This window comes from Nocardia heshunensis (assembly GCF_054782115.1).
In genome coordinates this window covers 1-115,343 of record NZ_BAAGTC010000029.1, presented here as the reverse complement: position 1 = coordinate 115,343, position 115,343 = coordinate 1, and the positions used below count along the sequence as shown (strand labels likewise).

Sequence of the window (115,343 nt, the reverse complement as noted above, 5' to 3'; positions counted from 1 at the left end):
CCTTGTGTGGGAGGCGGGTCGCGCCCGGGGTGGGACAGACTCGAGGGGCTATGGGTATTCAGGATGTCGCGACTCGGGGGATATTCGGGTGGGTGCGGGATGCGCCCGGGTGGGTTGTGGACCTTGTCGTCACGGTGTTGGTGACGGTGGTGACGGTCGCGCCGCAGCTGGCCGAGCGGCGGCCGTGGTGGGTGGTCGCGACGGCGCTGGTGGCGGCGGTGCCGCTGCTGTGGCGGCGGCGCGCGCCGCTGGTGACCGGAGCGGTGGTCGGGACCGCTATCACCGTGCTGGCCTGTGCGCATGCGCTGCCCGCGTTGCCATACGGAACCGTGGTGTGCGCGTACACGATTGCCGCGTACAGCGGTTCGGCGGCGCGGTGGACCGCCGCGGTGGTGGGTGGACTCGGGATTGTGGCCTCACTGGCATTGCCCAACGAGCCGGTCGAGTCCTACGGGTATGCGGCGCTGTCGTTTTCCACGGCGTGGGCACTCGGAACCGGTGTTCGCGCGCGGCATGCGCAGATCGAGTTGCTCCGGGAGCGGGCGTGGCGGCTGGATGAGGAGCGGGGTGCGGCGGTGGCGCGGGAGCGGGTTCGGATCGCGCGGGATGTGCACGACATCGTCACGCACGCACTGGGTTCGATGATCGTGCAGGCGGAGACCGGGCCGATCTTGACCCGCATCGATCCCGCCCGCGTCGACAGCGTCTTCGCCGGAATCGCGGATACCGGCCGGAGCGCGGTGCACGATCTGCGGCACAGCCTCGCTGTCCTGCGCGACCACCCGGAGCAAGGCGACCCGGAGCAGGCTCGCCATCAGCCGGGCATCGCGACCATTCCCGACCTGGTGGACGGCGCGCGGCGCGGTGGCCTGACCGCCGAACTCGTCGAGAACGGCACGCGCCGAACGCTGTCCAGCGAAATAGACGTGACCGCCTACCGGGTCGTGCAGCAGGCCCTGGCGAACACCCTCGAGCACGCCCGGGCCGACCGGGTGGAGGTGACACTCGAATGGTCGGAAGGCCATCTGTCCGTACAGATCCGCGATGACGGCATCGGCCTGGCTGCGGGTGCGCGCCGTGGCGGTTCGGGACTCACCGGGATGCGGACTCGGGTCGAGTCCTGTGGCGGAAGGCTGTTCAGCGGCGGACCCGGGCCCGGGTTCACCGTCCGCGCCGAACTGCCTCTCACCCAGGAGATCTGAGCCGTGCGTGTGCTCGTAGTCGACGATCAAGAGTTGTTCCGCAGCGGTTTCGCGCTGATTCTGTCCGCCGAACCCGACATCACCGTGGTGGGTGAGGCCGCCGACGGGCTGGAAGCCGTCGCGCTGGCGGAGGCGCTCACACCCGATGTGGTGGTGATGGATATTCGCATGCCGCGACTGGACGGCGTCGAGGCGACGACTCGAATCTGCGCGCGCACCGACGCGAAGGTGTTGGTGCTGACCATGTTCGATGTGGACGAGTACGTCTATGCCGCGCTGCGGGCCGGTGCGAGCGGGTTCCTGCTCAAGGATGCGCGGCGGGAGGAACTGGTCGCGGCCGTGCGGGTGGTGGCGGCGGGTGAGGCGTTGCTGGCTCCCACGGTGACCCGGCGGGTCATCGCACAGCTGGCCGGGCAGGGCAGCCCGCGACCGGAATTGGCGAACCGGCTCGGTGAATTGACCGAACGGGAGCGCGATACCTTGCGGGAGTTGGCGCGTGGGCAATCCAATGCGGAGATCGCGCGGGCGTTGACCGTCTCCGAGCACACCGTGAAAACCCATGTGAGCTCGGTTCTTTCGAAGCTGACATTGCGCGATCGGGCGCAGGCGGTGGTCTTCGCCTACGAGGCCGGACTGATCGTCCCGGGCCGCAACGACTGAGCCCCACGACGCGAGGGAATGGGCCGCGAGAGCGAGGCGCGACTCGCTCTCGTCGGCGATGTGCGCGGGCACCGATCCGACCAGCATCGATGGGGTGACAAGCACAAGAATTGCCGAGGGTCCCACGCGGACCTTCGTACCCCCGAAGGGGTTGCTGGTGGTCGCCGCGGCGGTCGTGTCGGCGGTGCTGTGGAAGTTCGGCACCGGCATGCATCCGTGGCCCGGGTTGGTCGCTCTCGCACCACTTCCCGTCCTGTTGATTGCGCCCCGGGTGTCGGCCCGGGTGGCTTTCGCGGCCGGGTTCGGGTCGTGGTTCGCCGGGGCGATCCCCTACCTGTACTACTTCCTGCACACCGTCGAGCAGCCGCCGGTGTCGGCGTTCGGCCTGACGGTGGGGACGGCCGCGGTGTACGGCGGACTGATCGTGCTGACCCGCTCGCTGCTGCGGCGCGGCCGCCTCGTGGCGGCAGTGCTCACCCTCCCGTCCGGGTGGGTGGTGATGGAGTATCTGGTCTCGGCGACCGGCCCGTTCGGGGCGTGGTGGAGTCTCGCCTATACGCAAACGGATGTCCTGCCGGTGATTCAGATCGCGTCGCTGACCGGATGGCTGGGCATCTCGTTCCTCATCCTGCTGATCTCGACGCTGCTGGCGGTGCTGATCGATACGAATACCCCGCGCCGGACTCGAATCCGCTGGGCGGCAGCCGGACTCACCGTGGCGATCGCGGTGTGCGGTTACGGCTGGGCGCGGTTGTCGGAGCCCGCCGGTGCGACGGTGCCGGTGGGATTGGTCGCGGTCGCCCAGCCCGAGGACTACGTCCCGGTGGATTCCGCGGACGGCCGCGACATGATCGCCCGGGTGGTGGCCGAGGTGGAACGTCTCGCCGATCGTGGAGCGAAGGCCGTCGTGCTGCCCGAGAAGGCTTGGCGCGCCGACGAATCCACGCTGCCGGTGCTGGCCGGGCCGCTCACCGAGGTGGCGACGCGCCGCAATGTGCAGATCATCGCGGGCCTCGTTCTCACCCGGGGTGATACCAGCGTGAATGCCGCCATCGCCTACCCCTCGGGTGTCGTCTACGAAAAGCACTACCTGGTACCGGGTTTGGAGGACAACCTACGCCCCGGCAAGGACTGGACGCAGGTCCCCGGCACCTCCTGGGCGCTGGCGATCTGCTTCGATCTCGATCGCCCCGCCCTGGTCCGCGCCAACCGCGCCCGGGGCGCGACCCTACTGCTGGTCCCGGCGCTGGACTTCCGTGTCGACCGCGTGCTGCACAGCCGCATGGCCGTGCTGCGCGGCGTCGAGTCCGGTGTCGGCGTGGCTCGCGCACCGCAACTGGGTGAGCTCGTCGCCAGCGACCCCTACGGTCGCCTGCTCGCCACCGCCGACACCGACATCACCGTGACCCGCGCGGTGCTCGCCGAGATCCAGCAGGCCACCGGTGAAACCCTCTACGCCCGCTACGGCGACTGGTTCGCCGCCGTGGCCGCCCTGCTGTTCACCTTCACCCTCATGGCCGCAGCCGGTGGGTATCGCGCGGGAAAAGGGTTGCCCACCTGACATTGTCGACCTCGAGCAGCCGGGACACCCACCGCTCCAACCCGATCGCGAACCCACCGTGCGGCGGCATGCCGTGCCGCATCGCCTCCAGGTACGCCGGATAGCGGTCCGGGTCGTCCCCGCGCTCGGTGAGGGCGACCAGATAGTCGGCATGCCGGTGCAGCCGCTGCCCGCCGGTGACCAACTCCAGACCCCGGAACAGCAGGTCGAAGGAGTTGGTCCAGCGCGGGTCACCGGGTTGGGGATGGGTGTAGAAGGGCCGTTTGGCGGCGGGATAGCCCTCGACGGCGAGAAAGTCGGAGCCGAACCGCTCGAGCGCCCACTTCCCCAGCAGCCGTTCGTGTTCGGGCGCCAGGTCCGGCTCATCGGCTGCGGCACCGGCAATGTCGAGCGCCTCGGCGAAGTGGATCACCGGAATCTCCTGCGGCACCACTGGCAACTCGACCCCCAGCACCGTAACCGCCACCGTGGACCGGACGCTCTCCACCATCGACGCCAACGTGTCCCGCAACACCGCGAGCACGTCGCGATGACTGTCGATGAACCCGAATTCCGCGTCCAGCGACGTGTATTGGTTCAGATGCCGCGTGGTGTCGTGCGGTTCCGCCCGGAAGACCGGCCCGACCTCGTACACCCGCTCGAACACCCCGGTCAGCATCTGCTTGTACAGCTGCGGCGACTGCGCGAGATACGCGGTGGTCCCGAAGTAGTCCAGCGCGAACACATTCGCCCCCGACTCGGTGGACCCGTCCACAATCTTCGGCGTCGCCACCTCGGTGAATCCCGCCTCGTCGAGGTGCCGCCGAAATCCGCTCAGCGACGCGGCCGCGATCTTCCACACCGCCTGCCGGGCGGGATGCCGCCAGGTCAGCGCGGCATGATCGAGAACGGTGGGCAGGGTCGCGCCCAGCGTGGGCCGCCACAGCTCGACCGGTGGTGGCAGTGCCGGCTCACCGAGCACCTCGAACTCCGGCTCGACAACCTCCACCCCGCCCGGCGCCTTCGCGTCGGCGACCAGCCGCCCGGTCACCCGCACCACCGTCTCCTCCGACAGTCCCGCAATCTGTTCTCGCACAGCGGGTTCCGTCACCACCACCTGCGCGAAGCCGGACCGGTCGCGAACCACCACGAACGCAACGCCGGCCAACTGCCGCCGCCGATGTATCCAGCCCTCGAGCGTCACCCGCGCCTCGGGCGCGGTGCCGTACACCGCCGCCAAACTCGCACACAAACTGCGCGCCATCGGTTTTCACCTCCTGGTAGCTATCCCCGGGAGGTGTGGGCGATCGGGTCGGTCGCGGTGCCACCACACCTTCACGGCCGAAGTCCGGCCGCCTCGAATCGGTCGTTGTCGCGGCGACCACCCGCCACGGCTCGGAGTTCGTCACGCTCGTCAGCACCGTGCCCCGATGCTAGCCAGGCCGCCGGGAGAAGACCCGCGATTTTCCCGGCGACACGTTCAATCCAGCTGGCGAATTTCGTCGACGACCACGGCGGTGGCGGGTTTGGGGGCGGCGCCGCAGCTGGCTTGGCGGGGGGCGTAGGCGATGGTGCGGGCGGTGACCAGCCAGCGGCGGCCGTCGCGGTGGGTCACCTGGGCCGCGCCCGCGAAAGTGGCGGGGTCGGTGACGAGTTCGGGGTGGTCGGTGGCCGGCTCGACGAGCAGGTCGTCGAGGCCCGCGGCCAGGTCCGGGGCAGCTGCGGCCAGGTTCGCATCCGCCGTGGTCGTCTCGGTGCCCGGGTTCGCGAGGGTGTAGGTGGCGTCCGCGAGGCGCTGGCGGACAGCGACTTCCGCCACCTGCTCGACCGGGGTGTAGCAGCTGCGGCCGCGGAATCCGGTGAGCGCGACCTCGCCCTTGTCGGCGGCGGCGAGCACGGCGTGCGCCGAATCCTCGTCCAGGCGACCGTAGGTGAGACCGGTGGGCAGGACGATGACGGCGGGGGCGAAGCGGTGCCCGCCGGTGTGCGAGCACTCCCACACCCGGTCGGGATGCGAGACGGACAGGCTCGCGGCGATGGGACGGCCCAGCCGCGCGCAACACTGGTCGCGCTTGCCGTGTGCGCAGACGAGGACGAGCGGATCGGACACGGCCGCACCGATTCCCGGGGGCGGGCCGTTCAGCAGATGCAGGTCGATATCCAACAGCTCACGCAGATCGCTGATTTCGAAGCGCTCGCACCAGGACCCCTCGGGTCGGGAACTGGCGAGGAGAACGGTTCGGACACCGGTGAATTCGGTGCGCCCGGGACGGCGGATCAGCGTCGGGCGAACATGCGCAGCCTTGGTGCGGGCCGCCAGTTCGGGCGTGATCGCGGGCCCGAGCACCTCGTCGCCGATCACGTCGCGGCCCCACGCCCCAGGCTGTTCGACGCACAGCCAGCCGGTGATGCGGGTCGCGCTGCCGGGTAGCGGAACCTCCAGTGCCGCAGTCGAGCACGGCAATCCCTCGAATCCCGTCACAGTGCGTTCCCGTCGATCACAATGGCTTCCCGTCGATCAATTTCCGAATCACCTGCTCCAGCCGCCGCGCCCGCGTCTCCGGTCGCACCGCGCTACCGAGGTGGTAGCCGACGGCGATGCGGGACTGCATGGGCAGCGTCTCGAAGAAGGCCGCCGCGTCCGGATGCCGGGCCAGCGCGTCCAGGAAGTCCTGGGGCAGATCCCGGCCCACGGCATTCTCCCAGCGCCCGTCGCTCCTGGCCCGGTCGACCTCGGCCTGCCCGGCCGGATGCATGAGCCCGCCGGCGATCAGCTCGCCCGCCAGGTTCACATTGCGCTGTGACCATTGGCTGCGCTGCCGCCGGGGCGTGAACCCTATGACGAAGAAGGCGTCGTCGAGCTTGCGGGACTGCCCGTCTATCCAGCCGAAACACAGGGCCTGCCGCAGGGCGCCGTCGTAGTCGAGGGAGGTGAAGGCCGAGCCCTGCTTGGCGAATTTCAGCCAAATCCCGTCCACGGCCGCGTGATTGGCCGTCAGCCAGTCCCGGAAGGACTGCTCGTCGGGAAACCACAGCGTGGGACGCTCGGATGCGGACACCGTTCAACTGTAGATAGCGCCAGCTCAGTGCCCCAGAAAGGGGAGTACTTCGGCCTCGAATTCGCGGTAGCGGTCGCGATGGATGCTGTGACCGGAACCGAAGACGCGCACCGTGCATTCGGCCAGCGCGGCGGCCATCTGCTCCAGTTTGGCCGGGTCCACCATGCCGCCGGGGCCACCGCGCAGGAACAGGGTGGGCGCGGTGATCTCGGCCAGGCCGTCCCACCACTCCGGATACGGTTTGCGGAACTGTTCGAGCGCCGCGCCGGTCATGGATCGGTCGAAGGCCAGCACCGCGCGCGGATGCCGCAGCACGCTGGTGGTGGCGTGCCACAGTTCCGGGACGGTCGGCAGTCGACGGGTGAAGCGCAGCGGTTCGTCGCCGGAGCGCAGCGGCAGCGGCTGTTCCTCGATCACCAAGCGCCGCACCAGTTCCGGGCGTTCCATGGCCATCCAGGAAATGGCGTAGCCGCCGAGTGAATGCCCGACCAGATCCACCGTTTCGAGTTCGAGCCGATCGCAGAGTCGCAGAATGTCGTTGCCGAATTCGGGGAATCGATACGAGTCGGCGTGCGCGCTGTGCCCGTGCCCGCGCAGATCGGGAATGATCACCCGCCGGCCGCGCCGAATCAGCTGTGCCGCGAATCGATCCCAGGTGTGCCCGTCGCCGCCCATGCCGTGTACCAGCAGGACCGGGGTATCGCTGTAGAGGTGTCCGCCCGTCGCCCCGGAATCCCGGTAGGCGATCGCGACGTCCTCGAACTCGGCCCTGGCGACAGCTAACTCCACGAAGGTCCAGGGTACGGATCGGCGGTGGGGCGGTGCCGCAGTTTGTGTGCTCCGCCATAGGTGAGCGCGCGCATTGGTTGCCTATTCATTCCGCTCCCGAATAACCGCGAAACAGACCTTGTTCTGCGGTAATGCGCAGCCGAATGGGCTGTGAAATAGATCACTTCCACATTGGCAAGAATTGGTCAACCGCCCCGGTAGCGTCTTCGACAATTCGAAACACTGCTTTTTCAGTCGGGGAAATATGGTTCTCAATGCTGCCGCCCCCGCGGTCGAACTCGAGGAACCGAGCCCGCCGCGGCCAGCCTTCGCCACGGCCTGGGTCCTACTACTCGCCGCACTCAGCGGGGCATTCCTTGCCATCCCGACGTTGCGGTACGACTATTTCGGTGACGAACTGTACTTCGTCGCCGCCGGCGCCCACCGCAGTTTGACCTACGCCGACCAAGGCGTACTCATCCCGCTCATCGCCCATCTGGCCGACGCGATGGCCCCCGGTTCGGCTCCGGTACTTCGACTTCCGGCGGTCCTGATGACCGCGGCCGCCGTCGTCATCAGCGCCGCCGTCGCCTACGAACTCGGCGGCTCCCGCAATGCCCAGCTGGTCGCCGCCACCGCCTACGCCGTCTCCCCGCTGGCCGCGACCCAGGCCGTCCAGCTGAGCACCTTCTCCTTCGACGCCACCCTGCAGGCCGCCATCATCTGGCTGCTGATCCGCTGGATTCGCACCCGCGACGATCGGCTGTTCCTCGCGATCGGCGTCATCGCCGCGGTCGACCTGCAGGTCAAATGGTTCATCCCGTCCATCCTGCTGTGCCTGGCCACGGCGATCCTCCTCGCCGGACCGCGCTCGCTGCTGTGGCAGCGCGGACTGTGGAAGGGCATCGCGATCTTCGCCGCCTCGGCCGTGCCGGGCCTGTGGTGGCAGCAGACCCACGGCTGGCCGGCGCTGGCCATGAGCAAGGTGATCGGCGCCGAACAGGACGCGGCCGGCGGCGGACCCCTCGCCTGCATCCCGCAGATGATCGGACTGACCGGACTACTCGGCGGGCTGCTGTCCGCCTGGGCCTTCTGGTGCCTGGCCAAACAGCGCTGGCTGCGGCCCTACCTGTTCATGCTCGTCGCCTCCGGCCTGTTGATCGCCGTCATCCTGCTCGGACACGGACGGCCCTACTACACGGCGGGATTCCTGCCGGTGCTGTTCGGCATCGGCGCGGCCGCCCTGCCCTACTCGCGGCACGACCGCGGCGGACGCACGCTGCGCATCATCGCCGGACCCATCCTGACGCTGTCGCTGCTCATCATCGGCGCGCTCGTGATCGTGCTGCCGCAACCGGCCTCCCACATCCACGGGGCGATCAAGACCCAGGCCGAATTCGCGGTGCGGACCGGCATCTACGGCAACTCGGGCTGGTCGGATCTGACCGGCAAGGTCGCCGACGCCTACCGGTCGCTGCCCGAGGCGGAGCGGCCGAAAGTGATCATCGCCCAGAACTATTGGCAGGCCGCCGCCCTGCAGAACTTCGGCCGCGACTACGACCTGCCGCCCGTCTACAGCCCCAACCGCGGGTTCGGCTACTTCGGGCCGCCGCCCGGCGACACCGGCGCGGTCCTCTACGTCGGACTCGAGAGCACCACCCAGACCCTGCAGCATCAGTTCGGGTCGGTGACCGTGCTCGCACACCTGAACGTCCCCAACGGATTCCCCGGCGTGAACAACGGCATCGCCATCTTCTACTGCCGCGGGCCCGTGCACCCCTGGTCCCAGCTCTGGCCGGACATGATGGATCTGCATCTGCCGCTGGGCATCTGAGCACTACTCGTACAACCCCTCCACATGCCAGGCCCGGTTGTAGCCGATCAACAGCAGCGCGCGCAGGCGGCTGGCGTCCTCGGCATCCAACTGCACCTGGGCGCGGGCGGCGAAGCCGTGCTCGAAACGGTGTGTCCACCAACGGTCGTCCACCGGCCACGGTCCCGCCCAGCCCTGTAACCGCCAGGAACTGCTGCCCCAGTGCAGGTGCGCGGGATCGGCGGTGAACAGGCCGCGCTCGCTCACCCAGACCGGGGAACCGTCGGCGGCCTCCAAGCGCACCTTGGGATGGTTGGTGAGCACCAGTGCCGGAGCCGGTTCCGGTAGGCGGCCCGGCCACGGCTGGGCCGGATCGGTGGCGGGCACCGGCTCGTCGCCGAGGGTGACCATGGTGATGCGCTCCCCCGGACCGCGCCCGCCGCTGAGCACACCCAGCCGCACGGCGTCACCGCCCAACAGACTCTGCACCCGGATCAGCGCGCGGCGCGCCCGCTCCTCGTCCTCGCCGACACCACCCCACAGACCCAGTTGCAGCGCACCGGCCGACACCACCTCGACCGGTTCCAGGCGCAGCAGGGTGATGGCGGCGTTCGGCCCGGAATCATCGTCGAACGGATCCGGTTCCGCCCGATCCGATCCGGCGCGGTGTGCCCGCCCGCGGTCCAGGGCGCGGCGGGTGAGCCAGCCGTCGAGTTGCCAGCGGATGCGGTCGGCGGTGCTGTCCGGGGTGAGCGGTTCGGCGCAGCGCCAGATGCGGGAAAGCTGGTCGCCCGCCTCGGTTTCGGCGTAGATGACCAGGCGGGTGCAGGCCACCGCGGCGGCGGCCAGCCGGGTGTGCAGCTCCGCGGCGAGCATGCGACCGGCGAAGGCGGCCATGTCGACCCGCTCGATCGGCGGATCGCAGCGCTGCTCCACGGTCAGGTCGGCGGCGGGCAGGCGGGTCGCGGGCGGACGCTCCGGGACCGCGCGGGCACAGCGGTGCGCGATGATCGCGTCCGCGCCGAACCGCGAGGTCACCTCGGCGGGCGTGAGCGCCGCGAAATCACCGATGCGGCGCAGACCCAGCCGGTGCAGCAGATCCACCAGTTCGACCCGCTGCGGCGCGGCCAGCACCGGCTCCACCGCCAACTCCGAAACCGGCATCGGCGCAAGGAATTCCGCGCCCTTGCCGGGCGGGACCAGGGTGGCGCGCCGGGCCGCGAACACCGCGGTGGACAGCTCGTCGGCAATCCCGATCTGGCATTCCACCCCCACCGCCGCCACCGCGTCGACCAACCGCTCGGCGGCTAGCTCCTCGGATCCGAAGAACCGCGCCGCACCGCGCGCCGACAACGCCAGCATCCCCGGCCGCAACACTTCCACCCCCGGTACGGTCGCGTCCACGGCCGCCACCACCGGTTCGAACAGCCGCGCATCCCGATCCGGATCATCCAGTGCCACCAACAAATCCGGACACCGCCCCTGCGCCTCCCGCTTGCGCAGCCCCCGCCGAATCCCTTCCGCCCGTGCGACGGCGGTACAGGCCACCACCCGATTGGCCGCGAACACCGCCACCGCCCGCGTCACCTCCGCCCCCGCCTCGGCGGCCGCCGCTACCGCGGGCCAATCCATGCACCACACCACCAGCACCCGCCGCGTCTTCACCGCCGGACACGGGAAATCTGCTGTGCCCCGGGCAGTCTCATCGGGGTGGCAGGCGGGCGGTCAGGATGCGGCATGGCGGGACGGGCGGAGCGGGGTGGTGACGGGGCGGGCCGGGCCCTGGGTGGCGACCCATTCGACGCGGCCGCCCTCGGGGCTGAGGGCGAGGTGGCCGGAGCGGGGTTGGGCGGCGCGGCCGCGGACGGAGACGTCGAGGCGGACGGTGCGCAGGCGGCCGCAGCCCCGGCCGAGGCCGCCGTATCCGGTGACCCGGGTGTCGATGTGCAGGGCGGAACCGGACCAGGAGCCGTTGGTGACCATGAGGGTGGAGTTCTTGCTGCGGGCGCGGGCGGCGAGCACGCGGGTGCGCGACATCGGCACGGCGAGCCCGTTCAGGCCGAGCACCACCAGGTCCAGACCATCCAGCAATACGGAGGCAACTTCGAGCGGGTCGGGCCCCGGATCGGGGACCACGGCCAGCCGGTCGAGCCGGGCGCCCATCTCGGCCGCGGCCAGCAATCCCAGCCGCGGCATGCCGACCACCGCGGCATGCCCGCCCGCACTCGTCACCGCGGCCAGCAACCCGGCGATCAGCGACCCGGCACCGGTGTAGACGACCACCGACCCCTTCGCCAATCCCCCGTCGGGCAGCAGGTTTTCGAGCGCGGCCGGCACCGGCAGCGCTTCCCGCCGGGGCTCCGCGGCCACCGGCACGTGCGCCGCCGCCTCCACCCCGCGCGCGGGCACCGCGGCGATGCGCCGCCGCAACTCCGCCAACTGCTCGAGCTTGCCCTCCGCCGCCGAACCCATCTATTGACCACCTCTCTCAGCCAACGGGAACCACCCTCGGGAACTCACAGCCAGCACAGCTCTAGCTACCTAACATAATCGAAAGTATGTTCGATAGTAGAACTCGAGTCCCAGGACACGTCAAGAGGCGGTTCGATCACGCTCCCGAGAGGCTCTGTTCGATCACGCCAAGAGGCGGAGCGCGTCCTGCGCGGGCGACCCATCAGCGGCGGTGTGGACCACCAGCGCGAGATCCGGATGGGCCGGCAGGCGCAGGGTCTCGTAGGTCAATTCGACCTCACCGACCTTCGGATGCCGGTACAGATGGCTGCCGTGCCGCGATTCCCGGACGCCGTGCTCGGCCCAGACCTGACGGAATTCCGCACTCGCACCGAGCAATTCGGCGATCAGCGCCTGGATGGCGGGCAGCACGGGCGGCCGGGCCAGGTCCTGGCGCAGGAAGGCCGCCACCTCGCGGGCCCGGGCCCACCAGTCGACATACAGGGCCCGCACGCCCTCGTCGAGAAAGACCAGCCTGCTCATATTGCGCTCTACGGGTGAGAGCGCACCGAAGTCCACGATGAACGCCGCGGCGAGCCGATTCCACGCCACCACATCGGTCCTCCGGTCGATCACATAGGCCGGAGCGCCGGTAATGACGGCGAGCAGGCTTGCGACGCAAGAACTCACGTGCGCGCTGTCCGCCGGTGCCACGGTCGCGACAGCCGCGGGTCGGGCCAGCCGGTAGAAATGGCCGCGCTCGGTCGGGTCCAGCCGCAGCACCTCGGCCACCGAGCCCAGGATTTCGTCGGAGAACTGCAGCGTGCGCCCCTGTTCGAGCCGCACATAGTGATCGACGCTGACCCCGGCCAACTGCGCCAGCTCCTCGCGCCGTAGTCCCAGCACCCGCCGCTGCCGCCCGTGCGAGATCAGGCCGAACTCCTCGGGCCGCAGGCGGGCGCGCCGCGATCGAAGGAACTCACCCAGTTCCGCGCGTCGGTCGAAGGTCATGTGTCGCTGTTCCTGATTCGAGTGGAAGTCCGGCCCCTGCGAGCGTGGACACCACCTCTGTCATGCCACTGTCATCGCCGGCCGGTTCGTCCGGAAGGTGAGAATGGCGGGGGAGAATCTCACCGTTTGTTACGCACCGTTGTCGGAGAGCGAAACGCGCTGTGTCCGTATGGGTCTGGGGGAAGGGCGCAGGTCCGGGCGGGAAGGGCCAGCAAACCCCAGGTTTCGAACCAGGCCAGTCAGGATGGTTTTCCGCTACCCTGCACCCGTGACCGAACGCGCCCGTCCCATTGTCGGCCCCGATTATCTGGTGGCCGGCCGCTACCGTCTGCAGTCGAAGCTCGGCGGCGGCGGTATGGGTGCCGTATGGCTGGCGACGGATCGGCTGCTGCACCGGGACGTCGCGATCAAACAGGTGCTCACCACCGCCGGCCTCAGCGAGGAAGAGGCGCAGGAGGTGCGCAGCCGGATCATGCACGAGGGCCGGGTGGCGGCCAAGCTGTCGCACGAGCACGCCATCGCCGTCTACGACGTGGTGCTCGAGGCCGGTGAACCCTGGCTGGTGATGGAGTACCTGCCCTCACGCAGTGTGGCCAAAGCCCTTGCGCTGGTGGATCGGCTCTCGCCGATCGAGGTGGCGCAGATCGGCGCGCAGGTGGCCGACGCACTCGCGACCGCGCACTCGGCGGGCATCGTGCACCGCGATATCAAGCCCGGCAATATCCTGGTCGCCGATCGCGGTGACGAGGTCGGCATGGTGAAGCTGTCGGACTTCGGCATCTCCAGTGGCGCCAACGACGCCACCGAGGAGATCGGCGACGTCATCACCGGCACCCCCGCCTATCTGCCGCCGGAGGTCGCGCGCGGAGCCCGGCCGACCACCGCCAGCGACGTATTCTCGCTCGGCGCAACGCTGTACACCGCCATCGAGGGTCAGCCGCCCTACGGTTTCGACGAGGACAGCAATGTCATCGTCGAGCGCGCCGCCATGGCCCAGGTGATTCCGCCCGCCCGCAGCGGCCCGCTCACCGAGGTGCTGCTGCACATGATGGAGCCGGCCCCGCAGCGCCGCCCCACCATGACCGAAGCGCGCAACGAAATCCTTACCGCCGCCTTCGGTCCCGGCACCGCGCCCTACATTCTGAAGGCCCCGGTCCGCACCGAGGACGGCACGATTCCGGCGTGGGCGGCCCGCAATTCGGCGGCCGGACTGCGCAGCCCGCTCTCCAGCCCGCTGCCCCGCCCGCAGCGCGTCCAGGCGGCGGCTCCGGCTGCCCCGCAACCGAAGTCGAAGGGCTTCGACATCAGCGCCCTGGGCCCGAACGCGGGCCCGCTCGCGGTGGCGATCGGCCTGCTCGTCGGCCTGCTGATCATCATCGTGATTCTGGTTGTGCTGTAGGCGTTCTCAGTCGATGCGACGCCGGTGCGCCCAGCGAGTCAGGGCGTTCCGGTTGGACTGCTGGGTCTTGCGCAGCACGTTGGAAGCGTGCGTCTCCACGGTTTTCACCGAGATGAACAGGGTTTCGGCGATCTCGCGGTAGGTGTAGCCGCGCGCCAGCAGCCGCAGCACCTCCAGCTCGCGCGGAGTCAGCGAATCCAGTTCCGGATCCAGCGGCGGTTCGGGCACCGGCGATTTGCCGGTGAAGGAGTCCAGCACGAATCCGGCCAGGCGCGGGGAGAACACGGCGTCCCCACCGGACACCCGCCGAATCCCGTCGGCCAGTTCGGGACCCGAGATGGTCTTGGTGACATACCCGCGCGCGCCAGCCCGGATCACCGCGATCACATCCTCGGCTGCGTCGGACACGCTGAGCGCCAGGCACACCGGCCCCGGATCGATGCCCTGCAGCACCGCCACCCCGCCCCCGTCGGGCATGTGCACATCCAGCAGCACCACATCCGGTGTGGTGGCCTTGATTCCGGCGATGGCCTCGGCCACGCCGCCCGCCTCGCCGACCACCTCCATATCGGTTTCGCGGCTCAGCTCGGCCCGCACCCCCGACCGGAACACGGCATGATCATCGACCAGAAAAACCCGGACACTCACCTAGTTCTCCTCACCTGACACCGGCACACCCACATCCTGCTGCACCACCAGCCGCTCGTCACCACCATCCTTGCGCGGCATGAAGATTCGCACCTCGGTTCCGTTGCCGGGCGCGGACTTCAATTCCACGTGCCCGCCGCGGCGTTCGATGCGGCCGTGAATGGATTTGGACACGCCTTGGCGGTCCTTCGACACCGCGTCCGGGTCGAAACCCTTGCCGCGGTCGCGCACGAACACGCTCACCTGATGTGGTTCCACCTCGGCGTACAGGTCGATGGTCGGCACGCCCGCATGCTTGGCGGCATTGACCAGCGCCTCCCGCGAGGCCCCGAGCACCGCGGTGAATTGCTCCTTGCCCAGCCCGATTCCGCTGTCATCGACATCCATCGACACATCGCCGACGGTGACCGGGGTGACCTTCACCCCGTGCTGATCCTCCACCTCGCCCGCGATGGTGCGCAGCGCCGCGGCCAGACTCGACTGCGCCGGACCGGCGTCCTCGAACAGCCATTTGCGCAGTTCGCGCTCCTGACTGCGGGCCAGCCGCACCACTTCCTGCGGGTCGTCGGCCTGCCGCTGGATCAGGGCGAGGGTCTGCAGCACCGAATCGTGCAGGTGCGAGGCGATCTCCTCGCGCTCATCATTGCGAATCCGCGCCGCGCGTTCGGAATTCAGCGCCCGCATCATGCGCAGCCACAGCGGCACGGTCAGCAGCCCGGCCCCGACCAGGGTGACGGCCACGGCCAGCAGCGCCGACCCGAGCGAGCTGAGATTGATCCGCCCCAACACCACCACGCCCAGGCCGACCACGATGAGCGTGGCCCCGCCGACAATCCGCGCCCACGTCACCACCGAGGGCCGGGTCGGCAGCCCGAGCACGGATCTCGGCCCGTCCGCGTCGAATTCGCGCCACACCAGTGCCGCACCGATGGCAACCACGATGATCGGCCCCACCACGTGCGCGGCCGTCCCACTGAACACCCAGGCCGTGGCGACCGACAGGGCCATGCCCAACAGCGCCAGCCCGATGCCCTGCCGCCGCTCCGACGATGTCGGCGGTGACGCGTCGGCTCCACCCGGCGTGAAGATCCACAACATTCCGTAGGCCACGATCCCGGCCCCGGCCAGCGCGGACAGCAGCACGAAGACGACCCGCACCTTGAAGACGTCGACCCCGAGATGATCGGCGATCCCGCCCGCCACCCCGCCCACGATCCGCCCACCGGTCCGCCGCACCAGCTTGGGCGGTGTCACAGCGGTGACCGCCCCGCGGGCAGGGTCGTACAGGGGCGCGGCCGGATACATGCCTTCGATACTGGCACGTGCGCCCGGCACCCGACATCAGGAAACACCCCGATCCCGCCCCTGAGGTGCGGACGGCGCTCACCCGTCGGCCAGCAAACCCAACTCCCAGGGGCTGAGCGCGATGCCGTCCTGCTCGATGACCTCTCCGGCCTGCTGGAATGCGAACTGCGCCTCGTGGTTCCGCCCCGTGGCCCGCAGGGCGGATGCCAGGAACACCAGCGACCGCGCCTGCACCCCGCGCCCGGCCCACTCGCTGCTGATGATCGCTTCCCGGGCCGTGGTTTCGGCGGCGGCATGGTCTCCGGCCAGCAGGTGGGCGCGAGCGAGCAGCATCAGCGTCCAGCCGCCGATGGTCCGCGAGCCCGAGTCGCGGGCGAGCTGGACTCCCTCCACACACATGCGCACCGCGTCGGCACGGCTGCCGCGGCCGGTATCGAAGACGGTGCTACCGAGCAAGGACAACGCGCCCGCCTGGAAGTGGAGCATGCCCCGGCGCTCGGCCGCGGCCATGGCCCGACCGCCCGCCGCATGGGCCTGCTCGGCGTCGTCGGTCCAGAGGAAGCCGTAACCGGCGAAGTAGTGGGTGGCGATTTCGAGCAGCGGATCCCCGGCGCGTTCGGCGTAGCCCAGGCACTCTCGATAGTGCTGTGCGACGGTGTCCGCTTCGTCGTCGAGCCAGCAGATGCTCAGGTGCGCCACGGCGGCCGTGCCCGCCAATCGCAGACTGGGCGGCGGCCCCTCGGCGCAGGCGCGCACGAGATGATCGCGGGCGAGCCGGTGCCGCATGCAGGTCAGCGCCAGTCCGGTACCGAGCGCGATGCGCAGCCGCTGCTGGGCCACGAGGTTCCCGGTCCGGACCGCCGAGTCCAGCACGGAGGTCATGGCCGCGGTGAGGTCGGGGGTATGGGGTCCTTCGCCGGATTCGGTTGTGGTCAGCGCGATATCGGCGATCAGGTCCGCGGCGCGGCCACCCAGGCGCGCGGCCTGACGGCTGAGTGCGATCAGATTGCGCCGTTCCGTGTAGCACCACAGGTAGGCATCCGTCACCGTGGAGAAGACGATCCCCGGGTAGCGCGTGGGCAGCAGCTCGCCCGGCAGGGTGGTGCCCGGATTGATGGCGAGATTGACGGTTTTCATCGTGGCCAGGTAGTAGTCGAGCAGGCTTTCGACGACCTCGGCGTCCGCGTCGAGATGACGTAATGCGTCCAGCCTGCTCGATCGGCCAGTCGCGCAGCCGCGATCCGGATGGCCAGCGGCAGCGAACCGCAATGGCCGAGAAGCTGTTCCATCGCGGCGGGCTCGGCGGCGGCCCGTTCCTTGCCGACGATCTTGCCGAACAGCGTGGCCGCCTCGTGCGGTGTCAGCCCGCCGAGTTGGACGGCGGCGGCACCGGCCAGGTCGGGCAGCGACGTTCGGCTCGTGATGAGCACCGCGCATCCGGCGGCACCCGGCAGCAGCGACCGCACCTGGTTGGTGCTCGCCGCATTGTCGAGGATGAGCAGGATGCGTCGGCCATCCAGCGTGCTGCGCAGGTGCGCGGCCCGCGCATCCAGCGTGGCGGGGATCGCGCCCTCGCCGACGCCGAGATCGCGCAGCAGGTCACCGATTACGTCGAAGGGTTCGGTCGGGTTGCGTCCGGCGCCGCGCAGGTCGACGTAGAGCTGTCCGTCGGGAAAGCGATCCCGAATCCCGTGCGCGACGCGAATGGCGAGGGTGGTCTTGCCGATTCCGCCCATGCCGGTGATCACGCCGACCGCGACCGAGCCCGACGAGTCTGCGATCAGCTGTGCCGAGAGTCGCTCGGCAATCTCCTCCCGACCGGTGAAATCGGTGATGGCGCGCGGCAGTTGGTGCGGCACGGCATTCGACGCGGCAGCCGAAGAGGCGGCCGCCTTCCACAGCGCCCGCCACTCGGACAGGTTGGTGAGCGTGCCGGGCAGCGGCGTGCCCGTGCGGGCGGCCAGGTCCACCAGGGTGAGCAGCACCGGCGCGAAGGATTCGAAATCGTGCGGGCACGCTGCGACCGACGCGCCAATCGCTCACGCGCTGAATGGTCGATCGCCCGGTGTCTCGGGCTCCCCGTGCCGCGCGCATCCGGTCGTTGGCGGCGTCCACCAGACTGCGCAGGGTCGGATTGCCCGCCGCGACATAGAGGGAGCTGAATCGCGCGGCGAACAGGGCACGCGGTGAGATGACTTCGGCGTCGTCGTTGATCAGAGCCTCCGGGCCCATAGGTCACCGCCCCCTGACTCGTGATCCTGGTGTAGGACAAAGGATCCCATCGGGTCGCGGATTTGTCCGGTCCGGACGGAAAAGACGTATTGACCTGCGCGGCAGCAGAATCCGGCGGTAGCCGCGGCGCATCACCCTCCGATCCCGCCCCGACCGGTCCGGACGGGCGGCTCGCCGCACCGCGTTTCCGTCGCGGCCGGACCGGATAACCGTTGCGGCACCGGTGATCAGGGGTTTTCGCCCGGCTCGGGGAAAGGCTTTCACCGGGCCCCACGCCACTTCCCTACCTTTCATCTCAACGGGGCACAGCGCCTCGCTTCGAGAGTCGGGGAGGACTCACCATGAACATCAAGACCGCTATCGCCGGGGGCATCACTACCGCGGGACTGCTCGGAGGAGTGGCGACCGGGGGCATCGCCCATGCGGACGGGGGACTCGCGCCGCACGAGAAGACGACCGTCGCACCGAACGGATTGTCGGTCACGGTCGGCAATCAGGACGCCTCCTACGGTGTTGTCCCGCCCTTGAACGGGATGCCGACCAGCCGGGAGGTGTACCTGAGCAATACGTCCTACGGCAAGGTCACCGGCGGCACCGCCAAGATCCGGACCGGATACTTCGCCGCCTGCGCGGTGGACCTGGACGTGAAGTTCACCATCACCGGCACCGCCGGGGCGACCCTGAGCGCCGACCTCGGCGTCTCGGCCGGGCTCGAGATGGTGACGCCCACCGCGAGCGTGTCCATCGCCCCCACCATCGGCGGCACCATCGGCTTCAACCTGAACATCACGCCCGGCAAGATCATCGACATCAAGATCGACGGCGACGGGAAGCAGCTGCCCGCGGGCGACACCGGCTACATCGTCAGCAACGACTACCAACTGAAGGTGGACGGCTGCGGCGGCCCGCTGACCGTCCAGTCCTACACCATCATCGAGGGAACCTCCCCGGGAGCGGACGCGGCGGATTACGTCGTCGGTGACCCGATCACGCTGTGATCCGCTGAGCCGCACCCTGCCGAGGCAGGGTGCGGCTCGCCGGGCGCAGCGCCCAGGAGGCGATGACCAAGCCGGTGACACCGGCGGTCACGGTGAGATGCATTCCGGCCGAGCCGTAATCCTTCTCGACGAGGTGCGAGAGGAAAGCGCCGGTCATATTGAAAAACATTCCGGCGTAAGCCCATTCCTTCAGGCGAGGGAAGCCCGGAACCAGGATGGCGGCGCTGCCCAGCAGTTTCCAGGTCGCGAGCAGCGGCAGCAGATAGGTGGGGAAGCCGAGGACAGTATGGGTTTCCAGCGTCCCGTACTGCCGGGTGAGTTCGCCGTAAGCGCCGCCGCTCAGCACGAAAACCAGCAGCAGGGTGCACGCCCAGTAGGCAATCGTGCGGGCCTGCGCACGGGTGGCGGGACGGGTCTGGATCGCGGGGCTCGTAATCGTCGTCATGGTTCCTCGACAGGTGAGAGCCGGGATATGTGACAGCTCAATCCATTCGGAACCCTGCATATGTGATCCATGCCACTGCCGGTCACATTTCCTCCACGCCGCCGGTCGAGTCAGCGAACCCGAAAACAACGGCAGAAACGAGAAGACAATGGCACTGCAGGTCACCACCATCATGCTGGCGGTCGAGGACATGGAGCGTTCCAAGAAGTTCTACGTAGCCCTCGGCGCGAAACTCGCCCAGGACTTCCCCAACTTCGCGTCCTTCGACCTCGACGGCGGCTCCGCCCTCGGCATCTACCCGACTGCCCACGCCGCCAAGGACGCAGGCGTCTCCCCCGAAGGCTCCGGCTTCCGCGGCGTCTCCTTCCACCACATCGTCACCACCCCGGAGGAAGTAGACGCCGTCATCACCACCGCCCTCGACGCCGGCGGCGCCATCGTCAAGCCCGCCGCCTCCGCAGGCTGGGGCGGCTACTTCGCCTACCTCGCCGACCCCGACGGCCACCTCTGGAAAATCGCCGCCTCCGCCTGAACAGCCACTCACCGACCGGGTTGGGAGAAGGCCGCCCGGTCGGTAATCTTGAGCTCGTCGGGTGGGAGTGAGCGGGAACCGGAACGGCTTTGGTGAGCGAGAGCACGAATGATGGGGAGATCCGTTCTCCACGAGCACTTTTCGCTCAACGATTCGCGGAACTGTATGAGGTGGCGGGAAATCCGACGCTGCGGCGGGTCGCCACCGCCGCCGAGGCGCGGATGCGAGCGGCGCAGGGTGCGCGGCCGGGTGGAGCGTCGGCGCAGCGCATCAGCGATTGGAAGGCCGGGCGGAATGTGCCCGCGCGCTTCGAATCACTGCTGCCGGTGGTGCTCACGCTGGTCGAGCTGGCCCGCAAGGCGGGTAATCCGCTCACCCGGCAGCTGGCCGAACCCAAAGAGTGGCAACGCCTCTGGCAAGCGGCGACGTCCTGGGATCCGGAAGAGGATTCCGAGGCTGCCTGCCCGTATCCCGGACTGAGCCCGTATCGTCGCGAGGACCGGCAGCTGTTCTTCGGCCGAGCCTCCGCCACCACCGAGCTCGTCGACCTGGTCCGCGACTCGAACGGCTTGGTTGTCGTCACGGGCGCATCGGGTGCAGGGAAATCCTCGCTGCTGTCCGCAGGCCTGATCCCAGCCCTGACCGAGTGGGAGATCACTACCGCCACTCCCGGAGCCGACCCGCTGATCACCCTGCTGACGGTATTCGATAGTCCCGCAGCAGAATCCGGCACACCAGTCTTGACGAGGGTGCACACGGCACTGGCCCCGCGGACGGACGGCCCCCGCCGCCTGCTCGTCGTCGATCAGTTCGAGGAAGTGTTCACCACCTGCACCGACGAAGCGGTGCGGACCGATTTCCTGACCACCCTGCACGAATGCGCCACCCGCGCGGACGATCCGATCACGGTGGTCCTCGCCCTGCGCGCCGACTTCTACGCGCATTGTCTGCACCACCCGGTGCTGCGCGACGCCCTCGAACACCGCAGCTACCCCCTCGGCCCCATGGGCCAGGACGAACTGGCACAGGCGATCTCGGGTCCGGCCCGCACGGTCGGCCTGGAACTCGAACCGGGCCTCGAAGAGCTGGTCATCACCGAACTCTGCGGTGCCGCCGATCATCAAGGCCACCGCACCTACGACCCCGGCGCCCTCCCCCTGCTGTCGCACGTCATGGCCGCCACCTGGCAGCACCGCGACGGCCGCCGCCTCACCACCACCGGCTACCGCAAGGTCGGTGGCGTCGTCGGCTCGGTCGCCGAAACCGCCGAATACGCCTGGAACGAACTGACTCCCGGCCAACAGGACGCGGCCCGCACCATCCTCCTCGCCCTCGTCTCGGTCAGCCGCGACGCCCGCGACACCCGCCGCCCCGGCCTCCGCCCCGACCTCCTGTCCCGCGCCGCCGACCTCGAAGATGCCACCGCCGCACTGGAACTCCTCTCCCGCACCCGCCTCGTCACCCTCGACGCCGAGGCCGTCACCCTCACCCACGAAATCGTCCTCACCGCCTGGCCCCGCCTCCGCACCTGGATCGACGAAGACCGCGTCGGCTACCTCGTCCGCCAACGTCTCGAAACCGACGCCGCCGAATGGGCTGCCCAGGACCGAGATTCATCCCTCCTCTACCGCGGCACCCGCCTGCGCAGCGCCCTCGACACCGTCGAACCGCCCCCGGTGGGCCCCTTGGCCCAGGAGTTCCTCGCCACCGCCGCGAAGGCCCATACCCGAAGCCGACGCCGATCGGTCCGCACCAAAGCGATCCTCGCGCTGCTCGGCAGCGCATTGCTGGTATTCGCATTCGGCGCGTACAGCCAGAGTCATCTCGCCGAGCAACGCCGCAATGACAAGGATTTCGCCGCCGTCCTGGCCGAGGCGAACCGGGTGCGGTCGATCGACCCCTCGCTGGCTGCCGAGCTGGATCTGGTCGCCTGGCGCATGCGCCCGAACGATGCGACCGCTCGATCCCAGCTGTTGCAGACCCAGAATCAGCCCTTGATGGCCACCACCGCGATGTTCGCCCAGGCGGTGGACAAGGTCGCTTACAACAAGAACGGCACCCTGCTGGGAACGATGTCTTACGACGGATCCTTCCGGCTGTCGGACACCACCGACCCGCTACACCCCGGTACCTTGGGAAAACAGCTCGATGGCGTCACGGATTTCGCGTTCAGCCCCGACGGGACGGAACTCGCGACGGCACCCGCCACCACGGCGAGCCCCACCTCGGACGGCGCGCTCTGGGACATCTCTGTCCCGTCCGAACCCCGCCGTATCGCAACCCTGCCCGGCGTGCCGACTCGGGCCCGCGTCAACTTCGTGCCGCAAGGGCACACGCTCGTGGCTGTCACCACGACACAGCTGATGCTGTGGGATACGAGCAACCCGAATGCGCCGGTCATGGGCGCGACCCGCCCGCTGCGCTCCTCGGCCGAGGAGGTGCGGATCAGCCCGGACGGCCGCCTGCTGGTGCTGGTCCACTATCCGCCGTCGACGGATACCCAGTCCCTTGCCAACCGCACGGTCGAACTCTGGAGCATCGCCGATCGGACGAATCCGGTCCTGTTGAATCCGGGTCTCACGGAATCCGTTGCGGTCCACGGGATCTCCTTCAGTCCGGACAGCACCCTGCTGGCTATCGGCAGCGGCGACGGATCAATACATCCGACCGGCGACAACGACTCGAGCATCGAGCTGTGGAATGTCGGTGACCCGGTACACCCGCGTCGAGTGACGACCTTCGACACAACCCTCGGGGAAAGCCTGTGGGCGTTGGAGTTCTCCCCGGACGGACACACCCTGGCCGCGAGTAGTACACGATCGGCCGGGCTGTGGAACGTCACGGATCCCGCCACACCGACCGCGTTGGGGAATCCGCTGTCGAGCAGTCCCAGCCTGTGCCACTACACCGACGTCACCATGCCCTGCCACAGCGGACCCAAGGTGCTCGCCTTCGCCCCGGACGGTCGCACACTCACGGCCGGTGGCTGGACCGGTGACCTTCGAACCTGGTCCCTGCCGCCCGCCATCCTCACCGAGCATGCCGGGTGGGCGAACACGCCTGTCTTCGACGTCGCCGGGGATCGGATGGCAACAATGTCCACTGACGGGCGAATCGCCCTGTGGGACAGCCGAAAAGACCGATCACCCACCCGGCTCGGCGAATACAGGATCGAACCCACGCTGGGCCACCTCGAGCTCTCTCCCAACGGGAACGCGATCCTGCTCCGCTCCAACTACGGGACCACCGACACCACCCAGCTGCTCGACACCTCCGACCCGGCGCGTATTCACCCCGTGGCGGACTGGAAGCTGTCCGCCTACCGAAACGGCAGTGTGGCCATCAGCCCGAATTGGGGTCTCGCCGCCGTCGTCGGCGACGATCGCATGCTGCATCTGTGGAATACCGCGGATCTCACCCGACCGACCCCGATCGGCAATCCGATTCCGTTATCGGCCCCTTACGCCTGGTTGACCTTCGGACCGGACAACAAGTCGCTGATGGTGCGCGATTACATCCGAGACCAAGGGAAGGACATCAGCGCCCTGACCCTCTGGAATATCGCCGATCCCGCTCAGCCGCACCGCGTCGCGGAGTTGATGCGCCGCCCCAGCGGGGAGCTCGGTACTTTCGCTCTCGCCCCCGACGCACGAACCTTGATCGTCTCCAGCAACGAGCTGATCCAGAGCTGGGACATCAGCGATCCCACCCGGCCGACCCGCCTCGGCGACCCGGTCGCCGCACACAATCTCACGATTCGCAGCATCGCCTTCTCCGCGACCGGCCACACCATGCTCACCAGCGGTGACGATGGAGGTGTCCAACTCTGGGACTTCACCGACCGCGCTCACCCCCGACGCACCGTCACACTGGCGGATACGTCCACGAGCGATTGGAACGCGACCCTGGCACCCGACGGCCTGCACGCCGCGGCCGGAGCCAAGGACGGCGCACTCCGCCTGTGGGACTTGGACGAGCAGCACGCCGTCACCCGCATCTGCGCCGCCACCGGCTCGATGTGGACCGAAGACCTGTGGCATCGCTACCTTCCCCAACTCCCCTACAACCCACCCTGCCCGCATCGGTAATCCGCCGGAATTTCCCCGCGCCCCAACCGGTTACCAGCAACGGCAACCACGAGAGGACGGGTGAGATGAACGCATTCAACGAGTCGGTGATCGAAGAGTTTCGGGCCAACGGCGGGAAGGTCGGTGGGCCTCTCGAGGGGCGCGACAACATGGTCGTGATCACCACGACCGGCGCGAAATCCGGTCGTGCCGTGACGAATCCGCTGGTCTATGTGCCCGATACCGACCGCATCGTGATCATCGCCTCCAACGGCGGGGCGGATAAACACCCCGCGTGGTACCACAACCTCCGCGCCAATCCGGAGCTCACCGTCGAACTCGGCACCGAAACCTACACGGGCAAGGCCGAATTCCTCACCGGGCAGGAAAGCGACGATCTCTACGAGCGCATGATCGAAATCATGCCGGTATTCACCGAGTACCGCGCCAAGACCACCCGTCGAATCCCCGTGGTCGCGGTCTACCGCCGGCCCGCGTAACCCACCGACATCCACACCCTTACTTGAGTAGACTATCGCCAGCAAGAGTTTCCAACACGCGCTTCGACACACCTATGCGAAGAGGGACGACATGAAACTCGACGACACCGCCCGCCAGCTCATCGGGTCCACCCCCGCAACCCTGGTCACGCTCAATCGCGACGGCAGTCCTCAAGTAAGCCTGGTCTGGATGGCGGTGCAGCGCACCGCCGACGGAGACGATGAGCTGGTCACCGCCCATCTGGCCGAACACCAGAAGGTTCGCAACATCCGGCGCGACGCCCGCGTCGCCGTAACCTTCGTCTCCCCCGAATCCGGCACTCTCCAGCCCCCCTACCTCTCGATCAAGGGCACCGCCCACATCGAGGAGGGCGGCGCCCCCGAACTCCTCGACGAAATCGCCAATTCCCTCCTGGGCCCCGGCACCGGCTTCCCGCCACCCGGCTCACCGGCCGGCTACCTGACCCACATCACCATCGACCACGTCGGCGGAGTCGGCCCCTGGGTGTCCTGAACCCCGCGCTGGATCGGTTGTGCCGCAGGCGGCGTGAGCAGATCACGATTCCACCGAAGTCAGGTGGCCATTCAGGGTGATCCCCGATGCGCCTGAACAGCATCGGGCGCCACGATGGAGAGCATGACGAGAACGAGCGACTGGTCCAAGAGCGCCGGACGTACCGGCTTCTCCGATCAGCTTCACGATCTGTGGCAGACCCGGCCGATGCGGTTCCCCAAGCACGGGCCGATCGCGGGCGTGGCCGTCGGTTTCGGGCGCCGGTTCAATGTGGACCCCGTGCTGGTGCGGGTGGCGTTCGTGGTGTCGGCGCTGTTCGGCGGGGCCGGGATCGTGCTCTACCTGGCCGCGTGGCTGCTGCTGCCGCAGGCCGGTGACCAGTCCTCCGCCGCGGAATCGCTCTTCGGCCGCGGGCGGGCCTCGCAGTCCTCGTCCATGACCATCGTGCTCATGGTGGCGCTGGGTATCGCGGTGACCACGGCCGGGCCCGTCGGGGTGGGTCTCGGCGGGTCCGGGGTCATCGGGTTCTTCCTCATGCTCGTCGGCTGGTGGCTGCTCTATCAGCGCCAACCCCAGCCGCCCGCCACCTATTTCGAGCAGGCGGGCGCCGACAACCTGCTCAACACGGGCTACCCGGGCACCACCAACCCGTACTGGACCGGTTACCCCGGCACCAACGCCGTCACCTTCGAAACCTACGGGCCCTACACCACCATGCCCGACCACTACGAGCCCGATCCGAAGCAGTCCCCATCGGAACCGGCTGCCGCACAGAGCATGTCGCAGTCCGAGGCCGGACAGAGCATGTCGCAGAGCCTGCCCGGCGACGGCGAGAACGTGACCGAGGTGCTCGACACCCGCTACGCCCCCGCCTCCGCGGTCGCCGACACCGTGATCCTGAGCAAGCCCGGATCGTCCCCGGAGCCGGAGAGCGCCGAGACCCCGCAGGGCACCGAGACACCTTCGGCCCCGGTCGATCTCGCCAAGTCCGACTCCCCCGCCGAGGCGGCACCCGCAGACGCATCCGCCACCGGCGACAGCGGCGATCTCCCCGCCCCCGCACCCACGGGACCAGGCGAACCCCCTGTCCTGCACCGCATTCCCCCCACCGGCGACCGCCCGCGCACCGGCTTCGGCCCCGCCCCGATCTCCCCCGACTTCGGCCCCACCCCGCCCGGCTGGGATCCGCTCGGCGTAGCGCCGCTGGCGTGGGATCTCCCCGAACCCGGTCTGCCCCCGCGTCAGACCGCCGTACAGGCCCCCGAACGCCGCCCCCACTCCCGGCTCACCGCCGTCACCATCGGCCTGGCCATCTTGGCCGCTGCCGCAGCGGGTTCCGTGGCCGCCTCGGGGGTGGATTGGATGACCCCGAGCCGCATCGGCGCCGCCGCCCTGGCGGTGGTCGCACTCGGCCTCATCGTCGGCGCCTTCCTGCGCCGCGGCCACGGCCTCATGGTGCTACTCGCCCCGCTGGCCGGTTTCGTCATCCTGGCCTCGCTGATCGGCCCGATCCAATTCGACCAGGGCGCGATGGGCGACCACAAGTGGTCCGCCACAACGGCTTCCGAGCTGCTGCCGGAATACCACGTCACGATGGGCTCGGGCACCCTGGACCTGAGCAAGCTGCAACTCACCGAGGACCGTACCGTCGCACTGAAGGTGCGCATGGGCGACGCCCGCGTGATCCTGCCGCCGAACGTGCGTGTGAACACGAAATGCAATGTCCGCATGGGTGATTCGAACTGCCCCACCGGAATCTCCGGCCCGGCGACGGGCCCCGTCCTGAACCTTTCCGTCGATGTACAGATGGGAAATGTGGAGGTGAACCATGGCTGAGAACAAGAACAAGAAGCGCCGACCCTCGTTCGGACTCCTGCTGGCCGGAGTGCTCGGCCTGGGGGTGAGCATCTGGGCCTTCGTCGGCCCGGGCTCCTGGCCCGTCTCCGGCGGACTGTCGCTCGGCTGGATCGTGGTGATCGCGGCCATAGTCGTCGGCGTAGTCCTGGTTCTCACCCCGAGAAAGAATCGCGACTAGGCCGACCCCGCGCTGTCCCTTCCCTCGCCGGGACAGCGCACCCCCTTCCGGGAGCTGCCCTCCCACGAAGGCCGAAGGGCCCCGCACCTTTTCAGGTGCGGGGCCCTTCGCGTTCAGGGGGGAGCTAGCTCACTCCCACTCGATGGTCCCCGGCGGCTTGCTCGTCACGTCGAGCACCACGCGGTTGACCTCCGCCACCTCATTGGTGATACGGGTGGAGATGCGCTCGAGCACCTCGTAGGGCAGTCGCGTCCAGTCGGCCGTCATGGCGTCCTCGGACGAGACCGGGCGCAGCACGATCGGGTGGCCGTAGGTGCGGCCGTCACCCTGCACGCCGACGCTGCGGACATCGGCCAGCAACACCACCGGGCACTGCCAGATCGACTTGTCCAGCCCCGCGGCCGTAAGCTCTTCGCGCGCAATGGCATCCGCCTGCCGCAGCAGCTCCAGCCGGTCGAAGGTCACCTCGCCGATAATGCGGATGGCCAGACCCGGACCCGGGAACGGCTGGCGCGCAACGATTTCCTCGGGCAATCCCAGCTCGCGGCCGACCGCGCGCACCTCGTCCTTGAACAGCAGCCGCAGCGGCTCGACCAGAGCGAACTCCAGATCGTCCGGCAGCCCGCCGACATTGTGGTGCGACTTGATGTTCGCGGTGCCGGCGCCGCCGCCGGACTCGACCACGTCCGGGTACAGCGTGCCCTGCACCAGGTACTCGACCTTGGTCTCGCCCTGCTCGCCGACCACCTCGGAGACCGCGTCCTCGAACGACCGGATGAACTCCCGGCCGATGATCTTGCGCTTCTCCTCCGGATCGGTGACGCCCTTCAGCTCACCCAGGAACTTGTCGACCGCGTCGACGGTGACCAGCTTGGCCCCGGTCGCGGCGACGAAATCCCGCTGCACCTGCTCGCGCTCACCCGCGCGCAGCAGACCGTGATCGACGAACACACAGGTGAGGCGATCCCCGATGGCCCGCTGCACCAGCGCCGCGGCGACCGCGGAGTCCACGCCGCCGGACAGACCGCAGATGGCGTGCCCGTCCCCGACCTGCTCACGCACCTGCTTGATCAGCGCCTCGGCGATATTGGACGCGGTCCACGCGCCCGGAATCCCGGCGATCTCGTGCAGGAAGCGGCTCAGCACCTGCTGGCCGTGCGGCGAGTGCAGCACCTCCGGGTGGTACTGCACACCCGCGAGCTTGCGCGCCCGATCCTCGAACGCGGCGACCGGCGCGCCCGCCGACGTCGCGGTCACCTCGAACCCGGCGGGGGCGTCGGTGACGGCGTCGCCGTGGCTCATCCACACCGGCTGCCGGGTCGGCAGCCCGCCGTGCAGGATGCCGCCGTCGACACTGAGTTCGGTGCGCCCGTATTCGCGAGTCCCGGTGTGCGACACCGTCCCGCCGAGCGCCTGCGCCATGGCCTGGAATCCGTAGCAGATACCGAAGACCGGCAGCTCCAGATCGAACAGCCGCGCATCCAACTGCGGTGCGCCCTCGGCGTACACACTGCTCGGCCCGCCGGAAAGAATCACGGCCAAGGGGTTCTTCTCCGCGATCTCCTCGACGGTGATCGTGTGCGGAACCACTTCCGAATACACACTCGCTTCGCGCACCCGGCGCGCGATCAACTGCGCGTACTGCGCGCCGAAGTCGACGACAAGGACTGGTCGCTGGGTATCTGCCACCCGCACAGTCTACGGAGCGATACAGGACACATCGCCCCCGGGCAACCCCCGATCGCACGAACCGGCGCACCCCGCGTGACCTGCGGTTGGACCATCACCCCGGGCCGGGGATGCGCCGCGGCCTCGGAAGCGGTGTACTGCCCGGCCCGGAAGTGGTGGCAACGGGACGGTATTCGCGGCACGCCATTTCCGGATAGGGACTTCCGACCCCCGACGGCCGGAATTCGGCCCGCCCGAATCGGGCCGAGTGACTCCGGCGAATCGGGCCGAGCGACACCGAGTGTGACGGTGGGCGGGAAAGCCCGGCAGTTTGTCGGCCCCGCTGGCTATCCTCTACTTCGTGCCATTCGCCCGTGCGATCGATGCCGAGATCCACTACGAGGACAGCGGGGGCGAAGGTCCGGTTGTGTTGCTGGGGCACGAATTCCTCATGGACCGAACGATGTTCGCGTCGCAGCAGGCGGCGCTGACACCGGAGTTCCGGATGGTGACCTGGGATGCGCGCGGGCACGGCAGAACCCATGACGAGGGGCTGCCGTTCACGTACTGGACCTCCGCCCGGGACGCGCTGACCGTACTGGATCAGCTCGGCGTGGAACGGGCCGTGGTGGGCGGGATTTCGCAGGGCGGCTTCATCGCCCTGCGCACCGCGCTACTGGCCCCCGACCGCGTCGCCGCCTTGGTCCTGCTCAGCAGCGAGGCACACGAACCGACTCCCGCCGAACTCACCAATGCCCGTAGGTTTCTGGACAAATGGTACGAAGACGGCCCCCGCCCGGCGCTGGCCGAATACCTGGCCCGCTGGCTCATCGGCGATGACGACTGGTACCGCGCGGTGTGGGTGAAACGCTGGCTGGCCCGCGACCCCAACGCCACCGAGGTGGCCGCCGGCGCCCTGCTCACCCGCGACTCCATCCTGGACCGACTAGCCGAAATCACCTGCCCCACTTTGGTCATCCACCCCACCCGCTCCGGCGTCCCCCGCTCCCACGCCCGCGAACTCGCCGACCGCCTGCCGGACGCCCGCTACGTGGAAATCGAGGGCGCCCGCCAGACGGTCAACATGACCCACCCGGTAGCGGTGAACTCGGCGATCCGAGAATTCCTCCGCGACTTGGCCGTGCCGCCGCTCCAGAACTTCAGCGCCCGCCCCGGCAGCCGCTGAGATCCCCGGACCGGCCTACCTTTCATCCCACAGCCCATCCGTCATCCCGGCGTGTTCTTGGCCGGGATCCACATTCACCAGCGTTGGATTCCGGCCAAAAGCATGCCGGAATGACGAGAAGTCGTCGACCGAGCAGTCCGCGACTGGGCCATCCCGTCCAGGTGTCGCCGAAACGACTCGCGCCCTTGCACATTCGAGTGAATGTGCAAGGGCGCGTGGTCAGGGTGTTCGCTCAGCCGCGAACGTTCAAACCGACCTTCTGGAATTCCTTCAGGTCGCAGTAGCCGGTCTTGGCCATCGAACGACGCAGGCCGCCAACGAGGTTCAGCGAGCCGAACGGGTCGTTGGAGGGGCCGTTGAGGACCTGGTCCAGCGGGACGCGCTCCTCCTGGATGGCGTACGGCAGCACCGCGCCCCGCGGCACCGACGGGTGCGCGGCGGCCGACGGCCAGTACCAGCCGTTGCCCGGGGTCTCCTGGGCCATGGCCAGCGGCACACCCAGCATCACCGCGTCCGCGCCGCAGGCGATGGCCTTGGCGACGTGACCGGAGGTCAGGGTCTCGCCGTCGGCGATGACGTGCACGTAGCGACCACCGGTCTCGTCCAGGTAATCCCGGCGCGCGGCGGCGGCGTCGGCGATGGCGGTGGCCATCGGCACCCCGATGCCCAGCACCTCACCGGTGGTGGTGGCGCCCTGCATGGAGCCGTAGCCGACGATGACACCGGCCGCGCCGGTGCGCATCAGGTGCAGCGCGGTGCGGTGATCGGACACGCCGCCCGCGACCACCGGCACGTCCAGCTCGGCGATGAAGGTCTTGAGGTTCAACGGTTCTCCGTCGCCCACGTGCTCGGCGGAGATGATGGTGCCGTGCACGACCAGCAGGTCGATCCCGGCCTGCACCAGCGCCGGGGTCAGCGCCCGCGCGTTCTGCGGGCTGACCCGGACCGCCGTGGTGACACCGGCGGCACGCACCTGCGCGACCGCGGCCGCCAGCAGATCCGGCTGCATCGGCGCGGCGTGCAGCTCCTGCAACGCCGCGACGGCCGCCTCGGTGCCTTCCTTCTCCGCGATCTCGGTCAGCCGCTGGATCTTGGCGTCCACATCGGCGTGCCGGGCCCACAGGCCCTCACCGTTGATGACGCCCAGCCCGCCGGCCTTACCCAGCTCGATGGCGAACGACGGCGACACCAGCGCATCGGTCGGATGCGCCAGGAAGGGGATCTCGAAGCGGTACGCGTCCAGCTGCCACGCCAGCGACACCTGCTTGGACGAGCGGGTCCGCCGCGAGGGCACGATGTCGATATCGTCCAGCTCGTAGGTGCGCCGGGCGGTGCGGCCCATGCCGATCTCGACCATATCGCGCATCGTTGTTCAGTCCTTTCGAGTTCGGTTGCCGGACATGACAAAACCGGTCCGCGGCAGTGCGCGAACCGGTTGAGTCCGGCTACGAACGAGTGGTGTAGTTGGGAGCCTCGACGGTCATGGTGATGTCGTGCGGGTGCGACTCCTTCAGGCCCGCCGCCGTGATCTGCACGAACTGGGCCGCCTGCAGATCCGGAATGGTCTGCGCGCCGGTGTAACCCATGGCCGCGCGGAGACCGCCGACCAACTGGTGGATCACCTGGTCCAGCGGGCCGCGGAACGGCACCCGGCCCTCGATGCCCTCGGGCACCAGCTTCTTCTCCGACAGCACGTCGTCCTGGAAGTAGCGGTCCTTGGAGTAGGACTTGGCCTCGCCACGCCCCTGCATGGCACCCAGCGAACCCATGCCGCGGTAGCTCTTGAACTGCTTGCCGCCCACCAGGATCAGATCGCCCGGCGACTCGGCGGTACCGGCCAGCAGCGAACCCAGCATCACGGTCGACGCACCGGCCGCGATGGCCTTGGCGATATCACCGGAGTACTGCACACCACCGTCGGCGATGACCGGCACACCGTGCGGCTTGCACGCCGCGACGGCCTCCAGGATCGCGGTGATCTGCGGCGCGCCGACACCGGCGACCACGCGGGTGGTGCAGATGGAGCCGGGGCCCACACCCACTTTCACCGCGTCCACGCCCGCCTCGACCAGCGCCAGCGCACCCGCGCGGGTGGCGACATTGCCGCCGATGATCTGCACCCGGTCACCGACCTCGGCCTTGACCTTGGCGACCATCTGCAGCACGCCCGACTGATGCCCGTGCGCGGTGTCCACGATGAGCACGTCCACGCCGACGTCGGCCAGCGTCATGGCACGCGCCCACGCGTCCTCACCCACACCGACTGCCGCGCCGACGAGCAGTCGCCCGTCGCGGTCCTTGGTGGCGTTCGGGTACTGCTCGGTCTTGACGAAGTCCTTGACCGTGATCAGCCCGCGCAGCTTGCCCGAGCCGTCCACGATCGGCAGCTTCTCGATCTTGTGGCGGCGCAGCAGACCCAGCGCGGCCTCGGCGGTGACGCCCTCCTGCGCGGTGATCAGCGGCGCCGGGGTCATCACCTCTTCGACCTTGCGGTCCTGATCCACCTCGAAGCGCATATCGCGGTTGGTGATGATGCCGATCAGAATGCCGCGGGCATCCACCACCGGCAGACCGGAGATGCGGAAGCGCGCGCACATGGCGTCGACCTCGGCCAGCGTGTCGTCCGGGCGACAGGTGACCGGATCGGTCACCATGCCCGCCTCGGAGCGCTTCACCGTCTCGGCCTGCGCGGCCTGCGCCTCCACCGACAGATTGCGGTGCAGCACACCCATTCCGCCCGCGCGGGCCATGGCGATGGCCATGCGCGCCTCGGTCACGGTGTCCATGGCGGAACTCACCAGCGGGGTGCGCAGCGAGATGTCGCGCGTCAGCTTGCTGGAGGTGTCGACCGAGCTCGGAATCAGATCCGAGGCCGCCGGCAGCAACAGCACATCATCGAAGGTGAGGCCGAGCATGGCGATCTTGTCGGGATCGTCGCCGCCCGTACGAGGGCGGCCAAAATCACTGCGTTCGCCCGTCACGGGACTGCTCATTCGGATCGACCCCTCCTGGACCTCGGCATCGTCCGCCGGACCGGGAACCGGCGGACGCGTGGATGACTGGCAATGCCGGTGATTACTACCCGGCTCTTGGTCAACCATGGTATCCGTCGTCGAATTCCACTTCGCACCCGCGCCCGAGCCCGGCCACAGCGCTGTCTCCGGCGCCACAACCGCTGCGGTTTGTCGGCTATGGCATTACTGTGTCGACTGTCACGACATCACTGTGCGCTGTACCACCAGCGAAGTGAGGGCAAATCCCCTTCAGCGCTGGCGCACAAGGGGTTGTTCTGCGTACCGTGGGACTGTGCGTGACCATCTACCACCTGGCTTGCCGCCGGATCCATTCGCCGGAGACCCCTCCGACCCGTCGGCCGCGCTCGATGCCATCGAGCCGGGGGAACCGCTGGATCCTCACGAGCGCCTAGCGGTCGAAGAGGATCTCGCCGACCTCGCGGTATATGAGGCACTGCTGGCCCACCGCGGTATCCGCGGTCTCGTGGTCAGCTGCGAGGACTGCCGACAGGACCACTACCACGACTGGGACATGTTGCGCGCCAACCTCCTCCAGCTACTGGTGGACGGCACGGTGCGACCGCACGAGCCCGCCTACGACCCGACTCCCGAGGCGTACGTCACCTGGGACTACTGCCGTGGCTACGCGGATGCCTCGATGAACGAGGCACTGCACGGCGACGGATTCGACGGGTTCGACGTCTGAATCATCGAGAAGGGCCCGCATCCCCAGGGATGCGGGCCCTTCTCGTATGTCGTGAAACACCGACCGCCCACGGCGATCGGGGACAGCTCTCGTCTAGTGCACCCCGGGCGCCGGGAACTGCGGCACGGTCGGGATGGCAATCGTGGTCGGCACCACCGGAACCGGAGCCGGCTTCTCGATCGTCGGCTGCGGCTGGGTCGGCGGCACACCGCCACCGGTGGTGGCCCCACCGCCGCCGGTATTACCGGCGGTCGGCACGACCACGACCGTGCTGGTGTTGCCCGGGTTGCCCGTCGGCGGAGTCGCCGGTTCGGTCGGCTCCGAAGACGGTTGCGCCGGAATCGTTGTCACCGGCGGCACGGTCGGAACCGTCGAAACACCGCCGCCCGAGGACGGATTGGGGTTCGGGTTCGGATTCGTGCCCAACACCGAGGGGTCGATGGACGGTGCGGTGCTGCCGTCCTTGCTCGGCGGAGTCACCGGCGTGGTCGGCTCGACCGGGATGGTCGTCGGCACCGGCGGCTTGCTCGGCGTCGGCATCAACGAGGTCAGCGGGGCCGCCAGATCCGGGGCCTTCGCCGCCAGCACGCCGAACAACTGCTGCCAGCGGCCGTTCAGGTCGTCCTTCTTGGTGGAGTCGTTGACCTGGTTGGCATTGTCGGCCGCCTTCGCCAGCGCCTTCTGCGCCTCTTCCGGCTTGTCCTGCGCCAGCAGCTGCTGTGCCTGGGTCAGGCTGTCGTCCGCCCGCGAGACCACGGTGGCTTGCGCCTGCTCGCTGAACACGACCTCCTTCATCGGCCAGAGCAAACCACCCGGGTTCGCGTTGTAGGAGAACGCCGTCAGACCTCCGACGATCAGCGCCGCAGCCGCCGCAGCACCCAGAAGAGGGCGCACCAGCCGTAGTCGCCCCCGGTTCGAGGCTCCGATCCGCGCCTGCCGCGCGCCGATCTCCTGATTGACCGCTGCGACAATGGCATCCAGGTCCGGTCCGGCCGGCAACGGCTCGGCCATGATCTCCGCACGCCAGTCCGCCAGCAAGGCCGCGAGCTGATACTCCTCCGAGGTGCCCGTCTGCACGGGTCCATCGCCGGAGATGGCGTCGATCAGCGCATCGTCGCGTCGCACCGCGGCGATATCCACCGGCCCGGTATCACCGGACGCCTCGGCGTAGGGACCGCTGTTCTGCGATCCAGGTCGCGCCTTGAAGTCGCCCCGACCGCGCTCGCCATCCCTAGCCATACATTTCACCTGCCCTCGCCACTTGAGACTTGAGTTTCGCGAGCGCCCGGTGCTGGGCGACTCGTATAGCACCCGCCGTACTGCCCACGGCGACTGCAGTTTCTTCAGCCGACAGACCCATGACCAGGCGAAGGATCAGGATTTCTCGGTGCTTCTCCGGCAAAGTCGCCAACAGAGCGTTCATCTGTCGGCTCGTTTCGGATTCGAGAGCTCGCTGTTCCGGTCCCTGGTCGGTGGATATGACATCCGGTACTTCGGCCATGGCGTCCGCCTTGTTACGGGCGGAATTTCTGTGGGCGTCTGCGACCTTGTGCGAGGCGATGCCGTAGACGAAAGCCATGAACGGCCGACCCTGATCCTGATACCGAGGCAGGGCCGTCATTACGGCCAGACAAACCTCCTGCGCGACGTCGTCAGCAGAGAGCTGACCACGTTCGGCAGTCCCGATGCGCGCGCGGCAATACCGCACCACAAGGGGGCGGATGCTCACCAGTACCTGGGAAAGGGCAGCCCGGTCGCCCTGCGCTGCGGCAGCGACGACTGCGGGATCCAACTCCTCACCCGTGTTGTTCATCGTCAGAGCTGTTCCTGGCGTTTACGAGAGGGCACGGCGGCGGGAGGGCCGGTGCTTCCGCGGAGGGGCGGAACGGTCCAACAATAGCGGCTGGCTCATTCAAGCCAGGCGTTACGGGGTCGTTCTCGGGGACGACTCAGGGAAGTCCCCGACGGCGCTCAGGGACGGCCGAGAACCTCGCTGGCCGAACGCAATCGCCCACCGCGAGTTGCCAGCAACCGCGCACACCGCGCGGCGGCCTCGATTCCGTCGCCGTCGGGTTCGACCCCCGAGCGCAGCATGGCGCAGGCCCAGCGCAGCGGCAGCAGTTCGTGTTCGCGGCAGTCGCGGTCGACTTCGATTGCGAGAGTGCGGGATCGGTCGAGATCGCCGGCGGCGGCGTGCGCGGCGGCCAGCAGTAGCCGGGATTTCACCAGATGCCGACGGGAAGGCGACTGCTCGGCGAGGGCGACCGCGGCCTGCGCGTGCGCCAGGGCGGGGGCCTGTCGCGCCGCGGCCGTGCGGTCGTCGGCGGGGGCGGTGATCAGTCCGGCGCCGGGGGCCGCCAGCGCCGTCTCGGCAGACACCCAGTGCAGGCGCAGACGCGGTCGCCAGGCCGAATCGCCGCCCGGCAGATGAATGTCGAGGTAATTCTGGCAACGATTCAGCATCCGGGCGGCAAGCGCCGGGCGGAGGGTGCCCAGGGCATCGGCTGCGAGCCCGGTCAACGCGTCGCAAACCGCTTCTGCGTGGCGTCTTTCGGCCGCGGCCACGGCGGGCACGTGAGCTATGTCACATTCGACGGGGAGCACGAGCGCGGCGGCGCGGCCATCCGCGACAGCGGCGTGACTGTGCCAGCCGAGCTGGCGCAGCAGCGAACCTTCGGTGCTGTGGGTGAGCGACAGCAAGGCGGGATCGGTGGTCGCGCGACGGGCGCGGGCGAGTTCGGTGCGGGCGGCGGCATAGTGCCCGACACCACCGAGAGCGACCGCCCGCAACCAGGATTCGTGCGCGTCGGCGGCGGGTGGCAACCCGGCGGCAGCGCGTTCGGGGGCGGCGCCGAAGGCGGCGTCGGCGAGTTCGGAGTTCACTTCGAGCACAGGCACAGCCGCACTCTAACCAGCACGGGGCCAAGTGAGGGCAGCCGCCATATCACAGTCGGCCAGCAACCCATCAGCATTCACAAGCGCCTTTGTGTTTCCAGTCCGTAAATCTGTTCTCGCTATCGCCTAGCACGCCCGTTAGGAATTCGTATAGCGTTTCGCGCTATTAACCTGAGCGCCTCGAAGCGGCCATCTCTACCGCACTCAGCGCCGGTTGTCCAATGGCTGAGATCACTCTGATCGCGATGCTTGCATAGATCGCGTGACAGGTATTCGTACTCAAAAAGCCGCTGCGACCAGGTACTTTGACCAGTCGGATGGGCTATCACAGGTTGGTCACGATGCTGGGCAACCGAACAGTATCGCCACAGCGAGGGTGTCTTGTAAATAGCGAGGATGTTAATTCTCTAATGCGCAGGTATTCGGCTCGAGTCGAATGAAGCTATTGACTCGAATTCGTTGTGCGACCTAACGTACGTCATCGCCATCGTTGGCGTCGTGTTGAAATACGGCACCAGCGAAGTGCGATCGCCGGGCCACGGCGATGCGGCCACCTGTTTGCCACCAGCACCGCTCGACAATGCCGACGAGCTCGCACCAAGAGGAGTTCACCATGCCTATGCCGACCCACCTCCCTGGTCCGAACGCCGACGTCTGGGACTGGCAGATGCGCGGGTCCTGCCGCGGCCAGGACTCGTCCGTGTTCTTCCACCCAGACGGGGAACGCGGCCGTGCCCGCTCCCAGCGGGAGCTACGCGCCAAGGAGATCTGCAAGGCCTGCCCCGTGCTGCTGCACTGCCGTTCCCACGCCCTGAAGGTCAGCGAGCCCTACGGCATCTGGGGCGGCATGTCCGAGACCGAGCGCGAACTCCACGCCCGCCGCAATCGCCGCCGCGTCGTGGCATAGCCAACTCTCGAAGACTTCCGTCGAAACCCCTTGCGGGAGATGCTTGGCAAGGCGGGTTGACGCGAATTCGGGCGTGATCGCTGTGGATTCGGGTGACACCTACCCGGGGTTCGGGCGGGGTGGCCGATCAGGTGTGCGGGAATGAGCGGGGACGCGACGAGCAAACTCGCGTGACTGGTGTTCATCAGCGTTGTTGCTGGTGCAGGCGGCGGCGTGAGCTGAAGATTTTTCCCATCCGCGGGTGATGGTGTACCGAATGCCTAGCAAACAACCGGCACCGCTCAGCGGGGCCCGGTGGTTGCTGGCGCGTCCCGGCGTGTCTCACGAGTCACGATTGCGGCGTTTCGGTACAAAACGGAAAACTGCTGTGCCACAGTCGCTTTGCCGATACCCCCACCCGAGAGGAGGTCATAGCGGCACGCTACCCTCGTGGCCGATGACACAGAACGGAGCGTTGTGACAACGCGGCCGCCTGCCGCAGAGGGCGACTCGTTCCAGAGTTCGAGGGACAGTCGGGTGGGAACACCCAGCATGGACTCTGCGGTGACGGCGCGCGCAGCCGAAAGTCTCGAACTTGCCGCACTTCTCGAACGCTGTGGGCAGTCCGATCAGCAGGCATTCGCCGAGCTGTACGACCGCACCAACGCGCGAGTGTTCGGCCTCGTCCTACGCGTGCTACACGATCCGGGATACGCGGAGGAGACCACCCAGGAGGTCTATCTCCAGATCTGGCGCACCGCAGCCAACTTCGACTCCAACAAGGGTTCGGCAGTCACGTGGTTGATGACGCTGGCCCATCGACGCGCGGTCGATCGTGTCCGCGCCGAGCAGGCGCACGCACTACGCGAAGTCGCCTACGGCACCAGCACTCTCGGTAACGAATTCGATGAGGTCACCGAAGAAGTCGGACGACGGCTGGAGCAGCAGGCGGTACTCGCCGGCCTGGCCACGTTGACGGAGACACAACGGGAAGCCATCTCCCTGGCCTACTTCGGTGGGCGGACATATGCCGAGGTAGCGGCATACTTGGGCGTAGGATTACCGACCGTTAAGTCCCGTATACGGGATGGACTGACACGACTCAAGAAAAGTTTGGGAGTGACGTGAGATGAACGAAAGCCAGATCGATCTCGCGCACACTGTCGCGCTCGGATCGATCGGCGACGAAGATCAGCGCGCAGTGGCGGAAATCTTGGATACCGATGACCCGGTACTGCGCGCCGCCTTCACCCAGGAAGTGCAGCAGACCCGAGAAGCGCTCGCGCTGGCCGCGTCGACGACGGCCGTAGCGCCGCCGCCCGCCCTCCGCGACCGTCTTCTCGCCGCGATAGCCACAGATCCGACGCCGACCGCGATTCACCACTCCCACCCCGCGCTCCGACACGGAAACGGCCGCCCCACCTACCCCGTGCGGGACTAGCCGACCCGAAGACGCTTCACTCCTTTTGCGCACCCGAGAAACAGGTCGCCTGACCGGTTCTGGGTGCGCACTTTGCCGGTAACAGGCAGTTGTGACCGGACGATCCGCTCCGTAGAACTCCGTGCGCGCCATGAGGATTCATGACGCCCCCGCGAACGGATCGTCCGGCATGCGCTGCTTCAGCATCTTCGTCCGTTCCCACTTCCGCGCCATCGCAGGCGCGTTGGCGGCGACCGCCCTGGTGATCGCGGGCACGTACGCCTTCGCCTGCGCCGTGGACCCCCGCGCCCCCACCGCGCCGGGGCGGCCGGGAATGATGTTGCCCGTGCTCATCGAACCCCTCAGCCCGAGCTGGACGACGCCCTCACCCCCGCGCTGAGGCCCTCGCACATAACCTGAGAGTGGCTCTGAGGATCGGCTGGTAGCGTGCGGCGGTCGGTTCGGCTCGGGGGTAGGGACTTTCATGACGCTGCAGGCATTGACCGAATTCGTGCGGGCTCGCACGAGCGCGGAGGAGCTCGAGTCGTTCACCTCCGGGCAGGGCATCCTGCTGCCCGACGCGGTGCGCGCGGAGATCGCACAGGTGCAGTCGGGGACCACCGCCGCGGAATTGACGGCGGGCGTGGTGTCGCTGCGCAATCTGATGCCCGCGGGCGATCTGTTCCACACCGCGCTGCTCGCGCTGCTGAGCGGAACGATGGTCGAGCACGGGGCCGATCCGGGCGCGGCCATCGACGCGACAGTGGAGCTACTCGTCGAGCAATTGGATGCGCTGGCCGAGAAGCCCGACGAACTCGCCCGCGCCGCGGGGCAATTGAGCATTCCGGCGGCGATGACGATGCTGAGCCGCTCCAAGGAAACCCGCAAACGCTGGCGGGAACGCCCCGCCGTGATGGAACTCCTCGATCAGCTGGAAGAGGACGAGTTCGTCCCGCTCTGGCTGCGCGACATGTTCACCCTGCACGACGACGTCGAGCTGCTCGTCCTGGACCCGAAGAACCGCCGCGCCTTCGAATTCCGCCTCATCGGCGTCCGCGACCGCCTCTACCACTGCTACGCCCTGCTGCAGGACGCCCTGCTGCGCCACACCGGCCCCGGCTACCTCGACGCCGACCCGGTGGACCCCCTGGCCGTCCGCTACGCCCGCAACGACCACCTCACCCGGTCCGACTACGAAGCCGCCGCAACGCTGATGGACCACCAGCGCTTCACCTTCGCCCACCCGGGTGTCGCCTTCATGCCCGGTTCGGGTTCCCTGGACGAACTCCCCGTCCTCGACGGCAAACCCCTGCTGATCGTGGCTCCCAAGGGAATCCATTTCAACTGGCGGCCCTCCACCATGTACGGCGTCCTGCACGACGCCCTCGAATCCTCGGTGGAACTCACCCGCGAACTTCCCGCCCCCGAAGCCGAATCCCTGCTGGCCCGCTGCGGCCTCGCCTGAACCGAAAACGAGGCCCCCGGACGTTTCGTCCGGGGGCCTCGTTACGTCAGCCGAGATCGGCCGCTACGGCCTAGTGCGAGTGGCCGTGGTGGGCGTCGGCCGGCTCGTCGGCCGGCTTCTCGACGATCGCCGACTCGGTGGTGAGGACCATGCGGGCGACCGAGGTGGCGTTCTCGACGGCCGAGCGGGTCACCTTGACCGGGTCGATGACGCCCTCGGCGACCAGGTCGCCGTAGGTGAGGGTGGCGGCGTTGAAGCCGTCCTTGCCCTCGGTCACCTTGGAGACGACGACCGCGCCGTCGACGCCCGCGTTGCTGGCGATCCAGAACAGCGGGGCCAGCAGGGCCGCACGCACGACCTCGACACCGGCGGCCTCGTCGCCCGAGAGCGACGCGCGCAGGTCGACCAGGGTCGCGGCGGCCTGGACCAGGGCGGTGCCACCGCCGGGGACGATGCCCTCGGCGACCGCGGCCTTGGCCGAGGAGACGGCGTCCTCGACGCGGTACTTGCGCTCCTTGAGCTCGGTCTCGGTGGCCGCGCCGACCTTGATGACGGCGACGCCGCCGGCCAGCTTGGCCAGGCGCTCTTCCAGCTTCTCACGGTCCCAGTCGGAGTCGGTGTTCTCGATCTCCTTGCGCAGCTGCGAGACTCGCGCGTCGATGTCGGACTGCGCGCCCGCGCCCTCGACGATGGTGGTGTCGTCCTTGGAGACCACGATGCGGCGCGCCTTGCCCAGCACGTCCAGGCCGGCCTCGCGCAGCGTGATGCCCAGGTCCGGGTTGACCACGGTGCCGCCGGTGACGATGGCCAGGTCGTCCAGGAACGCCTTGCGACGGTCACCGAAGAACGGGGCCTTCACGGCAACGACCTTGAGGGTCTTGCGGATCGCATTGACCACCAGGGTGGACAGCGCCTCACCGTCGACGTCCTCGGCGATGATGACGACCGGCTTGCCCGACTCGGCGATCTTCTCCAGCAGCGGCAGCAGGTCCGGCAGCGAGCTGATCTTCTCGCGGTTCAGCAGCAGCCACGCGTCCTCGTAGACCGCCTGCATGGTCTCCGGGTCGGTCACGAAGTACGGGGACAGGTAGCCCTTGTCGAACTGCACGCCCTCGGTGATGGCGACCTCGGTCTGCAGACCCGAGGACTCCTCGATGGTGACGACGCCGTCCTTGCCGACCTTGGTCAGCGCCTCGGCGACCAGGGCGCCGATCTCCTCGTCACGCGAGGACACGGTGGCGACCTGCGCGATGGCCTTCTCGCCGTTGACCGGGGTCGCGGCGGCGGCCAGGGCGGCGGCGACGGCCTCGGCGGCCTTGCTCATGCCCTTGCCCAGGGTCATCGGGTTCGCGCCCGCGGCAATGTTCTTCAGGCCGCCCTTGATCAGCGCCTGCGCCAGCACGGTGGCGGTGGTGGTGCCGTCACCGGCGACATCGTTGGTCTTGGTGGCGACGCTCTTGACCAGCTGCGCGCCCAGGTTCTCGAACGGGTCCTCGAGGTCGATGTCGCGCGCGATGGTGACACCGTCGTTGGTGACGGTCGGGCCGCCGAAAGCCTTGGCCAGCACCACGTGCCGGCCACGCGGGCCGAGGGTGACCTTGACGGCGTCGGCGAGCTTGTCGACGCCGCGCTCCATCGCCCGACGAGCCTTCTCGTCGAACTCGATCTGCTTTGCCATGTACCTGCTCCTGAAATGAGTTGGGCTGGAACGCACTCCGCCCCGGGTCGGTTGCGGTGTGCAGCTGACTCCGGGGCGGTGTTTCTCTCGAAGGGGTTTCAGGGGAAGCCCCTGAGAGCCCCGAGAGTTGAAGCGTTCTTACTTGGTGACGACAGCGAGCAGGTCGCGCGCCGACAGGATCAGGTACTCCTGGCCGTTGTACTTGACCTCGGTGCCGCCGTACTTGCTGTAGATGACGACGTCGCCTTCGTTGACGTCCAGCGCGATGCGGGTCACGCCGTCCTCGGCAACCCGACCCGGGCCCACGGCGATGACGGTGCCCTCCTGGGGCTTCTCCTTCGCCGTGTCGGGGATGACCAGGCCGGAGGCGGTGGTGGTTTCGGCCTCGTTGGCCTGGACGAGGATCTTGTCCTCGAGCGGCTTGATGTTCACGCTCGCCACGTTGAGCCCTCCACTTTCAGGGGATTCTTCTCGTCCGGGGCTGTTCCCCGGACTCACGGTTTCGTTCGTGCATGACCCCTGCGCAATCGGCCCCGTCGTCGCGGGTGCCGGGACCCCTGCGTAGTAGTCACTAGCTGGCACCTCAGCAGTAACCAGTGCCTCCTAGCACTCTATACACGGGAGTGCCAGCGCTCAAGGGGAGGTACTGCTACCCGCAACCGCGCGTTACCCGTAACGCCGCTGGACAACGCGCTGCCACCACGACTCGCCGACACGACGGCCCGAGAATCTGAGGGCTTCCAAAGAAATCCGAAAATCTGTAACGTTCGGATAACGGATTGTGACACCATTGACGACGGCCGCGCGACGAGACCGAATCGGTCCCGCCACGCCCGCCGTCGAGAGTTACACAACTGCTTCACCCCGCTATCCGCGCGGCAACCATCCGCGTGGGCTCGAGAAGAGAGCAAACCGCAAGTGATCAGTGGCAGGTCCGAATGCCCCATCGGACAGGGTCCCGCCACGGTCCGTAGCTCGGCAGCGCCCGTTACCCATGGGGCGCAACCGGAGTCCGTTCGAGATGGTCGTCTCCACCAGGACCATCCGCTCGAAGGGAGGTGAACATGCGAACATCCCTCGGCATCTCCGCCGGCACCGAGGTGGTGTGCTCGGCGACGGTCGCCACCGCGCCCAACGGCGCCCAGAACTTCGACTACCGGGTCGTGACGGCCGATACCGCACACTCCGACCTCGGTGATCTGGTGGCGTCCTCCATCGAACTGATGACCACCCAGATCCCGCGCGACGTCGTGCATCCGGTCGGCGCGCATCCGGTCGCCCGCATCGCCAACCATCACGAGCCCGAACCCTCTCCGCCCGGTGATATCGCCGTCGCCTACCGGGACCGCGAACAGGCTCAGGTCATCCGCTCGGCCATCGGCCGGCAGCGCCACGGGGTGCATCTCATCCCCGAGAGCACCGCGGCACTGGCCTATCTGCGGCACACCGGGCTGCTGGACCGCTGGGACACGGTGGCGATCATCGACATCGGGGCCACCGGCACCACGGTCACCGTGGCCGATCACGCCGACGACACCGTGCTGCGGTCCGAACGGACCACCGCCATCGGCGGCAATGCCATCGACGAGCTGATCCTGCAGCACCTGCTGGACTGCCACCTCTCGCGTCGCGGCATCCGGCCCAACCGCGGCATCCTGCTCAATCGTTCTCGGGCCGCCAAGGAGCATCTGTCGGTCGTTCCGGCGGTCACCATCGACCATGTGGCCGGGCAGCCGCTCAAGCTCACCCGGGTGGATTTCGAGGAGATCGTCGCCGACCTGCTCCGCGAGCTGGCGGTGTTCGCGCGCGGGGTGTTCGCGCGAGCCCCGAAGTTCCCGCAGGCGGTCGCGGTGATCGGCGGCGGCGCGAACGTGCCGATCATGGTGGTGGGGCTGGAACGACAGCTCGACGTGCCGGTCATCACCGTGCCGGAGCCGGAGGCGGCGATCGCGAAAGGCGCGGCGCTGGTGGCGGATTCGACCACGCCGAGCGCCTTCCCGGTGATCGGGCTGGGCACCGACGCGCCGATCGGCACCTTCACCAAGCTGGCGGGCACGCTGGCCGGGGCGATCGTGGTGGTCGGGCTGATCGTCGGTTACGGCGTCAAGGAATTCGTGGTGCCCGAACCACAGAACACGCACTACTCGCCGACCACGAGCGGCCCGGTCCAGCCGGTGTCACCGACCACGCCGTCGAGCGGTCCGTCCAACGGTTCACCCAAGCCGACCCCCAGCCGTACGGCACCCGTCGTGCCGCCGACCCAAACCGGTTCGGCCACCGGGGTTCCCACCATCCCCTCGGCCACCACCAGCCAGCAGCAGCCGCCGCTGCGCCCGGATCCGGACCTACCCCAGATCCCGTTCCCCGCCGATCTGCCGCGCCTGCTCGGTCCGCTGCTCGGCACCGCCGTGCCGCCCGTGGAATCGGAGCCGAAGATCGCGCCTTCGCCGCGCTCGAATACGAATTCGGGTTCCGGCGGAGTGACAACCATGGTCCGACCGACCGACTAGCACCAACGAATACCTACTCGCCGCGACCGGAGCACACGCTCACGGTCGCGGTCGCGTTTTTTGGGGCGACTGACATCGCCCTCGTCATTCCGGCGCGCTTTTGGCCGGAATCCAACGCGAACCGTTGCTGCGCGGCGGGTGTGGATCCCGGCCAAAAGCATGCCGGGATGACGGGGTTGAAGATGCCTCAGAGGTGGCTGGTGGAGACCGGGAGGCCCGGGTCGGTGGCCACCGTCAGCGCGGAAGGCTGTGCGCCGCCGGCGATCACGTGCGCACCCAGAGTGGCGATCATGACGCCGTTGTCGGTGCACAGGCGCGGCTTGGGGACACGCAGCGTGATACCGGCTGCGGTGCAGCGTTCTTCGGCCATCGAGCGGATGCGAGAGTTGGCGGTCGCGCCGCCGCCGAGCACCAGGGTGTCGACACCGAGGTCCTGGACCGCGCGGACGGCCTTCATGGTGAGCACGTCCGCGACGGCTTCCTGGAAGGAGGCGGCGATATCCGGGATGGGCAGCTCGCGGGCTTCGCGCTGGGCCGCTTCGACATAGCGGGCGACCGCGGTCTTGAGGCCGGAGAAGGAGAAGTCGTAGCGCGGGTCGCGGGGGCCGGTCATGCCGCGTGGGAAGGCGATGGCACGCGGATCACCGTCGGCGGCAATGGCATCCAGCACCGGTCCGCCCGGGTAGCCGAGGCCGAGCAGGCGGGCCACCTTGTCGAACGCCTCACCCGCGGCGTCGTCGACCGTGCTGCCCAATTCGGTGATGGGCTGCCCGAGATCGGTGACCTTCAGCAGATGGGTGTGGCCACCGGACACCAGCAGCGCGACCGCCGGCGGCATGGGCCCGTGTTCCAGGGTGTCCACGGCCACGTGCCCGCCGAGGTGGTTGAGCGCGTAGAACGGGACATCCCACGCCGCCGCATAGGCTTTCGCGGCCGCGACACCGACCAGCAGCGCACCCGCGAGGCCCGGGCCGATGGTGACGGCGAGGGCGTCCGGCTTGCTGATTCCGGCCGTCGCCAGCGCCCGGCGCATGGCGGGCACGATGGCCTCGAGGTGTGCGCGCGAGGCGATCTCGGGCACCACGCCGCCGAAGCGGGCATGCTGATCCACGCTCGAGGCGACCTCGTCGGCGAGCAGTTCGCAACTGCCGTCGGGCAATCGGCGCACGATACCGACACCCGTTTCGTCGCAGGAGCTTTCGATACCCATGACGATCATGACGAGACCTCGGCGTCGGTGGTGAATCCGTCCTGCGGGAACCCGGCCATGGCGGGGCGGCGCATGGTGTACGCGTCGGCGCCGCTGGGCTGGTAGTAGTTCTTGCGCAATCCGATGATGTGGAAGCCGTGCTTCTCGTAGAGCGTGATGGCGGGCGCGTTGTCGGTGCGGACCTCGAGGAAGACCGGTCCGCCGCGCTTTCCGGCCTCCAGCAGCAGGGCTTCGAGCAGCAGGGTGCCGATGCCGCGGCGATGGTCGGCGGGATCGACGCCGATGGTGTGCACCTCGGCTTCCGGGTGATCGTCGGTGCCCAGCAAGGCGATTCCCGCGTAGCCGACCATGCGGCCGCTGCGATCGCGCGCGCAGATGTAGCGGTTGTGCGGTCCGGCCAGCTCCGACAGGAACGAAACCTCGTGCCAGGGATCGTCCTCCGGGAACAACACCTGTTCGAGTTCGGCGCAGCGGGTGACGTCTTCCGGCCGCATCGGGTCGATGCGGATGGTCATCGGCCCACCTGCGCGTAACTCTTTTCGACCGCGTCGGGGCGCCGCAGGTACAGCGGCACCAGCGGGGCCGGGGTCGCACCGGCGAGCAGTTCGGCGGCGGCACAGCGCACCAGACCCGACGGCGACGGCGTCTCGACCGGCAGCACGGGCAGATCGAAATAGTCGACGTGCGAGGCGGATCCGGCGATCACGGTGGCGGCGGCCTGATCCAGATCGGCGGGCTTGCTCACCTCGGGGCCCTCGACGCGGGCCAACGTGGTGCCCTCGCCGGTGGCCCGGTAGCGCGCCCAGTACACCTCGCGGCGGCGGGCGTCGGTGACGACCAGCAGCTCGGTCGGCTCGGAGCTCTCGCGCAGATAGCTCTCGGTGTCGGCGGCGATCGCGTCGAGACTGCACACGCCGTAGACCGGAATGCCGAGCGCGTCGCCGAACGCGGCCGCGGTGGCCATGCCGACGCGCAGTCCGGTGAACGGTCCCGGCCCGATACCGGCGACCACGGCCGCGATATCGGCACGGGAGCGCCCGGATTCGGCCAGGCAGGTCAGGATGTGCGGAGTCAGCACCTCGTTGTGCGCGCGAGCATCCACGGTCACCTTGGTGGTGATCGTGGTGATGCGCGGTGCATTCGATCCGGGTTCCGCCGGTTCCAGTTCCACCAGTCCCGCCGTGACGGCCGGAGTCGCGGTGTCGACAGCCAAAATCAGCATGATTGCCCTTACGATACCGGGTGGTACAGCCCACTCGGTGTGGTGTCTGCCTGCGCGAACTTACTCGCGCATCAGTTGGCGGCGATCCACTCCCATTCCGCGGTGCGCACATCCGATTCCGGTTCGCGGCGCAATTGCACGCGCAGATGACGGTCGGTGAGGTGTTCCGCGACGCCCGAACCCCATTCGATCACCACCACGGCATGGTCGAGATCGGTATCCAGATCCAGCGCGTCGAGCTCGTCGAGATCGCCGCCGAGCCGGTAGGCGTCCACGTGCACGAGAGCCACCGCGCCCGGATGGGTTCCGGCGCGATGCTGGCGGGCGATGATGAAAGTCGGTGAGCTGACCCGCCCTTCGACACCCAGCCCCGCCGCGATGCCGCGGGTGAGTGCGGTCTTGCCCGCGCCGAGCGGGCCGTCGAGGATCACCAGATCCCCGGCCTGCAGTTGGTCGGCGAGCTCGCGGCCCAGCGCTTCGGTGTCCTCCACGGTGGCGAGCATGCGGTGGTCGGTCATCGATTGCCCCCGAGGTGTGTGCGGGTCGCGCGGCCGCGCGGCGCGCACACGATCTCATAGTTGATGGTGCCGAGCGCGTCGGCCCACTCCTGCGCGTGCGGGTGACCAGGCTCACCGCCGAACAGGACCGCGGTGTCGCCCGCGGCCACGCCCGCTTCGTTCGCGCCGAGGTCGACCACGAACTGGTCCATGCAGACCCGGCCGATCTGCTGGCGGCGCGCACCACCCAGCCACACCGAGAACCGGCCGCTCAGGGGACGCGGGACCCCGTCGGCGTATCCGGCGGGGATGAGAGCGACGGTGGTGTCGTGTTCGGCGATCCACTGATGCCCGTACGAGACGCCCTCACCGGCGGCGACCCGCTTCACCCGCAGCACCCGGGCGCGCAGGGTCATGGCGGGGCGCAGGCCGAAATCGGACTGGTCGGGGATGGGCGAGAGGCCGTAGACGGCGATCCCGGGACGGACCATGTCGAAGGCCAGGTCCGGGCGGGTCAGTGCCGCAGCGGAATTCGCCAGATGCACGAGCTCCGGCTCCAGGCCGTGCTCCTTCGCGGTGGCGATGAAGGCGAGGAAGCGGTCGCGCTGCATGTCGTTGACCGGATGCTGCGGCTCGTCGGCCATGGCCAGATGGGAGAACAGGGCCCGGAAACGCACGACGCCTTCGGAGACCAGCTTGTCGAGCCGCTCCAGCACCTCGGGGAACTCGGCGGCGGGAATGCCGTTGCGGTTGAGGCCGGTATCGACCTTCAGGCTCACGGTGGCGATGCGACCGAGCCGGCGCGCGGCCTGCGCAACCGCCTCCAGTTGCTCGGCCGCCGAGACGCCGATCTCGATATCGGCCTCGACGCCGCTCGCGTAGTCGGCGTCGGAGGTGTTGAGCCAGGACAGGATCGGGGCGGTGATCCCGGCGGCCCGCAGGGCCACGGCCTCGGCGATCGTGGTGGTCCCGATCTCGCGGGCGCCCGCGGCGAGCGCCGCCCGCGCCACCTCGGGCGCGCCATGGTTGTAACCGTCGGCCTTGACCACGACCATCACGGCGGCATCTCCGGCGTGCTCGGCCAGGACTCGCACATTGTGTGCGATGGCATCCAGGTCTACGACGATTTCCACCTGTGGGTCGGGCTTGTTCACGCCCTCGATACTGCCATTGAGACCGCGGCGAGCCGGATCACACCCGAATCGCCGCCCGTTGTTCGGGAAGGGCCGCGAGGGCGGCAGCGGTCGACTCCGGGCTTGCTGGGAGCAGGGGCAGGCGGACGTTCGGGGTGGGGATGCGGCCCTGGGCGGCCAGGACCGCCTTCACGACAACCGGATTGGGTTCGGCGAACATGGCGGCGGCCAAGGGTGCGAGACGATTGCCGAGTTCGCGGCCGCGCGCGATATCGCCCGCGCGCCAGGCGGCGATCAGGTCTGAGTAGGCCGCAGGTGCGACATTGGCGCAGGCGAGAATCGCGCCCGAAGCACCCAGGGCCAGCAGTGGGGCGGCGTAGAGGTCGTCGCCCGCCAGGATCGAGGTGTGCTCGGGGAGGCGGGACAGGAAGGCGATGGTGGTGTCGTCGATGCCGCCCGCTGTGTATTTGAAGCCCGCGACATTCGGCAATTCGGCCAGGCGACAGAGGGTTTCGGCGGACAGGGTGCGGGAGGTGCGGTAGGGGATGTGGTAGATCAGCACCGGCACCGGGCTGGCCGCGGCCAGCGCCCGGAAGTGTTCCAGCACACCGGCTTCCGACGGGCGGTTGTAGTACGGGACGACCGCGAGCGCGGCGGTGGCACGCGGATCGAGGGCGTGCAGGGCGCGGGTCGAGGCGGCGGTGGCGTTGGAGCCCGCGCCGACGATCAGCGCCGCGCCGCGTTCCCGGCAGACACCGGCGCAGATGTCGAGGACGCGGGCCTGTTCGTCGAGGGTGAGGGTGGTGGGTTCGCCGGTGGTGCCGAGTGCGACCAGGCCCGCCGCGCCCGCGTCGAGGCACTGGTGGGCGAGGGCTTCCAGGGCGTCCGCGGCCACCTCGTCGGCGGCCGTGAAGGGCGTGACCAGGGGCACGTACAAGCCGGTGAATGTCATGCCGACCATGCTTCTCGACGGCGGGCGTCAGGTCTATTTCACGTTTCTACCGTCGAGCGTAAGCTCAGCTGATGCTGGATGTGCGCCGCCTGCGGCTGCTGCGCGAGCTCGCGCACCGGGGAACCATCGCCGCGGTCGCCGACGCGCTCACCTACACCCCGTCCGCGGTCTCCCAGCAGCTCACCGCGCTCGAGCGCGAAGCGGGCGTTCCACTCCTGGAACGCACCGGCCGCAGCGTCACCCTCACCCCCGCCGCCCTGTGTCTGGTCGAACACACCGAAACCATCCTCGCCGTGCTGGAGCAGGCCACCGCCGAACTCGCCTCCGCCCGCACCGAACTCACCGGCACCCTCCGCATCGGCGCCTTCCCCACCGCCGTCCACACCATCCTCTCCCCCGCCCTGGTCACCCTCAGCCGCGCCCATCCCCTACTGGAACTCCTTGTCACCGAACTGGATCCGGCCGCCGCCCCCGCCGCCCTGCGCGCCGACACCCTCGACATCGCGCTGCTGCAGGAATACGACTACGTCCGGCTGACCCCCGAGCCGGGCCTCGACACCGAGCCGCTGTTCGAGGAGACCGTCCACCTGGCCACCTTGACCGGGTCGAAACCGTTGGCTACCCACGCTGATTCACCATGGATCGCGGGAACTCCGGGCACCCTCTGCCACGAGATGACCGTCCGCGCCTGTCTCGCAACGGGATTCACCCCGCGCATCCGCCACCATGCCGATGACTTCGCGACCGTGCTCGCCCTCGTCGCCGCGGGCCAGGGCGTGGCGCTGGTCCCCGACCTGGGTGCGGTCTCGATTCCGGCGGGCGTCGTCCTCACCCCCCTGCCGACCCGCCGCCGCACCCACCTCGCCTATCGTCGCGGCACTGGCGAGCACCCCGTCATCAGTGCCGCACGCACGGCATTGCACACGGCCGCCACCGCCCACCTGCCCTGATCCGGTCAGGCGGAGGCGAGTTCGCGGAGGGTGCCGATGGCTTCGCGGAGGTGGGCGAGCAACGGGGAGGCGGAGATCGGGGCTCCGGCGACGGTGGTGGCGTGGGCGGCGAGGTTGGCGGCGAGGGCGTGGGCGCGGGCGGCGAAGGCGGCGGCACCGGCCGGGTGGGAGCCCGTGGCGAGGAGGGCCGCGATAATGCCGGAGAGGACGTCGCCGGAGCCTGCGGTGGCGGCCCAGGAACCACCCGCCTCATTGACGAGGACCGGGCGGCCGGGGCTGGCGATCAGGGTGGCTCGACCCTTCAAAAGGACTGTGACCTGCCAGGATTCGGCCAGCTTGCGGACCGCGGCGACACGGTCGGGGCCGGGTTCGGAACCGGTCAGGCGGGCGAACTCACCGGCGTGAGGAGTCAGCACGGTCGGGGCGGTGCGACCCGCCACCAGATCGGGTTCGGCGGCGAGCAAGGTCAGGCCGTCGGCGTCGACCACGACCGGCAGGTCGGTGGCGAGGATTTCCGCGAGGCGGTCGCGGGCGGCGGCATCGGTGCCCGCACCGGGGCCGAAAACCCAGGACTGGACGCGGCCGGTGGCGGAAACGGATTCGGCGGCAATCACTTCCGGGAAGTGGGCAAGCACCTGCGCCGCACCGGTGCCCGCGTAGCGGACCATGCCGGAGGTGGCGGCGACCGCGCCGCCGGTGCACAGCACCGCCGCGCCGGGGTAACGGTCGCTGCCCGCGCAGACGCCGGTGACGCCCTGCGTGTACTTGTCGTCCGCGGGGCCGGGGATCGGCCACTCCGCTCCGACCGTTTGTGGCTCCAGCGCAACCAGATTCGCCTGGCCCAGGCGTAATCCGATGGGCACCAGTTCGATTCGGCCGCAGTACGGGGCTGCCAGGGCATGGACCGGCTTGAAGGCGCCGAAAGTCACGGTGACGTCGGCGACGACGGCGGGCCCGGTCACAGCACCCGTGTCACAGTCGACGCCGCTGGGCAGGTCGGCGGCGATGATCGGGCAGCGCACGCCCGCCACCACGGCGGCGGCGATCGGGCGCAGCGGGCCACGGCCCGAGATGCCGACGATGCCGTCCACCACCAGATCCGGTTCGCCGAGCAGGTCGCGGACCGGCCAGGGTACTTCCTTGTTGGTGCTCACATGGAGCATCGCGCCTGGCGGCATCCGGTCGGCCCGGAGTTCGTCCGGGGAGAGCGGAGCGGACAGGATGCGGCCGCCCCGCCGGCACAGCGCGGCCAAACCCTCCAAATGAACGCGGTCCGGGGACAACAGGACCGCGCGCACCGCGACGCCGCGCTGACGCAGGAACGAGCCCGCCCACAGCGCGTCGCCGCCATTGTCGCCGGAACCGACCAGCAGGGTCACCGAGCGCCCGACCACTCCCCCCGTGCGTTCGCGGAGCTCCCGCGCCACCACGTCGGCAAGGCCGAAAGCGGCTCGCCGCATGGGCATTCCGTCGGGGACCCGGGTGAAGAGTTCGGCCTCCATGGCCCGAACTTCGTCGGCCGTGTAATACGCGCGCACCGCCGGTGCGGTCATGGTTCGCCTCCGGTACTGGTCTGGGCCTGCGCTTGTGGAGACTACGCCGGTCGGATCGCGATGCAGATCAGCGCGGGTGCCCGCGAATGGCCCGCAATCGGCGGCGGCTAGCCTGACTGGCATGTCGATCCGTCGCCAGTCGTCTTCGCGTGCCCTGTTTCTCGTCGCCGTTGTGGCGAGCGCGCTGGTGGCGGGGGGCTGCTCATCGGACAAGTCGACGAGCGCCGCCGCGTCCAGCACGGCGGCTCCGGCCTCCGGGGCGTCCGCGACCGTCACCACTCCGGCCGGGCCCGCCGCGGTCACCGTCGAGGTGAAGGACATGAAGTTCTCGCCCGCCGATGTCACCATCAAGGCCGGCGACACGGTGACCTGGAAGTTCGACGACAGTCGCCCGCACGACGTGCAGGGCATCGGCGATACCGCCCTCGGCATCAACAGCCCGATCATCCACAAGGGCGAGTGGAGCCACACCTTCACGACCGCGGGCACTTACCGCTACATCTGCTCGCTGCACCCGGACATGAAGGGCACCGTCACCGTCCAGTGATTACTCGACGGTGACCGACTTCGCGAGGTTGCGGGGCTTGTCGACGTCGTAGCCGCGGGCCTGCGCCACCTCGGCGGCGAAGATCTGCAACGGGACGGTCGAGAGCAGCGGCTGGTACAGCGTTGGGGCCGAGGGGATTTCGATCAGGTGGTCGGCGAACGGCCGCACCGTGTCGTCGCCCTCCTCGGCGATCACGATGGTGCGTGCGCCGCGCGCCTGGATCTCGCGGATATTGCTGAGCAGCTTGGAATGCAGCACCGCCCGGCCCTTGGGCGACGGCATCACCACGAACACCGGCAGGCCGTCCTCGATGAGCGCGATCGGGCCGTGCTTGAGCTCGCCGGCGGCGAAGCCCTCGGCGTGCATGTACGCCAATTCCTTGAGCTTCAACGCGCCTTCGAGCGCGACCGGGTAGCCGACGTGGCGGCCCAGGAACAGCACGGTCGGCACGTGCGCGAACTGCCGCGCGATCTCCCGCACCCGCTCGGCCGACTCCAGCACCTGCGCAACCAGTTTCGGCATCGACTCCAGTTCGGCGAACTCGCGCGCCACCTCGTCGGGGTACTTGGTGCCGCGAGCCTGCGCCAGCGCCAGGCCGACCAGGTAGTTGGCGGTGATCTGGGCCAGGAACGCCTTGGTGGAGGCGACCCCGATCTCCGGGCCGGTGCGGGTGTAGAGCACGGCGTCGGACTCGCGGGGGATCTGCGCGCCATTGGTGTTGCAGATGGCCAGGACTCGCGCCTTCTGCTCCTTCGCATGCCGCACGGCCTCCAGCGTGTCGGCGGTCTCGCCGGACTGGGAGATGGCGACCACCAGGGTGGAGCGGTCCAATACCGGGTCGCGGTAACGGAATTCGCTGGCCAACTCCACCTCGACGGGCAGCCTGGTCCAGTGCTCGATGGCGTACTTGGCCAGCAGGCCCGCGTGATACGAACTGCCGCAGGCGACCACGAAGACCTTGTCGAACTCGCGCAGCTCCTGATCGGCCAGCCGCTGCTCGTCGAGAATGATCTTGCCGTGCGCGAAATGACCGATCAGGGTGTCGGCGACGCCCTGCGGCTGCTCCTGGATCTCCTTGAGCATGAAGTAGTCGTGGCCGCCCTTCTCGGCGGCGGCCAGATCCCAGTCGATGGTGAAGGGCCGGAAGCGGACACCGTCGGTGGAGCCGTGGAAGTCGGTGACCCGGTAACTGTCGGCGGTGATGACGACGGCCTGGTCCTGGCCGAGTTCCACTGCCTCCCGGGTGTGTTCGATGAAGGCGGTGACATCGGAGGCGATGAACATCTCGCCCTGGCCGACGCCGACCACCAGCGGGGTCGAGCGGCGGGCGGCGACGATGGTGCCCGGATGGTCGGCGTGCGAGAACACCAGGGTGAACGCGCCCTCCAGGCGGCGCACCACCGCGAGCGCGGAGGCCACGAAGTCACCGGCGGTGTCGCCCTTGGCGTAGGCGCGCGACACCAGGTGCACCGCGACTTCGGTGTCGGTGTCGCTGCCCAACTCGACCCCGGCCTCTTCGAGTTCGCGGCGCAGCGGGACGAAGTTCTCGATGATGCCGTTGTGCACCACCGCGACCCGGCCGGAGTGATCGCGATGCGGATGGGCATTGCGGTCCGTCGGCGCGCCGTGCGTGGCCCAGCGGGTGTGGCCCATGCCGGTGGCTCCGGCGAAGGGCTCCTTACCGGCCTCGGCGAGTTCGGCTTCCAGGTTGGCCAGACGGCCCGCTTTACGCTCTACGGCGAGGCCCCCGGCCCCGTCCAGGATGGCCACTCCTGCCGAGTCGTAACCGCGATATTCCATGCGGCGCAACGCATCGACCACCACGCCGAGCGCATCCCGGTACCCCACATACCCCACGATTCCGCACATGGGCCCATAGCCTAACCGGATGACCGCGACACACGAATCCGAGTCGAGATCCGACTGGGCGAAACGCCCCAAGTACATGTTGATCGGATAGGTTCTAGTCCGTGTCGGCGTCTGTGAAATCGCTTCTGAGCACTCTGACCCTGCGCGGCCCGCATGAGGTGCTGCGCGGGAACCTCGGCATCGCCGGGCTGCCCGGGGTGGTGTTCACGCCTGGGAAGGGGCTCAACCTGCCCGCGGTGGCGTTCGGGCACGGGTGGCTGACCGGGGTGGGCAACTACCGTCGACTGCTGGAGCATCTGGCCTCCTGGGGATATGTGGCCGCCGCACCCGACACCGAGCGTGGGCCGATCCCCTCGCATCTGAACCTGGCCACGGATCTCCTGACCACCCTGGACATCTGCACCGGCGTGCGGCTGGGCGCGGGCAATATCAGCGTGCATCCCGATCGGCTGACCCTCGCCGGGCACGGCATGGGCGCGGGCGCGGCCGTCATCGCCGCCTCCCAGCGCGAGGTCGCCGCCGTCGCCGCCCTGTACCCCGCACCCACCGCGCCGTCCGCCGAGGCGTTGGCCCCCAAGATCGACGCCCCCGCGCTGATTCTGGCCGGCGCGAACGACATCGACGCGGTGAGCTCCGACGCCATCCCGTTGGCCTCCGCCTGGGGCGAAGGCGCCATCCTCCGCTCCCTCGACAAGGCCACCCACAACGGCATGGTCGAAGGCCGCCGCGCCCTAGCCGCCCTCGGCGCGGGAAAGCACGAACCCAAAACCGAACGCCTCACCCGAGCCCTCCTCATCGGCTACCTCAACTACACCGTCCTCGGCGACAAAAAATACAAACCCTTCGCCGACCCCGAAGCCCTCCTCCCCCACACCGAACTCGTCGACCCCGACGCCATCGAAGACGAGCCCGACCAGCCCCAAAAACTCCCCGTCCTCCAACTCATCCAGGCCCTCCGCAAGTAACCAACCGCCACGCTGGATTGACCTGTCCCACCACAGCTTCAGCAGTTGCCGACAGCCGACGACACGGCTCTTGCCAGGGACGCCCGGTGGGCACGATCGGCGACTCCGGCTCGGCGGCCCAACTCGACATGCCGATATCGCTGCCGGGGGCAGGTACCCGACCTAGCCCGACGGCAGCCTAAGACGTTGCGAGCTACGGTATTTCGGGGATCTCGATACCTCCCTCCGGGATTTCCACGGCGGCGTCCGGGCCGCCCAGCGGGTGAACCTCCGGCGCGGGCTCGGAGGCAACGTCGGGAAGTGGCGACGCGGCCTCACCCAAAGGAGCGGTCGGTACGGCGGATTCGGGTGGCGCAGCGCAGCTCGCCGGGCGTCCGTCGGGGATGACTCCGGCGTGGGCGGCATCTGCGCAGGCTGAGTCGCTAGGGCCGACGGTGGGCGGCGACACTGGATCCTCACGCGGCGCTTCCGAATCCGGGGGCGGCGGATCGAGATTCGGCGAGGGCAGGGGTGGCTCAGGTGCGGCGGGACATACCGCCGAGACTCCTGGAGTTTGTTCCAGCCCGGGCGGTCGGGGGCTGTTCAGGTCGGCGCAGGGTGGCTGTGGGGGTGCTGCCGGTTGCGCGCTGGCGAGATCCGGTGTTGGCATGGGAGATTCGGCCGGGCATGGACCGGTGGCGGGAGGCGTGGCGGGAGTGGCTGAGCTCGGGTTCGGGTCGGCACCCGCCGGGTTGGCTTCAGACTGGGCCGGAGGTTGGTCTGCCATGGCGAGGGTGGGTTTGCCGGACTCGTCGAGGGTCAGGGTCCAGGTTTGGGTGTGGCCGGACTCGTCGGTGATGGCGAGGGACATGGTGCCGTCGGGGGTGCGGTCCAGGGCGAAATGTTTTCCGGCGAGGTCGAATTCGAGGTGGCCGGTCGGGAGGGCGGAATTGTCGGAGCCCTTGGGGTCGGCCGGAGGTTGAGGATCGGCTGGATGTTCGGGGTTGGGTGCGTGTTCTGGGGTGGCGGGCTGGTCCGTGCCGGACTTCGGATCTCCGGTGGCCGCCATGTCGCCCGAGAGGCCGGTCGTTGGGTCGGCGAGGGCGGCGAGCTTTTCGAGGGCGGTTGAAACTCCCTGTTGGAGGCCGGTCTCGAGTTGGTCGAGGGTGGCCTTCAGCGTGCGAGTGAGGCCATCCGACTGAGCTGGCTCGGATACCGCCGGGGCGGTGGCCGACTCAGCTGGTGGAGTGGTCGATTCAGCTGGTGCGGTGGTGGATTCGGCCGGAGCGGTGGCCTGGGCAGCCGGGGGCTCAGCGGGAGTGACCTGGGCGGGCGAGGTCTCGAGGGGTGTGCCTGCGCGGGTGGCTGGACTCCCGCTTCGCGGAGGTTCGGCTGGGCCACCGGAATCGTCGGGAGGTGAGGAGGCATAGGGCGGGGTGATCGAAGTGGGCTGAGGCGCGGGAGGATTTGGATCGAGCGGCGCGTCGACGTGGGGCAACAGGGTGGGAGCGGGCTGGGGGTAAGGGTGGTCGGTGATCTGGGCGAAGGCGGTGATGATCGTGCGGTAGTGGGAGTCGACGGTTTGGTCGGTGGTGTCGCAGGCCGCGGCGAAGGCGGCGATTTTGTGGTCGACGTCGGGGCGGAAGGTGGTGGTCAGCCACTTGTCGGTGGCGTCGAGAGCTTCGATGTCTGCGGGCGACTTGCCGTCGATGGCGATGCGGCCCTGGCCATCCGGGGTGGGCTCGAGGAGGGCGCGGGTGTGCTCGGCCTTGGTGAGGGCCGCTCGGCGCAGGGGGTCCAGGGCGTCGCCGATGGTCGTGGCGGCGGTGCGGATGGCGTCGAGGTCGTCGCGGGACTGGCGCAGTTGGGAATTCATGACGGCGAGAGCCTCGGTGCCGGTGGCACCCGTCCAGGCCGTGGGCAGGCTCAGCGCCATCGCCTGGTGGGCGGACCAGCGGGTTTCCCCGTCGGCCACCGCCTTGTCCAGTTCGGCTCTGGCGGTGTCGAATTCGGTGAGATCCATCCCCCGCTGCTCGTCATAGCGAGCGTAGAGGTCGGCGAGTGCCACACCGTGCGGGGAGCCGAAAGCCTTGGCGTACAGGGGCAGGAAGTGTTCCCAGTACTGCAGGCCGGGCGTGCCGTAGTCGAGGATCTCGTCGATGGATTTGCCGGTGGGGTCGAAGCTCATCGGCCCCACCCGGTGAGCGCCGTGGCACGATCGCGGTCGATGCGGGCGTATTCGGCTGCGGCGCGGTCGAAGACATCGGCGGTGGCGGCTGCCGCGCCGCTCCACGCGCGCAGGCAAGCGGCCGCCCGCTCGAAGCCCTGGTGCACCGCACCGCCCTGCGCTGAATAGTTGCGCCCGGCACGGTCGTTGCCGAGGCCGAAGGCATGCTCGCCGACCGCGCGCGAGCGCTGCCCCAGCGCGTCCGCACCGTCGCGCAAGGTAGTGGCCGCAGTGCGCAGGGTCGCGATGCGCACGCCGAAATCGCCGGATTCACTCATGAGCCCCCCTCGAACCTCCTTGGCGCACAACAACTCTCTGCGCGACACACAACGGCGCACACTGGATCTCCGCGTCGCACGACCGATCGCTGTGCTGCGAAACAGATCCCTTGTGCCGTGAAACCCCCGCAGCCCCGGCTATTTGCCGCCGAGGTGCCCTTCGTCGGTCCGCACCCAAGCGGTGGTGCCGTCGGGATTATGGTGGAACTCCCAGGCCGAATAGTCCCCGCCGGTGTCGACCACCGTCACGTGATCGGCGTAGCCGTCGTGATCTAGATCGGTCCACACTTGCATGGCGTGGTCGGTGCCGGTGGTCACGGTGTCGAGTAGACCGTCACCGTCGAGATCCTGCGTGGGATGCGATAACTCCACCGCACCAAGCGCATCGAGTTCCGAATGCGCGTCGAAATTCGGCAGATCCAGCCCGGGCAGATCACCCGATGTGACCATGGTTGCGCTCCTTCGCAGTGACGTGGCTCTCATCCTGTCACCGCGCGATAGCCGCCGCACCACCTTCGATACCGAATGTGGATAACACGCGGGCTGTGTACAACTCGAGCGCCGGATCACTCAGCGCTTGGGAATGACGATCCACAGCGCGATGTAGAGTAGGAACTGCGGCCCGGGCAGCAGGCACGACGCCACGAACAGGATGCGCACGAGATTGGCGTTCCAGCCGAGGTATTCGGCGAGACCACCGCACACGCCGCCGATCCACTTGTCGGTGCTGGAGCGGGTCAGGCGCTTGGGGCTCTGGGTCGGGTATTCGGGGGCCGGGGTCGGGAACTGTGTTGTCATGACTCCACTGTGCCGAGATCGATCACCGCCCACATCGGTCCCGCGCCCCATTCCGACCCTGAACTTTCCGAGGGCCGACGTCAGGGTGACACCCTGAGCACGGCAGAATCGCCCTGGTGAGCACCACTCTGCATGCGCGCGGCCTGGCCGCCGGACACGGCGAGCGGACCCTGTTCTCCGACCTGGACCTGGTCCTCGCCCCCGGCGACGTGATCGGACTGGTCGGCGTGAACGGGGCCGGTAAATCCACCCTGCTGCGCCTGCTCGCCGACGGCGACGCCCCCGAGGGCGAGATCGTGCTGAGCCCGCCCGACGCCACCGTCGGCTACCTGGCCCAGGAACCCGAACGCCTCGAAGGCGAGACCGTCCTCGAATTCCTGCGCCGCCGAACCGGTGTCGCCGAGGCCCAGCAGACCATGGACGCGGCCGCCGAACGCCTCGCCGACGGTGGCGAGGACGAGTTCTCCCCCGCTCTGGAACGGTGGCTCGCCCTCGGCGGCGCGGATCTGGAGCAGCGCGCCGAGGAGACCGCCGCCGATCTCGGCCTCGCCGAGAGCCTCCCGAACGGTCTCGACACTCCCATGACCGTGCTGTCGGGTGGCCAGGCCGCCCGCGCCGGGCTGGCCTCGGTCCTGTTGTCCCGCTTCGACATTCTGCTGCTCGACGAGCCCACCAATGATCTGGACCTGGACGGCCTGGCCCGGCTCGAGCAGTTCGTGACCGGCGTCCGCGAGCCCCTCATGGTGATCAGCCACGACCGAGAGTTCCTGGCGCGCACGGTGAATCGCATCGTGGAACTGGATCTGGCGCAGCAGCAAGTCGGCATCTACGACGGCGGCTACGAGTCTTATCTGGAGGAGCGCGCGATCGCGCGCCGCCACGCCCGCGAGGCCTACGACGAGTACGCCGACACCAAATCGGGGCTGGAAGCGCGCGCCAATATGCAGCGCAACTGGCTCGAACACGGCGTCCGCAACGCCCGCCGCAAGTCGAAGGCGGACTCCGACAAGCTCGGCCGCAAGGCCCGCGCGGAATCCACCGAGAAGCAAGCCTCCAAGATCAAGCAGACCGTCAAGCGCATCGAACGCCTGGACGCGGTGGAGGAACCCCGCAAGGAGTGGGAGCTGCGCATGTCCATCGCCGCCGCCCCGCGCAGCGGCTCGGTGGTGGCGACCCTGTCGGGCGCGACCCTCACCCGCGGCGAGTTCGCCCTCGGACCGGTGACGGTGCAGGTGGATTGGGGCGACCGCATCGTGCTGACCGGCGCGAACGGCTCCGGCAAGTCCACCCTGCTGTCGTTGCTGCTGGGAAAGACGAAGCCGGACAGCGGATCCGCCGCCCTGGGTTCGGGCGTGGCCATCGGCGAGGTCGATCAGGCGCGCGGCCTGTTCCGCGGCACCGCCAACCTGGCCGACACCTTCAGCGCCGAGGTCCCCGACTGGAACGAGCCCGACGTCCGCACCCTGCTCGCGAAGTTCGGTCTGCGCGGCCCGCATGTGATGCGCCCCAACGACACCCTGTCACCGGGCGAGCGCACCCGTGCCGCCCTGGCCCTGCTGCAGGCCCGCGGCGTGAACCTGCTGGTCCTCGACGAGCCCACCAACCATCTCGACCTGCCCGCCATCGAACAGCTCGAGGAGGCCGTCGAATCCTTCGAGGGCACGGTCCTGCTCGTCACCCACGACCGCCGCATGCTCGACAATGTCCGAGCCACCCGGCGCTGGCACATGGAAGCCGGGCAGCTCACCGAACGGCAGTAAGGGCTAGACGGCGGCGACCAGCTTGGCGAGATTGTCGGCCAGGTTGTGCGCCTGCGCCTGGTCGGTGGCCTCCACCATGACGCGAACCAGCTGTTCGGTTCCACTGGGGCGCAGCAGGATTCGGCCGGTGTCACCGAGCAGGGCTTCGGCCTCGGCGACGGCGGCGAGGACCGCGGGGGCGGACGCAACCGCGGCCTTGTCGGAGACCGGGACGTTCAGCAGCACCTGGGGCACCGTCTGCACGATGCCCGCCAATTCGGCCAGGGTGCTGCCGGTTTCGGCCATCCGGGCCATCAGCTTGAGGCCGGTGAGGACACCGTCGCCGGTGGTGCCGAACTTGGGGAAGACCACGTGGCCGGACTGTTCGCCGCCCAGGGTGTAGCCGCCCGCGCGCAGGTCCTCGAGGACGTAGCGGTCGCCGACGGCGGTGGTGCGCACCGTGATTCCCGCCGCGCGCATGGCGATGTGCAGGCCGAGGTTGCTCATGACGGTGGCGACCAGGGTGTTGGCGGCCAGCTCACCGGAGTCGCGCATGGCCACGGCCAGCACGGCCATGATGGCGTCGCCGTCGACGATCGCTCCGGTGGCGTCCACGGCCAGGCAGCGGTCGGCATCACCGTCGAGGGCGAGGCCGAGATCCGCGCCGTGCTCCCGGACCGCCTGCTGGACCTGCGCCAGATGCGTGGAGCCGCAACCATCGTTGATGTTGAGGCCGTCGGGTTCGGCATTGATGGCGATGACCGTCGCGCCCGCCTCACGGAAGGCGGCCGGACCGACCTCGGAGGCCGCGCCGTGCGCGCAGTCCACCACCACGGTGATCCCGCGCAGATCGCGACCGGTGGCCTGGACCAGGTGCTCGACGTAGCGCTCGTGGGTGCCCTCGAGGCTGTAGCGGTCGTGCACGTCGTACACGTGCCCGCCGAGCCCGGGACGTCCCAGCACGCGCCCGATGGCGGCACCGGTGGGCCGGTTGAAGGTGCCCTCGGCGATGAGCGCCTCGATGCGGTCCTCGATGGCGTCGTCGAGCTTGTGCCCGCCCGCGGCGAAGATCTTGATGCCGTTGTCCGGCATGGGATTGTGCGAGGCGGAGATGACGACGCCCAGGCAGGCGTCGTACACGCCGGTCAGGTAGGCGACGGCGGGCGTCGGCAGCACGCCGACCGACAGCACGTCCACCCCGGCGGCGGTGAGGCCCGCGGTGACCACGGCCTCCAGCATCTCGCCGCTGGCGCGCGGATCGCGGCCGACGACGGCCAGCGCCCGCTTCTTCCCCCGGCTGAGTACCTGCGCGGCGGCGGATGAAACCTGCAGCGCCAGTTCCGGACTCAACGAGCCATTGGCCAGGCCACGCACACCATCGGTGCCGAACAAACGTCCCATTACCTCAACACCCCTGCCGATTTCCGGTCGATACAGCACGAGAGCAGGCGCCCAGCCAGTTCGAAAACCGTTGCGGGGAGCCTGCTCTCGTACAGGTTGCCGTACAAACGGTACCGTGCCCGGCCCTCGAAAGGGCCGGGCACGGTACTGCCGTACAGGGCAATATCAGCGCTTCGAGTACTGAGGCGCCTTACGGGCCTTCTTGAGGCCGTACTTCTTACGCTCGGTGGCACGCGGGTCACGAGTCAGGAAGCCGGCACGCTTGAGGGCGGGACGGTCGTCCGGGGTGACCTCGATGAGGGCACGCGCGATGGCGAGACGCAGGGCGCCGGCCTGACCGGACGGGCCACCACCGACGAGGCGGGCGAAGATGTCGAAGGACTCGACACGCTCGACCGTGACCAGCGGGGACTTGACCAGCTGCTGGTGCACCTTGTTCGGGAAGTAATCCTCGATGGTGCGGCCGTTGAGCACGAAGTTGCCGGAACCCGGCACCAGGCGCACGCGGACCACGGCCTCCTTGCGGCGGCCGACGGTCTGCACCGGACGGTCGATCAGGACCGGCGCGGCGAAGGACTCGGTCTCGGTGTACTCGGCCTCGGCCTCGTAACCGTCACCCTCCTCGACGACCTCGACGGCGGTGTCCTCGACGACGTAGCCGTCCTCGTTGAATTCCTCAGGAGCGGTCACTGGGCCACCTGCTTGATCTCGAAGGGGATGGGCTGCTGGGCCGCGTGCGGGTGGTTCGGGCCCGCGTAGACCTTCAGCTTGCCGATGATCTGGTTGCCCAGCTTGTTCTTCGGGATCATGCCCTTGACGGCACGCTCGACCAGACGGTCGGGGCGGGTGTCCAGGATCTGGCCCACGGTACGGCCCTTCAGACCACCCGGGTGGCCGGAGTGGGTGTAGAGGACCTTGTCCTGCCGCTTGTTGCCGGAGATGGCAACCTTCTCGGCGTTGATGATGATGACGAAATCGCCGCCATCAACGTTCGGGGCGTAGGTCGGCTTGTTCTTGCCACGCAGGATGTTCGCAGCCTGCACGGAAAGACGGCCGAGCACTACGTCAGTGGCGTCGATGACGTACCACTTGCGGGTCACGTCACCGCCCTTGGGGCTGTACGTAGGCACAGTGCATCCCTGTCTGTCGTAGGTTTTGCCAACCACAGCGTGCGGTCGAGCTGATTCCCGGCGGCTGGTGGAGACCCGGGGCTCGTGCGACAACCGGGTTACCCCGGCCGTACCGCACACCAACGGAAGACCTTACCAGCGCGGGTACGCACACCCGAATCCGGTCCGAATCGCGACGACATGCCGACCGAAAGTGATCCACATCACTCAATAAGCGGAATACCTACCTCCGCTACTGGCATTGAACTGGAGACCGGGACCGCCACGGCGGTTGAGCAGTCGCAGTGCCATTGGAGGTCGCGATGACGATCGACATTCATCGGAGCCGCCCGCGCCTCGAGGTGGGCCGTACCGACATCGTGATCCCGCACCCGCATGCCCGCGCGCTGCGGCGAACGCTGCTCACCGTGGTGACCGGAAGCCTGGTGTTTCTCGTGCCGTGGATCGCGTATCTCTCCGTCAGCCTGCCCTCGCGGCGCGAGGTGAACCAGTGGGACATCGCGTGGGTGGGATTCGACTTTGCGCTCGTCGGCGCCATCGGCATGACGGCCTGGTACGCCTGGCGGCGACGGCAGATCTTCATCCCCTGGGCGATGATCACCGGCACGCTGCTGGTCTGCGACGCCTGGTTCGACATCGTGCTGGATTGGAACACCCCGGAACTGTGGTTCTCGGTGCTGTCGGCGGGCGTCGGCGAACTGCCGTTGGCGGCGGCGCTGTTCTTCGCGGCCCGGCGGCTGCGGCAGGCCACCGTCGACCGCGCCTGGGCGCTGACCGGTCACACCGGGCCCGCACCTCGAATCTCACAGATCGAGCTGCTGGCCGCGGCGGGATGGGTGCGGGGGTCGGATATCGCTCCCGGCTCAGATGTGCAGTGGCGGGCCCGGATCGACGCCGCGCACGGGACCGGGAACGGTGTAGCGCAGCGTGTCGATGCCGAAGCGTAGGCAGTCCAGGCGCTGCGGATCACCGATCGTGGCGATGCCTGCCGCGGGCAGACCCGACACCGACGGGGTCACCGCACAGGACTGACCCACCGGATGAGCATCGGTGACGACCTGAATCACGGTGTCGGACACCGGAGCCGCCGTGGTGCGCGCCGCGCCGTCGGCATGGATGCCCATCACCGACAGTGCCGCCGCGCCGATGATGATCGGCGCGCCGAACGGCTTGCGCATCTTGCTCCAGAGCTTGCCCTTGCGCTGCTTGCGCTCGGAGTCGGATTCCGAATCCGACTGGCCTGCGGCATCTTCCGGCGATTGCGGATTCGACTGACGCGCCCCCGTGGACATCGACCCACCGTACATCGCGCCGGGCTGACCAGGAGCGTTTCCGCCGGATCCAGCAAAACCCCCGCGACCCGAACCGGACGAATCTCCTTCGGAGCCATAGCCACCGGCCGGACCCGAAGCACCGTATCCGCCCTGACCGTAGCCGCCTTGCTGGCCGTAACCACCGGGTGAGCCGTAGCCCCCGGCCTGGCCGTATTGCCCACCGGCTCCCGGCTGACCGACACCCGGACCGTACGGCCCGGAACCACCCTGCGCGCCCGCCTCGGATCCGGGAGCGTTTGCCGGACCATAGCCCTGCCCGGACTGGCCGCCCTGATAACCGGGCGCACCCGGCGCGGATTGACCTGCCGCACCGTAGGAACCGCCGGGTCCGTACGCGCCGCCCTGCCCGTAGCCGCCCTGCTGCCCACCGGCCTGGCCATAGCCACCGGCCTGCCCGTACCCGGCCTGCTGACCACCCTGCGCGTAACCGCCTTGCTGCCCGTAGGCGCCGCCCGGTCCACCCTGCGGACCCTGACCACCGGGCTGACCGCCCTGCTGGCCTTGACCGCCGGGACCGTACGCGCCCGCACCGGCCTCCGAACCCTGTTGCCCGGCTGCGGAACCCGCGCCGTAACCGGCATTGCCCGGCTGTCCCGGTGCGGAGGCACCGAGCACCTCACGCCCGACGACAGCCGTCATCTGATCATCGGCGGGCGACCCGGGCGGCCGCATGAACCGGCCACCCACGCCTTCCAGCCCGGGCGGCAACGTGCCACGCCCGGCGGCCTGCGCGCCGCCCTCGTCGGCACCGGCCTCACGCGAAATCCCTTGCCCCGCATCGCCACCGATCGCTTGACCGGCGTCCGGAGCCTCGTGGCGGCCGTGCGCGAAGATGCCCGCCGCCGAGGTCCCCGAGATGCCCGCCTGCGCGGCGAGCCGCGCGACCTCCTCGGCGGTCATGCGCTGGGTCAGCCCGCCGGGTCCGGTGGGCGCGCCGGTGTCCGTGCCACTCGCAGTGGCAGCGTCCGATGTGGAGGTGCCGCCGACCGAGCCGACCACGGGTTGCGGTCCCGTCCCGGTCGCGCGCGCGGACTGCGCCTTGAAGGCCGCGGCCTCCTCGGCGGTGATGCGATGTGTCTGCTCCACCGCATTCGCGGAGTGCGCCGCCGCCGCGGCGACCGATTGCGCCGCGGCCGGGTCGATGACCGGCTGTGCGCCCGTGACCGGCCCGGTGGATCCCGGTCGGTGCGTGGCGGATTCGGCCTGCGGCGGTGAATCCATGTGCCGGGGAACGAGTTCCGGCTGCTGCGCCAGGGGCTCCGGCTGCCGCTGCAGCGGCTGGGCCGGGGCGGCCGGAACATGGCGCGGCCCCTGCTCGACCGGGCGCGGATCCGCCGTTTGCGCGGCACCGCTCGCGGCCTGGGCCGGGCGGTCGTAGGCCGGGTCGCCTTCGCTGTCGGCGACCAGCAGGTGGGTCGCGCCGAGCACGAGGGCGTGCATCGGGTGATCGGCGACCTGGAAGCGGTGGCCGAGATGGTTCTGGAAGGCCAGCCGCAGTGCGTCGTTGAAGCAGACATTGCCGGTGAGCAGCACCGTGGAGGTGTCGGCATTGATGGCGCGGGCCGCGGCCATCACCTCGATCACCACGTTGTCGGCGGCGCGCGCCTCGTGCAGCGCCTCGGCGGTGATGCCCACGCTGACCGATTCGGTGGGCTGGTCGTCATCGCCGTGTACCGCGACCACCAGGCATTCGCGACCGTCGGAGTAGACCCCGACCGCGCCGACGGCCGCGACACGACCCGGCCCGCGCACCAGGCCGAGGGCCCGCACGTAGCCGGAGAGCGCCACCGATTCGGGCAGCGGCTCGGCGCTGACGCCGAGTTGCTCGACCAGGCGCACGAATTCGTCGACCTTCGGGTCGGGCCATTCGTCGGGGAAGGGCAGCGCCACCACGTCCGCCGGGCCGCCGAAGCGTTCGACGATGGAGGCCAGCGGATTGTGCATGCGCGCCCGGAACACCAGTTCGGCGGGCCAGGTCGCCCCGGCCACCACGATCTGCGGGTGTCCGATGATGTCGCGCACATCGGAGATGGCGATGCCGACGTCGGGACGCCGGTCCACCCCGGCGGTGTGCAACCGGCCGGACGAATCCGCCAGCAGGTAGGCGGGTGGTGTGTATGAGCCTTCGACCTGGACCGGGCGTATGGGTGAGCCGCCGCCTCCGGCGGCCACCGACACCACGTCCCAGCCGAGATGCACTGCCCCAACTCGAGCCGTCACGCCCATCAGTCTGCCTGCTCGCTCCGCCGCGTGCGCGACCGATTCCACACTTCGCACCCCCGCCTGCACGAATCCCCGATCACGCAGCCGACTTCTTCAGGCGCAGACGCGACCAGGTGAACAGCGCCAGCAGCACGGTGATCAGGACCAGCACACCCATATCCAACGACCAGGCGGCCACGGTGTGCTTCCAGAAATGGTCCTTCTGCGCCGCGTCGGAGGCCGACAGGTCGGGCAGATTGACCGTGGACGCACCGGCGGAATAACCCCAGCGCGACGGGAACAGCCACGAGATCTGGTCCAGCACAGCGCGACCCGTCACCGGGATCAGCCCGCCCGCCATCACCAGCTGCGCCATGATGATCACCACCAGCAGCGGCATCACCTGCTCGTTGGACCGGGCCAGCGCCGACAGCGCCAGGCCCAGCACTACACAGCAGACCGCGGTCAGCGCCACGTCGAGGTAGAGCTCCGCGGGCCCGTTCGGGATCACCGAACCCTTGCTCGGCGGCTTCTTCACCACCAGCACGATGCCGATCATGACCGCCGACTGCAGCATCGCCGCGAGACTGAACACGACGACCTTGGACATCAGGTATGAGCCGGAACGCAATCCGACCGCGCGTTCCCGGAAGTAGATGGGTCGCTCGCCGACCAGGTCACGCACGGTGAGCGCGACGCCCAGGAAGCACGCGCCCAGAATGAGCACCACCAGCAGCTGTTGCGCCTCACCGTTGTTGGCGCGCACGAAACTGCCGTCCGGCGCCTGCACGAATCCGACCGATTCGAACCCGTTCTTGCCCGGTACCACCAGCGACAGTCCGGCCAGGACGAACGGCAGGACGACGAGGAACGCGAGATAACCACGGTCGGCGAAGATGAGCCGCAGCTGCCGGCGGAACAGTGTCGAGAACTGTTTGACCGGACTGGATTTCGGCGCCTTGGCCCGCTCGACCGGTTTGACCGGCGCGGGTGGTTCCGCAAAGGCTTGCCGCGAACGGAAATTCGCGAAGGCCCGGTCCGGATCGTCGGCGACCCGGCCGAAGATCTCGGCCCAGTCGCTGGTTCCCATCACGTGCCCGACGCTGCCCGGATGCCCGCAGAAGGCGGTCTTGCCGCCGGGTGCGAGCAGCAGCACCTGATCGCACATGTCCAGGCAGGCGACCGAGTGGGTGACCACGATGACGGTGCGCCCGGCGTCGGCCAGTTCCCGCAGCATGGTCATGACCTGCCGGTCCAGCGCCGGGTCCAGGCCGGAGGTGGGCTCGTCCAGGATGAGCAGCGACGGACCGGTGAGCAGTTCCATGGCCACCGAGGCGCGCTTGCGCTGACCGCCGGAGAGCCGGTCCACCCGGGTGTCGGCGTGCTGGGTGAGCGAAAGCTCCTTCAGCACATCCTCGATCACCTGCTTGCGGTCGGCCTTGCTGGTGTCCGGGGGCAGTCGCAGCTGGGCGGCGAAGTTGAGCGCCTGCTTGACGGTGAGCTGCCGGTGCAGCACGTCGTCCTGCGGCACCATGCCGATGCGGGAGCGCAGCGCCTCGTATTCGGCGTGCAGGTTGCGGCCCTCGAAGGTGACCACGCCCGCGGACGGATGCGTGGTTCCCGCAATGAGTTTCGACAGCGTCGACTTGCCCGCGCCGGACGGCCCGATGAGCGCGGTCAGCGACCCGCGCCCGGCCTGCATGTTCACATCGACCAGCAGCTGCTTGTTGCCCTCGACGGTGAACGAGACGCCGTGCACGTGCAGGCCCTGTTCGGCGACCGGCCGCTGCCGGTGCACCAGGGTGCCTTCCTGCACGACGAAGTCGACGTTACCGATGGTGACGATGTCGCGTTCGCGCAGCAGCGCCCGCTGTTCGCGGCGGCCGTTGACGAAGGTGCCGTTGGCCGAGTTCAGGTCCTCGATGGCCAGGCCCTGGCGATCCGGAACCAGGCGCGCGTGATTGCGCGAGGCCATCGGGTCGTTGACCACGATCTGGTTGTCGCTGGTGCGGCCGATGTTCAGGCCGCCGCGCGGGATCCGGTCGGCACGCGCCATCGCCGCGGTGGAGGCGCGGGCCCGGATCGGCGGCAGCGCGGAGGTGTCGGCCTTGGTGGTCATGTTGATGGCGTCGCTCGACGCCGACGGCGTATTCACCGGCGGGCGAACCACATTCGCGGGCGGCGGGGTGGGCCGCTGTTGCGCCTGGTTCGGCTGCTGATGCTGCGGTCCGGGGGTGGGCCGGTTCGGATTAGGCCGCTGCACCGGGTTCGGATTCGGCTGGGCGACGTTGGGCTGGACCGGATTCGGATGCTGCCACGCCTGTTGCGGATTCGGCCGCTGCTGCTGGACGGGCGGTCGCTGCGGGTAGGGCGACGGCGTCGGCTGCTGCCCCTGCTGCCCGATCTGCGGTCCTTGCTGCCCGACCTGAGGCTGCGGTCGCGACGGTGGCCGGTTCGGCGGCGGCGGCACATTCTGGCGCTGCGGCTGCGGTGCCGGAGCGGCGGCGCGGGCGGCCTGCGGCAGCAGGTGCAGCAGCGGTCCGCTGATGGCGTCGCCGAGGCGGACCTGGGTGGGCCGGTTGATGACCAGCGGCGTCGTCAGGCGGCGGGCATCCACGAAAACACCGTTGGTGCTGCCGTTGTCGGTGAGCATCCACGACCCGGCCTCGTAGGTGAGGGTCGCGTGTACGCGGGAAACCAGCGGGCTGTCGACGAACAGCGTCACCTCCGGCGCCCGGCCCATGGTGATCTGCTGCGTCGCGTCGAAGACCCGATCGGTTCCATCATGACGCACGGTGATCTGCTGCGCCCCCGGTGAAGACATGGCTGGATAATAAGCGAAGGCCCCGAAGTCCGGCGTTGCGCTCATCGGCAACCGACCCGATAACGGGACAGTGATGCGACGGCTTTGCGAGGGAGTGCCAGTGGGGAGACGCCAGGGGGAGGCCGCGCGTACGCGCCGGTTCGCAGGGATTCGGCGTCTGCTCGTGGTGGCCGGGGTGCTGGTGGTCGCGGTCGCACTCTTGTCCGGATGTACACGAAGTATTCATGGACGGGCGGTTTCCATCTATGACGACCCGTTCAAGGTGGCCGGTCTGCCCACCACGAGCGGACCCAGCGGACCCCGCACCGGCGTCGCGGATTCGCCGCTGACCGCACAGGATTCCGATAACGGTCAGATAGACCATCTGGTGCTCAACGCGCTCGACGATATCCAGACCTATTGGCAGGCGGAGTTCCCGCTGGACTTCGGCGGTACGTTCGCGCCGGTCACCAAGTTCATCTCCTGGAGCGCCAAGACGCCGCGCTCGCAGGCCGGGCAGTTCTGCGGCGAGTCGAGTTATCGGCTCGTCAATGCCGCCTATTGCCGACTGGACGGTTCGGTCGGCTGGGATCGCGGGGTGCTGCTGCCCGCGGTGGCCGACGAGTTCGGGAAGATGTCGGTGGTGATGGTGCTGGCCCACGAGTACGGGCACGCCATCCAGGAGATGGCCAAGATCGTCGGCCGCCGCACCCCGACCATCGTGAAGGAGCAGCAGGCCGACTGTTTCGCGGGCGCGTTCATCCGGAATGTGGCCGAGGGCAAGGCGAAACACTTCACCATCAACACCTCCGACGGCCTCAATCAGGTGCTGGCCGCCACGGTCGCCTTCCGGGACGAGAACCCCGACGATCCGCAGAGCGTGCACGGTTCGGCCTTCCAGCGGGTGACGGCGGTGCAGATCGGCTTCACCGACGGACCCAAGGGCTGCCAGGGGATCGACCAGAACGAGATCGACCGGCGCAGCGTCAACCTGCCGCAGGGCAATGGCGATGGCGCCGGGGCGAATTCGGATGTGAACCAGTCGAATCTGAAGGATCTCGCCTCCGCGATGGCGACCATCCTGCCCATCCCGAACGAGCCCCAGTACAGCTACGACACCGCGAAGCTGAACTGCCGCAACGCCGCTGACACCGCACCCGTCACCTATTGCCCCGCAACCAATCTCATCGGCACCGATGTCTCCGCCCTGCATGATCGCGGTGTCTCGAATTCCGACGACGAGGGGCTGCCCACCAATGTGACCGGTAGCTACAGCGCCTATATCGTCTTCATCTCCCGCTACACGCTGGCCGTGCAGCACGCGGTCGGGCAGGCCCTCACCGGCGCCAAGACGGGGCTGCGGGCGGCGTGCCTGTCGGGGGTGATCACCGCGAAACTGGCCGACCCCAACCACAAGTCGTCGAGCGGCATCACCCTCACCTCGGGTGATATCGACGAGGCGGTCTCCGGTCTGCTCTCCGACGGGCTGGCCGCCAGCGACACCAACGGCAATACGGTGCCCAGCGGTTTCTCCCGCGTGGATGCCTTCCGCGCGGGCGTGCTGGGCGACCAGACCACCTGCGCGTCCCGGTATTCGTAGGGCAGCTCAGCCGAAGGGTGGGGGTGCGACGGGTTCCAGGCGCAGCACCCGGTTGCCGAGCATGATCTCGGTGCCCGGGATGAGCGTGCAGGGCTGATTCGGTTGCAGCCGAACCCAATCGCGGTAGCCGGGCGGCCTGATCCGGGTGCCGTTGGTGGAGCCCAGGTCGATGAGGGTGATATCCCAGTTGACCAGCCGGATTTCGGCGTGGACGCGGGACATGCCGCCGGAGTTGTCGTCGATGCGCAAGGGCGCCAGGCCCGCTCGCGTCGCGTCGGAATGCTCGGGATCGCGGCCGACCACGGCGTCGGCGGTCACCATGTAGGTCATGCCGTCATCGAGCACCAGCATGCCCAGCGGCGGCCGGATCACCTCGGCCACCTGCTGGGTTTGATCCACCGGCATGCCGCACACCGTGCAGAAGGCGGACCGCGGATCGGTGGGATGCGCACGCGCGCACTTGAATCCGAGCACCTTCACGGTGAGGGCGTTGACCTTGGCGGTCTGCTCCAGTCGCCGCTGCAGGTCCGGGTCCGGTTTAGGAGCGGGATTGGTGCCGACGGTCTCGTTCGGGTTGCCCGCCTCGGTGGGCGCGTGATGCAGGTCGAGCCCGTCGGTGACCGGGTCGGCCGGGGTCTCCAGTCGCGGCTCGGGTTCCAGGCCCAGCGGCAGCCGGTTGGAGGTACGGGTTGGAATCAGGTTGGGGTCCAGGGGAATCGACTCGGGCAGCGGATCGTGCTCCGCGTCCGGTTCCCAGGTGGCCTCCGGGTCGCGATCGGCGTGCCGGTCCCGATCGGAGTCGAAGGCCGCCGTGGGCGGCGGTTCCATGTCACGCTGCCGGGCCGGGGCCGAACGCGGCTGCGGACGCGACACCACCGGTTCGCCCTCGAACCACACCACCGCACCCGAGGCGGGCGCGAGTCCCTCGATGAGCGAACCGATTCCGCGGTCGGGCAGTTCGGGCGGGTGTCGCCGGTTCTCGTCGATGAACAGCGCCACCGCCCGGGACGGCGGCGCGGCCACCCGATCCACGGTGAAGGCGGCGTCGCTGCCGCGGTAGTACTCGACCGCGTTCCCGGCCAGCACCGCGGTGACCGAACCGTGCAGGAAGATCGCGACGCCACCGGTATCGGCGGCGCTGAGGATGCCGAACTCGATGGGCTCGCCGGGCGAGATGCGCTCGGCCTCCTTCATGAGCCAGCGGGTGGCCTGCCGGGCGACCAACCGCCCCGGCCCGTCGGGTGAGAGTTCGGTGGCGTCGGCGACCAGGTCCCCCAGGGCGCGCGCCGCGTGCACGGCCCGCGATTCGGGCGTGAGTTTCCCGCGCTCCCGATGCGCGACCAGGATGACCGCGCCCGCCGCGCGGGTCAGCACATGGTCGCCCGCGACCACCTCGACCTGCCGATCCATCACAGGAACCGGCCCCCGGGGACTTCGCGGCTCGGGATGTTCAGCACGCAACCAGGTTACGTGGGCCGCTTCGGCGCGCGCCGCCGTGGACCGGGCGGTCCAGTATGCTCCGGCATGCAGGGCAGGTCACCGATACATATCCAGGAGCTTTTTCATGGCGATGAGTCCCGGCACCATCGTCGGTGGCTACCGGATCGTGCGGGTGCTCGGCTCGGGGGGAATGGGCACCGTCTACCTCGCCAAGCATCCGCAGTTGCCGCGCATGGACGCGCTGAAGGTGCTGTCCGTCGACCTCACGAACAATGAGGAGTTCCGGGGGCGCTTCGAGCGCGAGGCGAATGTGGTTGCGGGCATGGACCACCCGAATATCGTCGCCGTCCACAATCGCGGCGAGGAGAACGGGCAGCTCTGGATCGCCATGCAGTACGTCGAGGGCACCGACGCCTCCGCGGAGCTGAAGCGCGACCCCACCGCCATTCCCCCGCTGCGCGCCCTGTCGATCGTCACCCAGATCGGCCGCGGCCTGGACTACGCGCATCGCCGCGGCCTGCTGCACCGGGACGTGAAGCCCGCCAACTTCCTGCTCTCCAGCGCGGCCGGCGAGGACGAACGCGCCCTGCTCGCCGACTTCGGGGTCGCCAAGTCCACCGAGGACACCACCGAGCTCACCCAGACCGGCAGCTTCGTCGCCACCATCGCCTACGCGCCGCCGGAGCAGCTGGCCGGGGAGCCGCTGGATCACCGGGCCGATATCTACAGCCTCGGCTGCTCCTTCTTCAAGCTGCTGACCGGCCGGAACCCTTATCCGGCAACGCAACCGGCGCTGGTCATGATGGGCCACCTGCACGAGCCGCCGCCGCGCGCCACCGATGTCAACCCGCATCTGCCCGCGGCGCTGGACCAGGTGTTCGCGCGGGTGATGGCCAAGAACCCGGCCGAACGCTACAACTCCTGCCGCGAATTCGCCGAGGCCGCGGCGGCCGCCCTGGTGCCCGGCTACAACCCGGTCTCCACCAACACCTCCCCCACCTATCCGATCCAGGTGGCCCCGCCGGGCATGCTCGCCCCGATCGGCGAAACCCAGAGCCGGGCAACGGTTTCCGGCCAGCAGCCCACGCCGGCGCCGAAGCGCAATCGCACTCGGCTCTACATCGGCGCCGGGGCCGCGGCGGTGGCGGTCGCACTGGCCGTGGGCATCGGCATCGTGGCCAGCAGCGGCGGAAGCGACAGCGCGACAGTGGCTTCCGCCAGCGCCACCACCGCGGCCGATCCGAACCTGAGCCCGCTGGACAAGGCACGCAAGGACAATCCCGCCTTCCAGGGCAAGATCGTCACCATGGTCGACGTGACCGGCGCGCAGTTCGACACCAAATACAGTATCTACCTGGCCGGTTCCGATCAGGCGAAGTTCCTCGAGAGCCTCGGCTTCGTCTACAACAGCCAGTACCAACCCGCCGACGGCGAGACCTCACCCCGGGCCGCCACCGGCTGGGGCTCGCTGAAGGTGCCCGACGATTCCTACATCGTCGCCGTGCGCAGCGACGAAAAGGCCGGGGGCGGTGGGCTGCTCGGCCTGCCCAGCGAGATCACCAGCTCCCGCGCCATCGTCATCCCGCTCGACGACGCGGCCGCCGTGGCCGCGGTGCGCGGTTGGACCCCGAATTCGTCGCCGACACTGCTCGCCAAATTGGTTCCGGTGCTGCACAACCGGATCAAGTAGGGTGACCCCCGAGATCGTTTTCTAGGGGGAGTCATGCGCAACCTGTTGCGCACCATCATGTCCGCGGCCGTCGCCGTCACGGTCGTGCTGACCGCGGGGTGCGGTTCCGGCCCCACGGCCCCGGCCGAGCCGACCGAGCCCGCCATCGACCTGACCAAGCTGGACACCGGGAACATGGGGACCAAACCCACGTCCTACGGCACCGCGGTCAATCTGGATCAGGCCCGGGCACTCGAGGCCGAACGGCTCGCGGACTACATTCCCCTGCCCGCGGATATCGATCCCGCGCTGAAGTATCCGGCCGCCCCCGGCACCGCCGACATCCGCACCTTCGTGAACTTCGGCTCGGGTGCGATGGTCTATCGCCTCAATGCCGAGTCGAAGGCGATGAACGACGCGGCGAAGGGCTTCATGTCGGCCTTCGTCACGGCGGGGCGATCCGAGGAGGAGAAGGAACTCGCCTATCAGGTCGAGAACGTGGTGCTGCTGTTCACCGACGACCAGTCCGCCACGGCCGCCGCGCAGGCCCTGGGCCGCACCGACTCGGCCGCGACCCCCGACTCCCAGCAGATCCCGATCGACGGGTACCCCGCCGCCTTCGCCTACGTCACCAACGACCCGGACTCGTTCCGCGTGGGCTGGCTGTACTCCTGGTACGCCACCGGACGATTCGTCATCTACACGCGCGTCTTCGACGGCGTGATGGATGCCCTGAAGACGCGGGACCTGCCGAAACTCGTCGGCCATCTGCAACGCAGCCTGCAGGTTCTGCCACCGGCCCTGGCCACGTTCCCGGCCACCCCGCAGGACAAGCTGATGGATCTGCCCATCGACCCGGACCGGGTGATCGGCCGCGCTCTGCACACCATCCTGGACGATCCCGGCCAGGCCGGAATTCCCGGCGTCTACGACCTGCACGGCGGACTGCAACTGGTCCAGGGCCCGAATTCGGCGAAGCTGCTCACGGACGCGGGCGTGGACCGCGTGGCCTGGAAGGGGCACTTCCTCTACCGCGCCCGCGATGCGGCGGGCGCGGCCCTGATAGTCGCCGACCACAGCGAGCTCAGCCACACCTTCATCCCGGCCGATTCGCCCCCGAACCTGCCGAACGCGGTGTGCCGCAAATACATCGGGCCCTCGCTCGGCGCGATTCCTTATTACTGCTTCGTGTGGCACGACCGCTACGCGGCCGAGGTGTCCGCCGGCCAGCTGCAGGACGCCCAGCAGCGCATCTCGGCGCAGTACGCCCTGCTGGTCAACCCTTTCTGACGAAGTGCCGAGGTAGCTCGAGATGTTTGCACGCCGAATTCGCTGGGCCGCCCTGACCGTTGCCACCGCAGCGCTGACCGGGTGCGCGACCCACGTGAGCGGCACTCCGATCCCCGGTGAAATAGACGTCCGCACACTGGATGTCGGCAACTACGCCACCTCCCCCCTGGAGGTGCGCTATCACATGTACCCCGACCTCGACCACGGCACGGTGCTCGCGGAGATGCGGCTCGACGGTGCCGTGGTGACCGGTCCCGAGATCGACCCGATCCTGGTCTACGGGCTCGGCTACAGGGCTTTCAGCAACCCCGACGACGGCACGCGCGTGCTGGGACTTTCCGGTACGACCACCACGTTGAAGGACGACGGCCTGCTGTTCGGCTTCTCGACCAGCGCCGCGGAGAAGGATCCGGACGACACCACCACCAAGGTGACCGAGGGCATGGAGGCGCAGGTCGTCGTCATGCAATTCCCGGACGCGGCGGTGGCAAGCAAGGCCGCCACGGATCTCGAGGCCGCCGACTTCGCCGCGCCTGCCGCCGCCGATCAGTCGGTTCCGCTGCCGAAATATCCTGCCGCCCAAGCTCATTGGCGGCCCGGCGTTCCGACGGCCGGATCCTATCTCGCGCACGGCGACTACGTAGTCAAAGCCGTTGCCGGGACCAAGGATACGGATCTGGGTCGGCTGACCGGGATCCTGCAGCAGATTTACGACGCCGAGCTGCCCCTGCTCGACGCCCTGAAACCCTTGGACCGCGAGGGCATCCTGCGCCTGAAGTACGACCCCGACAGCATGCTGCGACAGACCCTGAACGTCGACGCCTACGGAATTCCCGACTACGAATTCCAGTACGCCTCCGGCACACGGGGATTCCTGCATCAGGTCAAAGAGCAGAAGCACTGGCGAAACCTGCTGGGCGCCAATGGCGTGGACAGTTTTGCCCGCAGTGGCTGGTCCGCACCGGGCATCAGCATGCTCTTCCGGGCCGGTGACGCGCACGCGGCCGCGCAATTGGCCGCTGCCGCACTGCAACCGGCCTTTCCGACTCCGGCCGAGGCTCCGGCTCAGGTGCCCGATACCACCTGCGGGGAGAGCAAGACCTTCGACGAGTACAGCAAGAAGCGCTACCGCTGCGCGGTCCGGTACGGCCGATACGTGGCGCTGGTGGAATCAAACCAGCTCACCGACGTCCATCAGCGAGCGGCCGCTCAGTACGCCCTGATGGCCAACAGCACCTGGTAGGCATTAGCGTGTGGCCCGGCTGTTTGCTCACCGGGAGGGGAAACATGGGCAGGACGAGACGGGCGGTACTGACCGCCGCGACACTGCTGGCGGTGGCATTGACCACGGCCTGCGGCTCCGGACCCGGTGATTCGACCCCGGCCGAGCCGGTCATCGACCTGTCCAAGCTGGACACCGGCAATCTGCCGACCCAGCCCAAGATCTACGACAAGGCCGGCAATACCGACCTGGGCAAGGCCGTGGCCGCCGAGCGGCTCGCCAATTACATTCCGCTGCCGTCGGAGATGATCCCGGAGGCCAAATACCCGCCGCCCGCGATGAGCGGCGCGGTCCGCCCGTTCATCGACTTCGGTTCGGGCGCGATCAAGATGCGCACCAAGGCCGACGCCGCGGCGTTCACCGCCGCCGCACCCGGATTCCTCTCCGGCTTCGTGACCACGGCCGACTCCGACCCGGTGGCGGGCCTGTCCTACCAGTTCGAGAACCTGGTGCTGCTGTTCACCGACGAGCAGGCGGCGCACGCGGCGGCACCGGCGCTGGGGCAGGCCGATTTCGACGCGAGCCCCGGCAGTCGGCGGCTCACCATCGACGGTCACCCCGACGCTTACGCCTACCTCGACACCGAGCTCGATTTCGATGCGACCGTCCGATCCTGGTATGCCACCGGCCGATACGTCATCTTCACCTATATCTGGGACAACGTGATGGCCTCGACCGGAGTCAGTGATCCGGCGAAACTCACCGCCCGCGTCAAGCCCGCGCTCGATGCGATCCCGCCGGCGCTGGCGAAATTCCAGCCGCCCACCGCCGACCAGCTCACCGACCAGCAGGTCGACCTGGACGGCGTCCTGGGACGCGCACTGCCCACCGTCAGCGACGACCAGTCCGAGCGCGGCATTCCCGGCGTCTACGACCGGCACGGCGCGCGGCACCTGTTTCCCAGCGACGAGGACGCCGCGCTCTTCGACAAGGCGGGGGTCGACCGGGTGGCGTTCAACGGCGGCGAGGTCTTCCGCGCCCGCGACGCGGCCGGGGCCACCGCGGTCGTCGCCGCGCACAGCGAGATCTCGCGCACCTACCGCCCCGTCGACTCGCCGGTGAATCTCCCGAATGCGTTGTGCCGCAAGTACACCGGTCCGCAGCAGTACACCATCTCCTACTACTGCTTCGTCTCGCACGGTCGGTACGCGGCCGAGGTATCGGCGAACCAGTTGCTCGACGCGCAGCAGCGGATCTCGGCCCAGTACGCCCGACTGGTCAACGCACACTGATGGGAGGATCGACAATCATGCTGTCGCACCGCTTTCGAGCATCCGTGCTGCTGACGATCGCCGCGGTGACGCTCGCGGGCTGCGGGTCCAAGGTCGAGGGTTCGGCGCGACCGGGCGAAATGGACGTCCGGACACTGGATGTCGGCAAGTACCAAACCGATCCGCTGGACCTGCGCCACACCTACAGCCCGACCATGAGCGACGGCTTCGCGCTGGCCCTGCAACGGCTGGCCGATCACGTGGCGTACGGGTACGAGATCGACCCGGCCTTCGGTTACGGCACCGGCGTGGTGCCGTTCCTCGACTCCGACACCGCGAACAAGGTGCTGGCCAGGTCGACCCTCCCGGCGCTGGACTCGAACAAGATGATGTTCGGAATCTCGGTGGGGCAGAGCGACAAACAGCCCGACAAGACGGGGCAGACGCCGGACGACAGCGCGTTCACCGCGCTGACCGTCATGCAATTCCCCGACGCGGCAGCGGCTTCGAAGGCCGCGGGGGAAATAGAGGACGCCGATTTCGGTGTGGCCGCGGATCTGAATCAGCGGGTGACCCTGCCGAAATATCCCGACGCGCATTCGCATTGGCGTCCGGGCGTCGCCACCATCGGGTCGACCATGGCGCACGGCAGTTACGTCGTCAATCTGTACCTCGGTGTGAAAGATCCCGACCTGTCGCAATTGACGGCGCTCGCGCAGAAGGCTTACGACGCCCAATTGCCACTCCTGGATTCGCTGCCGCCACTGGATCGCGAAGGCGTACTGCGACTCCCGTACGACCCCGACGCCATGCTGCGCCGCACCCTCAATCCCGACGATCTTCCGCAGCCGGACTTTCTCTCCCAGGCGGTCGCCGATTCCCGTGGATTCCTGCATCGCGTGAGCGACCAGACCTTCTGGCGGAAACTACTGAGCGACAACCAGGTAGACCGGTACGCCATCTCCGGGATGAGTTATTCGGGCAGCAGCATGCTCTTCCGCACGACGGGTATCGATCGCTCACGATCGCTGGCCGCGGGCATTCTCGATCACGGCTATTCAGGCGTCGCGGACGAACCGCCCGGAATTCCGGATGCGAAATGTGGCGAGAGCGCCACGGCGAGCCAAGACTCCGGGGCCAAGCGCTTCCGATGCGTCGTCAGCTATCGCCAATACGCGGCCATGGTCGAGTCCGATCAGCTGGCCGACGTCCACCAGAGAGCGGCCGCCCAGTACGCATTGTTAGCGAACAGCACCTGGTAGAGCCTTTGTGAGCTTCCTCTCGAGTGGAGGTTGTCACCCGTTTGCCGTCAGCACTGGTCAGCGATACCGATCCTTGGATAGTGTGCTGACGAATAGCTGCAACAGGGGTGGAACCGCCGGGCCGTGACCTACGTCTAAACACTGCGAACAGGTCCGTCCGCCCGCGACTCGAAAGGAGGCACCGTGGCCGGTGCATTCGAAGCCAGTAATGACCTCATCCAGGCCAAGGCCCAGGAATTCCAGAAGACGCACGAGATGCTGATGCACTCCATCGCCGATCTCAAGCGCGATGAGGACAGCATGGTGGCGGGTTCCAACTGGAAGGGCGGCGCCGCCGACGCGTTCAACGCGTTCATGCAGCGCTACTACTTCCAGGCCGACAAGATGAACGACAAGCTGATGCAGACCGCCGAGAACCTGATCAAGGCCGGTTCCAATTACGAGGACCACGACCAGGATTACAAGGCCAAGGTCAACGCGCAGATCTCCAGCCTCGATCTCCCGGCCGTCTAACCGGTCCGGCCTCCCTTCTTTCAGACATTTGGCAAAGGAATTCACCATGGCAGCAGCAGACGGCCAGATCATCTCCGCCCATTTCGAGGGCGTCGCCGACGGCGCGATGTCGATCATCAAGCGCGCCGAGGGCGTGCGCGATCAGCTCGAGGCGTTCCACCGCAGCGTCGAGGAGTTCGTCCAGAACAACTGGAAGGGTGACGCCAACGACGCGTTCGCCGACCTCCAGCGCATGTGGAACCAGCACGTCGTCCAGCTCAACACCACCCTCAATGGCGCCGCCCAGCTCGTGCACACCGGCAACGCCGAACTCCAGATGAAGGACACGGCGCTGGCCGGTTTGTTCTGATCCGCCTCCCCGAGCCTTTAGCGGGCGGCTGAGTGCCGTTGACGGTCTCGCATCCGTACTTGCGGCAGGCACCAAAACCATCTCGGGCGTACCCGGGGAGTTACCCCGGTCGGCACGAAATCAGTGGTTACCCGGGATACGAAGAACTTCATAGCGTCTGGGCCCCGGCGTTTCGCCGGGGCCCGCTCGCGTTTCCGGTCATTCCGACGGCGGCAGCCAGCCCGTCTGGATGAGGCCCTCGCCCGCGCGGGTGACGTAGGTGCCGCGGCCCGGGGGTTGGAGGGAAGGCCGGGTGTTGCCGAACAGGACGCCCTCGTCGCGACTGCAGCTCATGATCAGGGCCGCCGAGTTGAGTTCTTTGAGGCGGTTGAAGGTGGCCTCGTACATGGCGCGGCCCGCACCGCCGGAGCGGCGGGCCAGGATGACGTGGAAGCCCAGGTCTCGGGCGTGCGCGAGGTGGTCGACGAGGGCGTGCAGCGGATTGCCGCTGGCATTGGCGACCAGGTCGTAGTCGTCGACGATGACGTAGAGCTCCGGGCCGCTCCACCACGAGCGGTCCTTGAGCTGCTGCGGGGTGACGTCCGGGCCGGGCATGCGGCGGGTGACGTAGGCGGCGAGGTCGGCCATGTTCTGGGTGAACTGGGGCGCGGTGGTGCCGTAGCCCGCGAGGTAGCCCTGCGGGACGATGCCGAGCATGGTGCGGCGGTAGTCGCCCATGATGATGCGGGCCTGGTCGGGAGTGTTCGCCGCGCAGATGGATTCGACCAGCGAGCGCAGCAGCGTGGTCTTGCCGGATTCGGAGTCGCCGATGACGACGAAGTGCTGGCTGGCGGCCAGGTCCAGCTCGACCGGGGCCAGGTCGGATTCGTTGATGCCGAGCGGGAAACGCAGACACGGCTGGGTGCGGTCCACCTGCGTGGGCCAATCACCGGCCAGGTGCAGCAGTTCTGCGCGCGGCAGCCGTTCCGGCAGCATCCGCACCACCGGGGCGGGACGGCCGGGCGTGAGCTGGGCGATGGCCGAGACTGCTTGTGCCACACCGGTTCCCAGGCTCGACGGATCCGGGTTGCCGTCGATTCGGGGCAGTGCGGTCAGCATGTGCAGGCCGTCTGCGGTCATGCCGCGGCCGGGACGCCCCATGGGCACCAGCGCGGCGAACTTGCGGCCCAGATCGGAGTCCATCGGGTCGCCGAGCCGCAGTTCGATGCGGGTACCGATCTGATCCTTGAGCGCGGGGCGCGCCTCGGCCCAGCGGTTGAGCGACAGGACGACGTGCACCCCGTACGAAAGTCCTTGCACCGCAAGGTTCATCACGGTCTGCTCCAGCAGGTCGAACTCCTGCCGGAACGCGCCGTACCCGTCGATCACCAGGAAGACGTCGCCGAACGGGTCGGCTTGCACACCCACGGCGGTCTGGTCGGCCGTGTCGGCGGACCGCAGCCGGCGGAACTCGGCCATGGATTCCACGCCCAACCGCCGGAAGCTGGCCTCGCGGCGGCGCACGATGCCCACCATCTCGGCCACGGTGCGCCGCACCGTGTCCTCTTCCATGCGGGTGGCGACCGCGCCCACGTGCGGCAGCCCTTCCAGGCCCACCATGGTGCCGCCACCGAAGTCGAGCAGATAGAACTGCACCTGTTCGGCGGTGTGCGTCAAGGACATCGCCATCACCAGCGAGCGCAAGGCGGTCGACTTGCCCGACTGCGGGCCGCCGACCACGGCCGCATTGCCACGCGAGCCGGACAGGTCCACCACCATGGGATCGCGGCGCTGATCGTAGGGCCGGTCGACGATGCCGATCGGGGCCCGCAGTGCCGCCAGGGGATTCCAGTCGCCGGTCAGGATTGAGCGCGGCAGCAACTCGTCCAGGGTCGGGGCCGCGCCCAGCGGCGGCAACCAGATCTCGTGGGCGGGGCGACCGTGCCCGCGCACCCGCGAGACCAGCATCTGCAGGTTGGAGATCTGCTCGGACTCCACCGGGGCCTCGACCGGTTCCGGCTGCTCGGGCAGCGGAATCCGGTCGGCGGCACGGAAATCCACGTGACCGGCGACGAAGGGCCGCGCGGTCACATCGATCTCCCCGGCCTGGGTGGAGACCGTGGCGTCCCGCTGCGACCCGCCGCCGACATACGGGCCGGAGACGTAGGCGGACTGGAAGCGCTGGATCTCCCCCGAATCGGACTTCAGATAGCCGCCACCGGGATTGTTGGGCAGGTTGTAGGCGTCCGGCACCCCGAGCACCTGCCGGGATTCATTGGCGGAGAACGTCTTCAACCCGATCCGGTAGGACAGGTGACTCTCCAGCCCCTTGAGCCGCCCTTCCTCCAGCCGCTGGGAGGCCAACAGCAGGTGCACGTGCAGCGACCGCCCCAGCCGCCCGATCATGGTGAACAGCTCCGCGAAATCCGGGTGCTGCGAGAGCAATTCGGAGAATTCGTCGAGCACCACGAACAACGCGGGCATCGGGTCCAGGTCCGCGCCCGCCGCCCGGGCCTTCTCGTATTCGGAGACGTTGGCGAAATTGCCCGCCGCGCGCAACAGTTCCTGGCGGCGGTTCATCTCACCGGCCAGGGCGTCGCGCATGCGATCGACCAGGTCGGCTTCTTCCTCGAGGTTGGTGATGATGGCCGCGACGTGCGCGACGCCGTCGAGCCCGAGGAAGGTGGCGCCACCCTTGAAGTCCACCAGCACGAAGTTGAGCTGATCGGGCGAGTGCGTGGCGATGAGCGAAAGCACCAGCGTCCGAAGGAATTCCGACTTACCCGAACCGGTCGCGCCGATGCACAGCCCGTGCGGGCCCATGCCGCCCTCGGCGGCCTCCTTGATATCGAGGACCACCGGCAGCCCGTCGGCCCCGACGCCGAAGGGCACCCGCAGCCGTTCGCGGCCGTAGCGCGGCTTCCACGCGGTCTCCGGTGTGAAGGTGCCGAGGACGCCCAGGCTCAGCAGTTGCGTCCAGGTCGAAATCACCTCGCCCTCTTCGCCGGTCGCCTCGGCGGCGCGCTGGGTGGCGGCCCGGTAGGGCGCGAGCCGGCGCGCCGCCTGCTCGGCCTCCTTGGCGGCGATGCGGTCGATGACCGCGAAGCGTTCCATCACACCGGTGGGCCCGCGCCCGGCACACTCGCCGTTTTCCACCACCATCTGGATGCCGCGGGAGGTGGCCAGCCGGGGTGCGTAGCCGCACAGGTCGAGGATGGTGACGCCCTCGAAGCCGTTCTCCCGCAACGGATCTTCTTCGGCCTCGAGCAGCCCGCCGTCCACCACCAGCACGATCTGGACCAGGTTCGGGTTGGGCGGCTGATTGCGGGAGTAGCGAACCCGGTTGTACAGCAGCGGATTCAGGTCCGCGTGCGCCTCCCGGATCGAGCCGTAGACCATCCGCCCGCTACCGACCCCGTCGAGGGAGTCGGGGTGCTGGGTGTGCGGCAGCCACTTGGTCCATTCCCATTCGCGCACGGTGTCGGGCCCGCAGACGACGGCGATGAGGACCTGGTCGGGCCCCTGGAACATGGCCAGTTGCAGCAGCAGGGCGCGGGTCATCTCGCGGGCCTGGGCGCGGTCGCCGGTGAGCTGCACGGCGGCGAAGCCCTTGACGGCGATGGCGGTGGGCAGATCCGGCACGGTGGAGTGGGTGCGCACGAAGCGCCGCAGCGAGACCGCGGCAATGGGTTCGAGCTCTTCGACGGGCCCAGTTTCCGGGGCGACCAGTCTGGTAGCAAGTCTCTGGCTACCGAGCCCGATGCGGGCGTGGCAGAAGTCCTTGTCCCCCGGTCGCCGCTCCCACATCCGCGTCGTCCCGGCCAGCATCCAGATCACCCCGGGCTCCGGATGACTCCACTCCACGGCCGCCCGCTGCTGCCCGGCCGTCTCCTCCACATCCCGGCGGACCTGATCCAGATAGCGCAGATAATCCTTGCGGTCCTCGTTCGCCTCGGCCGCCTTCTGCCCCTTGCCGCCCTGCCCCGCATACATCCCGACCATGGAGAACACCATCATCATCGGGAACATCAGGCTCATCGGATTGGTCGCCAGGCCGCTGCCCGAGGTGATCATGAGCGCCACCATCCCGAGCATGCCGACGCCCATCACGACGGGCATCAGCTTCGAGAACAGATTGGCCGGGACCGCCCGCGGGATCTCCGGCGGCGGCTGCAGGGTCACCTCACCGCCGGGCGAGCGAGGCAACTCCCGGCGTGGACGGCGCTGGAACCGTACGGTGCTCATCGCTGATATTCACCCATCGAAACCCGCGGACATGCGGCCTCAGTGTACGGACGGCAACCATCATGCCGTACATTGCTGGCGTGACGCACTCGCGTACGGATCATCTCGAGGATCTCCGGTCCAACCCGACGGGCACCGTCCGCGCGCCCGACCTGGCGCGAGTCACCATTCTGGCCAAGCACACCCAGGTCGACATGGCCATTCCCGTCGATGTGCCGGTGGCGCTGGTCATCCCGAGCGTGGTCGACATGGTCGATCACCACAATCGCGGCAATGACTTCGACCACGACGGTGAGCAGGTGGAACCGCACGAGTGGGTGCTGGCCCGCATCGGGCAGCCGCCGTTCTCCAACTCCCTGAGCCTGGCCGAGCAGGGCGTGCGCGACGGCGAACTGCTCATGCTCGAGAGCGCCGAGCACATCGCGCCCACCCCGCTGTTCGACGACATCATGTACAACGTCGCCATCGCCGACAGCGATCACTTCCGCGGCTGGACGCCGCGCACCGCGCGAATCACCGGATCGGCGCTGGCCGTGGCCATCATGCTGACCGGCTGCTTCGGACTGCTGGCCGCGCCGACCGCCATTCCGGGCTGGGTCAGCGCAACCGTGGCCACCTTCGTCACCCTGCTGCTGGTCACCGCCGCCATGGTGCTGGCCCGCATGTACCGCGATCACGCGAGCGCCCTGGTGCTGGGCGGCTGCGCGCTGCCCACCGCCTTCAGCGCGGGCATGCTGTTCGTGCCGAGCCACTACGGCTGGGCCAACGCATTGCTGGGCGCGGTCCTGCTGGGCGCCACCGCGATTCTGGCCTGGCGAGTGAGCGGGGTCGGGCTGGGCCTGTTCATCGGCGCGACCACGCTGGCCGTCTTCGCCATCCCGGCCAGCCTGGTGGGCCTGCTCACCGACCTGCCCGCACGCGCCATCGGCGGCGGCGCGGCGACCCTCGGACTGGCCGGATTATCCTTGGCACCAAGGATTTCCATGCTGCTGGCCAAACTGCCGCTGCCGCCGGTCCCGGCTCCGGGTACCCCGATCGATCCCACCGAGGACGATCCCGACGACCATCGCGCGCTGCCCACCCTCGAGGCGCTGCGGCTGAAATCCGAACGGGCACGCGAATATCTGGCCGGTCTGGTGACCGCCACCACCGTCGTGGTCGTGGCCGGAGCGGTCACCGCCGTGAATCCCACTGCGGACAGCCCGTATTGGCCGGGCCTGGCACTGGCCCTGGTGTGCGCGGTGGTGCTCATGTTTCGCAGCCGCACCTACGCGGGCGCCGAACAGGCCGTGGTGCTGATCGCTGGCGGCACCGCCACCGTGCTGCTGGTGCTCATCGGTGCGGCCCTCACCCAGCGCCAACCGCTCACCATTTTCGGTGTGGCACTGGTGCTTTTCGCGGCGGCCCTGGTCCTGGGCATCATCGTGCCCCGGCAGCAGGCGACCCCGCCCATGCGGCGCGCGGTGGAACTGCTCGAATACGCGTTCGTCGCCGCGGTGGTCCCGCTGACCTTCTGGGTAACCGATCTGTACTCCTTGGTGCGCGGACTGTAGTTCGATGGGCGGCAAGGTTTTCCATGTGGCGGCGGCGGTATCCGTACTGGCGCTGGGCGTGTCGTTCGGCCTGAACCCGGGTCCGGCGCAGGCGGATCGGCCGCCGCCCATCGATGCGGGCCTACTCCCCTCGGGCAACCCGGCCGCCCCGCCGACCGAGACCGAACACCCCGCGAATTCGCCGTGCTTCAGCACCCAGGCGGGCGGCGACGGGCCGACCATCCCGCCGACGCAGCGCACCCTTGATCTGCCCGACGCCTGGCAGTTCTCGCGTGGCGCAGGACAATTGGTGGCCGTCATCGACACCGGCGTGTCCCCGCATCCGCGTCTGCCCGGCCTCATCCCCGACGGTGACTACGTGGCCGCGGGCGGCGACGGCACCGAGGACTGCGACGCCCACGGCACCATCGTGGCGGGCCTGATCGGCGCGACCCAGGTGGAGGGACAGGGCTTCGCCGGGGTCGCGCCCGACGCTCGGATCATGACGATCCGCCAGACCAGCGCGCTCTATCAGACCAAGGGCGCGGGCCGGGAGAAGGGCCCCGACGACATGCCCGACGGCTACGGCAAGATCTCCGCGCTGGCCTCGGCGGTCCGCCGCGCGGCCGACGCGGGCGCGCGGGTCATCAATATTTCGCTGGTCGCCTGCCCGACCAGCGAGCCGACCAGCGCCGATATGGGCGCGCTGGGCGCGGCCGTGCAGTACGCGGCCGTCGAGAAGGACGTGGTCATCGTGGCCGCGGCCGGCAATACCGACACCTGCAAGGCGAGCAATCCGGGCCTGGATCCGTTGCACCCCAACGACGATCCGTGGGATCACGTCAGCTCGTATGTGGTGCCCGCGTGGTGGGATGCCTACGTGCTGTCGGTCGGCGCGGTGGATGCCTTCGGCCAGCCGTCGAAGTTCACCGTCCCCGGGCCGTGGATGGGGGTGGCGGCACCGGGTGAGAACATCATCTCCCTCGACCCGCGCAATACGGGCCTGACCACCGCGAAGGTCACCAATCAGGGGCAGGTGACCCCTTACAGCGGAACGAGTTTCGCCGCACCCCAGGTCTCGGGCGTGGCCGCGCTGGTCCGTTCCCGTTTCCCGGATCTGCGTGCCGCCGATGTCATCAAGCGCATCGAGGCCACCGCGCACGCGCCCGGCGAGGGCTGGAATCCGTACATCGGTTACGGCACAGTCGATCCTGTGGCGGCGCTGACGGAGCAGGTGCCCGGCGAGCTACCGCCGAAGCGCGCCGCGGGACCGCGCGATCAGCAGCTGGCGCTCCCCAAACCCGCAGCAGCTCCGAACAATACGCCGCGCAACGTCGCCCTGATCGGCACCGGCATCGTCGCGCTACTGCTGGTCCTCGGCTTCCTGGCCTCGTTCCCGCTGCGCCGCCGCTTCGGCGACCACGACACCTGACCCGCTTCGTCATTCCGGCGTGCTTTTGGCCGGAATCCACACCTTGTGCGTTGGATCCCGGCCAAAAGCACGCCGGGATGACGAGAGGGCTCAATTCGCGCCGGGGCTTTGGGTTCGCACCGGTTCCTTGGCCGGATTCGGATCCGGTGCCACCCCGTCGTGGGCGACCATGGCGGCCTCGCGGCTCAAAGTCGGTCCGGGCGCAAGCAATCCGAGGATCGGCCAGGGCGCGGGCTCGGGTCGCACCTTCTGCGGATCCATGCCCAGCGCCTTGGCGGAGTCCAGGTTCTTGATGCCGAAGCGAACACCGTAGTCGGACACGAAGAACAGGCTGTCGTGGCGCTGACTGTCGGATTCGATACCGGTGGACTGCACGTACGCCCCCGCACCGGGCTTCATATAGAAGCTGTCCACATTCGGCCCGCTGCCGTCGGCCTGGGCCAGCGGAACCAGCTTGGCGCGGTCGGGAATCGGCATGGCGTGCCCGGTGAGCACGGCCAGTTCGGCGTGCTTGCTGCCGTCGGAGGTGTCGGCGGAGCTCAGTGGTTTCCAGGACAGGCAGTCGATGGGCTGATCCTTGCCGTCGACCAGGTCCGGCGCATGGTCGGGATAGTTGGCGATCTGTAGGGCCGAGGACACCGGCGCGCTGGTGCGGTCGGCCTGCGCGATGTAGTTGTCGGCGGCCGTCGACCGGTAGGTATTGCGAATGATGTCGGCCGTCAGCGGCGAGACGGCCTGCAGACCGTCGGGCAGCACGACGTAGAACTTGCTGTCCGTGCGCACCTGGACGACATCCCCGATGCGGTGGTCGCCGAGCGGGTAACCCGGTGCGGCACCGGCATTGTCGATGCGCGGCGCGACCAGCGGCAGCACCTCGGGAATGGCATTGAGCAGGCCCTCGCTGATCGGCCGCGGGGTGCGGCCGCGCAGATCCAGGGCGTCGGCCACCGCCCGGTCGTTGAGGTCGATCTGGGCACGCTCGTTGTCGTAGACCAGGTACGTGTGGTCGCGGCCCTGCACCAGCAGCGCCTTGCCGGACCCCATCGCGGATGCCTTGTCCGCCAAGGTCAGATCACCCACCAGCACCGAGGTGGTGAGATTGCGGCTGCCGTCGTTGGACAGCGCGTCGCACACCGTCCAGGTGCGGCCGTTGCCGCCGTCGAAGTTCAGCGAGGTCGGCGCGCCCGGAATGCCGATCAACTGGCCGCGCGGCTTCTTGGCCAGCTCGGATTCCTTGACCGTCGCGGGCTTGGCGGCATCCCCGGCGGCCAGCCGTGCCGAGGCGATGTTCAGGGCGGGATGCACCACATTGTCGAGGACCACGTAGACCGCGCCGGTGTCCTTGCCGATGAGGATCTTGTTGGACCCGATCTTGTCCTGCGGCCGCAGCAGAGCCAACACTCCGCAACCCGCCAGCGCGACACACGCGAGGATCAGTCCGGCCGTGAACGCGCGGGACTGGGACCGCATGGGATCGTGCAGCATTCGCACATCCCTGCGGACCAGCGCGTGTTCCATGCGACGGACCAGGAAGCGATATCCGCTCACCTGCCATCGGGTCGTGGGTTTGGAAGGCATCCGTGTCCCCGGCAGTCGTTGCGTTCGCCGAACACAGTACATTTACCAGGACCTTTATTCGCACTCGGCCACGGCACGGGCCGATATCGGGGAGCCGGGGACCGATGACGACGATCGATTCCGGGGTGGCGGCGGGGCGGCCGCTGCTGGGCCGGATCTCGTTCCGGAGCCTGGTCTGCGCCCAGGTGGTCGGACTGGTCGTCCTGGTTCTCGCAATGCTGTGTGGATTGTCCTGGTGGGGTGCGCTCGCCGTCGGAATAGTGGTCGGTCTGGTTCTCCTGTTACCGCTCGGCAAACGAACCGTTTCGGACTGGATCGCCACCCGCGGCCGCTTCCGCGCGCGCCGCGCCCATCCGCCCGCCGACATCATCGACTTCCGCGCGCCCGACGGCCGTTCCCTCGGGCTCTACCGGGACGGCAGCCGCGTGGTCGCGGTCGTCGAACTGCTCGCGCCCAAGGGCGGGCTGACCCGGCTCGGCCGCTCCACCGTTCAGTCCACGCACCTGCTGCCGCTGCCCGAACTCGCGAAAAGCCTGGCCCAGCACGACATCCTGCTGGCGGGCATCGACGTCGTCTCGCACGGCTTCCGCAGCCGCTCGGGCACACCCGCGGGCGCGATCTACGAATCCCTGCTCGGGCCGCTGCCCGCCACCGCGCACCGCACCGTCTGGCTGGCCATCGCGTTCGACCCGCTGCTGTGCCCCGACGCCGCGGCGCGACGCGGCGGCGGCCTCGACGGCGCGTGCCGGGCCGTCACCGTCGCCACCGAGCGCATCGTGCGCACCCTCGAGGACGGTGACTGCACGGCCCGGCTGCTCACCGCACCCGAGATCCGCCAGGCCGCCCTGCAGGTCACCGCGGGCGTGGATCCCGGTGCGCTGACCCAACATTGGCGCTACACCGAACTCGGCAACAGCGTGAACATCGGCGCGGCCGTGGATCCGGGGCAGCTCGCCGCCGACCTGCTCGCCCAGCTGTGGGTGCCCGCCTCGCGCGGCACCACCGTGGCCGTGCGGCTGCGCCCGGGCCGCAGCGCCGACACCGTGCGGATCGGCGCGGCCTGGCGGCTCACCGCCCGGGAGCTGCCGGAGGAACCGGTGCAGCAGCACATGATCTCGATGAACGGCCGCCACCGGGAGGGGCTGCTCGCGCATCTGCCGTTCGCCGTGCCGGGCCTGGACGACACGGTCCCCACCGAGATCCGCGAGATCGACGGCATCGACGCGCTGCAGCTGCCGTCGGCGGGCTGCGGACAGCTGCTGGGCTCCGACGAGGACGGCAACGGCGTCGCCATCCGCCTTGTCGGGCAGGGCATTTCGAGCGTGTTCGTGGCGGGCGAACTGTATCTCGCCCAGCAGCTGATCTTCCGGGCGCTCGCCGTCGGGGAGCGGGTGCTGATCCGCACCGACCGGCCCGAGGCGTGGCAGCAGCTGGTCACCACCATCGGCAATCCGGAACGATTGGCCCTCGCGGTCGAAACCCACCAGTCCGACGCGGATTTCACCGCCACCGTGGTCGACGGGCTGCTCGCGCCCGCGCCACACGCGGGCATCACCACGCTCTATCTCACCGGCGATCCGCTCGGCTGGCCCGGCCTCCGGCCCGACCTGACCATCCTGCAGCCCGGCGCCACCGGGAACCGCATCATCCTGCGCACCGGGAGCACCGAGGTGCCGCTGACGCTGGTCTCCATTCCGCGCGAAGCCACCTACATCGGAACACCGCGCGCGGCACAGGCTTTCGCGCGCTAGCTACCCGGATACGGGTCGGCGGCCCGGGCAGTCCGCAAAGCCGTTGCCCACCAGGACAGTTGACGCAGCATGCGGGCCGAGGCGTCGATGGCCGCGCCGTCCGTGGTCTCCCCGGCGGCATCGAACTTCCGCTTGGCCTCATGGAAACTCACGGATTCGCGCACCGACACCATGTGGATCTCGGCGACCACCTGCCGCAACTGCTCGACCGCGCGCAGGCCACCGGACAGACCGCCGTAGCTGACGAAACCGATCGGCTTGCCGCGCCATTCGCGCTTGGCGCTGTCCAGGGCCGTCTTCAGGGAAGCCGGATAGCCGTGGTTGTACTCGGAGGTGATCGCGACGAACGCGTCCGCGGCGTCGATGCGCTGCTGGAAGGCCCGCACCGCATCGGTCTCGGTCAGATCCAGCGGTAGCGGGGTATCGATCAGGTCGATGACGCCCACCTCGAAATCCGCATCGGCCCGCGCCTGCCGCAGGAACCAGTCCGCGACCACCGGCGCGAAGCGCTTCGGACGCACACTGGCGACAATGACCTCGAGCCGGAGCGGATTGTCCATGCCGCGAGCCTAATCCGACGCGGCGGCGGGCACCCGCAAGGCTCAGCGCCGCCCGACCCCGCGCGCGGCGTACTCGGCCAGTCCCTTGCCGGGCTGGGTGCGGGCGGTGAACTCCAGGGCCTGCCGGGCCCGATCCGGATGCGCGACGACATGACGGATATCGGTCACCCGGCATTGCCCGGTCACCACCGGCGTCGGCCCGTCCACCGCCTTGGCCATGATCGAGGCCACCTCCCACAGCGTGAGCGGCCGCCCCGAAGCGATATTCAACGGCACGAACCCGGGCAGCGAACGCTCCACCGCCGCCACCGTCGCGACCGCGGCATCCCGCACGTGCACGAAATCCCTGACCTGCCCGCCGTCTTCGAACACCCGTGGCGGCCGTCCCGCGATCAACTCCGCCCGAAACCGGGACACCACACCGGATTCCGCCGAACGCACCCGCCGCCCGTCCGCCACCGGCTCGCCGTAGAGATGGTGGTACCGCAGCACGGTCGCGTTCCCACCGGTATTGGCCACCCAGGCCAACCCGTAATGCTCCTGCGCGACTTTGCTTGCCGCATAGGCACTGCGGGGGCGCAGTGGCGCGTCCTCCCCCATCGGCTCCCAGGTCAGCACATCGCCGGATCGCAGCTCTCGATGATCGAACATGCCGCGGTCCAGATCCCGGCGTCGCCGCAGCCCCGGATAGAAGATCCCGCCCCGAGCGCCTCGATACCGGCCCTCCCCGTACACCGCGACCGAGGACCCGAGCACCAGCCGTCGCACGCCCGTGCGTTCCATTGCCGCCAGCAGCACGGCCGTGCCCGCGTCATTGTGGCTGGCATAGAGCGCGGCCCACTGCATGCCGTCCAGACCGGGCCGCTCACCGCCCGGCCGACCCGACCCGAGTGGCGCGCGTACGCAGGGCCCGGTTCCCGGACCGCCGGACTCGTCGCGCCGCCCGGCCCGCCCGGGACCGTGCTCCCCCATGTTCGAGCGCGGGAATTCTTGCTGCGCACCGGTATTCGACGCGGTCGACGGCGCGGCCTCAACGGGTGCGAGCGAGCGCGGCAGCGGCACCGCGGCGGCCAGGTGGCAGACCACGTCGATGCCGTCGAGCAGCGGATCCAGTGCGTCCTGGTCCCGAATATCGAGTCGGCGAACCCCTTCGGGGACAACGGGATTCGGCCCGTGCACGGCCTCGAGCAGCAGATCCGCGCCGATCACCTCGTGCCCCGCCGCCTGCAGGGCACGGTGGACATGGGAGCCCAGATAACCGGCCGCACCGGTCAGCAGGACGCGCAGGGGTTCCGAACCGCCCGCATTCATACGCCCAGCCTAGGCGACCGCACGAACACGCTCACATCCAACGGTGCCCGTAACCCGAATACCTATTTGTTGATGGGCATTCCGGGCGAAGCAGATATCCCGGAGATGCCGCCGCGAGCAGGTGCAATGGCGCACCGCGGGGCACAGTGTCGTGCCCCGGTCGCTCGGGCGGCGATCCACGGCTGAGCCGATCAGAACCGGCTCGGAAGGCCTTTACGGCAGTTCGAACGGCAGTTGCACACCGGTGCCGGTCAGCACGCGGCAGTTGTCGCAGGTCTCGTCGCCCTCGACGGCGGCGACGGCGCGGCGCACCAGCGCCTTGAACGGCACCAGATTGCGCTCGAACTCGGCGAACACGTCGGCGGCGCTGACGCCCGCACCCGACTCCAGCCCGGCATCCAGATCGGTGACCAGAGCGATTGCGGAGTAGCACATTTCGAGTTCACGGGCGAGCACGGCCTCCGGGTGGCCGGTCATATTGACCAGCTCCCAGCCCTGGCCCGCGAACCAGCGGCTCTCGGCGCGGGTGGAGAAGCGCGGGCCCTCCACCACGACCATGGTGCCGTGGTCGTGCGAGGGCAGTTCCTCGCCGAGCGAAGCGATTGCGGCGGTGCGCAGTTCGCCGCAGTACGGGTCGGCGAAGGAGACGTGCACGCCGCCGGTGTCGTAGAAGGTCTGCGGGCGGCCGGAAGTACGGTCCACCAGCTGGTCCGGCACGGCCACGGTGCCCGGACCCCAGTCGGCGCGCAGGCTGCCCACGGCACACGGGCCGAAGATGCGGCGCACGCCCAGCGAGCGCAGGGCCCACATATTGGCGCGATAGGGCACGGTGTGCGGGGAGAACTCGTGCTTGCGGCCGTGCCGGGGCAGGAACGCGACCGCGCGCCCTTCCACCTGACCGATGGTGATGGGCGCGCTCGGCGCGCCGTAGGGGGTCTCGACCTCGACGGTGGTGGCGTCGTCGCCGAAGAAGTCGTAGAACCCACTGCCTCCGATAATGGCGAGGGTCGCCCGTGCATCCGAACTCATGGCCACGATTCTTGCGCATGCGGGCATAAGTGGTGGGGTCAGGGCGAACGATGTACCCTAGGGGGGTATTAGCGCCTCGGAGACAGGACAAGCAGGTGACCGACGACAAGACCGCCACGGCAGAGACCACGGCCGACCCGTCCTGCCACGACAGCCACGCATCCCACGGCTACATCACCGCCAAGGACGACTACCTCAAGCGCCTGCGCCGCATCGAAGGCCAGGCCCGCGGCCTGCAACGCATGGTCGAAGAAGAGAAGTACTGCATCGACATCCTGACCCAGGTGTCCGCCATGACCAAGGCCCTGCAAGCCGTAGCCATGGGTCTCCTCGAAGACCACATCAGCCACTGCGTCGTCGACGCGGCCGTAGCCGGCGGCCCCGAGGCCGAAGCCAAGATCAAAGAGGCGACAGACGCCATCGCCCGCCTCGTCCGTAGTTAGCAGGCGGTGATGCCGCCGGGGTAGCTCACCAGGGACATGGGGAGGGCCCAGCGGTCGGGGCCGGACTGCCAGCCGGCGGCGGCGCGGCGGGAGCCGCGGCGGGCGGGGGGTGCGTCTTTGCGCTCGCGCGGGGCTCGGGTGGATTCACATTGGGTGCCATTGGCGTTGGCGGTGCCGATCTCGAGGTCGGCGTAGAGGATGCCGTCCTCGCCCTCCGGGAGGGGGGTTACCACTTCGGAGCCGTCGGCGGCGTAGATGTGGGCGCTGCCGGTGGGGGTGGTGGTATGGGGGCGGGGCATGCCGCCCCAGGCGGCCGGTCCGATGACGGCGGTGGGCGCGAGGACGAAGGCGCCGACCTCGAGGGCGTACATGCGGCTCACCGTGGTGGGCGAATCCGGTCCACTCGCGTCGGCGGCGGGGTTGGCGGGCCAGGCGGCCACGTGGATCTGTTCCTCGTCGGCGCGCAGTGCCCGGGTGAGCAGCGGGCGCTGATTCTCCTGGCCGGACAGCGCGCCGTACTTGCCGATCGGGGTGTGGTGCACCGCGGGCAGATTCGGGGTTCCGGAGGCGAAAATCTTGCGTTCGATGCTGTTGAGTCCGGCTTTGCGGCGTACCGACAGCAACTCACCGGAATCGTCTATTACCGCCTGTGACAGATAGATTCGCCGCTCCTGCCGTTCCCCGAATCCGAGGACGACATGAATGCCGTTCGCGGCAGCCGCGGCGGTGATCGCGCGCATTTCCGCGCCATCCCGCGTCATCGAATTCTCGCGGCAGCGGGTCGAATATTCGACATTCCACTGATTCGTATCAATCCAGCGCCACCACGGATATCCCGGGAGAAACGCCTCCGGGAATGCGATCAGCCGAGCACCTCGCATCGCGGCCGCTTCGACCAGTTCGACGACCTGCTCGACTCCGTCGGACAGCCGCAGCCAGCTGGGTTCGGCCTGGACGGCGGCGACTCGCACCGTAATCCTCATCGCTTATCCCTCATGAAACGTGATGCTCGCCCATGAGTTTCGGGCCGTACAAGGGCGATGAGTGCCGAATGACCGACTGATCATGCCATTGCGCGAAATGACCCTGGAGTTGTCCCCATTTCCAGACGGAAGCTTCGGTAGAAACTCCGTTCGGTCAGGAATCCCGCGGCTTTGGCGACCGCCGAAAGCGGCAACTGCGGCGCATTACGCAACAGATCGCAAGCACGTTCGATTCGCATGCGCCGCAACACAGTTCCGGGGCCGCCTTCGAACTCACCGAATACCCGATAGAGCGTACGCCGGGACATACTGCAGCCCTCCGCGATTCGGTCCACTCCGAGGTCCGGATCGGCGCAGTGACTGCGCATGAAGGCCAGCACCCGCTGCCGGTTCAGCGCGTCCGCCGACTGGTCGCGCGGCATGCGCCCGGCCGCCGCGGTGACCGCGGCCGCCATCAGGTCCATGCCGGGTTCGGCCAGGATCGCCGCCCCGGTCGGATCGGTGCGCTGCAATGCCGCGACACCGCGGAAGAATTGCGCGACTATTCCCGGCGCGGTGTCGGGAGAAAAGATGGTCGCGGTTGGAATCTCCTTGCTGTCCAACCCATATCGTTCCTGCAACCGGCTCAGCGGAACCTGCACGACGACTTGCTCGAACTCCTGGTGCGCGTCCCAGTGGTAGGGACGAGTGCTGTCGTAGAAGACAATTCCACCCGGGCTGACATCGGCGACGCGACCGTCCTGATGCAGCCGGGCGGTGCCCTGGGTGGGAATGCTGGCGAGCAGGTACTCCTCGTTGCTGCGCTGGATGAGTGAATCGGTGCGCTGGATCACCTGTGGGGTGGAACCGATTACCGAAAGATCCAGCTCGTCGTATCGTGCGTGTTCGATATAACCACGAAAGCGACCGGTCGGTATTGGTGAAACAGCCAATGGCACATAGGCGGCCGTCACCTGCGCTTCCCACCGCTCGAACGCCTCCGCCGGTGACTGCTCCGGTCCGGACCGAACCTCGATCCGATTGACCGCGTCTGACGCTTCCACTCCCCATCCCTCGACGACAATGGACGGCCATGTACGGCCGAATACTCGGGTGAGTGTGTCAGATCGCGGGATAGGGAGCCAATGGGCCGGATCGATGCCCGGCCCGTCGGAAACAACCCTCAGGCGGCAGACTCGAAGCTCAGGTCCAGCTCCAGATCGGCGTACAGCAAACCTTGTTCGTGCCCGCTCAGCGGCGACGCCAGCTCCTCGCCGCCCGGCGCGAAGATGCGCGCGTGCCCGCCCGGCCCGCGCACCAGCTGCTTGGCGGGCTCGCTGCCGCGGCGGCTCTCACTGCCCGCCACGTCCATCACCGCACACGCCGCAATCACGTTCAACTGCCCGACCACCGCGTACCAGAGGGTGGCCGCATTGTTCACGCGCACACCCCAATCCACGTCCCGGGCGACGATGAAACCCGGCCACGAGACCACATGGATCTGCGCGCCGGTGCGTTCCAACTCGCGCCGCGCGGGCAGATGCAACTGCTCGGAGCCGCCCTGCACCGCGATGCGGCCGATGCCGGTACGGAAGACCTGCGAATCACCGGGCTCGCCGGACCGGAAGATCTTGTGCTCCAGCGGCGTGAGCTCGGGCTTGCGACGGACTCCGAGCAGTACCCCTCGATCGTCGATGAGGCACTGCGACATGTAGAGCGCGCTGCCACAGCGTTCGCTGAAGCCGAGCAGCACATGAATCCGGTGCCGGCGCGCGGCATCGGCGAGACGGCGGAACTCGGTGCGGCCCACCGTCATCGAATTCGTGCGATAGCGGGCGAAGAAGCCCTGACCCCAGCTCACCGAGTCCAGCCACAACCACCACGGGTACCCGGGCAGGAAGGTCTCCGGGAAGGCCACCAACTGCGCACCGCCCGCGGCCGCGTCCTCGATCAACTCGATGGCCTGCTGGACACCCGCGCGCAGATCCAGCCATCGTGGTTCGGCTTGGACGGCCGCGACTCGCACCTTCGTCGGCACCTCGGCTCCTTCGACGGATCGGATGATCTGTGCAATCACCCTTCGCCGAACGTGTGCCGCTCACAGCGACGTACCGTGCCGAGCTACAGACCGCGCGTGCCTGCGTCCAGTTGTGACCGAAATTGACCGGGCGTCACGCCGGTTTCCTGCCGAAATGCCCGGTAGAAATGTCGATCGGTCGCAAATCCGGAAGCCGCGGCAATCGCCGACAACGGCCGGTTCGGGTCGGCGCGAAGGAGCCTGCGGGCGTGCTCGACCCGCATCCGGCGCACCAGCGCGGCCGGGCCGCCGATGTCCTCGCACACCCGATACAGCGTGCGGCGCGAGACCAGGCAGGCGTGCGCCACCTCGTCGACGGTGAGGTCCGGATCGGTGTAGCGCTTGCGCAGCACCGCCAGTACCTGCTGCCGGGTGTAGAGCGAATCCGCCGGAGCCGGGGAGGTCTGCCCGTTGGCCAGCAGTACCGCCGACGAGAGCATCGCCGTGACATGGGATTCCAGCACGTCCGCGGCGAGGTTGGATTCCTTGACGGGCAGCGACGCCATGCCACGGAAGAAATCGGTCACCACGCCCATGGCGCCCGTCGCGGGAATCGCCCTGGCGATCGGTAATTCGTCGCGCGGGATCCCGGCGTGCTCCAGCACCGCGGCCATGGGGGCGCGCACGATGGTGGATACCGCGTTCTCGGTGGTACGGCTCTCGATCGCGCGGGCACTGTCGTAGAAGGCGATGGTCCCCGCGCCACCCGCGGCGAGGCGGCCGTTCTGCTCGGTCCAGTTCGCGCCCTCGACAACAATATTCACCAGCAGGAAGTCCGCGCTGGCCTGTTCGAGTTGGCGCTTGCTGCGCACCACGCGCTGGGCGCTGGAGGTCATCAGGGTGAGGCTGGAGCGGTCGAACGAGGTGGAGCGGACCTTGCCGTACCAGTGGCCCTGGCGCAGCGGCTCGATGATCGAGGGCAGCACGGCGTCGGCAACGATCGCCTCCCACTGTTCGAATGCCTGCCGCGCGGAGATTTCCGATGTCGTGCGGACTTCGGCGCTGGCAGTGGAGGCGGTACCCACTCCGCCATCATTCCACTACCGAGCCGCTGGCAAACTGCGAATGAAGCCGACGGATGCGACGAAACAGACCAATTGCCCGGATTTTTCGCGATCGGGCTCGCAGATCACCTGCCGCGCAGCAGGATTGCGGTGGGTCGTTCTGAGAGATTGCGCACAGTGCGCCGGGAAGCGAGAGGCCGCCTGCCCGGTCGTCGGCGGCTCGAGGCGGCGACCGGGCGGCGCACGTCCAGTATTGCGAGCCATGGCCGCCATGTGACTGCCCGCCCGTGCCAGATCACTGCCAATTAGCGTCACCCTCGTTTCACTGTCTGATCAGGCATGATGCGTCCGGAATTCGCCAGGCGTCATACCGGTTTCGCGTTTGAAGGCCCGATAGAACTGCCGCTCCGAGACAAACCCCGACGCGCGGGCCACCGACAGCAGCGGGCGGGTGGGATCGGTGCGGATGAGCGCGACGGCACGCTCCACGCGCATCCGCCGCAACATCGCCGCCACCCCGTCCTCGCCCTGCTCGAACAGGCGGTAGAGCGTGCGGCGCGACACCGCGCAGGCCCCGGCCACCTGATCGATGGTGAGCTCCGGATCGGCGTAGTTGCGCTGGATGTAGCCCAGCGCCCGCTGCTTGGCCAGCGCCCGCGCGGGCTCGTCGCGCGGCAGGTCCCCCGCGGCCAGCTGAACCACCGACGCCAGCAGTCCGGTGCCGTGCCTGGCCAGTTCCGCCGCCTGATCCGGTGCGCTGTACTGCAATTGCGCCAGTCCGCAGAAGAACCGCCCGACGATGCCGGCCGCGCCCTCCGGTGGGAACCGCACCGCGGTCGGCATCCGGTCCGAGGGCACCCCCGAGGCGCCCACCACCTCCGCCAGCGGCACCTGCACCGCCACCACGCCCCAGGACTGCTCGAAATGGGCGCTGAAGGGCCGCGAACTCACGTGCAGGGTGAGCCCGCCGTCGGCCAGCTCGCCCACCCGCCCGTCCTGCTCCAGCCAGCCGTGCCCATGGGTGGTCACACTGGCGAACAGGATCGGTTCCTCGGGCTGATGGAGCAGGCGTGGAATCCGGCTCAGATGCTGCCCGCTGGCCGTCACCATCGACACATCGATCCCGTCGAAGCGGGACTGCACTATTCGCGCCCGGAATTCCCCCGCCCGCACCGGTGTGACGACCAGTGGGACATAGGCCGCCGCGACCGCCGCCTCCCACTCCTCGAACGTCTCCTGCTGCGAAACCTCCGGCGTGGACCGAACCTCCACCACCGCAGGCGTGGCGCCGCCCCTCATCGCCCGATTCTCGCACCCCACCCACCCCCCAACCCCCCAATTCCCTTAACAACATCCAACTTTCACCCATCCGCCCGAATTGACCCATTGCCCGCAAGTTGCGTGACGAATCTTCATCCCGGACTTGCACTTTCACCCAAGGCCGCCAACCGCAATTCCACCTCTCAGCCCACTCGCCCGCAGATGCGCGCGCAGTATCGTCGCCGCGACGGCATAGGACGGATCGTCGAACTCCTCCCCCGTGACCGAGCCGATGTCCCGGTGCAGATCCGCCCGATCTCGTCGCGCCCGGCGATCGAGCGCCGACTCGAGCTCGTGGCAAACCTCCTCCCCCGAGAGTCGCTGCGTGACGCCCGGCAAACCCACTCCCGTCAGTTGCCGCTCGACACCCGACTCGTCAGCCGTGAGCAGCAATATTCGTTCCACGACACCGCCGTCGCGAAGATTCACGCACACCAGGAATCCATGAATCGCGCCGCCACGTTCGAAACTGACCATCAGCACGGCGACATGCCCGGCAGCGGAGCGAGTGAATTCGAGTGCACGCAACGGCGCGACAACCCGCGAACTCCAGTCCGGCCCGGCTATCCCCGCCGCCTCCAGCCGATCGGCCGCCGCCCCGGCACCCCGGGACAACTCGCCGATCGTCAGTCGACCGATACCGCGCAGCAAGCCCACCGACGCCGAAGTCGCCCGGGCCTCCAGCACCAGCACCGCCGACGCCCCGGACAATTGCGTGAACCCGGAATCCTCTACGCCACCGGGCGTAAGCAATTCGGCGACCAGAGATTCCACCCCGAGTGGATCGAAATTCCCGGGGAATTCCGAAGCGATCGAAAGAGCCGCGTCGATCGCCCGCCATGGATCATGGTCCTCGCCTCCGCATCCCGAACAGTCCGACTCTTCCCACACCACCTGACCAGACCGGTGCCCGCCTCCATGTCCGCCCTTGCGCCTGCCGCGGCTCCGCTTCGATTTGCTCATGCACCAACGGTCTGCCACCGTCTACCGAAAGGCCGTGGACGACGAGACTTCGCGCCCTCGAGGCATATTCGACCAGGCACGACACCGGCGGCGACCGAAACTTCGCGCCCCCGAGCGGGTCAGGGCTGCGCGTGCCCGCCGGTGCGGAACGCGGCGGGAGTGGTACCCATTTCGGTGCGGAAGGCGCGATAGAACTGGCGTTCGCCGGTGAATCCGGATGCGGCAACAATGGCCGGTACGGATAGGTCGGTGTGGGCGAGCAATTCGCAGGCCCGCTCGACGCGCATGCGGCGTAATACGGCCGCGGGGCCATCGGGGAATTCGTCGAAGATTCGGTAGAGGGCGCGGCGGGAGATCATGCAGCCCTGGGCGATCCGGTCCACCGACAGCGATGGGTCGGCGCGGTGATCGCGCATGAAGCTCAGCACGCGCTCGCGGAGCAGGGCATCGGCGGATGCCCGGCCCGGGCGTCGGCCACCCGCCAGCAGGACAGCGGAGCCCAGTAGATCCAAGGCGGGTTCGCCGATCAGGGCCGCCGCCCCCGGGGCGCGCTCCTGCAACCCGACGAGCTCACGGAAGAACCGGGAGACCACCGCCGCGGCGCCAGCGTTCGGCAGGGTGACCGCCAGCGGCACATCCTCGAGGGTCAGGCCGGTGCGCTCCCGCAGGCTCGCCACGGGAACTTGCAGGACTGTCTTCTCCCAGTCGGCGTCGAACTCCCAGAACAGCTTCCGACTACTGCCGAAGAAGACCATCTCACCGGGCCGAATCTCGGCGGTCCGGTCGCCCAGGTGTAGTCGGCCACGCCCGCGGACACACACGCTCGCCAGCAGATACTCGTCATTGGCGGCCGCGATCAGGCCGTCGGTCAAGCGCACCTGCTGCGGCGCGGATCCGATACCCGTCACGTCCACGTCGCCGTAGCGCCCGTGACTGATCCGGCCGTGGAAGTCCGGTGCGGGCAGCGGCGCGACGGCCAGCGGGAAGTAGGTGTCGATCATCCCGGCCTCCCAGCGTTCGAAGGCCTCCGCCCGCGGCAGCTCCGGACCGGACCGCAACTCCATTCGCCGGATCTCCGGCTCGAGCCCGTCGTCGGCGTTCGAAACCCTATCCGCCACAGCAATCTTCGCCGCTCGGCACGGTGCGCACCTCACGGGTCTGCAGATTGCGGGCCGCCAGTTCGGAATCGGCGGGATAGTCGACGGCGACGAGGCTCAGACCGTGCGCGGGGGCCACGGTGACGGAGCTGGAACGCTCACGCTCGTTCAGCAGACCGGCGATCCAGGCCGGGGTGCGGCGGCCCTCACCGACCGCCAGGACGCCGCCGACCAGGCTGCGCACCATGGACCAGCAGAAGGCGTCGGCACTGACGTAGGCGGTGAGCAGATCGCCGTCCTGGGCCCAATCGAAGCGCTGCAGTTCACGAATGGTGGTCGCGCCCTCGCGGCGTTTGCAGAAGGCCGCGAAGTCGTGCAGGCCCAACAGGTTTCGAGAGGCTTCACGCATGGCCTCGACATCGAGACCGGACCGTACGGGGACCACACCGCGGGCCTGCAGCGGCTCCGCGCCGTAGGGGGCGGTGGTCAACCGGTAGGCGTAGTGGCGGCGGATCGCCGAGAAACGGGCATCGAACTCCGGCGGCACGAGCGAGACGGCCTTGACCCGAACATCCTTGGGCAGAAACCGCGCCAGCCGATGCACCAGTTTGGGCCCGTCCACCTCGCTATGCGTATCGAAGTGCGCGACTTGCCCTTCCGCATGCACCCCGGCGTCGGTGCGCCCGGCCACGGTCAGCTGGATCGGCTCGCGCTGCACCTTGCTCAGCGCCTCCTCCAGCACCCCCTGCACGGTACGCAGGCCGGGCTGACGGGCCCAGCCGGTGAAATCGGTGCCGTCGTAGCTGATGTCCAGCCGTACCCGAATCGAAACCGGTTCGGGCGTCGGAACCTCTACGGTCACAGCGATCTCCTGGTTAACATGGAGAAAGCCCGCCGACCCGGAGGGGACGGCGGGCTCACTCATGGGCTCTCGACCTTCGGGGTTTCAGGGGAAGCCCCTGAAACCCCGTATCAAGTCCGCGGGACCGGAGTTTTACTCCGCGTCCTTGGCCTCGGCGGCCGGGGCGTCAGCCACGGTCTCCTCGGCGGCATCCTCGACCACGGCCTCGGCCGGGGCCTCGGTGGCCTTCTGAGAAGCGGCGACACGACGGGCACGATCGGCCTCGTTGGTCACGGTCTTCTCGCGAACCAGCTCGATGATCGCCATCGGGGCGTTGTCGCCCTTGCGCGGGATCGTCTTGATGATCCGGGTGTAGCCGCCGTCACGACCCTCGAACGAGGGGCCGATCTCGGCGAACAGGGCGTGGACGATGTCCTTGCTACGGATCACCTTCATGACCTCGCGACGGTCGGCAAGGGTGCCGCCCTTCGCCTTGGTCACGAGCTTCTCGGCGTAGGGGCGCAGCGCCTTGGCCTTGGCCTCGGTGGTCGTGATGCGACCGTGCTCGAAGAGCGCCGTCGCCAGGTTGGCGAAGATCGCCTTCTGGTGCGACGCCGTCCCGCCGAAGCGGGCACCCTTCTTGGGCTTGGGCATTGTTTGAATCTCCTGTGTTGAAGGCCGATTCGGGGCGCTACACCCCGAATGACCTAAAGCTGTTCGGTCTCGGCGTAGTCCTGCTCGCCGCTGTCGGTGTCGCTGAACGAGCCGCTGTCGCTCCAGGTGCCGCTGGCCGCGTCGTAGCCGACGACGGAGGACGGATCGAAGGAAGCCGGAGAATCCTTGAGGGACAGGCCGAGCGAGTGCAGCTTGACCTTGACCTCGTCGATGGACTTCTGGCCGAAGTTCCGGATGTCCAGCAGATCGGACTCGGTGCGGGCGACCAGCTCGCCGACGGTGTGCACGCCTTCACGCTTGAGGCAGTTGTACGACCGCACGGTGAGATCCAGGTCCTCGATCGGCAGACCGAACGAGGCGATGTGGTCCGCCTCGGCCGGGCTCGGGCCGATCTCGATGCCCTCGGCCTCGATGTTCAGCTCGCGCGCGAGACCGAACAGTTCGACCAGGGTCTTGCCCGCCGACGCCAGCGCATCCCGCGCGGAGATCGAGTTCTTGGTCTCGACATCCAGGATGAGCCGGTCGAAGTCGGTGCGCTGCTCGACACGGGTGGCCTCGACCTTGTACGTCACCTTGAGAACAGGCGAGTAGATCGAGTCAACCGGAATCCGGCCGATTTCCGCGCCCGACGCCTTGTTCTGCACGGCCGGGACGTAGCCGCGACCGCGCTCGACAACGAGCTCGATCTCCAGCTTGCCCTTGTCGTTCAGGGTGGCGATGTGCATGTCCGGGTTGTGCACGGTCACGCCCGCCGGGGGGACGATGTCACCGGCGGTGACGGTGCCCGGACCCTGCTTGCGCACGTACATGGTGACCGGCTCGTCCTCTTCGGACGACACCACGAGGCCCTTGAGGTTCAGGATGATGTCGGTGACATCTTCCTTCACGCCCGGAACCGTGGTGAACTCGTGCAGCACGCCGTCGATGCGAATGCTGGTGACAGCCGCACCAGGAATCGACGACAGCAGCGTGCGCCGCAGCGAGTTGCCGAGGGTGTAACCGAAACCCGGCTCCAGCGGTTCGATAGTGAACCGCGACCGGTTCTCGGACACGACCTCTTCGGTCAGCGTCGGTCGCTGTGAAATCAGCATTTCTTCCTCCTTCGAGCACCCACCATTTGATGCTCACGATTGGGAGCTGTTGCGGCCCTAGGGAATAGGGCCGCAACCAGCGGCGCGCCTAAGCGCACCTCATTACTTCGAGTAGTACTCGACGATCAGCTGTTCCTGGAGCGGAACATCGATCTGCGCACGCTCGGGGAGCTGGTGCACCAGGATCCGCAGACGGCCGGGGACGACCTGCAGCCAACCCGGAGCCTGACGATCGCCGACGGTCTCACGCGCGACCTGGAAAGGCAGCATGGAAGCCGACTTCGGCTTGACGTCGATGATGTCGTACTGCGACACCTGGAAGCTCGGCACGTTCACCTTGACGCCGTTGACGACGAAGTGGCCGTGCGAGACCAGCTGACGGGCGCCACGACGGGTACGGGCCAGACCGGCGCGGTACACGACGTTGTCCAGACGGGTCTCGAGCAGACGCAGCAGGTTGTCGCCGGTCTTACCCTTCTGGCGGTTCGCCTCTTCGTAGTAGCGGCGGAACTGCTTCTCCATGACGCCGTACGAGAAGCGAGCCTTCTGCTTCTCCTGCAGCTGGAGCAGGTACTCGGACTCCTTGATCCGCGCGCGGCCGTGCTGGCCCGGCGGGTAAGGACGACGCTCGAACGCCTGGTCGCCTCCGACGAGGTCGACGCGCAGACGACGCGACTTGCGGGTGATGGGGCCTGTATAACGAGCCATTTTTTATCTGAATCCTTTCCCGCTAGACGCGACGGCGCTTGGGCGGACGGCAGCCGTTGTGCGGCTGCGGGGTGACGTCGGAGATCGAGCCAACCTCGAGGCCAGCGGCCTGAAGCGAGCGAATCGCGGTCTCACGACCCGAACCCGGGCCCTTGACGAAAACGTCGACCTTCTTGACGCCGTTCTCCTGCGCCTTGCGGGCAGCGTTCTCGGCAGCGAGCTGCGCGGCGAACGGGGTCGACTTACGCGAACCCTTGAAGCCGACGTGACCCGAGGACGCCCAGGAGATGACGTTGCCTTCGGGATCGGTGATGGACACGATCGTGTTGTTGAACGTGCTCTTGATGTGCGCGTGGCCGTGCGGGATGTTCTTCTTATCCCGGCGACGCGACTTCTGAGTCTTCTTCGGGCCCGAGGCCCGGCTCTTCGGAGGCATGCGCTATCCCTACTTCTTCTTGCCGGCGACGGTCTTCTTCGGACCCTTGCGCGTACGAGCGTTGGTCTTCGTCCGCTGACCACGCACGGGCAGGCCACGACGGTGGCGGATGCCCTGGTAGCAGCCGATCTCGATCTTGCGACGAATGTCGGCCTGCACCTCGCGGCGCAGGTCACCCTCGACCTTCATGTCCGAGGCTTCGATGAAGTCGCGGAGCTTGGTCAGGTCGTCATCGCTGAGGTCCTTGGAACGCAGGTCCGGGCTGACGCCGGTCTGGTCCAGGATCTCCTTGGCGCGGGTACGGCCGATGCCGAAGATGTAGGTCAGCGCGATCTCCATGCGCTTTTCGCGCGGGAGATCGACGCCCATCAGACGTGCCATGTTTGGCGATTCCTTACTTTTGCGGAGGTCTTCTCCCTGTCCGTCCCCTCGTAAGTGGGGCCCCGGCCTCCGTACCGGGGGTAGGCCGCCGTCCGTCCCCTACGGGACTCGTCGACGGCGACTGGAGCTGGGAGTTCTTCTATTACTGCCAATCCGAACCGCGTTCGGTGCTTGGCGGTAATCAGCCCTGACGCTGCTTGTGGCGCAGGTTCTCGCAGATCACCATGACCCGACCGTGACGACGGATCACCTTGCACTTCTCGCAGATCGGCTTGACGGACGGCTGAACCTTCACGTCAGATCCAATCTGGGTTGGTGTTCACTGGCCGTGAACACAGTTTTTCCCCGGCCGGTTTGACCGGGGAAAACCCGGGACTCAGCGGCCCCGGAAGTCTTGATGCACCCTGCGAGGGTGACTCACTTGTAGCGGTAGACGATGCGGCCACGCGTCAAGTCGTAGGGCGAGAGCTCCACGACGACACGGTCTTCGGGCAGAATGCGGATGTAGTGCTGCCGCATCTTGCCGCTGATGTGGGCCAGAACCTTGTGCCCGTTTTCCAGCTCGATCCGGAACATCGCATTGGGCAACGGCTCGATAACCCGGCCCTCGACCTCGATGGCCCCTTCCTTCTTCGCCATATCCTCCGCGATCCCGGTTAGGCCGAACCTGGTTGGCTCGAGCTCATTACGGCTGGTCGGCCCAGAAGTTAGTGGTGCACGCTGGCCAACCCGGTGACATACTCACTGGGGGCGGCACGTAGACATGCCACAACCACTATGTAAGTCACCAGCTGCCTAGCCTACCCGTTTCCCCAGATCCGGCCAAATACGGGGGCTGTGACGTGCCCCGACTCGCCCGCCCACGCCGCCCCGGCCGCAGCCGCCGCCCGTCGGTGAACATGGACAGCGGGCACACCGTCGCCGGAGATCGCTAAACTACGCCCTGTCCAGCTGGATCGGTCGAGAGCACCCGGGGGTAGATGTGAGTCGCGAGAACGACGGCCTCCCCATGCTGCCGCCGTGGCTGGCGGAGGGCGAGGTCTCCGACACCGCCTACGAGCCCGCCCCGGTCCAGAACCTCCCGCAGGACGAGGTCATCCCCAAGGCCAAGGGCCGCATCTTCGGCAATCGCGAGCGCCGCAAGAAGTCGTCGACCCCCGAACCGGCACCGCAGTCGAAGTCGCCGACCCCGACTCCCGCCCCGGACCGCTCCACGCCCCCCGCGCCCAAGTCCGCCGAGCCCGACCGATCCGCTTCCCAGCAGCCGAGCGCCCCGATGCCGCAGCGTGCGCCGGGCACCCATTTCAATCTCCCCTCGCAGGGCACTCCACAGAACGGCGCAACCCCGCAGTCCGCCGCCCCCAACGGCCAGCCCCCCGCGACTCCGCGCCCCAACGGCCAAGGCTTCCCCACACAACAGCCCGACAATCAAGGCTTCCCGCACCAACAGCCCAATGGCCAAGGCTTCCAGGGGCAGCAGCCCAATAACCAGGGCTTCCCGGCTCAGCAGCCCAACAGCCAGGGTTTCCCCGCGGCGCAGCCGAACGGCACCGGATTCCCTCCGGCGCGGCCGAATCGGTCCAACGCCGGTGGCGCGGTTCCGAACGGCCAAGCGGAGCAACGGCTTCCGGACCAGCCGCCCGCCACCGCGCAGCCGCCCCGACAGGTGCCGCAGTCGAGCCCTCTCTCGCCGACCGATCTTGCCGAGAACGGCGGTCAGTTCTCCCGGCCTCCGATGAACCCGGAACCGGCTCAGCCGAGCCCGCATTCGGGTCCGCTCGGGCCGACTGCCACTCCCGCCGTCGGCGGCGGCCACTTCTCGCAGCCGCCGGTCGTCCCGGAATCGCCGCTGCTGGGACCGAACTCCGGTGCGGCCGGGCCGCGGCTGTCCGGCCCCGCCGTCCCCGAGGTTCCGGCGGACCAGTCGGCGCACTCGCGGCCGCAGCCGAGCAACTCGGGTTTCACCCCTCCGCTGCTGCCGCCGTCACCCATTCCGCAGCCGGACTCCGCGACGGTGCAGTCCGGCGATGCCTCGCGCGCGGCCGGTCCGTCGGCGATCGCCCCGGCTCACGTGGCCCCGTCGGACCCGACCACCCGGGTTCCGCTACCGCATGCGCCCGGCGAATCCGGCTCGGCGGCAACCGATTCGGCGACTCTTAGCGGGCGGCCCCCGCTGCCGCCGTCGCCTGGTGAAGTCGGCGCGACCACCCCCGACCCGGTCGGCACGACCACGAAGATCTCGCAGCCGCCGCTGCCGCCCGCCCCGGGCGATCTGGATGCGACCGGTACCGGCATCATCACCCCGCCCGCCGGTACTCCCGCGGTGAGCGGGGATGCTTTCGCGCCGGTGCCGAACACCACCGCGGCCGCCCACAGCCTCCTGAACGCACAGCTGGCCAACCTGGGTGGCGCCCTCGCGGGCCCGAATCCGCAGGCCCCCACCGCGGATGGCGGTGCCCCGACCGGGGCGCCGGACCGGCCGGTCGACACCGATTCCGGCGCGCATCGCCACGGCATCGACTCCCCGGCGATCGAGGACGCGACAGTCGACCGTTCGAACCACGCCACCGAACTCGAGCAGCCGATCCCGCCGGGCCGCCACCGCGCGGTGGAGGTCCCCCTCCCCCTGCCGTCGGATCCTCGCCAGCACAGCCCGATCCCGCAGGACGATTCCGCTCAGCCCGCATTCCGGCCACCGGCCCCGCCGATCCCGCAGGGTTCCGGCCCGGCCCCGCTGAACTCGGGCTCGCAGATTCCCGGCCCGGGGCCGCAGAGTTCCGTTCCGGCCCAGCAGTTCCCGGGCGCAGGCCCGCAGACATCCGGTCCGGTCCCACAGGTGCCGGGTCCCGGCCCGCAGGGTTCCGGCCCGATCCCGCAGGTCCCGAACTCTGGCGCGCAAGCACCGGTCGGTGGCTATTGGACGCCGCCGCAGCCGCCGGTACCGGGCGTAGCCCAGGGCCAGCAGAGTCCCGTCCCGAATGCGCCTGAATCCGCCCCCGCACCGGTGGCCACCAATCCGGGATATCCGGCAGGACCGGTTCAGCAGCAGCCGAATCCGTTTGCGCCGGACGCCGCACAGGAGGCGGCCGACCCGGATGCGAATCCGTGGGCGAACGCTCCAATGTCGGAGGCTGCGGCTGCCGGTCTGACCGGGCCACACGGAGTCGGTACCGCGCCGAACGGCATGGGTATGCCGGGCAATATGGCTCCGGGCCAATCGAATTGGGGTTCGGAGACGCCCGGCCAGCAGGTTCCGGGTGGAGCCGGGGCGCCGTGGGGCGGACCCGGTCAGCAGCAGATGCCGTGGAACGGGTCGGGCCAGCAGCAGGGTGCGCCCTACCAGGGCGCACAGGACGGCTCCGGCGCGACCGGTCAGGACGGCTCCGGTAGCGGGCAGGGCGTCGTCGGTGGACCCGGGCAGATGCCTTGGGCCGCACCGGGTCAGCAGTCCGCGCCCGGTTATCCCTCCGGCGAGGTCGGCCAAGCCCCGTGGGGTGCGCCGGGTTCGGAACAGCAGGCGGGGTATCCCGGTGGGGCAGTGGCCCCGTCGAACTTCGCACCGGGACAGTACGGTCCGGGTGCGCAGTCCGGTCCGGCGACCGGCCAGTACGGCCCCGGCCCGCAGGGGCAGAGCGGGTACGGCGCGCAGGCGTGGGGTGCGAACGGTCCCGGCGGGACCGCGCCTTCGCTGGATGATGTGCCGTTCCGCAAGGCCAAGAAGGCGCCGGATTCGGGTTGGCGGCGGGCCGTTCACCATATGTCCGGTGGTGCGATCAATCCGGGCATGTCGGCGGAGGAGCGTCGCCTGCAGGAGTTGGTGGCGCGAATTCGCCAGCCGGTGCGCGGTGATTACCGGATCGCGGTGCTGTCGTTGAAGGGTGGCGTCGGTAAGACGACGACCACGATGGGCCTGGGTTCGATTTTCTCCTCCATTCGCGGCGACCGGGTCATCGCGGTGGATGCGAATCCCGACTTCGGCACGCTGTCGCAGCGGGTGCCTTTGCAGACCCGCTCGACGGTCCGGGATTTGCTGCTGGACGAGCATATTCAGCGGTATTCGGATGTGCGCCGCCACACCTCGCAGGGCAGCAGCCGTTTGGAAGTGCTGGCCAGTGAACGGGATCCGGCGGCGTCGGAGGCGTTCAGCGAGGACGAGTACCGCGCGGTCGCGCGAATTCTGCAGCGCTTCTACAACATCATCCTCACCGACTGCGGTACGGGCCTGATGCATTCGGCGATGGCGGGCGTGCTGGATCTGGCGCATTCGCTGGTGCTGATCTCGTCCTCGGCGATCGACGGCGCCCGCAGCGCCGCCGCCACCCTGGACTGGCTGTCGCTGCACGGCCACGATCACCTGGTCCGCAATGCGGTGGTGGTCATCAACCTGCCGCGTCCCGGCGCCCCCAGCGTCGGCATCAACCAGCTGCGCGACTATTTCCTGTCGCGTTGCCGCGCGGTCCACATCATCCCCTACGACTCGCATCTGGGTGAGGGTGCGGAGATCGATCTGCATCGGCTGAGCAAGCCCACGAAGCGCGCCTACGTGGAATTGGCGGCGACGGTCGCGGACGATTTCTCCGCCGACCACCGCCGCTATCGGGGCTGAATCGAATCCGTTCGGCGGCATCGAGTTCAGTCCCCTCGCCCGCACATGACACAGCACCGGACCGGTGCTAACTTGTGGCTCGAGCGCCGCCCGTCCGGCGCGTGCGGGATCGAATAGTTCAGCGGCCCGCTGCTGTCCGGTGATGAGGGTTGAAACGCATGCGTCTGAGGTTCCGGCGATTGTCGGTTGCCGGAATGGGTGTCGCGCTGCTCGTTGTGGCCACCGCTTGCGGGAATGATGCTGCGGCAACCGATTACGGGTCGTATTCGACCCTGCCGGGCCAGAATGATTTCGATCGGCAGCCGAGTCGGATGCGGGGAATTCTGGCCGAGTCGCTGCGGTTGGCCGACCATATCGTCTTTCCGGCCGATATCGATCCCGAGCTGACGACGATGCGCGGCGGTGGGGTGTCCGCCGACGACCGCGGCTGGCGCGAGCCCACGCTGTCCCCGGCACAGCGAGCCGCGGGCCGCCCCTTCGGTGTTGCCGGATCGTTCGGTCTGGCGGCGGCGAGTAAGGCCGCCGATGTCCAAGGGCCCTCGAAGTATCTGGCCGTGTCTCTCACCGCGTTCCGTGACGAACCGGCCGCCGCGTCGGCCGCGGCGGACATGGCCCGGGTGGATTTCGAGGCGAGCCCGGAGAACGCGCCGATTCCCTTGGCGGACTTCCCGTCCGCACTGAGCCATTGGCGGCCGGGTGTCGCGTCGGTCGGCAGTCTGCTGGCGTGGAAGAACGTGGTGATCCGGGTGTACGCCGAGCTGCCGGAGCCCGATCCGGGACGCCTGGCCGATCTGGTAACCGCCACCTACCGCAAGCAGGTGGCGCAGCTGACCGGTTTCGATACCGCCGCGGTGCCGGATCCGGCCACGGTGGCGCTGGACCCGGACGGCCTGCTCACCCGGCTGGTGCGCACCGGCGATCCGCTGGCGGATCCGAAGTCCTTCGCCGCCTTCGGTGTTCGCGCGTATTCGGCGCTGTCCGCCGAACCGGCCCGCAAGTTGACCACCCTGTCCGGCAACGGCGTGACCGCCCTGGCGGTCTCGCACGACAAACACCTGTATCGGATGCGGGATTCGAAGACCGCACAGTCGTACGCCAATTGGCTGTCCGATGACCCGGAGAACTCGGAGTACACCTGGATGCGTAATGCCCGCGACCTCCCCGGCGCCCGCTGTTCGGAGGCGACCCGGCCGGACCCGACATCGCTGTCGGCCCGCAGATATCGCTGCGTGGTGACCCGCGGCGAGTATGTGGCCACGGTTTACAGCAATACCGACACCGATGTCCGGCAGCTGGCGGCGGCGCAGTACGCGATCATGGCGGGTGCGCGATGAAGGCGCTGCTGCCCGACGATCCGCGCTGGATCGGCCCGCACCACATGATCGCCGTGATCGGCTCCGGCGGTATGGGCCGGGTGCTGCTGGGCCGGACCCCGACCGGGAAGCTGGTGGCGGTCAAGCAGATCCACCGCGCGCACGCCGAGGATCTGGAGTTCCGCGCCCGCTTCCAGCGGGAACTGGAGACCGGCAAGCAGCTGACGGGCGCGTACACGGCGACCGTGGTGGACAGTGATCCCGATGCCGAAACGCCGTGGCTGGCCAGCGAATACGTGCCCGCCCCGGATCTGGCGACGGTGATCGCCGGCTGCGGCCCACTGCCGCTGTCCGGGCTGCGGCTGTTGGCGATCGGCCTGGCCACCACCCTGATCGAGGTGCACCGCGAGGTGCTGGTGCACCGCAATCTCAAGCCCGGCAATGTGCTGCTGACCCCGGAGGGGCCGCAGGTCATCGATTTCGGAGTCGCCAGCCCGCGCGCCGCCGACGGTTCCGCGGGCCCGACCTTCCAGGCCCCCGAACAGGTCGAGGGCCAGCCGGTGACCTCGGCCGCCGACGTCTACGCGGTCGGGATGCTGCTGACCCTGGCCGCCACCGGTACCGCGTCCGCTTCGCCGGATTTCCAGGTGATCCCGCATTCTCTCCGCAAACTCGTGGAGTCGTGCCTCGCGGTCGATCCCGCGCAGCGCCCGTCGGCGCGGCAGATGCTGGAGCAGGCCGAGCGCATCCCGACGGAATCGGCTTGGCCGCAACCGGTTCTGGACTTCATCGAGGCGCATCGGGTGGATGCCGAGTGGTGGGCGTCCAGCGGTGAGCAGGAGACCCGGTATCGGGACCAGTTGGCGCGCTTGGCCGGTCGCCGTCGGCGCACGGTCGGATTCGCGGCGGCCGCCGCTGTCGGCCTCATCGTGGTCGGTGGCACGGTGTGGAGTCTGAGCGGCTCGTCGGACACCGGCGGGCACGCGCAGCCGCACAAGGATCCGTCCCTGGATCTGTCGGCGGCGGAGCTGCGCCTGCTCGATGTCTGCGCGGTCATCGACAAGTCGGTGGCGGGCAAGCTGGGCACTCGCACGGGCGATCCGGAGTCCACCCCGGAGGGCGGCTGCACCACCACCGTCGTGGATTCCACGCAGCGAAAGGTCCACTACACCTTCGACATCCCCGATCACGCGATCGGCGTCGACCAGCTGACCCCGACCGGCCGCAGCGCCGGGTGGGCCCCCATCCTGAGCGCCGGGGCCGCGGGCAGCACCTGCGATACCGCGGTCGTCACCCAGTCGGCAGTCCCGGTCACGCTGCGCATGTCCGCCGAGGAGCTCGACCCCGCCGCCCCGCCCGAATCCGCCTGTGCCGCCTCCGAAGCGGCCCTGCTGGCGGTGGTCCAGCAGCTGACCGATTACGCGCCGCAGCGTCAACTGCCCGCGACGTCGATCCTGCGGCTGGACCCCTGTGCGGTGGTGCAGGAGAGCATGATTCACGATCTCGCCGGTGATCTCGTCGATCATCAGCGCACCCCGCACTCCTGCACGACGATCGGCCGCGAGGGCTGGGTCCGCGTCGACCTGACCGACGAGTCGCGTCCGGACCGGGGTGACTTCGCCTACGACACCGTGCCGGTGGGCGAGTTCACCACCTTCGCCGTCGGCGCGCAGTCGCCCGGTGACTGTTCGCTCAGCTATCTGGTGCGTCCGACCGAAAAAGACAATGGCGAGCAGTTGAAGATCAGAGTTTCCGATCTTTCGAATTCACCGGACGCTTGCGGCAAAGCGGAAAAACTACTCACCGACGCGATTCCGCGATTGCCGAAGTGAATTAGTACAAAACAGCTGGCGGTCCGGGCCACCCTCGGGCCCGGACCGCACAGTGGGTTCGCTATTTACCAGGCGGGCAGTCGACGCCGACCCGCGAGCACATCGCGCACGAGATCGTCATAGGCGTCGGACAATTCAGCCAAATGGTGCCAAGCGCCGTGCAGCATTTCATCATTCGCGTCAAGGGTCATCAACGCGTGATGGGCACGGACCGATGCCTCGGCAAGTCGATCGATGACCGATCCGACCGTTTCGGTATGCAAGGTCGCACCCAGTCGATGCTGGGGAACCGAGCGCACGATCCAGTCGTCAATGGCCATGACCAATTCGATTCGGCGGCGCTTGTTTTCGATGATCGAGGTCGGGTCGGTTTCCGGCCCGATGCCACCCCGCCCGACCACTCGGCGCTCGTGCAGCACGGCGAGGTCATGGGCGAACCACAGTAGGGGTCCGCCGATGACCCGGTGCCCGCGACAAGCGCGCAGGAGTAGGTCGGAGGTCGGCAATAGGCCGGAAGCCAGTGGCTGCGCCTCCATGTCCACATAGGAACAGGACACGTCGGGCAATGCCACGACGACCGTGTTTGATGTCTCCGAACCAGCCACGTTGCCTCGCGTTCTTCGACGTATAACAACACCGCATTCAGGACGTTCATTACAATAAACCTCAGAATGCTGCTGTCAAGCCTTACACGGCAGTAGTACCACCGGAGTAGACTTCACAGCCTTGAAGCAACAACCGAGGAGCGAGATGGCGGACGGTCCGAGATATCAACGGATCGCAGACCTCCTCCGCGAGGAGATCCGCGCCGGCAAGTGGGAACCGGGCGATCGACTACCGAGTCACAATGAGTTGGCCGAGCAGATGCAGGTCTCGATTACGACGGCCCGCAATGCGATTCAACTCCTGGTCGCCGAAAACCTGGTTTACACAGCGACTTCGCGCGGCACCATCGTGCGTAGTCAAGAGGTCCTGGAATCGGTTGTCACCAACCACATTCGGCCGGACCGGCCCAAGGCCGCGCACGACATCTTCTCGGAGATCGCGCGGGCGGCGGGGCGGCAGCCGTCCAAACAGTTCAGTGCCAGAATGGAACCGGCCAGTCAGGAGGTGGCGCACTGGCTGGGGGTGGAGCGCGACGAGTGGGTGGTGTCCCGCACGATCATGCAGTACCTGGACAACGAACCGTGGTCGTGGGAGGTCAGCTTCTATCCCCGAGATCTGGCCGAGGCCACCGGAATCGACGCTCCGCACGACATTCCGGAGGGCACCACGCGGCGGCTGGCCGAGCGCGGCTTCGCCGAGACCGCGCACCGCGACACCGTCGTCGCGCGACCCGCCACGGCGGAGGAAGCGGCGCTGTTGGGGGTCGGTCCCGGTACGATCCTGCTCGACCATTTGCGCATCGGAGCGAACCACGAGCGCATCACGCGAGTGACCCGGCATCGTTCCACAGCTGCCCGCAACCGATTGGCATACGAATTGGGCGACAACGAAGGAACGGACATTATTCGTAAAACTCTGGGCTCTCCCAATCCGCCCGGAAATTCCCATTCCTTCGGTAATTCTCTGCTACCCGGCTCGCCATGACCCCACACCTGCGCCCGGCCGGTCTCTCGGACCTGGGAACCATCACCCGGTTCCGGCTGCAACGTACGAACTGGCTGGCCGCGCGCGGCAGCGACCAGTGGACCCGGACCGGACGAGGTCTCCCCATCGAGACCTTCGTCCGGTCCGTGGCCCAGGCCGTCCGCAATGGCGAAACCTGGATCGCCGAGGCCAACGGCGAGCCCGCCGCCACCATCACCGTCAACGACCGCGCCGACGAAAACCTCTGGTCCCCCGGCGAACTCGCCGACGCCGTGATCATCCACTACATGATCGTCGACCTCCGCTTCGCCGGCCTCCGCATAGGCGAATCCCTCCTGGCCCACGCCGCCTGCCTAGCCCGCCGCAAACACCGAACCTGGGTCCGCCTCGACGCCTGGACCACCAACGAGGCCCTCCACGCCTACTACCTCCGCGCAGGCTTCCGCCTAGCCCGCATAGCCGGCCCCGAAGCCACCGGCCCCTCCCGAGCCCTCTTCGAACGCCCCACCGCCGACTGGTCGGCCCCCCACACCTCCACCTACCCGCCCCTCACCCCCGCCACCCCCGAACCCACC

The 115,343-nt window shown here is 68.5% G+C and carries 101 protein-coding genes; 42 read left to right on the top strand and 59 right to left on the bottom strand.

The genetic code is table 11. The features are described 5' to 3' along the window. Positions 1-50 precede the first annotated feature (50 nt). The 3 genes from ACYVN4_RS42985 (at position 51) to ACYVN4_RS42975 (ending at position 3,423) form a co-directional block, all read left to right on the top strand. Entirely contained in the window at positions 51-1,202 is a 1,152-nt protein-coding gene (locus tag ACYVN4_RS42985) for a sensor histidine kinase (RefSeq protein ID WP_460729681.1), read from the top strand. Between the two features lie 3 nt (positions 1,203-1,205). Then, complete coding sequence (locus ACYVN4_RS42980; protein ID WP_460729679.1) at positions 1,206-1,862, top strand: response regulator; 657 nt, start codon at positions 1,206-1,208, stop codon at positions 1,860-1,862. A 94-nt stretch (positions 1,863-1,956) separates the two neighbouring features. Further along, the gene (locus ACYVN4_RS42975) at positions 1,957-3,423 is read left to right on the top strand and encodes an apolipoprotein N-acyltransferase (protein ID WP_460729677.1); all 1,467 of its coding nucleotides are present in this window, start codon (positions 1,957-1,959) and stop codon (positions 3,421-3,423) included. Here ACYVN4_RS42975 and aspS read toward each other — a convergent pair. From aspS to ACYVN4_RS42955, 4 genes are all read right to left on the bottom strand, one after another. Next, entirely contained in the window at positions 3,374-4,666 is a 1,293-nt protein-coding gene (gene aspS, locus ACYVN4_RS42970) for an aspartate--tRNA(Asn) ligase (RefSeq protein ID WP_460729675.1), read from the bottom strand. The genes ACYVN4_RS42975 and aspS overlap by 50 nt on opposite strands. 216 nt (positions 4,667-4,882) lie before the next feature. After that, complete coding sequence (locus ACYVN4_RS42965) at positions 4,883-5,884, bottom strand: sucrase ferredoxin (protein ID WP_460729673.1); 1,002 nt, start codon at positions 5,882-5,884, stop codon at positions 4,883-4,885. Positions 5,885-5,900: 16 nt separating this feature from the next. After that, positions 5,901-6,461, bottom strand: coding sequence for a YdeI/OmpD-associated family protein (locus ACYVN4_RS42960; protein ID WP_460729671.1), 561 nt, complete (start codon positions 6,459-6,461; stop codon positions 5,901-5,903). 24 nt (positions 6,462-6,485) lie between these two features. Beyond that, positions 6,486-7,250, bottom strand: coding sequence for an alpha/beta fold hydrolase (locus ACYVN4_RS42955; RefSeq protein ID WP_460729669.1), 765 nt, complete (start codon positions 7,248-7,250; stop codon positions 6,486-6,488). A 244-nt stretch (positions 7,251-7,494) separates the two neighbouring features. Between ACYVN4_RS42955 and ACYVN4_RS42950 the strand changes: the two genes are divergently transcribed. Beyond that, positions 7,495-9,063 (top strand): glycosyltransferase family 39 protein, encoded by a 1,569-nt coding sequence (locus ACYVN4_RS42950; protein ID WP_460729667.1) that lies wholly within the window; start codon positions 7,495-7,497, stop codon positions 9,061-9,063. Positions 9,064-9,066: 3 nt separating this feature from the next. On the opposite strand, the gene ACYVN4_RS42945 is transcribed toward ACYVN4_RS42950, so the two are convergent. From ACYVN4_RS42945 to ACYVN4_RS42935, 3 genes are all read right to left on the bottom strand, one after another. Continuing rightward, the gene (locus ACYVN4_RS42945) at positions 9,067-10,674 is read right to left on the bottom strand and encodes a DNA polymerase Y family protein (protein ID WP_460730051.1); all 1,608 of its coding nucleotides are present in this window, start codon (positions 10,672-10,674) and stop codon (positions 9,067-9,069) included. Between the two features lie 93 nt (positions 10,675-10,767). Further along, positions 10,768-11,514 carry a hypothetical protein gene (locus ACYVN4_RS42940; RefSeq protein ID WP_460729665.1) on the bottom strand — a complete coding sequence of 249 codons (747 nt, stop codon included), beginning with the start codon at positions 11,512-11,514 and terminating at the stop codon, positions 10,768-10,770. 162 nt (positions 11,515-11,676) lie between these two features. Then, a complete protein-coding gene (locus ACYVN4_RS42935; protein ID WP_460729663.1) occupies positions 11,677-12,504 on the bottom strand; it encodes a helix-turn-helix domain-containing protein in 828 nt (275 codons plus the stop codon). 244 nt (positions 12,505-12,748) lie between these two features. On the opposite strand from ACYVN4_RS42935, the gene ACYVN4_RS42930 reads away from it, so the two are divergent. Further along, complete coding sequence (locus tag ACYVN4_RS42930; protein ID WP_460729661.1) at positions 12,749-13,903, top strand: serine/threonine-protein kinase; 1,155 nt, start codon at positions 12,749-12,751, stop codon at positions 13,901-13,903. 6 nt (positions 13,904-13,909) lie between these two features. Here ACYVN4_RS42930 and ACYVN4_RS42925 read toward each other — a convergent pair whose 3' ends face one another. The 4 genes from ACYVN4_RS42925 to ACYVN4_RS42910 form a co-directional block, all read right to left on the bottom strand. After that, positions 13,910-14,551 carry a response regulator gene (locus ACYVN4_RS42925; protein ID WP_460729659.1) on the bottom strand — a complete coding sequence of 214 codons (642 nt, stop codon included), beginning with the start codon at positions 14,549-14,551 and terminating at the stop codon, positions 13,910-13,912. Beyond that, complete coding sequence (locus ACYVN4_RS42920; RefSeq protein ID WP_460729657.1) at positions 14,552-15,856, bottom strand: ATP-binding protein; 1,305 nt, start codon at positions 15,854-15,856, stop codon at positions 14,552-14,554. Between the two features lie 78 nt (positions 15,857-15,934). Next, the gene (locus ACYVN4_RS42915; RefSeq protein WP_460729655.1) at positions 15,935-16,993 is read right to left on the bottom strand and encodes a hypothetical protein; all 1,059 of its coding nucleotides are present in this window, start codon (positions 16,991-16,993) and stop codon (positions 15,935-15,937) included. Beyond that, positions 16,990-17,841 (bottom strand): NB-ARC domain-containing protein, encoded by an 852-nt coding sequence (locus ACYVN4_RS42910; RefSeq protein ID WP_460729653.1) that lies wholly within the window; start codon positions 17,839-17,841, stop codon positions 16,990-16,992. Before ACYVN4_RS42910 ends, ACYVN4_RS42915 begins: the two co-directional genes overlap by 4 nt. Before the next feature lie 588 nt (positions 17,842-18,429). Here ACYVN4_RS42910 and ACYVN4_RS42905 point away from each other — a divergent pair. Further along, positions 18,430-19,086, top strand: coding sequence for an MspA family porin (locus tag ACYVN4_RS42905; protein ID WP_460729651.1), 657 nt, complete (start codon positions 18,430-18,432; stop codon positions 19,084-19,086). On the opposite strand, the gene ACYVN4_RS42900 is transcribed toward ACYVN4_RS42905, so the two are convergent. Beyond that, positions 19,076-19,531: a DoxX family protein gene (locus ACYVN4_RS42900; protein ID WP_460729649.1), complete on the bottom strand. Its 456-nt coding sequence runs from the start codon at positions 19,529-19,531 to the stop codon at positions 19,076-19,078. The genes ACYVN4_RS42905 and ACYVN4_RS42900 overlap by 11 nt on opposite strands. Positions 19,532-19,679: 148 nt before the next feature. On the opposite strand from ACYVN4_RS42900, the gene ACYVN4_RS42895 reads away from it, so the two are divergent. The 6 genes from ACYVN4_RS42895 to ACYVN4_RS42870 all read left to right on the top strand — a co-directional run bounded on the left by ACYVN4_RS42895 (position 19,680) and on the right by ACYVN4_RS42870 (position 27,179). After that, positions 19,680-20,063, top strand: a complete 384-nt coding sequence (locus ACYVN4_RS42895) for a VOC family protein (RefSeq protein WP_460729647.1) — start codon at positions 19,680-19,682, stop codon at positions 20,061-20,063. 170 nt (positions 20,064-20,233) lie between these two features. Then, positions 20,234-24,151: an nSTAND1 domain-containing NTPase gene (locus ACYVN4_RS42890; RefSeq protein WP_460729645.1), complete on the top strand. Its 3,918-nt coding sequence runs from the start codon at positions 20,234-20,236 to the stop codon at positions 24,149-24,151. Between the two features lie 65 nt (positions 24,152-24,216). After that, positions 24,217-24,630, top strand: a complete 414-nt coding sequence (locus ACYVN4_RS42885; protein WP_460729643.1) for a nitroreductase/quinone reductase family protein — start codon at positions 24,217-24,219, stop codon at positions 24,628-24,630. Between the two features lie 91 nt (positions 24,631-24,721). Beyond that, positions 24,722-25,144, top strand: coding sequence for a TIGR03618 family F420-dependent PPOX class oxidoreductase (locus tag ACYVN4_RS42880; protein WP_460729641.1), 423 nt, complete (start codon positions 24,722-24,724; stop codon positions 25,142-25,144). A gap of 123 nt (positions 25,145-25,267) precedes the next feature. Continuing rightward, positions 25,268-26,980 (top strand): PspC domain-containing protein, encoded by a 1,713-nt coding sequence (locus tag ACYVN4_RS42875; protein ID WP_460729640.1) that lies wholly within the window; start codon positions 25,268-25,270, stop codon positions 26,978-26,980. Continuing rightward, positions 26,973-27,179, top strand: coding sequence for a hypothetical protein (locus ACYVN4_RS42870; protein WP_379353614.1), 207 nt, complete (start codon positions 26,973-26,975; stop codon positions 27,177-27,179). Before ACYVN4_RS42875 ends, ACYVN4_RS42870 begins: the two co-directional genes overlap by 8 nt. A 129-nt stretch (positions 27,180-27,308) precedes the next feature. Here the strand turns inward: ACYVN4_RS42870 and guaA are convergent, their stop codons facing one another. Further along, on the bottom strand, positions 27,309-28,868 hold the full coding sequence (gene guaA, locus ACYVN4_RS42865) for a glutamine-hydrolyzing GMP synthase (RefSeq protein WP_460729638.1): 1,560 nt from the start codon (positions 28,866-28,868) through the stop codon (positions 27,309-27,311). 340 nt (positions 28,869-29,208) lie between these two features. Here guaA and ACYVN4_RS42860 point away from each other — a divergent pair, with 340 nt between their 5' ends. Continuing rightward, positions 29,209-30,033: an alpha/beta fold hydrolase gene (locus tag ACYVN4_RS42860; RefSeq protein WP_460729636.1), complete on the top strand. Its 825-nt coding sequence runs from the start codon at positions 29,209-29,211 to the stop codon at positions 30,031-30,033. 232 nt (positions 30,034-30,265) lie between these two features. Here the strand turns inward: ACYVN4_RS42860 and ACYVN4_RS42855 are convergent, their stop codons facing one another. Beyond that, positions 30,266-31,399 carry a GuaB3 family IMP dehydrogenase-related protein gene (locus tag ACYVN4_RS42855; protein WP_460729635.1) on the bottom strand — a complete coding sequence of 378 codons (1,134 nt, stop codon included), beginning with the start codon at positions 31,397-31,399 and terminating at the stop codon, positions 30,266-30,268. Between the two features lie 79 nt (positions 31,400-31,478). Next, entirely contained in the window at positions 31,479-33,026 is a 1,548-nt protein-coding gene (guaB, locus tag ACYVN4_RS42850; RefSeq protein WP_460729633.1) for an IMP dehydrogenase, read from the bottom strand. Between the two features lie 313 nt (positions 33,027-33,339). Between guaB and ACYVN4_RS42845 the strand changes: the two genes are divergently transcribed. Further along, on the top strand, positions 33,340-33,753 hold the full coding sequence (locus ACYVN4_RS42845) for a DUF5319 domain-containing protein (protein ID WP_029923780.1): 414 nt from the start codon (positions 33,340-33,342) through the stop codon (positions 33,751-33,753). Positions 33,754-33,846: 93 nt separating this feature from the next. On the opposite strand, the gene ACYVN4_RS42840 is transcribed toward ACYVN4_RS42845, so the two are convergent. The 3 genes from ACYVN4_RS42840 to ACYVN4_RS42830 all read right to left on the bottom strand — a co-directional run bounded on the left by ACYVN4_RS42840 (position 33,847) and on the right by ACYVN4_RS42830 (position 36,651). Continuing rightward, the gene (locus ACYVN4_RS42840; protein WP_460729631.1) at positions 33,847-34,992 is read right to left on the bottom strand and encodes an anti-sigma-D factor RsdA; all 1,146 of its coding nucleotides are present in this window, start codon (positions 34,990-34,992) and stop codon (positions 33,847-33,849) included. Continuing rightward, a complete protein-coding gene (locus ACYVN4_RS42835) occupies positions 34,985-35,566 on the bottom strand; it encodes a sigma-70 family RNA polymerase sigma factor (RefSeq protein ID WP_154786124.1) in 582 nt (193 codons plus the stop codon). Before ACYVN4_RS42835 ends, ACYVN4_RS42840 begins: the two co-directional genes overlap by 8 nt. 158 nt (positions 35,567-35,724) lie before the next feature. Continuing rightward, complete coding sequence (locus ACYVN4_RS42830; protein ID WP_460729629.1) at positions 35,725-36,651, bottom strand: hypothetical protein; 927 nt, start codon at positions 36,649-36,651, stop codon at positions 35,725-35,727. Positions 36,652-37,261: 610 nt separating this feature from the next. Between ACYVN4_RS42830 and ACYVN4_RS42825 the strand changes: the two genes are divergently transcribed. From ACYVN4_RS42825 to ACYVN4_RS42805, 5 genes are all read left to right on the top strand, one after another. Then, entirely contained in the window at positions 37,262-37,555 is a 294-nt protein-coding gene (locus ACYVN4_RS42825; RefSeq protein WP_452397495.1) for a WhiB family transcriptional regulator, read from the top strand. Positions 37,556-38,086: 531 nt separating this feature from the next. Then, positions 38,087-38,662: a sigma-70 family RNA polymerase sigma factor gene (locus ACYVN4_RS42820; RefSeq protein ID WP_460729627.1), complete on the top strand. Its 576-nt coding sequence runs from the start codon at positions 38,087-38,089 to the stop codon at positions 38,660-38,662. 1 nt (position 38,663) lies between these two features. Next, positions 38,664-38,975 carry an RskA family anti-sigma factor gene (locus tag ACYVN4_RS42815; RefSeq protein WP_460729625.1) on the top strand — a complete coding sequence of 104 codons (312 nt, stop codon included), beginning with the start codon at positions 38,664-38,666 and terminating at the stop codon, positions 38,973-38,975. Positions 38,976-39,105: 130 nt separating this feature from the next. Beyond that, positions 39,106-39,354: a hypothetical protein gene (locus ACYVN4_RS42810; protein ID WP_460729622.1), complete on the top strand. Its 249-nt coding sequence runs from the start codon at positions 39,106-39,108 to the stop codon at positions 39,352-39,354. A gap of 84 nt (positions 39,355-39,438) precedes the next feature. Further along, complete coding sequence (locus ACYVN4_RS42805; RefSeq protein WP_460729621.1) at positions 39,439-40,419, top strand: hypothetical protein; 981 nt, start codon at positions 39,439-39,441, stop codon at positions 40,417-40,419. A 70-nt stretch (positions 40,420-40,489) separates the two neighbouring features. Here ACYVN4_RS42805 and groL read toward each other — a convergent pair whose 3' ends face one another. Both groL and groES read right to left on the bottom strand, forming a co-directional pair. After that, positions 40,490-42,097 carry a chaperonin GroEL gene (gene groL / locus ACYVN4_RS42800; RefSeq protein ID WP_460729618.1) on the bottom strand — a complete coding sequence of 536 codons (1,608 nt, stop codon included), beginning with the start codon at positions 42,095-42,097 and terminating at the stop codon, positions 40,490-40,492. Between the two features lie 138 nt (positions 42,098-42,235). After that, entirely contained in the window at positions 42,236-42,538 is a 303-nt protein-coding gene (gene groES / locus ACYVN4_RS42795) for a co-chaperone GroES (RefSeq protein WP_328601917.1), read from the bottom strand. 623 nt (positions 42,539-43,161) lie between these two features. Here groES and ACYVN4_RS42790 point away from each other — a divergent pair. Further along, positions 43,162-44,607, top strand: a complete 1,446-nt coding sequence (locus ACYVN4_RS42790) for an Hsp70 family protein (protein ID WP_460729616.1) — start codon at positions 43,162-43,164, stop codon at positions 44,605-44,607. Positions 44,608-44,794: 187 nt separating this feature from the next. Here the strand turns inward: ACYVN4_RS42790 and tsaD are convergent, their stop codons facing one another. The 6 genes from tsaD to dapA all read right to left on the bottom strand — a co-directional run bounded on the left by tsaD (position 44,795) and on the right by dapA (position 49,621). Continuing rightward, entirely contained in the window at positions 44,795-45,826 is a 1,032-nt protein-coding gene (gene tsaD, locus ACYVN4_RS42785) for a tRNA (adenosine(37)-N6)-threonylcarbamoyltransferase complex transferase subunit TsaD (RefSeq protein WP_460729614.1), read from the bottom strand. Beyond that, positions 45,823-46,332 (bottom strand): ribosomal protein S18-alanine N-acetyltransferase, encoded by a 510-nt coding sequence (rimI, locus tag ACYVN4_RS42780; RefSeq protein ID WP_460729612.1) that lies wholly within the window; start codon positions 46,330-46,332, stop codon positions 45,823-45,825. Before rimI ends, tsaD begins: the two co-directional genes overlap by 4 nt. After that, on the bottom strand, positions 46,329-47,039 hold the full coding sequence (gene tsaB, locus ACYVN4_RS42775; protein ID WP_460729610.1) for a tRNA (adenosine(37)-N6)-threonylcarbamoyltransferase complex dimerization subunit type 1 TsaB: 711 nt from the start codon (positions 47,037-47,039) through the stop codon (positions 46,329-46,331). The genes rimI and tsaB overlap by 4 nt, the downstream gene beginning before the upstream one ends. 71 nt (positions 47,040-47,110) lie before the next feature. Beyond that, a complete protein-coding gene (tsaE, locus tag ACYVN4_RS42770) occupies positions 47,111-47,557 on the bottom strand; it encodes a tRNA (adenosine(37)-N6)-threonylcarbamoyltransferase complex ATPase subunit type 1 TsaE (RefSeq protein WP_379353646.1) in 447 nt (148 codons plus the stop codon). Beyond that, positions 47,554-48,690, bottom strand: a complete 1,137-nt coding sequence (gene alr, locus ACYVN4_RS42765; RefSeq protein ID WP_460729608.1) for an alanine racemase — start codon at positions 48,688-48,690, stop codon at positions 47,554-47,556. Before alr ends, tsaE begins: the two co-directional genes overlap by 4 nt. A 37-nt stretch (positions 48,691-48,727) precedes the next feature. After that, the gene (dapA, locus tag ACYVN4_RS42760) at positions 48,728-49,621 is read right to left on the bottom strand and encodes a 4-hydroxy-tetrahydrodipicolinate synthase (protein WP_460729606.1); all 894 of its coding nucleotides are present in this window, start codon (positions 49,619-49,621) and stop codon (positions 48,728-48,730) included. Positions 49,622-49,692: 71 nt separating this feature from the next. On the opposite strand from dapA, the gene ACYVN4_RS42755 reads away from it, so the two are divergent. Beyond that, positions 49,693-50,571 (top strand): LysR substrate-binding domain-containing protein, encoded by an 879-nt coding sequence (locus tag ACYVN4_RS42755; protein WP_460729604.1) that lies wholly within the window; start codon positions 49,693-49,695, stop codon positions 50,569-50,571. Between the two features lie 5 nt (positions 50,572-50,576). Here the strand turns inward: ACYVN4_RS42755 and ACYVN4_RS42750 are convergent, their stop codons facing one another. After that, complete coding sequence (locus ACYVN4_RS42750; protein ID WP_460730049.1) at positions 50,577-52,109, bottom strand: NAD(P)H-hydrate dehydratase; 1,533 nt, start codon at positions 52,107-52,109, stop codon at positions 50,577-50,579. A gap of 136 nt (positions 52,110-52,245) precedes the next feature. Here ACYVN4_RS42750 and ACYVN4_RS42745 point away from each other — a divergent pair, with 136 nt between their 5' ends. Next, complete coding sequence (locus ACYVN4_RS42745) at positions 52,246-52,671, top strand: cupredoxin domain-containing protein (RefSeq protein ID WP_460729602.1); 426 nt, start codon at positions 52,246-52,248, stop codon at positions 52,669-52,671. Here ACYVN4_RS42745 and glmS read toward each other — a convergent pair whose 3' ends face one another. Beyond that, positions 52,672-54,540, bottom strand: a complete 1,869-nt coding sequence (glmS, locus tag ACYVN4_RS42740) for a glutamine--fructose-6-phosphate transaminase (isomerizing) (RefSeq protein ID WP_460729600.1) — start codon at positions 54,538-54,540, stop codon at positions 52,672-52,674. It lies immediately after the preceding gene. Between the two features lie 101 nt (positions 54,541-54,641). On the opposite strand from glmS, the gene ACYVN4_RS42735 reads away from it, so the two are divergent. Continuing rightward, positions 54,642-55,505 (top strand): dienelactone hydrolase family protein, encoded by an 864-nt coding sequence (locus ACYVN4_RS42735; RefSeq protein WP_460729598.1) that lies wholly within the window; start codon positions 54,642-54,644, stop codon positions 55,503-55,505. A 193-nt stretch (positions 55,506-55,698) separates the two neighbouring features. Here ACYVN4_RS42735 and ACYVN4_RS42730 read toward each other — a convergent pair whose 3' ends face one another. The 4 genes from ACYVN4_RS42730 to ACYVN4_RS42715 form a co-directional block, all read right to left on the bottom strand. Then, positions 55,699-57,672, bottom strand: a complete 1,974-nt coding sequence (locus tag ACYVN4_RS42730; RefSeq protein ID WP_460729596.1) for a hypothetical protein — start codon at positions 57,670-57,672, stop codon at positions 55,699-55,701. Further along, the gene (locus tag ACYVN4_RS42725; RefSeq protein ID WP_460729594.1) at positions 57,669-57,989 is read right to left on the bottom strand and encodes a hypothetical protein; all 321 of its coding nucleotides are present in this window, start codon (positions 57,987-57,989) and stop codon (positions 57,669-57,671) included. Before ACYVN4_RS42725 ends, ACYVN4_RS42730 begins: the two co-directional genes overlap by 4 nt. A gap of 138 nt (positions 57,990-58,127) precedes the next feature. Then, positions 58,128-58,439, bottom strand: coding sequence for a DUF6802 family protein (locus tag ACYVN4_RS42720; protein ID WP_460729593.1), 312 nt, complete (start codon positions 58,437-58,439; stop codon positions 58,128-58,130). Between the two features lie 120 nt (positions 58,440-58,559). After that, positions 58,560-58,787: a PspC domain-containing protein gene (locus ACYVN4_RS42715; RefSeq protein WP_460729591.1), complete on the bottom strand. Its 228-nt coding sequence runs from the start codon at positions 58,785-58,787 to the stop codon at positions 58,560-58,562. A gap of 116 nt (positions 58,788-58,903) precedes the next feature. Between ACYVN4_RS42715 and ACYVN4_RS42710 the strand changes: the two genes are divergently transcribed. Further along, positions 58,904-60,547, top strand: coding sequence for an ABC-F family ATP-binding cassette domain-containing protein (locus ACYVN4_RS42710; protein ID WP_460729589.1), 1,644 nt, complete (start codon positions 58,904-58,906; stop codon positions 60,545-60,547). Between the two features lie 3 nt (positions 60,548-60,550). Here the strand turns inward: ACYVN4_RS42710 and glmM are convergent, their stop codons facing one another. The 3 genes from glmM to rplM all read right to left on the bottom strand — a co-directional run bounded on the left by glmM (position 60,551) and on the right by rplM (position 63,057). After that, positions 60,551-61,927: a phosphoglucosamine mutase gene (glmM, locus tag ACYVN4_RS42705; protein WP_460729587.1), complete on the bottom strand. Its 1,377-nt coding sequence runs from the start codon at positions 61,925-61,927 to the stop codon at positions 60,551-60,553. Between the two features lie 165 nt (positions 61,928-62,092). Next, a complete protein-coding gene (gene rpsI, locus ACYVN4_RS42700; RefSeq protein WP_379353672.1) occupies positions 62,093-62,617 on the bottom strand; it encodes a 30S ribosomal protein S9 in 525 nt (174 codons plus the stop codon). Continuing rightward, positions 62,614-63,057, bottom strand: coding sequence for a 50S ribosomal protein L13 (rplM, locus tag ACYVN4_RS42695; protein ID WP_213557937.1), 444 nt, complete (start codon positions 63,055-63,057; stop codon positions 62,614-62,616). Before rplM ends, rpsI begins: the two co-directional genes overlap by 4 nt. Positions 63,058-63,359: 302 nt before the next feature. Between rplM and ACYVN4_RS42690 the strand changes: the two genes are divergently transcribed. After that, positions 63,360-64,004: a hypothetical protein gene (locus ACYVN4_RS42690; RefSeq protein ID WP_460729585.1), complete on the top strand. Its 645-nt coding sequence runs from the start codon at positions 63,360-63,362 to the stop codon at positions 64,002-64,004. Here ACYVN4_RS42690 and ACYVN4_RS42685 read toward each other — a convergent pair. Further along, positions 63,921-66,611, bottom strand: a complete 2,691-nt coding sequence (locus ACYVN4_RS42685; RefSeq protein WP_460729584.1) for a DNA polymerase III subunit gamma/tau domain-containing protein — start codon at positions 66,609-66,611, stop codon at positions 63,921-63,923. The genes ACYVN4_RS42690 and ACYVN4_RS42685 overlap by 84 nt on opposite strands. A gap of 79 nt (positions 66,612-66,690) precedes the next feature. Further along, positions 66,691-69,417 (bottom strand): ATP-binding cassette domain-containing protein, encoded by a 2,727-nt coding sequence (locus ACYVN4_RS42680; RefSeq protein WP_460729582.1) that lies wholly within the window; start codon positions 69,415-69,417, stop codon positions 66,691-66,693. A gap of 100 nt (positions 69,418-69,517) precedes the next feature. Between ACYVN4_RS42680 and ACYVN4_RS42675 the strand changes: the two genes are divergently transcribed. Further along, entirely contained in the window at positions 69,518-70,996 is a 1,479-nt protein-coding gene (locus ACYVN4_RS42675; protein ID WP_460729580.1) for a neutral zinc metallopeptidase, read from the top strand. 6 nt (positions 70,997-71,002) lie between these two features. On the opposite strand, the gene ACYVN4_RS42670 is transcribed toward ACYVN4_RS42675, so the two are convergent. After that, positions 71,003-72,406, bottom strand: a complete 1,404-nt coding sequence (locus ACYVN4_RS42670; protein WP_460729578.1) for an FHA domain-containing protein — start codon at positions 72,404-72,406, stop codon at positions 71,003-71,005. A 154-nt stretch (positions 72,407-72,560) separates the two neighbouring features. Between ACYVN4_RS42670 and ACYVN4_RS42665 the strand changes: the two genes are divergently transcribed. The 7 genes from ACYVN4_RS42665 (at position 72,561) to ACYVN4_RS42635 (ending at position 80,012) form a co-directional block, all read left to right on the top strand. Then, on the top strand, positions 72,561-74,126 hold the full coding sequence (locus ACYVN4_RS42665) for a serine/threonine-protein kinase (protein WP_460729576.1): 1,566 nt from the start codon (positions 72,561-72,563) through the stop codon (positions 74,124-74,126). Between the two features lie 33 nt (positions 74,127-74,159). Beyond that, positions 74,160-75,395: a DUF7373 family lipoprotein gene (locus ACYVN4_RS42660; RefSeq protein ID WP_460729574.1), complete on the top strand. Its 1,236-nt coding sequence runs from the start codon at positions 74,160-74,162 to the stop codon at positions 75,393-75,395. A 22-nt stretch (positions 75,396-75,417) separates the two neighbouring features. Beyond that, complete coding sequence (locus ACYVN4_RS42655; protein ID WP_460729572.1) at positions 75,418-76,638, top strand: DUF7373 family lipoprotein; 1,221 nt, start codon at positions 75,418-75,420, stop codon at positions 76,636-76,638. A gap of 44 nt (positions 76,639-76,682) precedes the next feature. Beyond that, the gene (locus tag ACYVN4_RS42650) at positions 76,683-77,909 is read left to right on the top strand and encodes a DUF7373 family lipoprotein (protein ID WP_460729570.1); all 1,227 of its coding nucleotides are present in this window, start codon (positions 76,683-76,685) and stop codon (positions 77,907-77,909) included. Positions 77,910-77,926: 17 nt separating this feature from the next. Continuing rightward, positions 77,927-79,150 (top strand): DUF7373 family lipoprotein, encoded by a 1,224-nt coding sequence (locus tag ACYVN4_RS42645; protein WP_460729568.1) that lies wholly within the window; start codon positions 77,927-77,929, stop codon positions 79,148-79,150. Positions 79,151-79,333: 183 nt separating this feature from the next. Beyond that, positions 79,334-79,663, top strand: a complete 330-nt coding sequence (locus tag ACYVN4_RS42640; protein WP_379353690.1) for a WXG100 family type VII secretion target — start codon at positions 79,334-79,336, stop codon at positions 79,661-79,663. 46 nt (positions 79,664-79,709) lie between these two features. Then, positions 79,710-80,012 (top strand): WXG100 family type VII secretion target, encoded by a 303-nt coding sequence (locus ACYVN4_RS42635; protein ID WP_379353692.1) that lies wholly within the window; start codon positions 79,710-79,712, stop codon positions 80,010-80,012. Between the two features lie 198 nt (positions 80,013-80,210). Here the strand turns inward: ACYVN4_RS42635 and eccCa are convergent, their stop codons facing one another. Further along, positions 80,211-84,236, bottom strand: a complete 4,026-nt coding sequence (eccCa, locus tag ACYVN4_RS42630) for a type VII secretion protein EccCa (protein WP_460729566.1) — start codon at positions 84,234-84,236, stop codon at positions 80,211-80,213. Between the two features lie 80 nt (positions 84,237-84,316). Here eccCa and eccD point away from each other — a divergent pair, with 80 nt between their 5' ends. Together eccD and mycP are read left to right on the top strand one after the other, a co-directional pair. Further along, complete coding sequence (gene eccD / locus ACYVN4_RS42625; RefSeq protein WP_460729564.1) at positions 84,317-85,789, top strand: type VII secretion integral membrane protein EccD; 1,473 nt, start codon at positions 84,317-84,319, stop codon at positions 85,787-85,789. Between the two features lie 4 nt (positions 85,790-85,793). Then, positions 85,794-87,200: a type VII secretion-associated serine protease mycosin gene (gene mycP / locus ACYVN4_RS42620; protein ID WP_460729562.1), complete on the top strand. Its 1,407-nt coding sequence runs from the start codon at positions 85,794-85,796 to the stop codon at positions 87,198-87,200. Positions 87,201-87,290: 90 nt separating this feature from the next. Here the strand turns inward: mycP and eccB are convergent, their stop codons facing one another. Next, complete coding sequence (eccB, locus tag ACYVN4_RS42615) at positions 87,291-88,778, bottom strand: type VII secretion protein EccB (protein ID WP_460729560.1); 1,488 nt, start codon at positions 88,776-88,778, stop codon at positions 87,291-87,293. A 104-nt stretch (positions 88,779-88,882) separates the two neighbouring features. On the opposite strand from eccB, the gene eccE reads away from it, so the two are divergent. Then, positions 88,883-90,529 (top strand): type VII secretion protein EccE, encoded by a 1,647-nt coding sequence (gene eccE / locus ACYVN4_RS42610; RefSeq protein ID WP_460729558.1) that lies wholly within the window; start codon positions 88,883-88,885, stop codon positions 90,527-90,529. Here the strand turns inward: eccE and ACYVN4_RS42605 are convergent. From ACYVN4_RS42605 to ACYVN4_RS42595, 3 genes are all read right to left on the bottom strand, one after another. Continuing rightward, the gene (locus ACYVN4_RS42605) at positions 90,526-91,089 is read right to left on the bottom strand and encodes an NADPH-dependent FMN reductase (RefSeq protein ID WP_460729556.1); all 564 of its coding nucleotides are present in this window, start codon (positions 91,087-91,089) and stop codon (positions 90,526-90,528) included. The genes eccE and ACYVN4_RS42605 overlap by 4 nt on opposite strands. Before the next feature lie 42 nt (positions 91,090-91,131). Beyond that, positions 91,132-92,400, bottom strand: coding sequence for an NAD-dependent epimerase/dehydratase family protein (locus ACYVN4_RS42600; RefSeq protein ID WP_460729554.1), 1,269 nt, complete (start codon positions 92,398-92,400; stop codon positions 91,132-91,134). 213 nt (positions 92,401-92,613) lie between these two features. Further along, complete coding sequence (locus tag ACYVN4_RS42595) at positions 92,614-93,429, bottom strand: S-methyl-5'-thioadenosine phosphorylase (RefSeq protein ID WP_460729552.1); 816 nt, start codon at positions 93,427-93,429, stop codon at positions 92,614-92,616. A 95-nt stretch (positions 93,430-93,524) separates the two neighbouring features. On the opposite strand from ACYVN4_RS42595, the gene ACYVN4_RS42590 reads away from it, so the two are divergent. Then, positions 93,525-93,872, top strand: a complete 348-nt coding sequence (locus ACYVN4_RS42590; protein ID WP_460729551.1) for a metal-sensitive transcriptional regulator — start codon at positions 93,525-93,527, stop codon at positions 93,870-93,872. On the opposite strand, the gene ACYVN4_RS42585 is transcribed toward ACYVN4_RS42590, so the two are convergent. The 15 genes from ACYVN4_RS42585 to infA all read right to left on the bottom strand — a co-directional run bounded on the left by ACYVN4_RS42585 (position 93,869) and on the right by infA (position 106,066). After that, positions 93,869-94,855 carry a nitrilase-related carbon-nitrogen hydrolase gene (locus ACYVN4_RS42585; RefSeq protein ID WP_460729549.1) on the bottom strand — a complete coding sequence of 329 codons (987 nt, stop codon included), beginning with the start codon at positions 94,853-94,855 and terminating at the stop codon, positions 93,869-93,871. The two genes, ACYVN4_RS42590 and ACYVN4_RS42585, sit on opposite strands and share 4 nt — an antisense overlap. An 80-nt stretch (positions 94,856-94,935) precedes the next feature. Further along, complete coding sequence (locus ACYVN4_RS42580) at positions 94,936-95,898, bottom strand: AraC-like ligand-binding domain-containing protein (RefSeq protein WP_460729547.1); 963 nt, start codon at positions 95,896-95,898, stop codon at positions 94,936-94,938. A 119-nt stretch (positions 95,899-96,017) separates the two neighbouring features. After that, entirely contained in the window at positions 96,018-96,872 is an 855-nt protein-coding gene (locus tag ACYVN4_RS42575; protein ID WP_460729544.1) for a nitrilase-related carbon-nitrogen hydrolase, read from the bottom strand. Between the two features lie 83 nt (positions 96,873-96,955). Further along, positions 96,956-97,936 carry an AraC family transcriptional regulator gene (locus ACYVN4_RS42570; protein WP_460729542.1) on the bottom strand — a complete coding sequence of 327 codons (981 nt, stop codon included), beginning with the start codon at positions 97,934-97,936 and terminating at the stop codon, positions 96,956-96,958. Between the two features lie 312 nt (positions 97,937-98,248). Beyond that, positions 98,249-99,214, bottom strand: coding sequence for a helix-turn-helix domain-containing protein (locus tag ACYVN4_RS42565; RefSeq protein WP_460729540.1), 966 nt, complete (start codon positions 99,212-99,214; stop codon positions 98,249-98,251). Positions 99,215-99,346: 132 nt separating this feature from the next. Then, a complete protein-coding gene (locus ACYVN4_RS42560) occupies positions 99,347-100,009 on the bottom strand; it encodes a hypothetical protein (protein WP_460729538.1) in 663 nt (220 codons plus the stop codon). Positions 100,010-100,317: 308 nt separating this feature from the next. Next, positions 100,318-101,316 carry a helix-turn-helix domain-containing protein gene (locus ACYVN4_RS42555; RefSeq protein ID WP_460729536.1) on the bottom strand — a complete coding sequence of 333 codons (999 nt, stop codon included), beginning with the start codon at positions 101,314-101,316 and terminating at the stop codon, positions 100,318-100,320. Further along, complete coding sequence (gene truA / locus ACYVN4_RS42550) at positions 101,306-102,220, bottom strand: tRNA pseudouridine(38-40) synthase TruA (RefSeq protein ID WP_460729534.1); 915 nt, start codon at positions 102,218-102,220, stop codon at positions 101,306-101,308. Before truA ends, ACYVN4_RS42555 begins: the two co-directional genes overlap by 11 nt. A gap of 69 nt (positions 102,221-102,289) precedes the next feature. Continuing rightward, positions 102,290-102,790 carry a 50S ribosomal protein L17 gene (rplQ, locus tag ACYVN4_RS42545; RefSeq protein WP_460729532.1) on the bottom strand — a complete coding sequence of 167 codons (501 nt, stop codon included), beginning with the start codon at positions 102,788-102,790 and terminating at the stop codon, positions 102,290-102,292. A gap of 53 nt (positions 102,791-102,843) precedes the next feature. Further along, positions 102,844-103,902 (bottom strand): DNA-directed RNA polymerase subunit alpha, encoded by a 1,059-nt coding sequence (locus ACYVN4_RS42540; RefSeq protein WP_033085978.1) that lies wholly within the window; start codon positions 103,900-103,902, stop codon positions 102,844-102,846. A 102-nt stretch (positions 103,903-104,004) separates the two neighbouring features. Further along, positions 104,005-104,610 carry a 30S ribosomal protein S4 gene (rpsD, locus tag ACYVN4_RS42535; protein ID WP_379353728.1) on the bottom strand — a complete coding sequence of 202 codons (606 nt, stop codon included), beginning with the start codon at positions 104,608-104,610 and terminating at the stop codon, positions 104,005-104,007. A 22-nt stretch (positions 104,611-104,632) separates the two neighbouring features. Continuing rightward, complete coding sequence (gene rpsK, locus ACYVN4_RS42530) at positions 104,633-105,046, bottom strand: 30S ribosomal protein S11 (protein ID WP_067818955.1); 414 nt, start codon at positions 105,044-105,046, stop codon at positions 104,633-104,635. Positions 105,047-105,055: 9 nt separating this feature from the next. After that, positions 105,056-105,427: a 30S ribosomal protein S13 gene (gene rpsM / locus ACYVN4_RS42525; protein WP_033085976.1), complete on the bottom strand. Its 372-nt coding sequence runs from the start codon at positions 105,425-105,427 to the stop codon at positions 105,056-105,058. 181 nt (positions 105,428-105,608) lie between these two features. Beyond that, positions 105,609-105,722: a 50S ribosomal protein L36 gene (gene rpmJ / locus ACYVN4_RS42520; RefSeq protein WP_033085975.1), complete on the bottom strand. Its 114-nt coding sequence runs from the start codon at positions 105,720-105,722 to the stop codon at positions 105,609-105,611. Between the two features lie 122 nt (positions 105,723-105,844). Further along, positions 105,845-106,066: a translation initiation factor IF-1 gene (infA, locus tag ACYVN4_RS42515; RefSeq protein WP_040804562.1), complete on the bottom strand. Its 222-nt coding sequence runs from the start codon at positions 106,064-106,066 to the stop codon at positions 105,845-105,847. A 343-nt stretch (positions 106,067-106,409) separates the two neighbouring features. Here infA and ACYVN4_RS42510 point away from each other — a divergent pair, with 343 nt between their 5' ends. From ACYVN4_RS42510 to ACYVN4_RS42500, 3 genes are all read left to right on the top strand, one after another. After that, positions 106,410-110,033: a MinD/ParA family ATP-binding protein gene (locus ACYVN4_RS42510; RefSeq protein ID WP_460729528.1), complete on the top strand. Its 3,624-nt coding sequence runs from the start codon at positions 106,410-106,412 to the stop codon at positions 110,031-110,033. A 158-nt stretch (positions 110,034-110,191) separates the two neighbouring features. Beyond that, positions 110,192-111,367 carry a DUF7373 family lipoprotein gene (locus ACYVN4_RS42505; RefSeq protein ID WP_460729526.1) on the top strand — a complete coding sequence of 392 codons (1,176 nt, stop codon included), beginning with the start codon at positions 110,192-110,194 and terminating at the stop codon, positions 111,365-111,367. Continuing rightward, positions 111,364-113,178, top strand: coding sequence for a serine/threonine-protein kinase (locus ACYVN4_RS42500; protein WP_460729525.1), 1,815 nt, complete (start codon positions 111,364-111,366; stop codon positions 113,176-113,178). The genes ACYVN4_RS42505 and ACYVN4_RS42500 overlap by 4 nt, the downstream gene beginning before the upstream one ends. Before the next feature lie 65 nt (positions 113,179-113,243). Here the strand turns inward: ACYVN4_RS42500 and ACYVN4_RS42495 are convergent, their stop codons facing one another. Beyond that, positions 113,244-113,597, bottom strand: a complete 354-nt coding sequence (locus ACYVN4_RS42495; protein ID WP_460729523.1) for a DUF4254 domain-containing protein — start codon at positions 113,595-113,597, stop codon at positions 113,244-113,246. Between the two features lie 331 nt (positions 113,598-113,928). On the opposite strand from ACYVN4_RS42495, the gene ACYVN4_RS42490 reads away from it, so the two are divergent. Both ACYVN4_RS42490 and ACYVN4_RS42485 read left to right on the top strand, forming a co-directional pair. Continuing rightward, complete coding sequence (locus ACYVN4_RS42490) at positions 113,929-114,768, top strand: GntR family transcriptional regulator (RefSeq protein ID WP_460729521.1); 840 nt, start codon at positions 113,929-113,931, stop codon at positions 114,766-114,768. Then, positions 114,765-115,343 (top strand): GNAT family N-acetyltransferase (locus tag ACYVN4_RS42485; protein WP_460729519.1); only part of this gene is annotated, 579 nt, incomplete at its 3' end. The genes ACYVN4_RS42490 and ACYVN4_RS42485, both read left to right, overlap by 4 nt.

Excerpts from the sequence above, each read along its gene's own strand:
- ACYVN4_RS42985 (WP_460729681.1), top strand. The coding sequence starts at position 51 with ATGGGTATTCAGGATGTCGCGACTCGGGGGATATTCGGGTGGGTGCGG.
- aspS (WP_460729675.1), bottom strand. The coding sequence starts at position 4,666 with ATGGCGCGCAGTTTGTGTGCGAGTTTGGCGGCGGTGTACGGCACCGCG.
- ACYVN4_RS42950 (WP_460729667.1), top strand. The coding sequence starts at position 7,495 with ATGGTTCTCAATGCTGCCGCCCCCGCGGTCGAACTCGAGGAACCGAGC.
- ACYVN4_RS42945 (WP_460730051.1), bottom strand. The coding sequence starts at position 10,674 with ATGGATTGGCCCGCGGTAGCGGCGGCCGCCGAGGCGGGGGCGGAGGTG.
- ACYVN4_RS42940 (WP_460729665.1), bottom strand. The coding sequence starts at position 11,514 with ATGGGTTCGGCGGCGGAGGGCAAGCTCGAGCAGTTGGCGGAGTTGCGG.
- ACYVN4_RS42935 (WP_460729663.1), bottom strand. The coding sequence starts at position 12,504 with ATGACCTTCGACCGACGCGCGGAACTGGGTGAGTTCCTTCGATCGCGG.
- ACYVN4_RS42930 (WP_460729661.1), top strand. The coding sequence starts at position 12,749 with ATGGTTTTCCGCTACCCTGCACCCGTGACCGAACGCGCCCGTCCCATT.
- ACYVN4_RS42920 (WP_460729657.1), bottom strand. The coding sequence starts at position 15,856 with ATGTATCCGGCCGCGCCCCTGTACGACCCTGCCCGCGGGGCGGTCACC.
- ACYVN4_RS42915 (WP_460729655.1), bottom strand. The coding sequence starts at position 16,993 with ATGAAAACCGTCAATCTCGCCATCAATCCGGGCACCACCCTGCCGGGC.
- ACYVN4_RS42905 (WP_460729651.1), top strand. The coding sequence starts at position 18,430 with ATGAACATCAAGACCGCTATCGCCGGGGGCATCACTACCGCGGGACTG.
- ACYVN4_RS42900 (WP_460729649.1), bottom strand. The coding sequence starts at position 19,531 with ATGACGACGATTACGAGCCCCGCGATCCAGACCCGTCCCGCCACCCGT.
- ACYVN4_RS42895 (WP_460729647.1), top strand. The coding sequence starts at position 19,680 with ATGGCACTGCAGGTCACCACCATCATGCTGGCGGTCGAGGACATGGAG.
- ACYVN4_RS42885 (WP_460729643.1), top strand. The coding sequence starts at position 24,217 with ATGAACGCATTCAACGAGTCGGTGATCGAAGAGTTTCGGGCCAACGGC.
- ACYVN4_RS42880 (WP_460729641.1), top strand. The coding sequence starts at position 24,722 with ATGAAACTCGACGACACCGCCCGCCAGCTCATCGGGTCCACCCCCGCA.
- ACYVN4_RS42875 (WP_460729640.1), top strand. The coding sequence starts at position 25,268 with ATGACGAGAACGAGCGACTGGTCCAAGAGCGCCGGACGTACCGGCTTC.
- ACYVN4_RS42870 (WP_379353614.1), top strand. The coding sequence starts at position 26,973 with ATGGCTGAGAACAAGAACAAGAAGCGCCGACCCTCGTTCGGACTCCTG.
- ACYVN4_RS42855 (WP_460729635.1), bottom strand. The coding sequence starts at position 31,399 with ATGCGCGATATGGTCGAGATCGGCATGGGCCGCACCGCCCGGCGCACC.
- guaB (WP_460729633.1), bottom strand. The coding sequence starts at position 33,026 with ATGAGCAGTCCCGTGACGGGCGAACGCAGTGATTTTGGCCGCCCTCGT.
- ACYVN4_RS42840 (WP_460729631.1), bottom strand. The coding sequence starts at position 34,992 with ATGGCTAGGGATGGCGAGCGCGGTCGGGGCGACTTCAAGGCGCGACCT.
- ACYVN4_RS42835 (WP_154786124.1), bottom strand. The coding sequence starts at position 35,566 with ATGAACAACACGGGTGAGGAGTTGGATCCCGCAGTCGTCGCTGCCGCA.
- ACYVN4_RS42825 (WP_452397495.1), top strand. The coding sequence starts at position 37,262 with ATGCCTATGCCGACCCACCTCCCTGGTCCGAACGCCGACGTCTGGGAC.
- ACYVN4_RS42820 (WP_460729627.1), top strand. The coding sequence starts at position 38,087 with ATGGACTCTGCGGTGACGGCGCGCGCAGCCGAAAGTCTCGAACTTGCC.
- ACYVN4_RS42815 (WP_460729625.1), top strand. The coding sequence starts at position 38,664 with ATGAACGAAAGCCAGATCGATCTCGCGCACACTGTCGCGCTCGGATCG.
- ACYVN4_RS42810 (WP_460729622.1), top strand. The coding sequence starts at position 39,106 with ATGAGGATTCATGACGCCCCCGCGAACGGATCGTCCGGCATGCGCTGC.
- ACYVN4_RS42805 (WP_460729621.1), top strand. The coding sequence starts at position 39,439 with ATGACGCTGCAGGCATTGACCGAATTCGTGCGGGCTCGCACGAGCGCG.
- groL (WP_460729618.1), bottom strand. The coding sequence starts at position 42,097 with ATGGCAAAGCAGATCGAGTTCGACGAGAAGGCTCGTCGGGCGATGGAG.
- ACYVN4_RS42790 (WP_460729616.1), top strand. The coding sequence starts at position 43,162 with ATGCGAACATCCCTCGGCATCTCCGCCGGCACCGAGGTGGTGTGCTCG.
- tsaD (WP_460729614.1), bottom strand. The coding sequence starts at position 45,826 with ATGATCGTCATGGGTATCGAAAGCTCCTGCGACGAAACGGGTGTCGGT.
- rimI (WP_460729612.1), bottom strand. The coding sequence starts at position 46,332 with ATGACCATCCGCATCGACCCGATGCGGCCGGAAGACGTCACCCGCTGC.
- tsaB (WP_460729610.1), bottom strand. The coding sequence starts at position 47,039 with ATGCTGATTTTGGCTGTCGACACCGCGACTCCGGCCGTCACGGCGGGA.
- tsaE (WP_379353646.1), bottom strand. The coding sequence starts at position 47,557 with ATGACCGACCACCGCATGCTCGCCACCGTGGAGGACACCGAAGCGCTG.
- dapA (WP_460729606.1), bottom strand. The coding sequence starts at position 49,621 with ATGACATTCACCGGCTTGTACGTGCCCCTGGTCACGCCCTTCACGGCC.
- ACYVN4_RS42755 (WP_460729604.1), top strand. The coding sequence starts at position 49,693 with ATGCTGGATGTGCGCCGCCTGCGGCTGCTGCGCGAGCTCGCGCACCGG.
- ACYVN4_RS42745 (WP_460729602.1), top strand. The coding sequence starts at position 52,246 with ATGTCGATCCGTCGCCAGTCGTCTTCGCGTGCCCTGTTTCTCGTCGCC.
- glmS (WP_460729600.1), bottom strand. The coding sequence starts at position 54,540 with ATGTGCGGAATCGTGGGGTATGTGGGGTACCGGGATGCGCTCGGCGTG.
- ACYVN4_RS42730 (WP_460729596.1), bottom strand. The coding sequence starts at position 57,672 with ATGAGCTTCGACCCCACCGGCAAATCCATCGACGAGATCCTCGACTAC.
- ACYVN4_RS42725 (WP_460729594.1), bottom strand. The coding sequence starts at position 57,989 with ATGAGTGAATCCGGCGATTTCGGCGTGCGCATCGCGACCCTGCGCACT.
- ACYVN4_RS42720 (WP_460729593.1), bottom strand. The coding sequence starts at position 58,439 with ATGGTCACATCGGGTGATCTGCCCGGGCTGGATCTGCCGAATTTCGAC.
- ACYVN4_RS42715 (WP_460729591.1), bottom strand. The coding sequence starts at position 58,787 with ATGACAACACAGTTCCCGACCCCGGCCCCCGAATACCCGACCCAGAGC.
- glmM (WP_460729587.1), bottom strand. The coding sequence starts at position 61,927 with ATGGGACGTTTGTTCGGCACCGATGGTGTGCGTGGCCTGGCCAATGGC.
- ACYVN4_RS42690 (WP_460729585.1), top strand. The coding sequence starts at position 63,360 with ATGACGATCGACATTCATCGGAGCCGCCCGCGCCTCGAGGTGGGCCGT.
- ACYVN4_RS42680 (WP_460729582.1), bottom strand. The coding sequence starts at position 69,417 with ATGTCTTCACCGGGGGCGCAGCAGATCACCGTGCGTCATGATGGAACC.
- ACYVN4_RS42670 (WP_460729578.1), bottom strand. The coding sequence starts at position 72,406 with ATGGATCGGCAGGTCGAGGTGGTCGCGGGCGACCATGTGCTGACCCGC.
- ACYVN4_RS42665 (WP_460729576.1), top strand. The coding sequence starts at position 72,561 with ATGGCGATGAGTCCCGGCACCATCGTCGGTGGCTACCGGATCGTGCGG.
- ACYVN4_RS42660 (WP_460729574.1), top strand. The coding sequence starts at position 74,160 with ATGCGCAACCTGTTGCGCACCATCATGTCCGCGGCCGTCGCCGTCACG.
- ACYVN4_RS42655 (WP_460729572.1), top strand. The coding sequence starts at position 75,418 with ATGTTTGCACGCCGAATTCGCTGGGCCGCCCTGACCGTTGCCACCGCA.
- ACYVN4_RS42650 (WP_460729570.1), top strand. The coding sequence starts at position 76,683 with ATGGGCAGGACGAGACGGGCGGTACTGACCGCCGCGACACTGCTGGCG.
- ACYVN4_RS42645 (WP_460729568.1), top strand. The coding sequence starts at position 77,927 with ATGCTGTCGCACCGCTTTCGAGCATCCGTGCTGCTGACGATCGCCGCG.
- ACYVN4_RS42635 (WP_379353692.1), top strand. The coding sequence starts at position 79,710 with ATGGCAGCAGCAGACGGCCAGATCATCTCCGCCCATTTCGAGGGCGTC.
- eccCa (WP_460729566.1), bottom strand. The coding sequence starts at position 84,236 with ATGAGCACCGTACGGTTCCAGCGCCGTCCACGCCGGGAGTTGCCTCGC.
- mycP (WP_460729562.1), top strand. The coding sequence starts at position 85,794 with ATGGGCGGCAAGGTTTTCCATGTGGCGGCGGCGGTATCCGTACTGGCG.
- eccB (WP_460729560.1), bottom strand. The coding sequence starts at position 88,778 with ATGCCTTCCAAACCCACGACCCGATGGCAGGTGAGCGGATATCGCTTC.
- eccE (WP_460729558.1), top strand. The coding sequence starts at position 88,883 with ATGACGACGATCGATTCCGGGGTGGCGGCGGGGCGGCCGCTGCTGGGC.
- ACYVN4_RS42605 (WP_460729556.1), bottom strand. The coding sequence starts at position 91,089 with ATGGACAATCCGCTCCGGCTCGAGGTCATTGTCGCCAGTGTGCGTCCG.
- ACYVN4_RS42600 (WP_460729554.1), bottom strand. The coding sequence starts at position 92,400 with ATGAATGCGGGCGGTTCGGAACCCCTGCGCGTCCTGCTGACCGGTGCG.
- ACYVN4_RS42595 (WP_460729552.1), bottom strand. The coding sequence starts at position 93,429 with ATGAGTTCGGATGCACGGGCGACCCTCGCCATTATCGGAGGCAGTGGG.
- ACYVN4_RS42585 (WP_460729549.1), bottom strand. The coding sequence starts at position 94,855 with ATGAGGATTACGGTGCGAGTCGCCGCCGTCCAGGCCGAACCCAGCTGG.
- ACYVN4_RS42565 (WP_460729540.1), bottom strand. The coding sequence starts at position 99,214 with ATGAGGGGCGGCGCCACGCCTGCGGTGGTGGAGGTTCGGTCCACGCCG.
- truA (WP_460729534.1), bottom strand. The coding sequence starts at position 102,220 with ATGAGTGAGCCCGCCGTCCCCTCCGGGTCGGCGGGCTTTCTCCATGTT.
- rplQ (WP_460729532.1), bottom strand. The coding sequence starts at position 102,790 with ATGCCCAAGCCCAAGAAGGGTGCCCGCTTCGGCGGGACGGCGTCGCAC.
- ACYVN4_RS42540 (WP_033085978.1), bottom strand. The coding sequence starts at position 103,902 with ATGCTGATTTCACAGCGACCGACGCTGACCGAAGAGGTCGTGTCCGAG.
- rpsD (WP_379353728.1), bottom strand. The coding sequence starts at position 104,610 with ATGGCTCGTTATACAGGCCCCATCACCCGCAAGTCGCGTCGTCTGCGC.
- rpsK (WP_067818955.1), bottom strand. The coding sequence starts at position 105,046 with ATGCCTCCGAAGAGCCGGGCCTCGGGCCCGAAGAAGACTCAGAAGTCG.
- rpsM (WP_033085976.1), bottom strand. The coding sequence starts at position 105,427 with ATGGCACGTCTGATGGGCGTCGATCTCCCGCGCGAAAAGCGCATGGAG.
- infA (WP_040804562.1), bottom strand. The coding sequence starts at position 106,066 with ATGGCGAAGAAGGAAGGGGCCATCGAGGTCGAGGGCCGGGTTATCGAG.
- ACYVN4_RS42505 (WP_460729526.1), top strand. The coding sequence starts at position 110,192 with ATGCGTCTGAGGTTCCGGCGATTGTCGGTTGCCGGAATGGGTGTCGCG.
- ACYVN4_RS42500 (WP_460729525.1), top strand. The coding sequence starts at position 111,364 with ATGAAGGCGCTGCTGCCCGACGATCCGCGCTGGATCGGCCCGCACCAC.
- ACYVN4_RS42490 (WP_460729521.1), top strand. The coding sequence starts at position 113,929 with ATGGCGGACGGTCCGAGATATCAACGGATCGCAGACCTCCTCCGCGAG.